At 66.1% G+C, this 110,331-nt stretch carries 117 protein-coding genes, 1 tRNA gene and 3 pseudogenes (1 of these 121 only partly in view); 63 read left to right on the top strand and 58 right to left on the bottom strand.

Translation table 11 applies throughout. The features are described from left to right. The 3 genes from JOF57_RS29450 to JOF57_RS29460 all read right to left on the bottom strand — a co-directional run. Window positions 1–374 carry the 5' portion of an intersectin-EH binding protein Ibp1 gene (locus JOF57_RS29450; protein WP_209923827.1) on the bottom strand. 16 nt of this gene lie to the left of the window's left edge, so 374 of the gene's 390 nt are visible here — the first part of the coding sequence; it begins with the start codon at window positions 372–374; the stop codon falls past the left edge of the window. Window positions 375–482: 108 nt separating this feature from the next. Continuing rightward, complete coding sequence (locus JOF57_RS29455; RefSeq protein ID WP_234939091.1) at window positions 483–767, bottom strand: hypothetical protein; 285 nt, start codon at window positions 765–767, stop codon at window positions 483–485. Window positions 768–871: 104 nt separating this feature from the next. Further along, window positions 872–1,255 (bottom strand): intersectin-EH binding protein Ibp1, encoded by a 384-nt coding sequence (locus JOF57_RS29460; RefSeq protein WP_209923828.1) that lies wholly within the window; start codon window positions 1,253–1,255, stop codon window positions 872–874. Window positions 1,256–1,520: 265 nt separating this feature from the next. Here JOF57_RS29460 and JOF57_RS29465 point away from each other — a divergent pair, with 265 nt between their 5' ends. Next, a complete protein-coding gene (locus JOF57_RS29465; RefSeq protein WP_209922967.1) occupies window positions 1,521–2,429 on the top strand; it encodes an enoyl-CoA hydratase in 909 nt (302 codons plus the stop codon). An 11-nt stretch (window positions 2,430–2,440) separates the two neighbouring features. After that, the gene (locus JOF57_RS29470) at window positions 2,441–3,277 is read left to right on the top strand and encodes an SDR family oxidoreductase (protein ID WP_209922969.1); all 837 of its coding nucleotides are present in this window, start codon (window positions 2,441–2,443) and stop codon (window positions 3,275–3,277) included. A gap of 72 nt (window positions 3,278–3,349) precedes the next feature. Here JOF57_RS29470 and JOF57_RS29475 read toward each other — a convergent pair whose 3' ends face one another. The 5 genes from JOF57_RS29475 to JOF57_RS29495 form a co-directional block, all read right to left on the bottom strand. Further along, the gene (locus JOF57_RS29475; RefSeq protein WP_209922971.1) at window positions 3,350–4,285 is read right to left on the bottom strand and encodes a type IV toxin-antitoxin system AbiEi family antitoxin domain-containing protein; all 936 of its coding nucleotides are present in this window, start codon (window positions 4,283–4,285) and stop codon (window positions 3,350–3,352) included. 117 nt (window positions 4,286–4,402) lie between these two features. Beyond that, window positions 4,403–4,870 carry a (2Fe-2S)-binding protein gene (locus JOF57_RS29480; RefSeq protein WP_209922973.1) on the bottom strand — a complete coding sequence of 156 codons (468 nt, stop codon included), beginning with the start codon at window positions 4,868–4,870 and terminating at the stop codon, window positions 4,403–4,405. After that, the gene (locus JOF57_RS29485; RefSeq protein ID WP_209922975.1) at window positions 4,863–5,750 is read right to left on the bottom strand and encodes an FAD binding domain-containing protein; all 888 of its coding nucleotides are present in this window, start codon (window positions 5,748–5,750) and stop codon (window positions 4,863–4,865) included. The genes JOF57_RS29480 and JOF57_RS29485 overlap by 8 nt, the downstream gene beginning before the upstream one ends. Continuing rightward, the gene (locus JOF57_RS29490; RefSeq protein ID WP_209922977.1) at window positions 5,747–6,457 is read right to left on the bottom strand and encodes an SRPBCC family protein; all 711 of its coding nucleotides are present in this window, start codon (window positions 6,455–6,457) and stop codon (window positions 5,747–5,749) included. The genes JOF57_RS29485 and JOF57_RS29490 overlap by 4 nt, the downstream gene beginning before the upstream one ends. A gap of 2 nt (window positions 6,458–6,459) precedes the next feature. Beyond that, window positions 6,460–8,829, bottom strand: a complete 2,370-nt coding sequence (locus tag JOF57_RS29495) for a xanthine dehydrogenase family protein molybdopterin-binding subunit (protein ID WP_209922979.1) — start codon at window positions 8,827–8,829, stop codon at window positions 6,460–6,462. 210 nt (window positions 8,830–9,039) lie between these two features. Here JOF57_RS29495 and JOF57_RS29500 point away from each other — a divergent pair, with 210 nt between their 5' ends. From JOF57_RS29500 to JOF57_RS29510, 3 genes are all read left to right on the top strand, one after another. Next, the gene (locus JOF57_RS29500) at window positions 9,040–9,702 is read left to right on the top strand and encodes a M15 family metallopeptidase (protein ID WP_209922980.1); all 663 of its coding nucleotides are present in this window, start codon (window positions 9,040–9,042) and stop codon (window positions 9,700–9,702) included. Window positions 9,703–9,790: 88 nt separating this feature from the next. After that, window positions 9,791–10,492: a cutinase family protein gene (locus JOF57_RS29505; RefSeq protein WP_273544765.1), complete on the top strand. Its 702-nt coding sequence runs from the start codon at window positions 9,791–9,793 to the stop codon at window positions 10,490–10,492. A gap of 91 nt (window positions 10,493–10,583) precedes the next feature. Then, window positions 10,584–11,729 (top strand): glycoside hydrolase 5 family protein, encoded by a 1,146-nt coding sequence (locus JOF57_RS29510; RefSeq protein ID WP_209922982.1) that lies wholly within the window; start codon window positions 10,584–10,586, stop codon window positions 11,727–11,729. An 18-nt stretch (window positions 11,730–11,747) separates the two neighbouring features. Here JOF57_RS29510 and JOF57_RS29515 read toward each other — a convergent pair whose 3' ends face one another. The 3 genes from JOF57_RS29515 to JOF57_RS29525 all read right to left on the bottom strand — a co-directional run bounded on the left by JOF57_RS29515 (window position 11,748) and on the right by JOF57_RS29525 (window position 13,111). After that, on the bottom strand, window positions 11,748–12,152 hold the full coding sequence (locus JOF57_RS29515; protein ID WP_209922984.1) for an HNH endonuclease: 405 nt from the start codon (window positions 12,150–12,152) through the stop codon (window positions 11,748–11,750). Window positions 12,153–12,194: 42 nt separating this feature from the next. Continuing rightward, window positions 12,195–12,269, bottom strand: a tRNA-Thr gene (locus JOF57_RS29520). Between the two features lie 26 nt (window positions 12,270–12,295). Continuing rightward, window positions 12,296–13,111 carry a hypothetical protein gene (locus JOF57_RS29525; RefSeq protein ID WP_209922986.1) on the bottom strand — a complete coding sequence of 272 codons (816 nt, stop codon included), beginning with the start codon at window positions 13,109–13,111 and terminating at the stop codon, window positions 12,296–12,298. A 96-nt stretch (window positions 13,112–13,207) separates the two neighbouring features. Here JOF57_RS29525 and JOF57_RS29530 point away from each other — a divergent pair, with 96 nt between their 5' ends. Together JOF57_RS29530 and JOF57_RS29535 are read left to right on the top strand one after the other, a co-directional pair. Beyond that, window positions 13,208–13,930 (top strand): response regulator transcription factor, encoded by a 723-nt coding sequence (locus tag JOF57_RS29530; protein WP_209922988.1) that lies wholly within the window; start codon window positions 13,208–13,210, stop codon window positions 13,928–13,930. A gap of 30 nt (window positions 13,931–13,960) precedes the next feature. Further along, window positions 13,961–15,394 (top strand): sensor histidine kinase, encoded by a 1,434-nt coding sequence (locus JOF57_RS29535; protein ID WP_209922990.1) that lies wholly within the window; start codon window positions 13,961–13,963, stop codon window positions 15,392–15,394. Here the strand turns inward: JOF57_RS29535 and JOF57_RS29540 are convergent. Next, window positions 15,354–15,770: an HIT family protein gene (locus tag JOF57_RS29540; RefSeq protein WP_209922992.1), complete on the bottom strand. Its 417-nt coding sequence runs from the start codon at window positions 15,768–15,770 to the stop codon at window positions 15,354–15,356. The two genes, JOF57_RS29535 and JOF57_RS29540, sit on opposite strands and share 41 nt — an antisense overlap. 145 nt (window positions 15,771–15,915) lie before the next feature. On the opposite strand from JOF57_RS29540, the pseudogene JOF57_RS29545 reads away from it, so the two are divergent. Continuing rightward, a pseudogene (locus tag JOF57_RS29545) lies at window positions 15,916–16,143 on the top strand (acyl-ACP desaturase); the annotation flags it as partial. A gap of 23 nt (window positions 16,144–16,166) precedes the next feature. Here the strand turns inward: JOF57_RS29545 and JOF57_RS29550 are convergent. The 9 genes from JOF57_RS29550 to JOF57_RS29590 all read right to left on the bottom strand — a co-directional run bounded on the left by JOF57_RS29550 (window position 16,167) and on the right by JOF57_RS29590 (window position 23,539). Beyond that, window positions 16,167–16,994, bottom strand: a complete 828-nt coding sequence (locus JOF57_RS29550) for an SDR family NAD(P)-dependent oxidoreductase (protein ID WP_209923830.1) — start codon at window positions 16,992–16,994, stop codon at window positions 16,167–16,169. Window positions 16,995–17,023: 29 nt separating this feature from the next. Continuing rightward, complete coding sequence (locus JOF57_RS29555) at window positions 17,024–17,452, bottom strand: nuclear transport factor 2 family protein (protein ID WP_209922994.1); 429 nt, start codon at window positions 17,450–17,452, stop codon at window positions 17,024–17,026. A gap of 107 nt (window positions 17,453–17,559) precedes the next feature. Continuing rightward, window positions 17,560–18,693, bottom strand: a complete 1,134-nt coding sequence (locus JOF57_RS29560) for an NDMA-dependent alcohol dehydrogenase (RefSeq protein WP_209922996.1) — start codon at window positions 18,691–18,693, stop codon at window positions 17,560–17,562. Window positions 18,694–18,785: 92 nt separating this feature from the next. After that, on the bottom strand, window positions 18,786–19,325 hold the full coding sequence (locus JOF57_RS29565) for a nuclear transport factor 2 family protein (RefSeq protein ID WP_209922998.1): 540 nt from the start codon (window positions 19,323–19,325) through the stop codon (window positions 18,786–18,788). Window position 19,326: 1 nt separating this feature from the next. Beyond that, complete coding sequence (locus JOF57_RS29570; RefSeq protein WP_209923000.1) at window positions 19,327–19,536, bottom strand: ferredoxin Fdx; 210 nt, start codon at window positions 19,534–19,536, stop codon at window positions 19,327–19,329. A gap of 4 nt (window positions 19,537–19,540) precedes the next feature. Further along, complete coding sequence (locus JOF57_RS29575; RefSeq protein WP_209923002.1) at window positions 19,541–20,908, bottom strand: lanosterol 14-alpha demethylase; 1,368 nt, start codon at window positions 20,906–20,908, stop codon at window positions 19,541–19,543. A 7-nt stretch (window positions 20,909–20,915) separates the two neighbouring features. Then, the gene (locus JOF57_RS29580; protein WP_209923003.1) at window positions 20,916–21,725 is read right to left on the bottom strand and encodes an SDR family oxidoreductase; all 810 of its coding nucleotides are present in this window, start codon (window positions 21,723–21,725) and stop codon (window positions 20,916–20,918) included. After that, window positions 21,726–22,931, bottom strand: a complete 1,206-nt coding sequence (locus tag JOF57_RS29585) for a cytochrome P450 (RefSeq protein WP_209923005.1) — start codon at window positions 22,929–22,931, stop codon at window positions 21,726–21,728. Next, on the bottom strand, window positions 22,928–23,539 hold the full coding sequence (locus JOF57_RS29590; RefSeq protein ID WP_209923007.1) for a TetR family transcriptional regulator: 612 nt from the start codon (window positions 23,537–23,539) through the stop codon (window positions 22,928–22,930). Before JOF57_RS29590 ends, JOF57_RS29585 begins: the two co-directional genes overlap by 4 nt. A gap of 188 nt (window positions 23,540–23,727) precedes the next feature. Here JOF57_RS29590 and JOF57_RS29595 point away from each other — a divergent pair, with 188 nt between their 5' ends. Genes JOF57_RS29595 through JOF57_RS29615 form a run of 5 tightly spaced genes read left to right on the top strand, consistent with a single transcriptional unit; the run spans window position 23,728 to window position 28,484 of the window. After that, window positions 23,728–25,197, top strand: a complete 1,470-nt coding sequence (locus JOF57_RS29595; RefSeq protein ID WP_209923009.1) for an aldehyde dehydrogenase — start codon at window positions 23,728–23,730, stop codon at window positions 25,195–25,197. A gap of 19 nt (window positions 25,198–25,216) precedes the next feature. After that, window positions 25,217–25,969 carry an SDR family oxidoreductase gene (locus tag JOF57_RS29600; protein ID WP_209923012.1) on the top strand — a complete coding sequence of 251 codons (753 nt, stop codon included), beginning with the start codon at window positions 25,217–25,219 and terminating at the stop codon, window positions 25,967–25,969. Further along, window positions 25,966–26,814, top strand: coding sequence for an NAD(P)-dependent oxidoreductase (locus JOF57_RS29605; protein WP_209923013.1), 849 nt, complete (start codon window positions 25,966–25,968; stop codon window positions 26,812–26,814). The genes JOF57_RS29600 and JOF57_RS29605 overlap by 4 nt, the downstream gene beginning before the upstream one ends. 10 nt (window positions 26,815–26,824) lie before the next feature. Beyond that, window positions 26,825–27,268, top strand: coding sequence for a carboxymuconolactone decarboxylase family protein (locus tag JOF57_RS29610; RefSeq protein ID WP_209923015.1), 444 nt, complete (start codon window positions 26,825–26,827; stop codon window positions 27,266–27,268). Continuing rightward, the gene (locus JOF57_RS29615; protein ID WP_209923017.1) at window positions 27,258–28,484 is read left to right on the top strand and encodes a hypothetical protein; all 1,227 of its coding nucleotides are present in this window, start codon (window positions 27,258–27,260) and stop codon (window positions 28,482–28,484) included. The genes JOF57_RS29610 and JOF57_RS29615 overlap by 11 nt, the downstream gene beginning before the upstream one ends. Before the next feature lie 16 nt (window positions 28,485–28,500). On the opposite strand, the gene JOF57_RS29620 is transcribed toward JOF57_RS29615, so the two are convergent. Genes JOF57_RS29620 through JOF57_RS29630 form a run of 3 tightly spaced genes read right to left on the bottom strand, consistent with a single transcriptional unit; the run spans window position 28,501 to window position 30,669 of the window. After that, window positions 28,501–28,986 (bottom strand): hypothetical protein, encoded by a 486-nt coding sequence (locus JOF57_RS29620; protein ID WP_209923019.1) that lies wholly within the window; start codon window positions 28,984–28,986, stop codon window positions 28,501–28,503. A 10-nt stretch (window positions 28,987–28,996) separates the two neighbouring features. Continuing rightward, window positions 28,997–29,458, bottom strand: a complete 462-nt coding sequence (locus JOF57_RS29625; RefSeq protein ID WP_307870123.1) for a hypothetical protein — start codon at window positions 29,456–29,458, stop codon at window positions 28,997–28,999. A gap of 2 nt (window positions 29,459–29,460) precedes the next feature. After that, a complete protein-coding gene (locus tag JOF57_RS29630; protein ID WP_209923021.1) occupies window positions 29,461–30,669 on the bottom strand; it encodes a DUF6973 domain-containing protein in 1,209 nt (402 codons plus the stop codon). 122 nt (window positions 30,670–30,791) lie between these two features. On the opposite strand from JOF57_RS29630, the gene JOF57_RS29635 reads away from it, so the two are divergent. After that, window positions 30,792–31,490 (top strand): M15 family metallopeptidase, encoded by a 699-nt coding sequence (locus tag JOF57_RS29635; protein ID WP_209923023.1) that lies wholly within the window; start codon window positions 30,792–30,794, stop codon window positions 31,488–31,490. 14 nt (window positions 31,491–31,504) lie between these two features. On the opposite strand, the gene JOF57_RS29640 is transcribed toward JOF57_RS29635, so the two are convergent. After that, window positions 31,505–32,134 (bottom strand): TetR/AcrR family transcriptional regulator, encoded by a 630-nt coding sequence (locus JOF57_RS29640; RefSeq protein WP_209923025.1) that lies wholly within the window; start codon window positions 32,132–32,134, stop codon window positions 31,505–31,507. Window positions 32,135–32,160: 26 nt separating this feature from the next. Beyond that, window positions 32,161–33,396, bottom strand: coding sequence for a cytochrome P450 (locus JOF57_RS29645; protein ID WP_209923832.1), 1,236 nt, complete (start codon window positions 33,394–33,396; stop codon window positions 32,161–32,163). Window positions 33,397–33,505: 109 nt separating this feature from the next. Between JOF57_RS29645 and purD the strand changes: the two genes are divergently transcribed. Further along, entirely contained in the window at window positions 33,506–34,774 is a 1,269-nt protein-coding gene (gene purD / locus JOF57_RS29650) for a phosphoribosylamine--glycine ligase (protein WP_209923027.1), read from the top strand. 12 nt (window positions 34,775–34,786) lie between these two features. Here purD and JOF57_RS29655 read toward each other — a convergent pair whose 3' ends face one another. Beyond that, complete coding sequence (locus JOF57_RS29655) at window positions 34,787–35,620, bottom strand: alpha/beta hydrolase (protein WP_209923833.1); 834 nt, start codon at window positions 35,618–35,620, stop codon at window positions 34,787–34,789. A 126-nt stretch (window positions 35,621–35,746) separates the two neighbouring features. On the opposite strand from JOF57_RS29655, the gene JOF57_RS29660 reads away from it, so the two are divergent. Further along, window positions 35,747–36,376, top strand: a complete 630-nt coding sequence (locus JOF57_RS29660) for a TetR/AcrR family transcriptional regulator (RefSeq protein ID WP_209923029.1) — start codon at window positions 35,747–35,749, stop codon at window positions 36,374–36,376. A 17-nt stretch (window positions 36,377–36,393) separates the two neighbouring features. Continuing rightward, a complete protein-coding gene (locus tag JOF57_RS29665) occupies window positions 36,394–37,848 on the top strand; it encodes an APC family permease (RefSeq protein ID WP_209923031.1) in 1,455 nt (484 codons plus the stop codon). Here JOF57_RS29665 and relZ read toward each other — a convergent pair. Next, window positions 37,845–39,569, bottom strand: a complete 1,725-nt coding sequence (gene relZ, locus JOF57_RS29670; RefSeq protein WP_209923033.1) for a bifunctional ribonuclease/(p)ppGpp synthase — start codon at window positions 39,567–39,569, stop codon at window positions 37,845–37,847. The genes JOF57_RS29665 and relZ overlap by 4 nt on opposite strands. A 50-nt stretch (window positions 39,570–39,619) precedes the next feature. On the opposite strand from relZ, the gene purB reads away from it, so the two are divergent. From purB to JOF57_RS29690, 4 genes are read left to right on the top strand one after another with little or no spacing between them, the layout of a single operon-like run. Continuing rightward, entirely contained in the window at window positions 39,620–41,038 is a 1,419-nt protein-coding gene (gene purB, locus JOF57_RS29675; protein WP_209923035.1) for an adenylosuccinate lyase, read from the top strand. A gap of 2 nt (window positions 41,039–41,040) precedes the next feature. Next, window positions 41,041–42,246 carry a cytochrome P450 gene (locus JOF57_RS29680; protein ID WP_209923834.1) on the top strand — a complete coding sequence of 402 codons (1,206 nt, stop codon included), beginning with the start codon at window positions 41,041–41,043 and terminating at the stop codon, window positions 42,244–42,246. Next, window positions 42,243–43,157 (top strand): tellurite resistance/C4-dicarboxylate transporter family protein, encoded by a 915-nt coding sequence (locus JOF57_RS29685; RefSeq protein WP_307870124.1) that lies wholly within the window; start codon window positions 42,243–42,245, stop codon window positions 43,155–43,157. The genes JOF57_RS29680 and JOF57_RS29685 overlap by 4 nt, the downstream gene beginning before the upstream one ends. Continuing rightward, window positions 43,138–43,716 (top strand): DUF1707 SHOCT-like domain-containing protein, encoded by a 579-nt coding sequence (locus JOF57_RS29690; RefSeq protein ID WP_209923039.1) that lies wholly within the window; start codon window positions 43,138–43,140, stop codon window positions 43,714–43,716. The genes JOF57_RS29685 and JOF57_RS29690 overlap by 20 nt, the downstream gene beginning before the upstream one ends. Here the strand turns inward: JOF57_RS29690 and JOF57_RS29695 are convergent. After that, the gene (locus JOF57_RS29695) at window positions 43,661–44,560 is read right to left on the bottom strand and encodes a type IV toxin-antitoxin system AbiEi family antitoxin domain-containing protein (protein ID WP_209923041.1); all 900 of its coding nucleotides are present in this window, start codon (window positions 44,558–44,560) and stop codon (window positions 43,661–43,663) included. The genes JOF57_RS29690 and JOF57_RS29695 overlap by 56 nt on opposite strands. 104 nt (window positions 44,561–44,664) lie before the next feature. Next, complete coding sequence (locus tag JOF57_RS29700; RefSeq protein WP_209923043.1) at window positions 44,665–45,288, bottom strand: hypothetical protein; 624 nt, start codon at window positions 45,286–45,288, stop codon at window positions 44,665–44,667. A 30-nt stretch (window positions 45,289–45,318) separates the two neighbouring features. Between JOF57_RS29700 and JOF57_RS29705 the strand changes: the two genes are divergently transcribed. Together JOF57_RS29705 and JOF57_RS29710 are read left to right on the top strand one after the other, a co-directional pair. After that, window positions 45,319–46,206: a phosphoribosylaminoimidazolesuccinocarboxamide synthase gene (locus tag JOF57_RS29705; protein WP_209923045.1), complete on the top strand. Its 888-nt coding sequence runs from the start codon at window positions 45,319–45,321 to the stop codon at window positions 46,204–46,206. After that, a complete protein-coding gene (locus JOF57_RS29710; RefSeq protein ID WP_209923047.1) occupies window positions 46,203–48,350 on the top strand; it encodes a S9 family peptidase in 2,148 nt (715 codons plus the stop codon). Before JOF57_RS29705 ends, JOF57_RS29710 begins: the two co-directional genes overlap by 4 nt. Here JOF57_RS29710 and JOF57_RS29715 read toward each other — a convergent pair. Further along, window positions 48,279–48,725, bottom strand: coding sequence for a DoxX family protein (locus JOF57_RS29715; RefSeq protein ID WP_209923835.1), 447 nt, complete (start codon window positions 48,723–48,725; stop codon window positions 48,279–48,281). The two genes, JOF57_RS29710 and JOF57_RS29715, sit on opposite strands and share 72 nt — an antisense overlap. Before the next feature lie 86 nt (window positions 48,726–48,811). On the opposite strand from JOF57_RS29715, the gene JOF57_RS29720 reads away from it, so the two are divergent. From JOF57_RS29720 to JOF57_RS29735, 4 genes are all read left to right on the top strand, one after another. Beyond that, entirely contained in the window at window positions 48,812–49,366 is a 555-nt protein-coding gene (locus tag JOF57_RS29720; protein WP_209923049.1) for a TetR/AcrR family transcriptional regulator, read from the top strand. A gap of 10 nt (window positions 49,367–49,376) precedes the next feature. Continuing rightward, window positions 49,377–49,865, top strand: coding sequence for a glutathione peroxidase (locus JOF57_RS29725; protein ID WP_209923051.1), 489 nt, complete (start codon window positions 49,377–49,379; stop codon window positions 49,863–49,865). Window positions 49,866–49,944: 79 nt separating this feature from the next. Beyond that, window positions 49,945–50,649: a DUF2334 domain-containing protein gene (locus tag JOF57_RS29730; protein ID WP_209923053.1), complete on the top strand. Its 705-nt coding sequence runs from the start codon at window positions 49,945–49,947 to the stop codon at window positions 50,647–50,649. Window positions 50,650–50,670: 21 nt separating this feature from the next. After that, complete coding sequence (locus JOF57_RS29735; RefSeq protein ID WP_209923055.1) at window positions 50,671–52,314, top strand: FAD-binding dehydrogenase; 1,644 nt, start codon at window positions 50,671–50,673, stop codon at window positions 52,312–52,314. Window positions 52,315–52,320: 6 nt separating this feature from the next. Here JOF57_RS29735 and JOF57_RS29740 read toward each other — a convergent pair whose 3' ends face one another. Further along, window positions 52,321–52,959, bottom strand: coding sequence for an MBL fold metallo-hydrolase (locus JOF57_RS29740; RefSeq protein ID WP_209923057.1), 639 nt, complete (start codon window positions 52,957–52,959; stop codon window positions 52,321–52,323). 46 nt (window positions 52,960–53,005) lie between these two features. Between JOF57_RS29740 and JOF57_RS29745 the strand changes: the two genes are divergently transcribed. From JOF57_RS29745 to purQ, 3 genes are read left to right on the top strand one after another with little or no spacing between them, the layout of a single operon-like run. Continuing rightward, window positions 53,006–53,641, top strand: a complete 636-nt coding sequence (locus JOF57_RS29745; protein ID WP_209923836.1) for an ATPase — start codon at window positions 53,006–53,008, stop codon at window positions 53,639–53,641. 10 nt (window positions 53,642–53,651) lie between these two features. Then, window positions 53,652–53,891 (top strand): phosphoribosylformylglycinamidine synthase subunit PurS, encoded by a 240-nt coding sequence (purS, locus tag JOF57_RS29750; RefSeq protein ID WP_163667488.1) that lies wholly within the window; start codon window positions 53,652–53,654, stop codon window positions 53,889–53,891. Beyond that, window positions 53,888–54,562, top strand: coding sequence for a phosphoribosylformylglycinamidine synthase subunit PurQ (purQ, locus tag JOF57_RS29755; RefSeq protein ID WP_019346115.1), 675 nt, complete (start codon window positions 53,888–53,890; stop codon window positions 54,560–54,562). Before purS ends, purQ begins: the two co-directional genes overlap by 4 nt. Before the next feature lie 30 nt (window positions 54,563–54,592). On the opposite strand, the gene JOF57_RS29760 is transcribed toward purQ, so the two are convergent. Then, window positions 54,593–55,390: a family 1 encapsulin nanocompartment shell protein gene (locus JOF57_RS29760; protein ID WP_209923059.1), complete on the bottom strand. Its 798-nt coding sequence runs from the start codon at window positions 55,388–55,390 to the stop codon at window positions 54,593–54,595. Continuing rightward, complete coding sequence (locus JOF57_RS29765) at window positions 55,387–56,397, bottom strand: Dyp-type peroxidase (RefSeq protein WP_209923061.1); 1,011 nt, start codon at window positions 56,395–56,397, stop codon at window positions 55,387–55,389. Before JOF57_RS29765 ends, JOF57_RS29760 begins: the two co-directional genes overlap by 4 nt. Before the next feature lie 50 nt (window positions 56,398–56,447). On the opposite strand from JOF57_RS29765, the gene JOF57_RS29770 reads away from it, so the two are divergent. Continuing rightward, the gene (locus tag JOF57_RS29770) at window positions 56,448–57,713 is read left to right on the top strand and encodes a M18 family aminopeptidase (RefSeq protein WP_209923063.1); all 1,266 of its coding nucleotides are present in this window, start codon (window positions 56,448–56,450) and stop codon (window positions 57,711–57,713) included. Window positions 57,714–57,789: 76 nt separating this feature from the next. Here the strand turns inward: JOF57_RS29770 and JOF57_RS29775 are convergent, their stop codons facing one another. After that, the gene (locus JOF57_RS29775) at window positions 57,790–58,365 is read right to left on the bottom strand and encodes an LGFP repeat-containing protein (protein WP_209923065.1); all 576 of its coding nucleotides are present in this window, start codon (window positions 58,363–58,365) and stop codon (window positions 57,790–57,792) included. Window positions 58,366–58,552: 187 nt separating this feature from the next. On the opposite strand from JOF57_RS29775, the gene JOF57_RS29780 reads away from it, so the two are divergent. The 5 genes from JOF57_RS29780 to JOF57_RS29800 all read left to right on the top strand — a co-directional run bounded on the left by JOF57_RS29780 (window position 58,553) and on the right by JOF57_RS29800 (window position 64,304). Next, window positions 58,553–58,900, top strand: a complete 348-nt coding sequence (locus JOF57_RS29780) for a VOC family protein (protein ID WP_209923067.1) — start codon at window positions 58,553–58,555, stop codon at window positions 58,898–58,900. A 78-nt stretch (window positions 58,901–58,978) separates the two neighbouring features. Further along, window positions 58,979–59,479 (top strand): hypothetical protein, encoded by a 501-nt coding sequence (locus tag JOF57_RS29785; protein ID WP_209923070.1) that lies wholly within the window; start codon window positions 58,979–58,981, stop codon window positions 59,477–59,479. A 132-nt stretch (window positions 59,480–59,611) separates the two neighbouring features. Further along, window positions 59,612–61,930, top strand: a complete 2,319-nt coding sequence (gene purL, locus JOF57_RS29790; RefSeq protein ID WP_209923072.1) for a phosphoribosylformylglycinamidine synthase subunit PurL — start codon at window positions 59,612–59,614, stop codon at window positions 61,928–61,930. Then, a complete protein-coding gene (locus tag JOF57_RS29795; protein WP_209923074.1) occupies window positions 61,927–63,654 on the top strand; it encodes an alpha/beta hydrolase in 1,728 nt (575 codons plus the stop codon). The genes purL and JOF57_RS29795 overlap by 4 nt, the downstream gene beginning before the upstream one ends. Then, window positions 63,654–64,304 carry an Rv0804 family intramembrane glutamic endopeptidase gene (locus JOF57_RS29800; RefSeq protein ID WP_209923076.1) on the top strand — a complete coding sequence of 217 codons (651 nt, stop codon included), beginning with the start codon at window positions 63,654–63,656 and terminating at the stop codon, window positions 64,302–64,304. The genes JOF57_RS29795 and JOF57_RS29800 overlap by 1 nt, the downstream gene beginning before the upstream one ends. On the opposite strand, the gene JOF57_RS29805 is transcribed toward JOF57_RS29800, so the two are convergent. Then, window positions 64,225–65,490, bottom strand: a complete 1,266-nt coding sequence (locus tag JOF57_RS29805) for an APC family permease (RefSeq protein WP_209923077.1) — start codon at window positions 65,488–65,490, stop codon at window positions 64,225–64,227. The genes JOF57_RS29800 and JOF57_RS29805 overlap by 80 nt on opposite strands. A 64-nt stretch (window positions 65,491–65,554) precedes the next feature. Next, complete coding sequence (locus JOF57_RS29810; RefSeq protein WP_209923837.1) at window positions 65,555–66,727, bottom strand: MCE family protein; 1,173 nt, start codon at window positions 66,725–66,727, stop codon at window positions 65,555–65,557. Window positions 66,728–66,778: 51 nt separating this feature from the next. Between JOF57_RS29810 and JOF57_RS29815 the strand changes: the two genes are divergently transcribed. After that, on the top strand, window positions 66,779–67,165 hold the full coding sequence (locus tag JOF57_RS29815) for a sterol carrier family protein (protein ID WP_209923079.1): 387 nt from the start codon (window positions 66,779–66,781) through the stop codon (window positions 67,163–67,165). A 10-nt stretch (window positions 67,166–67,175) separates the two neighbouring features. Here the strand turns inward: JOF57_RS29815 and JOF57_RS29820 are convergent, their stop codons facing one another. Further along, complete coding sequence (locus JOF57_RS29820) at window positions 67,176–68,528, bottom strand: DoxX family protein (RefSeq protein ID WP_234939106.1); 1,353 nt, start codon at window positions 68,526–68,528, stop codon at window positions 67,176–67,178. A 210-nt stretch (window positions 68,529–68,738) separates the two neighbouring features. Here JOF57_RS29820 and purF point away from each other — a divergent pair, with 210 nt between their 5' ends. Both purF and purM read left to right on the top strand, forming a co-directional pair. Then, window positions 68,739–70,277: an amidophosphoribosyltransferase gene (gene purF / locus JOF57_RS29825; protein WP_209923081.1), complete on the top strand. Its 1,539-nt coding sequence runs from the start codon at window positions 68,739–68,741 to the stop codon at window positions 70,275–70,277. Window positions 70,278–70,390: 113 nt separating this feature from the next. Further along, the gene (gene purM, locus JOF57_RS29830; RefSeq protein WP_209923083.1) at window positions 70,391–71,482 is read left to right on the top strand and encodes a phosphoribosylformylglycinamidine cyclo-ligase; all 1,092 of its coding nucleotides are present in this window, start codon (window positions 70,391–70,393) and stop codon (window positions 71,480–71,482) included. Window positions 71,483–71,565: 83 nt separating this feature from the next. On the opposite strand, the gene JOF57_RS29835 is transcribed toward purM, so the two are convergent. Both JOF57_RS29835 and ygfZ read right to left on the bottom strand, forming a co-directional pair. Beyond that, window positions 71,566–71,739 carry a DUF3073 domain-containing protein gene (locus JOF57_RS29835; RefSeq protein ID WP_082449106.1) on the bottom strand — a complete coding sequence of 58 codons (174 nt, stop codon included), beginning with the start codon at window positions 71,737–71,739 and terminating at the stop codon, window positions 71,566–71,568. A 149-nt stretch (window positions 71,740–71,888) separates the two neighbouring features. Beyond that, window positions 71,889–72,983 carry a CAF17-like 4Fe-4S cluster assembly/insertion protein YgfZ gene (ygfZ, locus tag JOF57_RS29840; RefSeq protein ID WP_209923085.1) on the bottom strand — a complete coding sequence of 365 codons (1,095 nt, stop codon included), beginning with the start codon at window positions 72,981–72,983 and terminating at the stop codon, window positions 71,889–71,891. A gap of 65 nt (window positions 72,984–73,048) precedes the next feature. Between ygfZ and JOF57_RS29845 the strand changes: the two genes are divergently transcribed. Continuing rightward, window positions 73,049–73,927 (top strand): aminodeoxychorismate lyase, encoded by an 879-nt coding sequence (locus JOF57_RS29845; protein WP_209923087.1) that lies wholly within the window; start codon window positions 73,049–73,051, stop codon window positions 73,925–73,927. Between the two features lie 270 nt (window positions 73,928–74,197). Here the strand turns inward: JOF57_RS29845 and JOF57_RS29850 are convergent, their stop codons facing one another. The 8 genes from JOF57_RS29850 to lmeA form a co-directional block, all read right to left on the bottom strand. After that, window positions 74,198–74,446, bottom strand: a complete 249-nt coding sequence (locus JOF57_RS29850) for a hypothetical protein (RefSeq protein WP_209923090.1) — start codon at window positions 74,444–74,446, stop codon at window positions 74,198–74,200. Beyond that, window positions 74,446–75,120, bottom strand: a complete 675-nt coding sequence (locus tag JOF57_RS29855) for a heme-binding beta-barrel domain-containing protein (protein WP_407666657.1) — start codon at window positions 75,118–75,120, stop codon at window positions 74,446–74,448. Before JOF57_RS29855 ends, JOF57_RS29850 begins: the two co-directional genes overlap by 1 nt. Window positions 75,121–75,341: 221 nt before the next feature. Then, a complete protein-coding gene (locus JOF57_RS29860) occupies window positions 75,342–75,644 on the bottom strand; it encodes a DUF1416 domain-containing protein (protein WP_029110402.1) in 303 nt (100 codons plus the stop codon). A 1-nt stretch (window position 75,645) separates the two neighbouring features. Next, window positions 75,646–76,482, bottom strand: a complete 837-nt coding sequence (locus JOF57_RS29865) for a sulfurtransferase (RefSeq protein WP_209923095.1) — start codon at window positions 76,480–76,482, stop codon at window positions 75,646–75,648. A 47-nt stretch (window positions 76,483–76,529) separates the two neighbouring features. Beyond that, window positions 76,530–77,012, bottom strand: coding sequence for a DUF4395 domain-containing protein (locus JOF57_RS29870; RefSeq protein ID WP_209923096.1), 483 nt, complete (start codon window positions 77,010–77,012; stop codon window positions 76,530–76,532). Between the two features lie 90 nt (window positions 77,013–77,102). Next, window positions 77,103–77,192: an Ms5788A family Cys-rich leader peptide gene (locus JOF57_RS31475; RefSeq protein ID WP_372508157.1), complete on the bottom strand. Its 90-nt coding sequence runs from the start codon at window positions 77,190–77,192 to the stop codon at window positions 77,103–77,105. 29 nt (window positions 77,193–77,221) lie between these two features. Beyond that, the gene (locus JOF57_RS29875) at window positions 77,222–77,644 is read right to left on the bottom strand and encodes a thioredoxin family protein (protein WP_209923098.1); all 423 of its coding nucleotides are present in this window, start codon (window positions 77,642–77,644) and stop codon (window positions 77,222–77,224) included. Next, complete coding sequence (gene lmeA / locus JOF57_RS29880) at window positions 77,641–78,456, bottom strand: mannan chain length control protein LmeA (RefSeq protein ID WP_209923099.1); 816 nt, start codon at window positions 78,454–78,456, stop codon at window positions 77,641–77,643. Before lmeA ends, JOF57_RS29875 begins: the two co-directional genes overlap by 4 nt. Before the next feature lie 161 nt (window positions 78,457–78,617). Here lmeA and JOF57_RS29885 point away from each other — a divergent pair, with 161 nt between their 5' ends. The 9 genes and pseudogenes from JOF57_RS29885 (at window position 78,618) to JOF57_RS29925 (ending at window position 89,244) form a co-directional block, all read left to right on the top strand. Then, window positions 78,618–79,415, top strand: a complete 798-nt coding sequence (locus JOF57_RS29885; protein ID WP_209923839.1) for a winged helix-turn-helix transcriptional regulator — start codon at window positions 78,618–78,620, stop codon at window positions 79,413–79,415. Continuing rightward, entirely contained in the window at window positions 79,412–80,290 is an 879-nt protein-coding gene (mshD, locus tag JOF57_RS29890) for a mycothiol synthase (RefSeq protein ID WP_209923101.1), read from the top strand. The genes JOF57_RS29885 and mshD overlap by 4 nt, the downstream gene beginning before the upstream one ends. Before the next feature lie 121 nt (window positions 80,291–80,411). Next, window positions 80,412–81,551, top strand: a complete 1,140-nt coding sequence (pstS, locus tag JOF57_RS29895; RefSeq protein ID WP_209923102.1) for a phosphate ABC transporter substrate-binding protein PstS — start codon at window positions 80,412–80,414, stop codon at window positions 81,549–81,551. A gap of 54 nt (window positions 81,552–81,605) precedes the next feature. Next, the gene (gene pstC, locus JOF57_RS29900; protein WP_209923104.1) at window positions 81,606–82,661 is read left to right on the top strand and encodes a phosphate ABC transporter permease subunit PstC; all 1,056 of its coding nucleotides are present in this window, start codon (window positions 81,606–81,608) and stop codon (window positions 82,659–82,661) included. Then, window positions 82,658–83,281 (top strand): annotated as a pseudogene (gene pstA, locus JOF57_RS29905) (phosphate ABC transporter permease PstA); the annotation flags it as partial. The gene pstC and the pseudogene pstA, both read left to right, overlap by 4 nt. Window positions 83,282–83,349: 68 nt before the next feature. Further along, window positions 83,350–84,801, top strand: coding sequence for a site-specific integrase (locus JOF57_RS29910; protein WP_234938283.1), 1,452 nt, complete (start codon window positions 83,350–83,352; stop codon window positions 84,799–84,801). Between the two features lie 164 nt (window positions 84,802–84,965). Beyond that, the gene (locus JOF57_RS29915) at window positions 84,966–86,657 is read left to right on the top strand and encodes a hypothetical protein (protein ID WP_234938284.1); all 1,692 of its coding nucleotides are present in this window, start codon (window positions 84,966–84,968) and stop codon (window positions 86,655–86,657) included. Continuing rightward, window positions 86,654–88,792: a hypothetical protein gene (locus tag JOF57_RS29920; RefSeq protein ID WP_209923108.1), complete on the top strand. Its 2,139-nt coding sequence runs from the start codon at window positions 86,654–86,656 to the stop codon at window positions 88,790–88,792. The genes JOF57_RS29915 and JOF57_RS29920 overlap by 4 nt, the downstream gene beginning before the upstream one ends. Next, a complete protein-coding gene (locus JOF57_RS29925; RefSeq protein WP_209923111.1) occupies window positions 88,789–89,244 on the top strand; it encodes a hypothetical protein in 456 nt (151 codons plus the stop codon). Before JOF57_RS29920 ends, JOF57_RS29925 begins: the two co-directional genes overlap by 4 nt. Window positions 89,245–89,290: 46 nt before the next feature. Here JOF57_RS29925 and JOF57_RS29930 read toward each other — a convergent pair whose 3' ends face one another. Both JOF57_RS29930 and JOF57_RS31500 read right to left on the bottom strand, forming a co-directional pair. Next, on the bottom strand, window positions 89,291–90,325 hold the full coding sequence (locus JOF57_RS29930) for a hypothetical protein (RefSeq protein WP_307870125.1): 1,035 nt from the start codon (window positions 90,323–90,325) through the stop codon (window positions 89,291–89,293). A 125-nt stretch (window positions 90,326–90,450) separates the two neighbouring features. Next, the gene (locus tag JOF57_RS31500) at window positions 90,451–90,624 is read right to left on the bottom strand and encodes a DUF7160 family protein (protein ID WP_456094043.1); all 174 of its coding nucleotides are present in this window, start codon (window positions 90,622–90,624) and stop codon (window positions 90,451–90,453) included. Between the two features lie 151 nt (window positions 90,625–90,775). Between JOF57_RS31500 and JOF57_RS29935 the strand changes: the two genes are divergently transcribed. The 6 genes and pseudogenes from JOF57_RS29935 to JOF57_RS29960 all read left to right on the top strand — a co-directional run bounded on the left by JOF57_RS29935 (window position 90,776) and on the right by JOF57_RS29960 (window position 94,775). Then, the gene (locus JOF57_RS29935; protein ID WP_209923115.1) at window positions 90,776–91,153 is read left to right on the top strand and encodes an ArsR/SmtB family transcription factor; all 378 of its coding nucleotides are present in this window, start codon (window positions 90,776–90,778) and stop codon (window positions 91,151–91,153) included. After that, window positions 91,150–92,209: pseudogene (gene arsB, locus JOF57_RS29940) on the top strand (ACR3 family arsenite efflux transporter); the annotation flags it as partial. The gene JOF57_RS29935 and the pseudogene arsB, both read left to right, overlap by 4 nt. A 59-nt stretch (window positions 92,210–92,268) precedes the next feature. Beyond that, a complete protein-coding gene (locus JOF57_RS31480) occupies window positions 92,269–92,679 on the top strand; it encodes an arsenate-mycothiol transferase ArsC (RefSeq protein WP_209923120.1) in 411 nt (136 codons plus the stop codon). Between the two features lie 221 nt (window positions 92,680–92,900). After that, window positions 92,901–93,254: an Rv2640c family ArsR-like transcriptional regulator gene (locus tag JOF57_RS29950; protein WP_209923122.1), complete on the top strand. Its 354-nt coding sequence runs from the start codon at window positions 92,901–92,903 to the stop codon at window positions 93,252–93,254. A 49-nt stretch (window positions 93,255–93,303) separates the two neighbouring features. Beyond that, entirely contained in the window at window positions 93,304–93,720 is a 417-nt protein-coding gene (locus JOF57_RS29955; RefSeq protein ID WP_209923124.1) for an arsenate reductase ArsC, read from the top strand. A gap of 5 nt (window positions 93,721–93,725) precedes the next feature. After that, window positions 93,726–94,775: an ArsO family NAD(P)H-dependent flavin-containing monooxygenase gene (locus tag JOF57_RS29960; RefSeq protein WP_209923126.1), complete on the top strand. Its 1,050-nt coding sequence runs from the start codon at window positions 93,726–93,728 to the stop codon at window positions 94,773–94,775. 103 nt (window positions 94,776–94,878) lie between these two features. Here the strand turns inward: JOF57_RS29960 and JOF57_RS29965 are convergent, their stop codons facing one another. Further along, entirely contained in the window at window positions 94,879–95,559 is a 681-nt protein-coding gene (locus JOF57_RS29965) for an arsenate reductase/protein-tyrosine-phosphatase family protein (protein ID WP_209923128.1), read from the bottom strand. A 513-nt stretch (window positions 95,560–96,072) separates the two neighbouring features. On the opposite strand from JOF57_RS29965, the gene pstS (JOF57_RS29970) reads away from it, so the two are divergent. The 4 genes from pstS (JOF57_RS29970) to JOF57_RS29985 all read left to right on the top strand — a co-directional run bounded on the left by pstS (JOF57_RS29970) (window position 96,073) and on the right by JOF57_RS29985 (window position 99,390). Next, a complete protein-coding gene (pstS, locus tag JOF57_RS29970; RefSeq protein WP_209923130.1) occupies window positions 96,073–97,161 on the top strand; it encodes a phosphate ABC transporter substrate-binding protein PstS in 1,089 nt (362 codons plus the stop codon). Between the two features lie 296 nt (window positions 97,162–97,457). Next, the gene (locus JOF57_RS29975) at window positions 97,458–97,724 is read left to right on the top strand and encodes a helix-turn-helix domain-containing protein (RefSeq protein ID WP_209923841.1); all 267 of its coding nucleotides are present in this window, start codon (window positions 97,458–97,460) and stop codon (window positions 97,722–97,724) included. Between the two features lie 146 nt (window positions 97,725–97,870). Then, window positions 97,871–98,272, top strand: a complete 402-nt coding sequence (locus tag JOF57_RS29980; RefSeq protein ID WP_209923132.1) for an ArsR/SmtB family transcription factor — start codon at window positions 97,871–97,873, stop codon at window positions 98,270–98,272. 137 nt (window positions 98,273–98,409) lie between these two features. Then, window positions 98,410–99,390, top strand: coding sequence for a cation diffusion facilitator family transporter (locus JOF57_RS29985; RefSeq protein ID WP_307870126.1), 981 nt, complete (start codon window positions 98,410–98,412; stop codon window positions 99,388–99,390). Window positions 99,391–99,586: 196 nt separating this feature from the next. Here the strand turns inward: JOF57_RS29985 and JOF57_RS29990 are convergent, their stop codons facing one another. Beyond that, window positions 99,587–100,654 (bottom strand): hypothetical protein, encoded by a 1,068-nt coding sequence (locus JOF57_RS29990; protein ID WP_234938285.1) that lies wholly within the window; start codon window positions 100,652–100,654, stop codon window positions 99,587–99,589. 46 nt (window positions 100,655–100,700) lie between these two features. Between JOF57_RS29990 and JOF57_RS29995 the strand changes: the two genes are divergently transcribed. Next, window positions 100,701–101,054, top strand: coding sequence for an Rv2640c family ArsR-like transcriptional regulator (locus JOF57_RS29995; RefSeq protein WP_209923135.1), 354 nt, complete (start codon window positions 100,701–100,703; stop codon window positions 101,052–101,054). Between the two features lie 45 nt (window positions 101,055–101,099). Then, window positions 101,100–102,050 carry a TauD/TfdA family dioxygenase gene (locus JOF57_RS30000; protein ID WP_209923138.1) on the top strand — a complete coding sequence of 317 codons (951 nt, stop codon included), beginning with the start codon at window positions 101,100–101,102 and terminating at the stop codon, window positions 102,048–102,050. 58 nt (window positions 102,051–102,108) lie between these two features. Here JOF57_RS30000 and JOF57_RS30005 read toward each other — a convergent pair whose 3' ends face one another. Genes JOF57_RS30005 through JOF57_RS30020 form a run of 4 tightly spaced genes read right to left on the bottom strand, consistent with a single transcriptional unit; the run spans window position 102,109 to window position 106,560 of the window. Then, window positions 102,109–102,909: an alpha/beta fold hydrolase gene (locus JOF57_RS30005; protein ID WP_209923140.1), complete on the bottom strand. Its 801-nt coding sequence runs from the start codon at window positions 102,907–102,909 to the stop codon at window positions 102,109–102,111. After that, window positions 102,906–103,985, bottom strand: a complete 1,080-nt coding sequence (locus JOF57_RS30010; RefSeq protein ID WP_209923142.1) for a flavin-containing monooxygenase — start codon at window positions 103,983–103,985, stop codon at window positions 102,906–102,908. Before JOF57_RS30010 ends, JOF57_RS30005 begins: the two co-directional genes overlap by 4 nt. Then, window positions 103,982–105,229, bottom strand: coding sequence for an MFS transporter (locus JOF57_RS30015; protein WP_209923144.1), 1,248 nt, complete (start codon window positions 105,227–105,229; stop codon window positions 103,982–103,984). Before JOF57_RS30015 ends, JOF57_RS30010 begins: the two co-directional genes overlap by 4 nt. Beyond that, window positions 105,226–106,560 carry an NAD(P)-binding domain-containing protein gene (locus JOF57_RS30020; RefSeq protein WP_209923146.1) on the bottom strand — a complete coding sequence of 445 codons (1,335 nt, stop codon included), beginning with the start codon at window positions 106,558–106,560 and terminating at the stop codon, window positions 105,226–105,228. Before JOF57_RS30020 ends, JOF57_RS30015 begins: the two co-directional genes overlap by 4 nt. Window positions 106,561–106,645: 85 nt before the next feature. Between JOF57_RS30020 and JOF57_RS30025 the strand changes: the two genes are divergently transcribed. Both JOF57_RS30025 and JOF57_RS30030 read left to right on the top strand, forming a co-directional pair. Then, window positions 106,646–106,999 (top strand): ArsR/SmtB family transcription factor, encoded by a 354-nt coding sequence (locus JOF57_RS30025; RefSeq protein ID WP_209923148.1) that lies wholly within the window; start codon window positions 106,646–106,648, stop codon window positions 106,997–106,999. 254 nt (window positions 107,000–107,253) lie between these two features. Then, window positions 107,254–109,077: a hypothetical protein gene (locus JOF57_RS30030; protein WP_209923150.1), complete on the top strand. Its 1,824-nt coding sequence runs from the start codon at window positions 107,254–107,256 to the stop codon at window positions 109,075–109,077. Between the two features lie 69 nt (window positions 109,078–109,146). On the opposite strand, the gene JOF57_RS30035 is transcribed toward JOF57_RS30030, so the two are convergent. After that, window positions 109,147–109,437, bottom strand: coding sequence for a hypothetical protein (locus tag JOF57_RS30035; protein WP_307870127.1), 291 nt, complete (start codon window positions 109,435–109,437; stop codon window positions 109,147–109,149). Window positions 109,438–109,498: 61 nt separating this feature from the next. Beyond that, window positions 109,499–110,164 (bottom strand): arsenate reductase ArsC, encoded by a 666-nt coding sequence (locus JOF57_RS30040; RefSeq protein ID WP_209923153.1) that lies wholly within the window; start codon window positions 110,162–110,164, stop codon window positions 109,499–109,501. Window positions 110,165–110,331: the final 167 nt, after the last annotated feature.

Raw genomic sequence — 110,331 nt, forward strand, 5'->3', positions numbered from 1 at the left:
TGCACCGTCGGGCTACTGCCGAAAGTCGACTCAGGGGTCACGGCCGGGCCCTGCGATTGAGCTTCCTCGGCCAGGCCGATGCACTCACCGGTGTTGGCGCCGGTGCACGGTATGGATCCGCCTCCGCCCGGCAGGTTCACCGCAGGGAGGTTGGGGTTACCCGGGATGCTGCTGAAGGAGCCGCGGGAGTTCGGCACGGTGTGCGGCACGCATTGTCCGGAGTAGAGGTCTTCTTCTTCGCCTGAGGGGCACGCGATCGCGGGGGCGGTAGACACGGGTACGGAGAACGCGGCGATCGCCGGGGCGGCGGCCGCGGCGATCGCAAATCCGCCGGCAAGGATCAGTCGTCGCATCGAGATCGGGAAGGTCGCCATCGTCACGCTTTCTCTAGTTATTCGCTTGTTGCGTTGCAGCGATTCTATGGAAGCTGAGAAAGTTCTGCATGACTTCTATGAGGTAGCTGGGGGAACCCTCTGGAAGTGCTAGGGGCTGGCGCTGAAAGTTGAGCGCGGAATGGGTCGCGGCCCCTCGGACTGATCTTCCTCGGCCAGGCCGATGCATTCCCCGGCATTGTGGCCGGTGCACGGGATGGCTCCGCCTCCGCCGGGCAGGTCTACCGCCGGCAGGTCCGGGTTGCCCGGGATAGCGCTGAACGGGGACGGTGAATTCGGCACCAGGAACGGGGTGCAGGTGGTTGTGTAGACGTCCTCTTCCTCACCGGAGGTGCAGGTTGCCTGCGCGACCGGGGCGCCGAGCCACAGCAACAGCGCGCAGCCGACGCCGGAAAGTGCGGAGAGTGCCCACGCCGATCTCACGTCAGCAGTCTAGGGCTGCTGACGGTTTACTGTGCGGTGTCTGCGGTCGCGCTGTGTCAGCCGATGGAGCCGTGCACGGTCGGACTGCTACCGATCGTCGACTGTGGAACCGGTTCGGGGCCCTGCGCCTGCTGCTCTTCGGCCAGGCCGATGCACTCGCCCGAGTTCGCGCCGGTGCAGGGGATGGCGCCGCCACCGCCGGGCTCGTTGACGGCGGGCAGGTTGGGATTGCCTGCGATGCTGCTGAAGCTGCCGGGGGAGTTCGGCACGATGTCGGGGACGCAGTTGTTCGTGAACGTGTCCTCGGTTTCCCCGTTGGGGCACGAGGCCAGTGACTGCGAGGGCGTCGACAGCATCGCCAGGGCGGGGGCCGCGACGATGGCTGCGGCGAAGCCTGCTGCGACGGCGAAGCGACGGATGTTGGACGGGGGGACAGCCATGGTCATGCTTTCTCTTCAGGGCCTAACGGGGTTTGCTGATGCCCGGCCGAGTGGTCCGATCACGGTGGCCCGTGACGTCGTCTTTCTTCCTGCATTTTACGCCCTACAAGGCTAAATCGCTGCGAAGAAGATTTCGGTACGGATCGTCAGGCGATAGGCTGTGAGGCTGCTGAATAATAGCTGTGATCCCGGTGTGAGCTGGGTCGCGTGATACACGTAATGTGCAGTCTGTAACTTACTTACCCTGACTAAGAGGTGGTCCGATATGGCCGGTCCCGATGACGAAGCCCGTCAGGTCGAATACGAGACACTCGATGACGGCCGCATCGCGCGGATCTGGCTGAACCGTCCGAATGCGCAGAACGCCCAGTCGCGGACCCTGTTGGTGCAACTCGACGAGGCGTTCGGCCGTGCCGAGGCCGATGACGCGGTCCGGGTGGTGATCCTGGCTGCGAGGGGCAAGAACTTCTCGGCCGGCCATGACCTCGGTTCTGAAGAAGCGTTGGCCGAGCGTGCCCCGGGCCCTGGCCAGCACCCGACCTTCCGCTCCCACGGTGCCACCGCCGCCGGTGTCACCGAGCGGACCTATTTGCAGGAATGGCACTTCTACTTCGAGAACACCCGGCGTTGGCGAGATCTACGCAAGATCACCATTGCCCAGGTGCAGGGCAACGCGATCTCCGCGGCACTGATGCTGATCTGGGCCTGCGACCTGATCGTGGCCGCCGATGACGCGAAGTTCAGCGATGTCGTCGCGGTGCGGATGGGGATGCCAGGCGTCGAGTATTACGCCCACCCGTGGGAATTCGGCGCCCGTAAGGCCAAAGAACTTCTGCTGACCGGTGATTCGATCGATGCCGACGAGGCCTACCGGTTGGGCATGGTGTCCAAGATCTTCGCGCGCGACGAGCTCGAGGACAAGACACTGGAGTTCGCCCGGCGGATCGCCGAGCGGCCGACGATGGCAGCCCTGCTGGTCAAGGATTCCGTCAACGCGGCCAGCGACGCGATGGGCTTCACCGAGGCCCTGCGCCATGCGTTCCACATTCACGAGCTCGGGCACGCGCACTGGGCTGCGACCAACGAGAACCGCTGGCCGGTGGGTATGCCCCCAGATGTTCCCGACTGGCGGACGTTGGGGGCCCCGAAACCGTCCCAACGCGATACACCATAAGGATGAGTCAAATGGAACTGTCGTTGAAAGATCGCACCTACCTGGTCACCGGTGGCGGCAGCGGCATCGGTAAGGGCGCTGCGGCCGCCATCGTCGCCTCCGGCGGCAACGCCCTGCTGATCGGCCGCAACGCCGACAAGCTCAGTGCCGCAGCCGACGAACTGAACGGCGAGGGGCCCGGAACGGCGCGCTACGAGCCCGCCGACGTCACCAACGAGGACGAGGTACGCCACGCGGTCGACGTGGCCACCGAGTGGAACGGACAGCTGCACGGTGTGGTGCACAGTGCCGGTGGGTCGCTGACCATCGGTCCGATCACGCAGATCGACTCCGAACTGTGGCGGCAGACCGTCGACCTGAACGTCAACGGCACCATGTACCTGATCAAGCACGCGGGTCGCGAGATGGTCCGTGGTGGTGGCGGCTCGTTCGTCGGCATCTCATCGATCGCCTCGACCAACACCCACCGCTGGTTCGGAGCGTACGGCGTGAGCAAGGCGGCGTTCGACCATCTGCTCAAGCTGGCCGCCGACGAGCTCGGGCCGTCCTCGGTGCGGTTCAACAGCATCCGGCCCGGATTGACCCGGACCGAGATGGTCGGCCCGGTCTTCGAACTCCCGGCCGCCCGCGACGACTACGAAGCCTGCACACCGATGCCGCGGTTCGGTGAGGTCGAGGACATCGCCAACCTGGCGGTATTCCTGCTCAGCGACGCGGCGGGCTGGATCACCGGTCAGTCCATCGGTGTCGACGGTGGGCACAGCCTGCGCCGTGGCCCCGATATTTCCGGGATGCTGGAACCGCTCTACGGCGCCGACGGCCTGCGCGGCGTCGTCAACTCCGAGTAAGTGTCGAAGGCTCTGTGCTGAAGATTGCGGTCACCACCTGACCGCAATCTTCAGCGTGGGTAGTTATCCGATTCAGGCCGCGAGGTCGAGGCGGCTGAACTCGCATCCTTGCCCGCAGAGGTGGCCACTCACGGCGATCCCGTGCCGCTGCATCACCTGAGCAAGTTTCGCCGCGGTTCGGCATGGTCGGTCGAACACCTGTCGGTAGGAGAGCCGGATGGTCGAGCGGCCATCGACCGCGGCATCGAGATCCCGCTCCAAATCCATGTTCCGTGCAGTCGCCGAGTCATGAAACAAGCGGCCGTCGAGTTCGACCACGAGCCGTCGACCGTATTCGGTATCGCGGTAGCACACGCCTACCGACAAGGCCGAACGTTCCTGTCGAGTGGCCCGGGGCAGCCCATGCGCTCGCTCGACGCGATTGAGGTACCCGTGCTCTAGGACCGAGCAGGTGCCCTCGCCAATGTCGACCAAGATCGCTCGCATCCAACGGCGACGGCGCACTCGTTGGCGAGCATCGAGGACTTGCAGCAGACGTCGCGCTGTGGTGCGCCGGGACTGGCAGGCGTTGGCCAGCACCGCAATCGCATCGAACTCCGAGGTGGCCCGGCAGGCAACATCAAGTACAGCCTCCTCGTAGCGCAGCCGTGGCGGCCCGAGGTTCCACAGCACCCGCTCCTGCAGGCGGGCAAGGTGGTGGATGCGCACTCCGTCCGGCTCGACCAGTACACCCCGGTCGCGGGCGACGGCCAGATGGATCACCGCTCCCTCATCCGCCAACGCCGATTCCAGGCACAATGCCGCCGGAGCCGCATAGAGCACTGCGGCCCATGCCCGCTGCAGCCAGGTCAACGGCCCGGTGTGATTGACATATACGCCGTCGTGGACTCGCGCCCACTCATTGCGTCTGAAGAATCGCCGGATGTCGTGGTGCTGCAGCCCCGCATCGAGGGCCTGCCGACGCGAAATGACCCCCGACTGTTGGCGAAGCATTTCGTCGACGTCCACGCATCGATGCTCGCCGACCAGCCTCTCCGCGGCCAGACCCGTTCCACGACCTGTGGATAACTCCCTACGCTGAAGATTGCGGCCACCACCTGACCGCAATCTTCAGCGTTGACGGTTCTAGGCTTCGCAGACCCGGTGCACCGCATTGACGATGCCCTGGTAGCCGGTGCACCGGCAGAAGTTGCCCGAAAGTCCCTCGCGGATCTCGTCGTCGGTGGGGTTCGGGTTGTCGCGCAGCAACGCGGTGATCGAGGTGACGAATCCCGGGGTGCAGAAGCCGCACTGCAGGCCGTGGCATTCCTTGAGCGCGGCCTGCACCGGAGACAGTTGACCGTCCGGATCGGCAATGCCCTCGACTGTGGTCACTTCCTGGCCGTCCACCTGAACCGCGAATACCAGGCACGACCGGACCGCCTGACCGTCCAGCAGGACCGTGCAGGCACCGCAGGCACCGTGCTCGCAGCCGAGGTGGGTACCGGTGAGGCCGCAGTTGTCCCGCAGGAAATCGGCGAGCGTCACCCGAGGTTCGACCACATCCTGGTAACCACGACCGTTGACCGAAAGCTCAACCGGCAGTTCATGCATTGAGGGCCTCCTCGGTGACGTGCGTGATTGCCTGGGTCCAGGCCCGGGACACCATGGCGGCGCCGACTCGGGCCCGGTAGGAAGCCGAACCTTGCAGGTCGGTTGGAATGTCGGTGAGTTCGGACATGGCCAGCCGGCCGATCTCCTCGGCGGTGATGCCGCCGATCGGGGTGCCGAGCACCACCGATTCGGCCGGGGCGGCCCGCAGCGGTGTGGACCCGAGCCCGAGCAGGCCGATGCCGCAGCGGGTGATCCGGTCATCTTCGTCGAGCTCGAATCCGACGACGGCGCCGGCGATCGCGAAATCACCGTGGCGCCGAGCGAATTCGGCGATCCCGAAGCCGCTGCGTCCCGCTGCCACCGGGAAGCGCACGGAGGTCAGGATCTCGTCGGGTGCCAGCGAGGTTTCCCACAGGCCGGTGAAGAACTCCGTGGCCGGGATCTGGCGGGTGCCGCGCGACGAGGTGGCCTCGATCGTGGCGTCGAGCGCCAGCGCAACCGCCGCGTACTCGGCGGCCGGATCGGCATGCGCGATCGCACCGCCCAGCGTGCCGCGGCTGCGGATCTGAAAGTGGCCGATGTGCGGGGTGGCCAGGGTCAGCAGTGGGACCGAATCGGCGATCTCATCGTCGAGGCCAACCATGGCGTGCGGGGTGGCCGCGCCGATACGAACCTCGTTGCCCTGCAGGGTGATGTCGTTGAGTTCGGGCAGCCGTGAGATGTCGATCAGGTTCTCGAAGTGCGTCAGGCGCATGGCCAGCATCGGCACCAGGCTCTGACCGCCGGCCAGGATCTTGGCGTCCTCGCCGAACTCGCCGAGCATGGCCACCGCCTCGGTGACCGTGGCGGGCCGGTGATAGGCGAACGGCGCGGGCTTCATGACACCAACCGGAGCAGCGCGGCGTGCAGGTCCTCGGTGGTCAGCCCGTTGCTCTTACGCTTGCTGCGCCCGCCCCGGCCGAGGAGGAATCCGAGCACGCCTGCGGCGGCGACGGCTCCGATGGCCGGCGCAAAGCGTTTGGCCATCGGCACGGCCATCACCTTGGCCAGGGCCAGCGCATTGATCGGAGCGGCCTCTTGGGCCTGGGGTGCCGACCCGGACGTTGCTCCGGCGGAGCCGGTTTCGGTGGCAGTCCCCGAGGATGTACCGAGCAACTCGGCCTCCAGGCTCTTGGCGAACTGGTCGATCAGACTGCCGGAGACGTCGGCCAGCACGCCGCGGCCGAACTGCGCGGCCTTGCCCGAGATGGCCAGGTCGGTGGTGACCACCACCAGCGTGGCATCACCCTCGTCTTTCAGCTGGGCGGTCACGATGGCCGAGGCCGTGCCGTTGCCGCGGGTCTCCTTGCCGTTGGCCTTGAGCACCACCCGCTGCGCTGTGGCGTCCTTTTCCTGAAACGTCGCATCGCCCTTGTAGGACACCGTGATCGGGCCGACCTTCACCTTGACCGCGCCGGTGAAATCGTCGCCGTCCACGCTCAGCAAGGTGGCGCCGGGCAGGCAGGGCGCGACGCGCTCGACGTCGGTGAGCACCTCCCACGTTTTCGCCGCAGGTACCGCGACCCGGAATTCGTTGTTGAGCTCCACGATTAGTGGTCCCTTCCTTGTGGTTCCTGCGAGCCGTGTTCCTGCGCCTGCTCGATGGCTTCGACGATGGCTGCCGGGGTGGCGGGCAACGTGGTCAGGGTTACCCCGAGCGGGGCCAGGGCGTCGTTGACGGCGTTGATCACCGCGGGCGTCGAGCCGATGGCGCCGCCCTCGCCGGCACCCTTGTAGCCGCCGACGCCGGGTCCCGGGATCTCGACGTGGCCGTACTCGATCGTCGGGACCTCGGTGGCGGTGGGGAGCAGGTAGTCGACAAATGTTGAGGACAAAGGGTTTCCGGCGTCGTCGTAGGACAGCTTCTCCAGCAGTGCCCCGCCGATACCTTGGACGGTGCCGCCGGCGATCTGGCCCTCCACCACGTTGGGGTTGATCATCGGGCCGACATCCTCGCTGACGATGTAGCGATTGAGGGTGACGTGCCCGGTGACGACATCGACCTCGCAGGTGCAGGCGTGGGTCGCGTTCGCCCAGTGGATCGGTGCGGTCGGCGGCGCGGTGTAGCGCGCGGTGGCCTCGAGGTTCGCCGACATGCCCGGCGGCAGCATCTGCGGCTCGTAGTGGGCGCGGAAGGCTAGATCGGCGAAGCTGACGCTCTTTTCGGGATCGTTGCGGGCAACCGCCTTCGACCCGACGAGCTCGATCTCGGACTCCTCGACCTCCAGCCGTGCGGCCGCCATCGCGACCAGTTGGTTGCGCAGGATGGTGCCGGCCTCGTTGACCGCGCCCGCGGTCATCGGGGCGCTGCGGCTGCCCTGGGTGCCCGCGCCGTAGGGGGTTACCGCGGTATCGCCCTGGATGGTGGCGACATCGTGGATATCGGCGCCCAGCGCGTCGGCGGTGAGCTGGATGACGGTGGTTTCCAAGCTGTTTCCGGTAGACCCGCCGTTGACGTAGACGTTGATCTTTCCGGTCGGCTCCATCCGGATCGTGCAGCCCTCGCTGGCCAGGTGGCCGGTGGCCGCGCCGGTCGGCTCGATGTAGGCCGAGAAACCCAGCCCGAGGTAGCGGCCCTGGGCCAGCGCCTCGGCCTGCTCCTTGCGGAAGCCCTCGTGGTCGAGGATCTTCACCGCCTGTTCGAACGTCTCGATCGGGGCGACGTGGTCATAGGGCATGCCGTTGGGGTTGAAGTACGGCATCTCGTCGCGGCGGAGCAGGTTCTTGCGCCGCAGGTCCACCGGGTCCATGCCCATCTTGCGCGCGGCGATGTCGAGAAGTATTTCGCGGGTAAGGGTTTCGTACTGCCACGGCCCGCGGTAGGCGTGCAGGCCCGCGGTGTTGGAGAACACCGTCTTGTAGCTGAAGCTGGCCTTGGGCACCCGGTACGGACCGGGGAAGAACATGCCGATCGCTGCGGTGGTCAACACGGGATACGGGGTCGGATATGAGCCGACGTCCTGGACGAAGTCGATGTCGGCGGCCAGGATGGTGCCGTCGTCGTCGAAAGCCATGCGCACGTCGCCGTCGACGTGGCGGGACTGACCGGCCGACATCAGGTTCTCGCGGCGGTCCTCGATCCACTTCAGTGCGGTCGGTACTCTGCGCGCGGCCAGCATGATGCACATGTCCTCGCGCATCGGGACGACCTTCTGCCCGAATCCGCCGCCGGTGTCGCGCATGATGACCCGCACGTGCTGGGCCGGGATGCCGAGCAGGCGAGCCGCGAAAGCCCGCAGTTCGTGTGGGGTCTGGGTGGATGCCCAGATGGTCAGTTCCCCTGAGGTGGCAGACCATTCGGTGACCATGCCGCGACACTCGATCGGCACCGGCACGTGCATCTGTTGATAGATGTGCTCTTTCACCATGTGCGCCGCGGAACCGAATACCTCTTCGTCGGGCGGCATGCCTGCCAAGCCGCCGGCATTGTTGTCCGGGAAGGCTTCGTGGACGGACACCTCGGAGGTCAGGGCCTCGCGGAAGTCGGCGATCGCGGGCAGCGGTTCGTAGTCGACGTCGACCAGATCCACGGCGTCCTCGGCGACGTAGCGGCTCTCGGCGATGACCAGGGCCACCGGATCGCCGACGAACTTCACCTCGCCTTCGGCCAGCGGTGGCCGTGGAGTGTCCGGGATGTCCTTGCCCGCAACGGCGTGCCAGGCCTCTTTGACCTCGGGGTTGAGATCGGCGGCGGTCAGCACGGCATGCACGCCGGGCAGCGCCAGGGCCGCGGCGGCGTCGACGGCGGTGAACCTCGCATGCGCGTATGGGCTGCGGACGAAGCAGGCATGCAGCATGCCGGGCCGCGTGATGTCGTCGACGAACGTGCCGCGTCCGGTGAGCAGGCGGGTGTCCTCGACCCGCTCGACCCGTCGGCCGGAATAGCGGGTCGCGACGGTCTCCGGTACGGCTGACGCCATAGGATTGCTCCAATCCGTCGGTACTTCTGCGCGTAAGTAGATGGCCGTCGGGGTTCCGACGCCAGTTCAAGAGTGTGATTATCGTACATTGGAAAGCGAAATGCCTGAAGAAGAGAGTGGCATTTCCGTTCGAATCGGGCCCACGGCGGTGGATCGACGATGTCACCCTGCGTGGAGACATTCCGGTGGAATCGACGGTAGGACGAAATGATGCTTCAACAGGCAGTTAAGGCTCTGTGGTGCAGGTCGGTCCGGCGACGTGCCCTCGCCGCCCTGGTTCTGCTGCCCCTCGTGGTGGATCCGGCCGTGGCGTCAGCCCGGCCGGCGGCCGAGGCCGGACTGGTCGACGTGCGTTCGGTGGTACCCGATGCGGTGATCGCCCTGCAGTACGCGACCACCGACAACTTCGTCGGTCAGCAGCTCTATCCGGCAGGCGCCCCCTGCCTGGTGCACCAGTCGATGGCCCCCGGACTGGCGGCTGCCGCGGCCGCCCTGCGGCCCGACCGGCTGGTCTTCTGGGACTGTTATCGGCCACATGAGGTGCAGGTCAGAATGTTCGAGGTCGTGCCGAATCCCAATTGGGTGGCCCGGCCGAGCGCCTACGCCCGCAGTCACGAGGCGGGCCGCTCGGTCGATGTGACGATCGCCAGCGGGGGATCGCTCGCCGACATGGGCACCGGATTCGACGATTTCACGCCGCGCAGCCTGGCGTACGCCACCGACGGGGTGAGCCCGGCGGCCCAGGCCAATCGGGCCCGGTTGAGGAAGGCCATGGGAGCCGGCGGGCTGACCGTGTACTCGGGGGAGTGGTGGCATTTCGACGGGCCGGGTGCAGCCGACCCGCGGCCCTACCTGGACGTACCGCTGGGGTAGGTCTCGGCCCCTGTTCTCCAGGTTTGGAATGTGCCAGCATGGGGAACCGTAACGTTCGTCACGATCCCCGGCAGGCGTGGAGCCGAAAATGAACGTCCTCAAATTGATGCAGGGTGCGGTGCTGATCGCCGCCTGCGCCGTCCCCATCGCACCGATGCCCGCCGCGTCGGCGCAGCCATGTCCGGACATCGAGGTGGTGTTCGCCCGCGGCACCTACGAGCCGCCGGGCGTCGGCGGCCCGGGGCAGACGTTCGTCGACGCGCTGCGTACGCGCGCCGGGCAACGCTCGGTCGAGGTGTATCCGGTGAACTACGCGGCCAGCGGGAACTTCGGTGACCGGATCGAGTTCGCCAGGACGGTCGTCAACGGCATCCGCGACGCGGCGGGCCACGTCGAGGCGACGGCCAGGGACTGTCCCAACACCAAGGTGGTGCTGGGCGGATACTCCCAGGGTGCCGTGGTAGCCGCGTACACCACTGCGGCCACCATTCCCGACGGCATCCCGCCTGAATACAAGCAGGACATCCCTCAACCGATGCCTCCCGCGATGTCCGACCATGTGGCCTCGGTGGTGCTGCTGGGCACGCCGTCCGACGAGTTCATGCGCGATATCGGCGCGCCGGCGATGGTGATCGGCCCGCGGTACAAGGACAAGACCATCGAGTTGTGCGAGCCGGGTGACACCATCTGCGATGGCACACCGGCCGGGGTCCCCAACTTCGCGCACAGCGCCTACCTGCTCAACGGGATGCCGGGGCAGGCGGCGGATTTCACGATGAGCCGGCTCTGAGGGCGCCGAGTTGATAACGATCTGAAACCTCAATGGTTGCAATGTGATACGTGAGTCCGGGGCATTTGCTGGGCGACACTATGTTCACTAGGTGCACCGTCGAACCGCCCTCAAGATCCCGCTGGTACTGGCAGCAGCAGCGGCTCTCCCCCAGGTGCTGGCCCCTCTCTCGGTAATCCCGCGCGCCACCGCCGCACCAGGCCAGTGGCCCGTCGAGCGGGCCAACGCGTGGTATCAGGCGCAAGGCTGGTTGGTCGGCACCAATTTCATCACCTCGAATGCGATCAATCAGATCGAGATGTTTGCACCGGGCACATATGACGCGCGGCGCATCGACAGTGAACTGGGAGCGTGCCGGCTACTCGGGTTCAACACGGTGCGGGTGTTCCTGCACGATCTGCTGTGGGCGCAGGACCGCGCCGGATTCCAAAGCAGGCTGGCCCAATTCGTCGGGATCGCGGCGCGCCAAGGCATCAAGCCGTTGTTCGTGTTCTTCGACTCCTGTTGGGATCCACACCCCCAGGTCGGTGCGCAGCGGGCACCGACGCCGGGAGTGCACAACTCGGGCTGGGTGCAGAGCCCCGGGGCGCAGCGCATCGACGACGCCCGCTACCGCCCCGTGCTGCGCGACTATGTGGTCGGGGTGATGAGCCAGTTCCGCAACGACAACCGGGTCCTGGGCTGGGACCTGTGGAACGAGCCGGACAACCCGGCCAAGCAGTACCGCAAGACCGAACGCAAGGACAAGATCGACGCCGTCGGAGCGCTGCTTCCCCAGGTGTTCGGTTGGGCGCGCTCGGTCGATGCCGTGCAGCCGTTGACAAGTGGTGTGTGGCAGGGCAGCTGGGACCGCGGCAGCCGCAGCGAGATGGACAACTTCCAACTCGACAACTCCGATGTCATCTCCTTCCACTCCTACGCCGGCCCCGACGAGTTCGAGGCCCGCATCGCCGAACTCGCCCCGTTCGGCCGGCCGATTCTGTGCACCGAATACCTGGCCCGGGATCAGGGCAGCACCGTCGAAGGTGTGCTGCCAGTTGCTAAGCGGCACAACGTCGGCGCGTACAGCTGGGGGTTGGTAGCGGGTAAGACGCAGACCTATTTCCCGTGGGACTCCTGGGACAAGCCCTACACCAAGGTGCCGAAAGTGTGGTTCAGCGATCTGCTGCAACCGGACGGACGGCCCTACCGCGAAGGCGAATATCAGACGCTTCGGAAGCTGACCACCCGGGTCTGACCGTGAGGGCGCCCGACGTTAGAACGACTGTCCGTTGGCGTAGCGCTGTCGACGGAAATGGCGGCCATTGCCACGGTTGCGGCTCTTGTACGTCGGCAGCTGTGAGTCGCAGTTCGGACAGACCAGTCGCAGATTTTCCCGTCGGTTGTTCGTCGGGTTCCCGTCGATGTGGTCCATGACGAACGTCAGCGGGAGGTCCTGCCAGACACTGGTCGCGCCGCAGACAGAGCAACAGCCCGACTGGGCTTCGGTGAGGTAAAGCCGGATGTAGTGGCTGTGAAGAGAAGTGATGGACGCCTGCCCGGATTCCAACCAACGTTTTGTGCTGGCCTTCCGACGGGCTGATCCCTGACATGCGTTACTGCAGTAGATCTTCTGACTGCGCTTCTCTAAAGGCGAACCGCAGCTGCAACAGAGCCTCATATCGGGAAGTTACTGCCAGGCACTGACAACAACCGGTGCGCGTGGAGCCTCCTATCGGGATTGAACCGATGACATTCCGCTTACAAGGCGAACGCTCTACCACTGAGCTAAGGAGGCGGGTGGAACGCGCCTAGCTTAACGGGTCAGCCGTCGGCGTCGATAATTCGCTGTGAGGCCACGGGCCGCGGGGAGTTCCGTCGCGACGATCGGCGGGGCAGCGGGATGCGGTCGGCGATGTTGCTGAGCGGGTTGACCACCTGGCTCAGCGTGATGACCGCGTCGTGCAGGGCGTCGATGGTGGGAGCGAGTGCTTCGAGTCCAGGCGCCAGCCGGTTGAGGGTGTCGGCCACATCGGCGAGCTTGAGCAGGGGGCCGTCGGGATCGGTCAGGGTATCGAGCAGGCCGCCCTCGGCCAGCAGGCGATCGGCCACCCCGTCCTCACGCAGTACCCGCTCGAACAGGCCGTCATTGGCCAACAGTTGATCGGCCAGTCCGCCGGGCGCGATCACCCGGGACACCGCGCCATCGGCGGTGGTCAACCGGTCCAGCAGGCCACCCTCCATGGTGACCTGATCCACCAGGCCGCCGGGGGCGACAGCCCGGGCCACGGCGCCGTTGTCTGCGGTCAACCGGTCCATCAGGCCACCCTCGGCAGTCAGCTGGTCGACGATCCCGTCCGGTCGCAGCAAACGGTTGATCGGGCCGTCGGGCGCCAACGCGCGACCGAGCGGCGCGTCATCGTCCAACAGTCGCGCCAGCCGGTTGGCCCGCTCCACCGCGTCGTCGAGCCCGAGCAGCCCCGCCATCGATGACCTGCCGGTCAGTGAGGTGGAGTCGGTAATGCCGCGCTGCACCGCGTTGAGCGCCTCACCCGCGATGCCGAGGCCGGCGTCGGCAACTGCCAGCCCGATTCGCACGGGCGCAGTAGCAACCTGGACCAGCATCTTGCCGAGGTTCATGGGCGTCAGTGTAGTTACCCGTGTCACAGTTAAACTCACAGGAAGTGCACAGTGTGCATGCAGGTTGAGTTCAACAGGTACCACCAACATCAGGGAATGGCCATGCCTGCTTCATTACCTGAGAGTGTCCCGGAGGCCCGGATCCTCGTCGTCGACGACGAGGCCAACATCGTGGAGCTGCTGTCCGTCAGCCTGAAGTTCCAGGGTTTCGAGGTCTACACCGCGTCCAACGGCGCCGCCGCCCTGGACAAGGCCAGGGAAGTCCGGCCTGACGCCGTGATTCTGGACGTGATGATGCCCGGCATGGACGGCTTCGGACTGCTACGCCGGCTGCGCGCCGACGGCGTCGACGCGCCCGCGCTGTTCCTCACCGCGCGCGACAGCCTGCAGGACAAGATTGCCGGCCTGACGCTGGGTGGCGATGACTACGTCACCAAGCCGTTCAGCCTCGAAGAGGTGGTGGCCAGGCTGCGGGTGATCCTGCGCCGGTCCGGCCGGGGCGTCGAGGAACCTCGCAGTGCCAAGCTGTCCTTCGCCGACATCGAACTCGACGAGGACACGCACGAGGTGTGGAAGGCCGGCGAAGCCGTTGCGCTGTCGCCCACCGAGTTCACCCTGCTGCGTTACTTCATCATCAATGCGGGCACGGTGCTGAGCAAGCCCAAGATCCTCGACCACGTGTGGCGTTACGACTTCGGCGGTGACGTCAACGTTGTCGAGTCCTACGTGTCCTACCTGCGCCGCAAGATCGATACGGGGGACAAGCGTCTGCTGCACACCCTGCGCGGTGTCGGTTACGTTTTGCGCGAGCCGCGCTGATGCGCCGTCCGGCGGCGGCATAATTCTGGGGTGTTTGACCGGGTAGAGCGGCACGGTGTGCCGCTGCGTGTCGGCTTGGTCGCGGTCTCGCTGGTTCTCGTGGCCTGCGGCCTGCTCGCGTCCGGCGTCGCGGTGACCTCGATCATGCGGCACACCGAGGTCAGCCGCATCGATCAGACGTTGCTCGATGCCGCGGGCAGCTGGGCCCAGGCGCCGCGGCAACTGCCATCGACCCCACTGGAGGGGCCGAACCCGGCCCGCCCGCCGTCGAACTTCTATGTCCGCGGCGTCGACGAGGACGGTAGGACCTGGATCGCGGTCAACGACCGCGAGGCCGAACCTGAGCTGCCCGATGACAACAACGTCGGTCCGGTGCCGGTGACCGTCGAGTCCGTCGGGTCCTCGGACGTGCAGTGGCGGGCCATGACCGTAGAGGGTCCGCACGGTGAGCTCACCACCGTCGCGATCGACCTGTCCGACGTCCAGTCGTCGGTACGTGCGTTGATCTGGTCGCAGGTGGGGATCGGCACCGTCGTGCTGGTGGTTCTCGGCGTCGTCGGCTACGCCGTCGTGCACCGCAGCCTGCGTCCGCTCGTCGAGGTGGAACAAACGGCGGCAGCGATTGCGGCCGGACAATTGGATCGCCGTGTCCCCGAACGTGATCCGCGGACCGAGGTGGGACGGCTCTCCTTGGCGCTCAACGGCATGCTCGCGCAGATCCAGCAGGCCGTGGCGTCGTCCGACGCCTCGGCCGAGCAGGCGCGCACCTCCGAGGAGCGGATGCGCCGCTTCATCACCGACGCCAGCCACGAATTGCGGACCCCGCTGACGACGATTCGCGGATTCGCCGAGTTGTACCGTCAGGGCGCCGCGCGCGACGTCGAGATGATCATGGGCCGGATCGAGAGCGAATCCCGGCGGATGGGCCTGCTGGTCGAGGACCTGCTGCTACTGGCCCGGCTCGATGCGCAGCGGCCGCTCGATCAGCACCGGGTCGACCTGTTGACCCTGGCCACCGATGCCGTGCACGACACGCAGTCGATCGCCCCGACCCGCCGCGTGCGGATGGAGGTGTTCGACGGCCCGGGAACCCCGGAGGTGCTGGGCGACGAAGCCCGGCTGCGTCAGGTACTGAGCAACCTGGTCGCCAACGCGGTGCAGCACACGCCGGAAACTGCCGCGATAACGGTGCGGGTCGGCACCGACGGCGCCAACGCGGTGATCGAGGTGTGCGACGAAGGCCCCGGGATGCGCCAGGACGACGCACGACGGGTGTTCGAACGCTTCTACCGGGCCGATACCTCACGCACCCGGGCGAGCGGCGGTACCGGACTGGGCCTGTCGATCGTGCATTCCCTGGTGTTGGCACACGGCGGCACGGTCACGGTCACCACCGCGCCGGGTCAGGGCTGTCGGTTCACCGTCAGCCTGCCGAGGATCGCAGACCTGCCAGCGCGGCTTTGATCTTGGCCTGAGCCTCGTCGAGCGATTCGGCCGACGGATTGTTGTCGACGTGGGCGAAACCGAAGTCGGTCAGGTTGTAGGCCGGGAACACGTGCACATGCAGGTGCGGCACCTCAAGGCCGGCGATGATCACCCCGGCGCGCTGCGCGCCGAACGCCTGGCAAACGGCCTTGCCGATCAGCTGCGACACCTCCATCACCCGGCCGAACACGGCCGGTTCGACGTCCTGCCAGTTGTCGATCTCGGCGCGGGGCACCACCAGCGTGTGGCCCTGCGTCATGGGGGCGATGGTCAGGAACGCGACGATGTCATCGTCCTGGTAGACGAACCGCCCGGGCAGTTCTCCGTTGATGATCTTCGTGAAGACGGACGCCATGGTCGCAAGCATAGTGAGCGCCCGAGTTGAGTCGGCGGGGCGTTTGGCGCTGTCCGTGGAATCGCCGTTCCGGCCGATCGTGCTCTATCTTTGCTGAGCGGGTGGGGAGGCTTAGCTGGTCCGATGTGGCCGCACATAGATTTTGAGGGGCTCCGGCAAGGTCTGTGACGATCCGATCGCCGACCGGCTGCTGCAGCGCATCGCCGCCGACGAGAACCTGCACATGATCTTCTACCGGAACATGTGCGAGGCCGCCCTGGACCTTTCGCCCGACCAGGCTTTGGATGCCGTCGGCGCCGTCGTCGAGAACTTCCGGATGCCGGGACAGGGGATGCCCGACTTCCGCCGCAACGGTGTGCTGATGGCCAAGCACGACCGCGGCTGTGCTGGCGCGGGCTACGTCCCCGAGATGGACGTGTGCAGTTCCTCGACGGTCCACGGCGGCGCACTGTGGTGGTCGCGGTATCCGATGAAACCCGGTGTGGGCCGGGCGAATTCGCCGATGAATCCGCCTGCGGCGATGAAGATGCGGCCGGTCACGTCCCGTGCTGCGTCGCTGGCCAGATAGGCGTAGGTCGGGGCGACGTATTCCGGCGGTGCTGCGTCCAGCGCGCCCTGCATGCTGACGTCGTCGAGCAGGCCGCGCCGGTTGAGATCGGCGATCTGTTGCTCGTAGTCCGAGCCGGTGGACAGCCGGGTGCGGGCGCCCGGGCACACCACGTTGGCCCGCACTCCGTGCTCGGAGAGTTCGGCGGCAATCGCCAGGGTCAGCGCGTTGACCGCGCCTTTGCCTGCCGGATAGCCGCTGCCGCCGTAATCTCCCAGGAACGCAAAGGAACTGGTGTTGACGATCGCGCCGCTTCCTTGAGCCACCATTTTCGGCGCCGCCGCGCGGCAGGTTTCGAACACCGTGCCCAGGTGTGCATCGAGCAGGTTGCGGAACTCGGTACTGGTCACATTCAAGATCGAGGACCCGGCCGGTTCTGCGGTGCCGGCACAGTTGACCAGGATGTCGACCCGACCGAACTCGACCGCGCAGGTGTCGACGAGCGCGTCGGCCACTTCGGGATCGGCAGGGGAACCGGCATGGGCGATACCGGAAATGGATTCGGCCGCGGCTGTAGCGGCCCCCAGGTCGCGGCCGTTGACCACGACGCCCGCACCTTGGGCGGCCAGCAGTTCGGCGACCGCCAGCCCGATCCCGCGGGTGCCGCCGACCACGATCGCACCGCGGCCGGCGAGCGCTCCGGGGGTCAGCTCGCGTCCGCGTCCGCGAAGACCATGGCGTCCATGTTCCAGTAGCCGCGCAGGTTGGTGATCAGGCCTTCGTCGTTCACCTTGTAGGTGAAGACGCCACGCACGGTGGCGGTGAACCCATTGGGAAACTTGGTGCGCAGCACCAGAATGTAGGCGATCTCGGTCGGAGAGCTGGACGGGAACGTCTCCTCGCAGGTGACGGTCAGCTCGTTGGGTCCGATGTTGGCGTCGTAGAACGCGCCGAGGGCTTCCTTGCCTTTGACCCCGGTGCCGTCCGGGTTGGTGACGGCTTCACCGATCGGGTCCTCCACGAGGATGTCGTCGGCCATGAGAGCCAGCCAGCCCTCACGGTCACCGGATTGCACGCATTTCCACGACGATCGCGAGGCGACGACTACGGGTGATTCGGTGGTGGTCTCGGTCATGGCGCTCCTGGCGGGTGGTGGTTACGCGCCGAATGTCACGCTGGAGTGACTCTCGATTGCGAGAGCAACGCTGGCGTGACACTCGGCGCGAAAGGTCGGGTCAGCGGTCAGCGGTCGGCGTCGGTGTAGCGGATGACGCCGCGGATGTTGCGACCCTCGAGCATGTCGGCGTAGCCGTCGTTGATCTGCTCGAGCTTGTACTGCCGGGTGACCATGTCATCCAGGTTGAGCCGGCCGGCCTTGTACATGCTCAGCAGCTGCGGGATGTCGTGGTGCGGGTTGCCGCCGCCGAAGATGGTGCCCTGCAGGCGCTTCTGCAGCAGGGTCAGCATCGCCAGGTTGAGCTTGACGTCGCTCTCGGCCATGTTGGCGACCGCGGTGGCCACCACGGTGCCGCCCTTGGCGGTGATGTTCATGTAGTGGTCGATGTCCTCGCCCTTGAGCTCACCGACGGTGACGATCGTCTTGTGCGCCATCCGGCCCTGGGTGACCTCGGCGACGCCGGCCATCGCGGAGAAGATGTCCGGGTAGGCGTGGGTGGCACCGAACTTGAGTGCGTTGTCACGCTTGAACTCGACCGGGTCGACGGCGAAGACGTTGCGTGCACCGGCGGCCAGCGCACCCTGCAGCGCGCCGGTGCCGACACCGCCGACGCCGACGATGACGACGTCCTCACCCGGGCGGACGTCACCGCTGCGGACGGCCGAGCCGTAGCCGGTGGTGACACCGCAGCCCACCAGGCAGGCGACCTCGAACGGGATGGACGGATCGATCTTCACCACCGAGCTCTTGTGCACCACCATGTACGGGCTGAACGTGCCCAGCAGCGTCATCGGGATGACGGGCTGGCCGTTCTTGACGGCGTGGATGCGGTGCGTGCCGTCGGAGACCGCGGTACCGCCGAGCAGACCGGCGCCCAGATCGCACAGGTTGCGCAGACCCTCCTGGCAAGCCGGACATTCACCGCACGACGGGATGAACGACAGCACGACGTGATCACCCGGCTGGATGTGGTCGACGCCCGGGCCGACCTCGGTCACGATGCCGGCGCCCTCGTGGCCACCGAGCACCGGGAATCCTGCCATCGGGATGTCGCCGGTCACCAGGTGGTGGTCGGAATGGCACATGCCCGAGGCTTCCATCTGGATCTTGACCTCGTCTTTGACGGGGTCGCCGATCTCGATCTCCTCGATCGTCCACGGTTGGTTGAACTCCCAGATGAGAGCGCCTTTTGTCTTCATGCCAGATGCCTTCCACTAGAGCCTTTGACCACAGACTAGAGCCATTAGTAGCCTGGGTCACACCCACCCCCAAGCAACTGCTTGGCAAGGAACTACCAGATTTTGACCGGAGCCTCGCCGCGCGGGTAGTAGCCGGGCAATTTCTCGCCGGCCAGCGAACGCTCGATGCGCTTCTGCATCGTCGGGGTGAGGTCGCCGGAGGTGATCAGGTTCATGAAGGCCTTCTGCACGTGCCCGAAGTCGAAGAAGTCGCGCTGCCACTCGATGAGCAACTGGTCGTTGAGCCGGAACCAGCTACCGCCGATGCCGTAGATCTCGTCGGTGCTGCCGTCGGACTTGTGGGCGATCTGCTTCCAGAAGCCGACGATCTCGTTCTGCTTCTCGTCGATCAGCACCCGTTGGTATTCGTAGACCCAGTTCTCCAGGCCTTCCATCTCCAGGCCCAGTGCAGTGTCGCGGATTTCGTCCTTGCCGATGCACATCACATCTTCCTTGGGCCCGATGTTCCAGCCGTAGGTGGCATCCTCGGTGTAGAAGTCGGCCAGCGGCTTCCAGTCGCCGGCCTTCTCGGCCTCCTGGTTGGCCTTGAGCCAGCGGTCGGACCATGCTTCGAGCTCTTCGCGCGATGCCATCTCAGGACTCCTTCTGTTTAATGGATAGTGCTTGGGTGGGACACATCTCGACGGCCATCTCGACGGCCTCGCGCATATCGTCGGGTGGTTCATGATCGAGGATCTCGACGACGCCGCGTTTGGGAACCCGGAATACGTCCGGCGCTTCGAGCTCACACATGGCGTGGCCCTGGCACAGATCCTCGTCGACCTCAACGCGGTAGCAGCCCATAGGACTAATCCTTGACTCGCTTGCGGTAACGGACCTTGGCCGGCTGAGCCAGCTGCACGACCATCTTGGAGTGGTCGTTCTGGTAGCTCTCGGCCGGCTGGGACATCTCGAACTCGTACTCGCGCAGCAGAACCGAGAAGATCGCCTTGATCTGCATCTGGGCGAACGCCGCACCCACGCAACGGTGCTTACCGGCGCCGAAGGGGATCCAGGTCCACCGGTTGATCAGATCTTCCTGGCGCGGCTTCTCATAGCGGGCAGGATCGAAGGCATCCGGCTCGGGGAAATCCTCCGGGATCCGGTTGGAGATCGCCGGGGAGGCCGCCACCATCTGACCCTTGTGGATCGGATGGCCCGCCACCTCGAACTCGTCCTGTGCGACGCGCATCAGGATGATCAGCGGCGGATGCAGGCGCAGGGTCTCCTTGAGCGAGTTGTCCAGCTTCGGAATCTGCCGCAGCGCATGGAAACTCACCTCCTGGCCGTCGGCGTAGAGGTCGTCGAGCTCCTGCTGCACCTGCGCGTACACGTCGGGGTTGCGCAGCAGTTCGATGAGCGTCCACGAGGACGTGCCCGAACTGGTGTGGTGACCGGCGAACATCAGCGAGATGAACATCCCGGTGACCTCGTTGGCCGTGAACCGGGGCTTGCCCTCGTCGTCCTTGATCGAGACCAGAACGTCGAGCAGGTCGCGATCCTCCTTGCCCTTCGGCGGATTGGCAATGCGACCGTCCATGATCTCCTGCACCAGCGCAACGAGTTTGACGCGCGACTCGTCGCGGATGCGGAAGCTCTCGATGTCCAGGTAGGGATCGACGTAGCAGAGCGGGTCGGTGCCCCGCTCCAACTGGTGGTAGTACTCGGCGAACCGGCGATCGAGCTGCTCGCGGAACTTCAGCCCGATCAGGCACGCCGTCGAGGTGTAGATCGTCAGCTCGGAGAAGAAGTCGAGCAGTTCGATCTCGCCCTCGTCGCCCCAATCGGCGATGATCTTCTTGACCTCGTTCTCGATGGTGGCGGCGTGGCCCTTCATCTGCTCACCGCGCAGCGCGGTGTTGTGCAGCATCTCGGCCCGGCGCTCGGGGTCGGCGTCGAACACCACACCCTCACCGAAGATCGGGGTCATGAACGGGTAGGCCTCGGCCTGGTTGAGGTCGCTGTCGCTGGAGCGGAAGAAGAATTCGTTGGCCTCCGCTCCGCTCAGCAGCAGCACCTGCTTGTCGGCGAGCTGGAACCAGCCGACGTCGCCGCATTCGTCACGGATGCGCTGCATCAGGCCGATCGGATCGGTGCGGAACTCTTCGAGGTGGCCGTGCTCCTCGCCTTCACCACCCGAAACGCGCTGCACTTCCTTGAGTTCTGAGCTTGTCATCTCTTTCTCAGCCTTCCACTTTCAGCTTCTGGCGATCCTTGATGTCGGCGAGCGGAGCTTCGGGCTGAATCTCCAGTTCGGCGATGAAGCCGCCGCGCGGGGTTTCCGCGACGAAGGTGATGGCCCGCGCGAGATCCGCTGCACGCAGGAAGTAGTCATGCCGAGCCTGGCCCCACTTGGCCCAATCCTCGAGCATCTCGCCGACCTTGTCCATCGGGGCACTCCAGCCCATGGCGGTCTTGGTAGGGCCGGGATGGACGACGGAGGCACGCACACCGGTGCCCTCCAGTTCCATCTGCAGGGTCTTGGCCATGCCGAGTAGGCCGGCCTTGGCCGCGCCGTAGCCACCCATGTACGGCCGCGGACGCAGGGACACGTCAGAGCCGACGAAGATGATGTCACCGCGCCGGCGCTCGACCATGCCCGGAAGCACCGCAGTGGCAAGGCGATTGGCGCCGATCAGGTGAATCTGGATCTGATTCTCGAAGTCGTCGGTGCTGATTTCGTGGAGCTGACCGAAGAAAGTGTCACCGGCACCGGCCACCAGCAGCTCGATGTCCCCGAGTGCTTCGGTGGCGCCGTGCACGAACGACTTGACCGAATCGGCGTCGGTGACGTCGAGTGGCAGTGCGATCGCCTCACCACCATCGGCTTTGATCTGCTCGACCAACTCCTGGCATTTCTCGACGCGGCGTGCGCCGAGGGCGACCGGGAAGCCGTGCGCGGCCAGTTCGGTCGCCGTGGCGGCGCCGATGCCGGACGACGCGCCGGCCACGATGGCCGGTCGGCGGTCGGGATGGGGTTCGAAACGGGCCATTTAGCGCTTCTCCACTGTTATCGGAAGGTGAGCGAATCCTCGGACACTGCTGGAATGCACCCGCACGGCCGCGGATTCGTCCACTTCGTATCCGCGGATTCGCTTGAACAACTCGGTCAGCGCCACCCGGGCCTCCATGCGGGCCAGGTGCGCGCCCAGGCAGAAGTGGGCGCCGCTGCCGAAACTCACCAGCTTCGGACCGATCTCGCGGTCGATCCGGTACTCGTCGGGATTCTCGAAGACCCGTTCATCGCGGTTGGCCGAGCCGATCAGCAGGACCAGCACATCGCCGGCGGGAACGGTGGTGTCGTAGTACGTCTGGTCTTCGGTGACCAGCCGGGCCAGGATCTGACTGGACGCGTCATAGCGCAGGGTCTCCTCGACCCATGGCACGACCAAGTCGTGGTTGTCGAACACCGGAGCCAGCTGGTCGGGGTTCTTGTGGCCCCAATATGCGGCGTTGGCAAGCAGTTTGGTGGTGGTCTCGTTACCCGCGACCACCATGAGGAACAGGAACGCCATGATCTCGTCGTCGGTGAGCTTGTCACCGTCGATCTCGGCTTGGACGAGTGCCGAAGTGAGGTCGTCGGTCAGGTTCTTCTTGCGCTGCTTGACCATGTCGGCGTAGTAGACCAGCAGCTCGCCGGAGGCCGCGATTGCCGAATCGGGCACGTCGGCGACGCCGTCCTCGCGGTGCATGACACCGTCGGCCAGTGCGCGGATGCGCACGCGGTCCTCTTCGGGCACGCCCATGAGCTCGGAGATGACGTCCATCGGGAGCTTGCCTGCAAAGTCGTCGACGTAGTCGAAGCTTTCTGAATGTTCCAGCGCTGCATCCAAATGCTGGTGGGCGATCTCGGTGACCCGGCCCTCCAGTTCGCGGATCCGGCGCGGAGTGAAACCTTTCGAGACCAGCGTGCGCAACCGGAGATGGCCGGGATCGTCGAGGGCGAGGAACGACATCACCCGGTGGGCTTCGTCATTGCGTGAGATCGGGTCGAGCGCGACACCGTGCTTGTTCGAGAGCGTGACGCTGTTGCGGAAACCGGCGACCACGTCCTGGTGCCGCGACAGTGCCCAGAACTTGCGTTCCTCGTTGCGGTAGAGCGGCGCCTCGTCGCGCAGGCGGCGGTAGTACGGATACGGATCTTCGTGGAAGTCGTAGTCGTACGGGTCGAGGATGAGCTCGACTTCCTTCAACGTCATTTGTCTTCTCCCAGGATTAACCCGACGACGTAGGTCAGTCGGTCGGCGATCTGGTGGTAGGTGAAGGCGCCGCTGCCGGCGTTGACCAGCGCGCCGAAGAACGTCATCTCCAGGGCGGAGACGATGCGGATATCGGCATCCGGCCCGACCGCTGAACGGATGCGTTTGTGGATCTCGGCGCCGATGCGGTCGCGCACTTTGCGTACCGCGGGATCGGTCCCGCCGCCCAGCAGGGCTGTGGTGCAGGCGGCCGCGACCTCGGGTTCGTCGGCGACGACCAGGGTCAGCGCACGCAGCGCCGCATCGACGCGGGTGGTCATGGAGTCGTTCACGTCGGTGAAGTAGGGGCACTGGCTGACCAGGTCCAGGTACATCTCGGCGATCAGGTGGTTCTTCGACGAGAAGTACGTGTAGGCCGTGGCCGGTGCGACCCCGGCGCGTGCGGCGACCGCACGCACCGTCAGATCCGCGTAGGACGATTCGCGCAACATCTCGGTGCCGGCGGTCAGGACCTTGCGGAAGGTCTCCTCCTGCCTGCGGTTGCGCGGCGATTCCTTCTCTGGCTGCGGAGCTGGCTCTGTGACTGCGGACACGGCATCGCTGGACACATGTCCAAGTTATCCGACGATGCCGAGGTTGGGCAAGTGCAGATCCGCAAAGTCCGCGATGAGCTGGCCATTGTGATGCCGACTAGGCGGGGTTGGGGGTCACCCTTGCGGCTCGACATTGTCTGCGGCTATCGTTCGAGGCGAGACAGCCGGACAGTTGTCCAGAATTCGCGAAGTGGAGTTCACCGATGCCGGTACTGGCCGATCGCCAGAGTCAACTGCTTATCGACGGCAAGCTCGTCGCCGGGGGCGGCGGAGCATTCGAGACCGTCAACCCCGCCACTGAAGAGGTGCTCGGCCTCGCCGCCGACGCCAATGCCGAGGACATGGGCAACGCCATCGAAGCGGCCCGCCGCGCGTTCGACGACACCGATTGGTCGACGAACACCGCGCTGCGGGTGCGCTGCCTGCGGCAGTTGCGTGACGCGCTGCGGGAAAACGTCGAGGAACTGCGGGAACTGACCATCGCCGAGGTGGGCGCTCCGCGCATGCTCACCGCGGGTGCGCATCTGGAAGGTCCGATCGATGATCTGGGCTTCTCGGCGGACACCGCCGAGAACTACGGGTGGACAACCGATCTCGGCTACGCGACTCCGCAGGGCATCCCGACCAACCGCAAGATCGCCCGAGAGGCAGTCGGGGTCGTCGGTGCTATTACCCCGTGGAACTTTCCGCACCAGATCAACCTGGCCAAGGTCGGCCCGGCCCTGGCCGCGGGTAACACCTTGATCCTCAAGCCGGCGCCGGACACCCCGTGGGCGGCGGCGGCCATCGGCCAGATCATCGCCGAGCAGACCGATTTCCCCGCCGGCGTGATCAATGTCGTGACCTCCAGCGATCACTCGGTGGGTGCGTTGCTCTCCAAAGATCCTCGGGTGGACATGGTTTCATTCACCGGATCCACCGCGACCGGGCGCGCGGTGATGACCGACGCCGCCCTGACCCTCAAGAAGGTGTTCCTGGAACTCGGCGGCAAGTCGGCCTTCCTGGTGCTCGACGACGCCGACCTGGCCGGAGCCTGCGCGATGGCAGCCTTCACGGTGGCCATGCACGCCGGTCAGGGTTGCGCGATCACCACCCGCCTGGTGGTGCCACGGGCCCGCTACGACGAGGCGGTGGAGGCGGCGGCAGCCACGTTGGGTGGCATCAAGCCCGGTGACCCCAACAGCAAGCGCACCGTCTGCGGGCCGCTGATCTCGGCGCGTCAGCGCGACCGGGTGCAGTCCTATCTGGATCTGGCATTGCAGGAGGGTGGCCGATTCGCCTGCGGTGGTGGGCGTCCCGCCGATCTGGACACCGGCTTCTTCATCGAACCGACCGTGATCGCCGGCCTGGACAACACCGCGCGTGTGGCTCGTGAGGAGATCTTCGGCCCCGTGCTGACCGTGATCGCCCACGACGGCGACGACGACGCGGTGCGCATCGCCAACGATTCGCCCTACGGTCTGTCCGGCACCGTGTTCTCCGGTGACGACGCCCGCGCGCAGGCGGTGGCCGCCCGGATGCGGGTCGGCACCGTCAACGTCAACGGCGGCATCTGGTACTCGGCCGATGCCCCGTTCGGCGGATACAAGCAGTCCGGGGTCGGCCGCGAGATGGGGCTGGCCGGCTTCGAGGAATACACCGAGATCAAGTGCGTCGCGACGCTCGCGAACTAGAACGACTGAGGAGAATTTGATGGGACAGTTCGACAACAAGGTGGCCATCGTCACCGGGGCCGGTGGCGGTATCGGCCAGGCCTACGCCGAGGCGCTGGCACGCGAGGGCGCGGCGGTCGTGGTCGCCGACATCAACACCGAGGGTGCGCAGAAGGTCGCCGACGGCATCAAGGGTGAGGGCGGCAACGCCCTGGCCCTGCGCGTCGACGTGTCCGACGTCGACTCGACGAAGGAGATGGCCGCGCAGACGCTTTCGGAGTTCGGCGGTATCGACTACCTGGTCAACAACGCCGCGATCTTCGGCGGCATGAAGCTCGACTTCCTCGTCAGCGTCGACTGGGACTACTACAAGAAGTTCATGAGCGTGAACATGGACGGCGCGCTGCTGTGCACCAGGGCCGTCTACCGCAAGATGGCCAAGCGTGGCGGCGGCGCGATCGTCAACCAGTCGTCGACCGCGGCGTGGATGTACGCCAACTACTACGGCCTGGCCAAGGTGGGCATCAACGGCCTCACCCAGCAGCTGTCGCGTGAGCTCGGCGGGCAGAACATCCGCATCAACGCCATCGCGCCCGGCCCGATCGACACCGAGGCCAACCGCAGCACCACGCCGCAGGAGATGGTCGCCGACATCGTCAAGGGGATCCCGTTGTCCCGCATGGGTCAGCCGGAAGACCTGGTCGGCATGTGCCTGTTCCTGCTGAGCGATCAGGCCAAGTGGATCACCGGCCAGATCTTCAACGTCGACGGCGGACAGATCATCCGGTCATGAGCGATCCGAAATACGGCTACATCGGCCTTGGCAACATGGGTGCCCCGATGGCCAAGCGTCTGGCCGAGTGGCCCGGCGGGTTCATCGTGTACGACGTGCGAGCCGAATCCATGGAGCCGTTCGGGGAGCTCGGCGCGGCGCTGGCGGACGACGTCACAGATGTTGCTCAAGCGGACATCATCAGCATCACGGTGCTGAACGACGAGCAGGTGCGCTCGGTGGTCGCCGACCTGGCGCCGAAGGTGAAGCCGGACACCGTGATCGTGATCCACTCCACGATCAGCGATACCACCGCGGCCGAGCTCGCCGAGCAGTACAAGCCGCAGGGCATCCACATCGTGGACGCCCCGGTCAGCGGCGGCGGCGCGGCCGCAGAGAAGGGTGAGCTGGCCATCATGGTCGGCGCCGAGCGGCCCGTCTACGAGCGGATCAAGCCGGCGCTCAAGCAGTTCGGCTCGATGGTGATCCACGCCGGTGAACCCGGCGCAGGTACCCGGATGAAGCTGGCCCGCAACATGCTGACGTTCACCTCGTACGCCGCGGCCTGTGAGGCGATGAAGCTGGCCGAGGCCGCCGGACTGGACCTCGGCGCGCTGGGCCGGGTCGTGCGTCACACCGACGCACTGACCAGCGGGCCAGGTGCGATCATCGTGCGCGAGAACATGGCCGAGCTGACCCCGGATCATTGGCTCTACGACGCGTTCACCCACACCCGCGGGCTGGGGGAGAAGGATCTGAGCCTGGCGCTGGGCCTGGGTGATGTTGTGGGAGTGGACCTTCCGCTGGCCCAAGTGGCCCTGCAGCGGCTCGCTGACGGCCTCGGCGTACCGCACAAGAACGATTAGGAGAACTTCGATGGACGAGTTGCGCGCCAAGGGCCTGGCCAAGATGAACGAGGTCTACGGCTGGGAGATGCCGAACATCGAAGGGGATCCGTACTTCGATCTCACCGTCGACCACCTGTTCGGCACCATCTGGAACAAGCCGGGGCTGTCGATGCGCGAGAAGCGGCTGATGACGTTGTCGGCGGTGACGGCGGTAGGTCAGCAGGACCTCGCTGAGATTCAGGTCAATGCTGCGCTGTTCAACGGCGAGTTCACCGAGGAAGAGCTCAAGGACATCGCCATCTTCCTCACCCAGTACCTCGGTTTCCCGCTCGGATCCGGTCTCAACGGCACCGTGTCCAAGGTGGTGGCCAAGCGACGCAAGGCCGCTGAGAAGGGACAGGCTGAGGACCGGAAGGCCAACGTGAACGCCGCAGTCAAGATGAATACCGGGAGCGAGCTCGATGACAAGTAGGTATGCCTCGCTGACCCGCGACGAACTGGTCAAGCTGGTACCCGAGCTGCTGCTCATGGGGCAGATGATCGACCGCTCCGGGATGGCCTGGTGCATCAGTAATTTCGGCCGCGAAGAGATGCTGCAGATCGCCATCGAGGAGTGGGCGGGCTCCAGCCCGATCTACACCAGGCGGATGCAGAAGGCGCTCAAGTACGAGGGCGTCGACATCATCACCATCTTCAAAGGCCTGCAACTCGACATCGGCGCTCCGCCGCAGTTCATGGATTTCCGTTACACCGTGCACGATCGGTGGCACGGCGAATTCCACCTCGACCACTGCGGGGCGCTGCTCGACGTGGAGCCGATGGGCGAAGACTACGTGCGCGGCATGTGCCACGACATCGAGGACCCGACCTTCGACGCCACCGCGCTGGCCACCAACCCCAAGTGCCAGGTGCGTCCGATCCACCGTCCGCCCCGGACACCGTCCGACCGGCAGCCGCACTGCGCTTGGACAGTGATCATCGACGAGTCCTATCCGGACGTCGACGACATCCCGGCACTCGAGGTGATCGGCCGGACCCGGGCTGCCCAAACGGTTCTGGGCCCGGTCGACCCGTCCGATGAAGGCGAGTCCGACTACTCGGGGCCGCTGCTGTCCGACTTCGACTTCGCGGCGTTCTCCCATTCCGCGCTGGTCCGGATCGCTGATGAGGTGTGCCTGCAGATGCACCTGCTCAACCTGTCGTTCATCCTCGCGGTGGGGGCGCGGGCCGGGGCTGACACCGCGCTGGCGACCGATATCTGCACCAAGCAGCTGATCGGCGTGGCGGGGATCGGCGCCGAGCGTATTCATAAGGCGCTGGACTTGCCCGGCGGCATCGAGGGCGCGGTGCGCGTGCTGGAACTGCACCCGTTGCTCAACCCGGCCGCCTACGTCGACGCCGAGTTCGGTCCCGACACGGTGTCCGTGCGTCGGTCGCCTGCGCACGAGGACGGTTCCTGGGTGGCCCTGGTTTCGCCGGCCGAGACCCGGCCCCTGCAGGCCATCGTCGCCGCCGTCGACCCGCACCTCTCCGTCGAGGTCCTCGGGTCCGACGCTGAGTGGACCGCTCGGGTTATCGAAACTGAGACTGCAGCAAAGGAATTCGGTGAGGTCGCGGTAGTGAAGTTCAGCGGCGGGGCGGAGTTCGTGTTCGAGCCGCGGAAGTCATTGCCGTTGACTGTGCTGTGATTTCGTGGGCGTCCGGCTAGGTGGTGTTCATGTTCAGATGGACGAAGCGGACGTTGGGCTCGCGCTCGTCGACGATGACCGTGCGATACACCGACTTGCCCTCAGTGTTGCGGTAGCGATCCTGCGCACTGACCACCGACGGAGAGCCCGCCAGATCAGGGCCGGCGATGACCGGTTCGAACGGGGGATAGACCCGGGTGAGTGACCCGGTGAAATGCGACTCCGTCAGAAGCGTAGGCAGGTCGGTGGATGGCATCTTCAGCACCAGTTGGTAACTGGTGTCCATCGCGCTGTCGACGTGGGCTTGCAGCACCTCCGCGCCAGGCGGTATCGCGATGCCGCCGAATTCGGTTGCCTGCTTGACCAATTCGGGGCTGGTCGAACTCTCGGCGTGCGAGCCGAGGGTGCGGCCGACCGGGTCGTCATGTGAGGCGCAGGCAACGGTGACGCCTAGGAAGGCGACGGTAAGCGCGAGGGCGCAACGGCGCCTCTGGCGTTTCATTCGATGGCTGCTAGCTGGCAGGCAATGTCAGCGTCAGGTAGCCGCCGCCCTCCGGTCGCAGCATCACGTCGGTCGGCCAGGTAACCCGGAAATTCTCACCGCGTAGGTAATCGCCGCTGATTCCGGCGGCCTTCACCGGTTTTCCGTTGAGTTCGAAGATCAGCAGGCTGGCTTTCGAGTTGTAGAAGCGGTCCTTGATTACGGGTGCGCCGACAGTCTTTTCGATGAATTCTCGTTCGGAGTTTTCATGGAACAGATGCACCTCGTCCCAATCCCAGCTGGTGAAGTCGCTGAGTCGACCTGTCTGCTTCTCGTGCAGAAGGCGTTCCAGACCATCGTTGAGCTTCTGGTCGTTGTAATCGATATCCATTGATTGCCTCATCGCCTGTCTGGCCAGATCACAGCTGGTTAGCGAGAAACACAACAACAACAACACGCAAAGTGCAACGCGTACTGCTGACAAACCGGCCACAATCAATATCCTCCTGCTGACGTTCCGTAACCTCCGGGCTGACCGGGGTCGTAAATGCCTCCAGGCCCAGCGCCAGTTGGCGTGGGTGCCTGCCCGGGAATGGTGGACTTGGAGGTGATGCCTGCGCCGCCTTCTGGAACAGTATTGCTCCAAGCGAGCTTTTCGCCATCGGCGTTTGGCGCTACCACGACGGTATCGCCTTGTCGGACGGCCTGCTCTACATAGTCGGCGAGTTCTGCAGGGCTAGCGTCGGGATGCGCTTTAGCGATGCTTCTCCCTATCTCGTTGTTGTAGAGGTCCATCGCTTCGGCGGTGGAGGGATTGTTGGGCAGGCGTTCGTGCGCCGTTGTGAAATCGCGGGTCCAATCCTCGCCGAAGCGTTGGGTCATCAGCGCATTCCAGTACGCATGCCGGAATGCATCAGTGTGATTATCGGCCGTGTCGTCCGGATGATGCGGGGGAGGAAACCTCTCGATTGCTTCAGCCTTGGCGGCCTCCGTGAGCTGGTCGAGGTCTCGCAGTTCGAACAGCGAAAGACGGTCGAGCATTCGTCCCTCGGTTGCGGTGACCTGTTTGGGATCAGTAAATTCGTTGAACGGCCAACCCGGCTCCCAGTCGAGTTTGCCGTCAGGATCCTCGTCCACCTGGTACTTGCGCTTGAGCTCCTCAAGTGGATCCACCGGTGGCGGATTGCCTTCCGGCAATCCTGCGCCCGCTTTCTCACCCGCGAGCGCGTCGTACTCCTTGCGGATGTCCTCGATGCGTCGACCGATCTCACCCATCTCTCCGGTCGATTGCGTGATGACGTCGCTGATCTGGCCGATGCCCTTGCTGGCAAGGATCACCCGCATGATCTCGCCGGTCTTGCCGGGCGGGATCGACGCGCCCATGCCGCTCACCCAGCTCTGGGTTTGCTCGAGATTCTGCCTACCGGAGCTGACCACCTCGGCTGCCCGGCTGACTTCGGCAGCCATGCGCCGATCGAGATCCGCGAGCTTGCCGTAGACGGCCGCATGTTCGGCGTTCTTGGCGGCATACGCCTGCGATGCGGTGCCCTGCCAGCGGTCGTCGGGCGCTGCGGACTCGATGGTCGATTGCATCTGGCGGAGCCGCGCGCTGCCGTCGAACGCGTCGCCGGTCGTGGGCGCACCCTCACCGAAGGTGGTGCGCGCCTGCGACCACGTCGTGTAGAACGCGTCGAGTGCCCCCATGCTTCACCCCCCCGGCTGAGTCGAGGGCTCAAGTCTAAGCCGCGGCAAACGTCCGCCCAGGCGCCAGTTTCCCGCCCTGAGATCACGGCGGATGGTCATCTCCGCGATCTACAGTCAGCGGGGTGGGCGTCTCAACGGTCCGCGCATGTGCCCTGGTGGTGGGTCTGTTCACGGGGTGCACGGTGGCGTGTGCCGGTGGTGCGCCGGATTCGGTCACGGCGCCGAGGACTCCCATCACCTTGCCGCAGCCCGGTTCAGCGGCGCAGCAACCCGCGCGAGTGCAGCCGGTGGACGAGGCCGCGCTGGGAGCCAGCTGGCGGCCGGGATGCCCGGTACCGCCCGCCGACCTCCGCCGAATCACCCTGTCCTATCTCGGTTTCGACGGCCGATCGCACCGCGGTGAGCTGGTGGTACACCGGGATGCCGTCAGCGACGTGATCGGTATCTTCGGGGAGTTGTACTCGGCTCGATTCCCGATCGAGAAGATGCGCACGGTGGACCACTATCCGCACGCCGACGACGAGCTGTCCATGGAGGACAACAACACCTCGGCGTTCAATTGCCGGCCGTTGGCGAACGGAGCGTGGTCGTTGCACGCCTACGGCCGTGCGGTCGACGTCAACCCCCTGATCAACCCGTACATCTCGGCCTCCGGCGACCTGCAGCCGGTCACCGCACGGGCGTACCTGGACCGCACCCGCGCCGATCAGGGGATGATCCGCGACGGTGACGTGGTGGTGCGGACGTTCGCCGAGCGTGGCTGGCGGTGGGGTGGGCATTGGCATGACCCGGTCGACTACCAACATTTCGAACGACGCTGACGTGCCGAACCCGGCTAAAGCCCGGCGGACGGCCTTTCGGACGCCAATTTGCCGGCCACCACGGCCGAGCCGACCCACCGGCGCAGATAGCTGCGCAGTGCCTCGCCGGTGCGGGGAGGACGCCCAGGGTCGATGACAAAGGACTGGATGATCCGCAGGAGGTGCTCGGCGAGCTCATCGAGGTCGGCGTCGGTGTAGCCGATCGCTGCCCAGTCGACGTCGAGCATGCGCATCATCGTCCGGGCAAAGTCGACCGCCACGTCCGAGGTCACCCCTTCGGTGTGCGCGGGTGAGCGTCCGGGAGCGACGAGCAAACCGATGTGTTTGTCCTCGGGCAGCCACTCCAGGGCGACGGCAATGGCCTCGGTGACGGCCTCCACCGGATCGGTCGTGCCCTTGAGATGGGCGGCCACGCGGTGCTGGAAATCGCTGGCCGCCTGCACCGCGGACGCCACCAGTAGGGCCTCGGTGCTCGGGAAATAGCGGTAGACGGTCTGGCGGGTCACGCCGAGGGTGCGTGCCACGTCGGCGATGGAGAAGTCGGCGCCGCGCTCATCGATGGCGTTGCCCGCAGCGACGAGGATGCGGGCAATCGCTTCCTCGTCGCTGGCCGGCGCCGAGCCGGACCACCCGTGCGTTCGCATGGGCGAATCCTAAAACAAACAGCTGATCACCCGCGGTAGGAGACCGGCAGGTCTTTGACGCCGTTGATCCAACCGGACCGGAGGCGTTGTGGCTCACCCAGTTTGGTGATGTCAGGGATCTGATCTGCGATCTCGTTGAACATCAGTTTGATCTCCATCCGCGCCAGGTTGGCGCCGATGCAGAAGTGCGCGCCGTTGCCGCCGAAGGCCAGGTGTGGGTTGGGGTTGCGCAGGATGTTGAACTCGAACGGTGACTCGAAGACCTCTTCGTCATAGTTGGCCGAGCTGTAGAACAGGCCGACGCGCTGCCCGGCCTTCACGGTGACATCGCCGACCCGGATGTCGGCCAGGGCGGTCCGCTGGAAGCAGTGCACCGGCGTGGCCCAGCGGATGATCTCGTCGACCGCGGTGTCCGGGCGTTCGCGCTTGAAAAGCTCCCACTGGTCCGGGTTTTCGAGGAAGGCGTTCATCCCGTGGGTCATGGCATTGCGGGTGGTCTCGTTGCCCGCGACGGCCAGCAGGATCACGAAGAACGCGAACTCGACGTCGGTAATGCCTCCACCGTCTGTGCCTTCCAAATCGGCCTGCACCAGACGGGTCACGATGTCATCGGCCGGGCATTGCCGCCGCTGCTCGGCCATGGTGTAGGCGTAGCCCATCAACTCCGCGTTGGCGATCGTCGGATCGGCGTCGAAATCCGGATCGTCGGTGTTGATGATGGCGTTGGACCAGTTGAACACCTTCTCCCGGTCTTCCTCGGGAACGCCGATCAGGTCGGCGATGGCCAGCAGCGGCAGGCCCACCGCGACGTCGTCGACAAAATTGCCGGTGTCTTTCTGCGCGGCCTTGGCCACGATGTCGCGGGCCGCCACGGCCAGCTTCTCTTCGAGTGCCGCGACCGACCGTGGGGTGAACAGGCGGGACACCAGCTTGCGCAACCGGGTGTGTTCGGGTGCGTCATGGTTGATCAGCAGGGCCTTGGTCAGGTCGAGTTGCTCGGCGGTGACGCTGTCGGGCAGCCGCATGACCGCGCCCTTGGCGTTGGTGGACCACAGGTCGCCGCCGTTGCGGGAGATGGCCTTGATGTCCTCGTGGCGGGTGATCACCCAGTAACCGCCGTCGTCGAAGATCGATTCGCCCTGCTCGTTCCACCAGACCGGTGCGGTCCTGCGCAGTTGGGCGAATTCGTCGACGGGGATTCCGCGGAGTAGGACATCGGGATCGGTGAAGTCATAGCCCGCGCCGAACGGGCAGGCACTCATGGTGGTCAAGCCGGGTCATCTCCTTGTGTGACGGCGAGCACATTCCTTGGTTCGACCATACACCGTGGCGTCAAGTGTATGCCCGTAAGTTTCCGGCTACGCTACGACCGTGCGCGTCCTTGTTGTCGGATCCGGTGCCCGTGAACACGCCCTGCTGCTGGCCCTGCGCCGCGACCCGCAGGTCGACGAGTTGGCGGTGGCCCCGGGCAACGCCGGGACCCGATCCATTGCCGATCAGTACGACGTCGACATCACCTCCGCCGAGGCCGTGGTGGCGTTGGCTCGGCGCCTCGGCAGCGACCTGGTGGTGATCGGCCCCGAGGTTCCGTTGGTGCTCGGCGTGGCCGACGCCGTGCGGGCCGCCGGGATCGCCTGCTTCGGCGCGAGCAAGGACGCCTCCCGCATCGAGGGCTCCAAGGCATTCGCCAAGGACGTCATGGCCGCGGCCGGGGTGCGCACCGCGGGCAGCGAGATCGTCGACAACCCGGCCCACCTCGACGCCGCGCTGGATCGCTTCGGTCCGCCCGCCGGTCAGGCCGCCTGGGTGGTCAAGGACGACGGCCTGGCCGCAGGCAAGGGCGTGGTGGTCAGCGCCGATCGCGACGCCGCCCGGGCGCATGCCGCCAGCCTGCTCGACTCGGGGCACCCGGTGCTGCTGGAGTCGTTCCTGGACGGCCCCGAGGTATCGCTGTTCTGTGTCGTCGACGGCGCCACCGTGGTTCCGCTGCTGCCCGCCCAGGACTTCAAGCGAGTCGGCGACGGGGACACCGGACCGAACACCGGTGGCATGGGCGCCTACGCTCCACTGCCTTGGCTGCCGGAATCGGTCAAAACCCAGATTGTCGACGAGGTCGTGAAACCTGTTGCGGCAGAACTGGTTGCCCGGGGCAGCTCGTTCTCGGGCCTGCTCTACGCCGGCCTGGCGATGACCTCGAACGGCCCGGCCGTGGTGGAGTTCAACTGCCGCTTCGGTGATCCGGAGACGCAATCGGTTCTGGCCCTGCTGGATTCGCCGCTGGGGCAGCTGCTGAACGCCGCGGCCACCGGCGAGCTCGCCTCCTTCGGCGACCTGCAGTGGCAGGACGGCTACGCCGTCACCGTGGTGGTGGCCGCGGAGAACTACCCGGGCCGGCCGCGCGTCGGCGACGTCATCCACGGATCGGAAGCCGACGGTGTGCTGCACGCCGGCACCGCGCGCCGCGAGGACGGCGCGGTGGTGTCCTCGGGTGGCCGGGTGCTTTCGGTGGTCGGCACCGGAACAGACCTGCCCGCCGCACGCGATGCGGCATACGCGCTCGCCAAGTCGATCCGCTTGCCGGGCAGCCACTTCCGTGGCGACATCGGCCTCGCCGCCGCCGAGGGGCACATCAGTATTTAGCGCCCACCGGGGTCAGGCGACCAACAGCGGGGCCATCCAGGAGATCTCGGCGGGCAGCTGCGAACTCCAGAAGCTGCCGTCGTGCCCACCGGGGGAGAAGCCGCCGGCCGGGGGATTGGGCAGTTCAGAGATGAACTGTTTGGTGGCCGAATAGAACGGATCACTGTTGCCGCAATCGATCCGGATCGGAATCGATCCCAACGCGGGCTGGCCCCAGACGCTGTTGGCGGCGTAATCCGAGGCGCTGTCGAAGGCTCCGGGCGCTGCGGCACCCGGGGACGTCCACAGCGCGGGGCTGACCGCACAGATCGCGGCGGTGCGCGCCGGCCCGAGTCGCGAACCCAGCAGCAGTGCGCCGTAACCGCCCATCGACCAGCCCAGGAAGCCCACCCGCGAGGTGTCCAGGCCCTGATCGCCGAGCATCGGGATCAGCTCGCCGAGCACCATTGCGCCCGAGTCCTCACCGGATGCACGTTTGTGCCAATAACTTCCGCCACCGTCGACGGCGACCACCGCGAACGGGGGCAGCCCGGCGGCCACGGCCTCGGCCAGTCCCTGCTCGACTCCACCGGCCATCACGCCGGCGGCGTCCTGTCCTTTGCCGTGCAGGGCGATGACCGGACGGAGTTTGCCGGTTTGGCCGGGCGGGCGCGCGATGGCCCAACTGGTGTTCGTTCCGCCGCGTGCGGCCGAGCTGAACGAGCCGCTCGACATCGTGGGCGCTGCGACGGGGCTGGCCACCGAACCCGGGGCGGAGGCGAGGGCAACAGCGCCGGCGGCGCCGGCGGCCGCACCGACGCCGAGGCGCAGGACGGCGCGACGGCTCAAGTTGGGCATGCGGGCCATCTTGCCATCGCCCGACAAAGGCATTGGTCAGTGGCATTCTGGCGGCATTGCCGACCCGCCAGCAAAACCTGAGTAAAGCCTGATGATTGACCGAAAGACTCATGTGGAGGGGGGTCGACTGGCACGATGCTAAAGGTGACGGCAGCGGTCACCCCTAAGGGGGAGCGTCGGCGGTACGCCCTCGTCAGGGCGGCCGCTGAATTGCTCTGTGAGGGCGGTTTCGACGCCGTCCGGCACCGTGCCGTGGCGCGTCGGGCGGGCCTCCCGCTGGCCTCGACGACGTACTACTTCTCTTCACTGGACGACCTCATCGCGAAGGCTGTCGAATACATCGGGACCCAGGAAGCCGAACAACTCACCGCCGGCGTAGCTGCGCTCTCGCGGCGCCGCCGCGGTGCCGAATCGACCGCAGACGTCCTTGTCGATTTGTTGCTCGGCGAATCTCCGGAACGGCGCGGCACCGAGGAGTTGATCTCGCGCTACGAGCGCTACATCGCGTGCGCCCGCCAACCCGGCTTGCGCGACATCCAGCGCCGCATCCTGCAACAGCGCACCGACGCTGTCGTCGAGGTGGTGGAACGCTCGGGCCGCTCGGTGCGGTCCGAACTGCTCACCGCCCTGGTGTGTGCCGTCGACGGAGCAGTTGTGGCATCGTTGGGCGACGAAGGGGAGGGGCCCAGGGCAAACGCCAGGGCCACACTGATCGACGTCATCGACGTGTTGGCGCCCGTCGACGAGCGGGTGGTACGCGTCTGACCGGTGAAGGAGGGGGAATGTCGCAACCCGCAACCGCGGCGCAGCCACAGCTCAAGCGGGTAATGGGGCCCGGACTGTTACTGCTGTTCGTCGTCGGCGACATCCTCGGCACCGGGGTGTACGCATTGACGGGGCAGGTCGCCAAGGAAGTCGGCGGCGCAGCCTGGCTTCCCTTCCTCGCGGCGTTCGTGATCGCCACCATCACCGCATTCAGCTATCTGGAGCTGGTCACCAAGTATCCACAGGCGGCCGGTGCAGCGCTCTACGCGCACAAGGCATTTGGCGTCCAGTTCATCACGTTCCTGGTGGCCTTCATCGTGATGTGCTCCGGAATCACCTCGGCCTCAACGGCTTCGAGGTTCTTCGCGATCAGCTTTTTCGATGCGATCGAGATCAACCTCGGGCAGTTCTACACCGATCACGTGGCCAGCCTCAAAGTGGTCGGAGTCGTCCTGCTGGCTCTGCTGTTCATGGCACTGATCGCCGCGGTGAATCTGCGAGGGGTCAGCGAAAGCGTCAAGCTGAACGTGGTTCTGACGTTCATCGAGATCGCCGGCCTGGTGATCGTGATCGTGGTGGGACTGTGGGCCATCTTCAGCGGGGTGGATGTCGACTTCTCCCGCGTCGTCGCCTTCGACACCTCCGGCGAGAAGAACGCCTTCATCGCCGTTACCGCAGCGACGTCGCTGGCGTTCTTCGCGATGGTCGGATTCGAGGACTCGGTCAACATGGCCGAGGAGACCAAGGATCCGGTGCGGATCTTCCCGAAGGTGTTGTTGACCGGTCTGGGTATCGCCGGCGTGGTCTACGTTGTCGTGGCCATCATCGCGGTCGCACTGGTGCCGGTCGGAACACTTGCCGAGTCCGACTCGTCCCCGCTGGTGAAGGTGATGGAAGCCGCCGCGCCGGGGCTCCCGTTCTCCAACATCCTGCCGATCATCTCGATGTTCGCGGTGTCCAATACCGCGTTGATCAACATGCTGATGGCCAGTCGGTTGATCTACGGCATGGCCCGTCAGCATGTATTGCCGCCGATGCTCGGTGTGGTGCATCCGAAGCGCCACACGCCTTGGGTGGCCATCATGTTCACCACCATCATCGCGTTCGGACTCATCTTCTACGTGTCGGCGTTTGCTAGTGGAGACACCGTCGCGATCCTCGGCGGCACCACGTCCCTGCTGCTGCTCGCGGTCTTCTCGGTGGTCAACGTGGCGGTGCTGGTGCTGCGCCGCGATGTCCAAAAAGAGGGCGGCCACTTCAAGACTCCGACCGCGCTACCGGTCGTCGGCTTCGTTGCGTCCCTGTATCTGGTGCTGCCCACCTCGGGACGGCCGCCGGAGCAGTACTTCCTGGCCCTGGCGCTCGTCGCCACCGGCGTCGTACTGTTCGGCATCACCATGGTGATCAACCGGCAACTCGGCATCCACGGGGCCGGCATCACCGACCCCACCCACCTCGGCGACGCGCCCTAGGGTTCGGTGCGCAGCTTCTGAATCCGGTTCTGCAGCAACGCGGCCCGGTGCGAATTGCCGTCGAGGCCGAGGTAGCGGTCGCCGAACACCGCGAGCAGGGCATCGTCGAGGCGACGCACCGCACCCGGCGGGTACCGGTAGCCCATCAGCCGGTTGAGCTCGTCGGTGTCCACCGAATCCAGCACGCCGGTAAGCGCTTCCAGCGAAGTGATGCCCAGCTCAAGCAGCAGCCCCGAGATCCAGCCGTAGTGGTCGGTCCGGGACCAGCCGGCGTCGGCGAAACGGTTGCCCAGATAGGTGGCCAGCACCGGGGTGGCGATGCGTGAATCCCTGGAAAACCCCGGGGACTCGTCCTCCTCCCCTTCGGTCATGGTCAGCCGCAGTCGTTCCCGGATCTCGGTGAACTCGCGGTCGGCCAGTTCCAGAAGCCCGGCCGCCAACGTGAACCGACGGTCCAGCTCGCTGACGTGCTCGGCCGGTATCGAACCCTTGTACCGCACGTCATGCTCGAACTCGGCCCACGCATGCTGCAGCACGGTGCGCACCTGGATGGACGCCGGATACTGTTCGCCCTCGACCCCGAACAGTAGATGCCGGCTCGCATACCCCCAGCGGCCCTGACGGGCCGTCTGCAGACCCATGTCCTGGTCGTCGAGCAAGCGCATCTCCTCGGCCAGCAGGTTGGCCACCGCGTCGACGTCCTCACGCAGATAGGTGATGACCCGCAGGCCCACCTGATCGGTGATCTCCACCAGGGGATCGCTGTACATCGGGGTGCCGTCGGCGGCGGGGCGGCCGGCTTTCGCGGCGAACGAATCGATGCTCTTGGTGCGGGCCGTGATGCTCAGGTAGTTGATACCCGCGTCATCGAGCAGCCCGGTAACCAGCTTCAGGTACTGCTCGGTGGCAGCCACCAGGTCCGGGCGCCGGGAAGCGTACTCGGCCACCGCCGTCGAGGGTGCCGCCTGCCGCACCGGTGCCGACCGCGGTCGGGGGAGCCGGTCGGGAGGAAGGGACGGGGTGAGGATGTAGCCCGAGGCGAAGTCGCCGTAGATCGTCACGTCCTCGGGCCGGTGGTACCAGTACAGGGCGATGTAGGCGCAGAGCATGGCATCGACAGGATCCTCGTCGCGGTCGAGTTGGCCCGGCCGGGTGGCGGCCTCGATCCGCTTGCGCAGTTCCACCCAGTTGACATTGCGGTTCGCCCGCAACCGCGGCGTCGCAGTGTCGAGTTCCTCGATGAACGTCATCAACCTGAGCAGTTCGCGCTGCCGGTCGTCGAACGCGCCGCGCTTGTACTTCAGGGTCTTGTCGAGCCCGAACAGCACGACGCTCGCCGGGTGCGTATAGACCTCGATGGCCCGTCGGTTCGACGACGACGACGGATCCATGTCGAGACCCAGCGCCGACGCGATACGCGCGCCACGCGGATGCTTGAACTCGGGCCGCTCGGTGAAGGCCGGGCGGGCCCCGGCGTCGAACCGCTGGAAGTCCCGGTTGAGGTCCCGCTCGCACGGCCGGTGGCCCGTCGGGTTCTTCACGATGAGCGGCGCATCGATGGCGACCAGGCAGTCGCCGCTGATGTAGGGCTCGATCGCAGCCCCGATATCGTCGTCGTCCTGCGCCACGCCAACGTGAAGGACCCGGCCACTGGCGTCGATGACAGCGACACCCGTCTGATTCTTCTCGCCCCACGCAAGGTCGAGCCCGACGAAGTACATCCGTCCACTGTCTCATTGGTACCCCGGCCCGGGCCGTAAGCTGTGTGTTCGTGACGATCCCGAATGTTCTGGCCAACCGCTACGCCAGCGACGAAATGGTCGCGATCTGGTCGCCGGAGGCCAAGATCGTCGCCGAACGCCGACTCTGGCTCGCCGTGCTCCGTGCGCAGGCCGAGCTGGGTGTCCCGGTGCCCGACGGCGTGATCGACGACTACGAGCGGGTCCTGGAGAACGTCGACCTCGCCTCCATCGCGGCCCGTGAGCGGGTCACCCGCCACGACGTCAAGGCGCGCATCGAGGAGTTCAATGCGCTGGCCGGCCACGAGCAGGTGCACAAGGGCATGACGAGCCGCGACCTCACCGAGAACGTCGAGCAGCTGCAGATCCGTAGCTCGCTGGAACTGGTGTTCGCCCACGGCATCGCCGTGGTGGCCCGGCTGGCCGAGCGCTCCGTCGTCTACCGCGACGTCGTCATGGCGGGCCGGTCGCACAATGTGGCCGCCCAGGCCACCACGCTGGGTAAGCGGTTCGCCTCGGCGGCCGAAGAGACTCTGCTGGCCCTGACCCGGCTGCGTGAGCTGATCGACCGCTACCCGCTGCGCGGCATCAAGGGGCCGATGGGCACCGCCCAGGACATGCTCGACCTGTTCGGCGGGGACACCTCGCGATTGGCTGAGCTGGAGCGGCGGGTCGCTGAATTCCTTGGTTTCACAGATGTTTTCACCAGCGTTGGGCAGGTGTACCCGCGCTCGCTCGACCACGATGTGCTCTCGGCTCTGGTGCAGGTGGGTGCCGGGCCGTCGTCGCTGGCGCACACGATCCGGCTGATGGCGGGCCACGAACTGGTCACCGAGGGTTTCGCGCCCGGCCAGGTCGGATCGTCGGCCATGCCGCACAAGATGAACACCCGCTCGTGTGAGCGGGTCAACGGTCTGCAGGTGGTGTTGCGCGGCTACGCGTCGATGGCCGCTGAACTGGCCGGCGCGCAGTGGAACGAGGGCGACGTGTTCTGCTCGGTGGTACGCCGCGTCGCCCTGCCCGACGGGTTCTTCGCTGTCGACGGGCAGACCGAGACATTCCTGACCGTGCTCGACGAGTTCGGTGCCTATCCGGCAGTGATCCAGCGCGAGCTGGACCGCTACCTGCCGTTCCTGGCCACCACGCGCATCCTGATCGCCGCGGTGCGGGCCGGTGTGGGCCGCGAAACCGCACACGAGGTGATCAAGGAGCACGCCGTCGCCGTCGCGTTGGCCATGCGTGAGCGCGGGCTGGAGCCTGACCTGCTGGACCGCCTGGCCGCCGACCCGCGGCTGCCGCTGGACCGGGTGGCGCTGGAGGCCGCGTTGGCCGACAAGCAGGCGTTCACCGGAGCGGCCGGGGCCCAGGTCGACGGGGTCGTCGCAGCCGTCGAAGACCTGGTCAGCCGCTACCCTGAGGCCGCCAAGTACACCTCGGGCGCCATCTTGTGACGTTGGTGGCCGACCTCACCGATCTGGACAATTTCGCTACGGGTTTCCCGCACGAGTTGTTCGCTGTACACCGGCGCGAATCCCCGGTGTACTGGCACTCGCCGACGGAACACACTCCGGACGGTGAGGGCTTCTGGTCGGTGGCCACCCACGCCGAAACCCTTGCGGTACTGCGGGACGCGGACACGTACTCCTCGGTGACGGGCGGGTCGCGGCCCTACGGCGGCACGCTGCTGCAGGACCTGGCCGTCGCGGGGCAGGTGCTCAACATGATGGACGACCCGCGGCATTCCGAGATCCGCCGACTGGTCAGCTCCGGGCTGACCCCGCGGATGATCCGGCGGGTGGAAGACGATCTGCGGGCCCGAACCCGCCGGTTGCTCGACGGGGTCGAACCTGGCGTCGGGTTTGATTTCCTGGTCGACGTGGCCGCCGAACTGCCCATGCAGATGATCTGCATCCTGCTGGGAATTCCTGAATCCGAACGACATTGGCTGTTCCACGCGATCGAGCCCCAATTCGACTTCGGCGGGTCCCGCTCGGCGGCCATGCCGCAGATGTCGGCCGAAGAGGCCGGCTCGCGGATGTACACCTACGGCTCCGAGTTGATTGCGGCAAAGCGGGCCGAGCCGACCGACGACATGCTGTCCGTGGTGGCCAACGCCTCCGATACTTGTCTCTCGGATCTGGAGCTCTACCTGTTCTTCAGCCTGCTGTTCAGTGCGGGCGCCGAGACCACCCGTAACTCGGTGGCGGGCGGGCTGCTGGCGCTGATCGAAAACCCCTCGCAGATGGCGTTGTTGCGCGAGGACCTGGGGGAATTGCCCACGGCGATCGAGGAGATGGTGCGCTGGACCTCGCCCTCACCGTCCAAGCGGCGCACCGCAACCCGGCCCGTGACCTTGGGTGGCTGCGACATCGAGCCGGGGCAGAAGGTGCAGGTCTGGGAGGGCTCGGCGAACCGGGATTCGCTGGTGTTCGAGCGGGCGAACGTATTCGACATCACCCGTAAACCCAATCCGCACTTGGGTTTCGGCTTCGGCATCCACTACTGCCTGGGCGCCAACCTGGCCCGGCTGGAGTTACGGGTGTTGTTCGAGGAGCTGCTGACGCGCTTCGGCAGCGCCCGGTTGGTCACGCCCGCCGAATGGACCCGCAGCAACCGCCACACCGGTATCCGCCATTTGGTGGTGGAGCTCGGGGTGTGAAACCCGAGGCGTTTGCCGCGGTGATGGCGACCGGCATTGTGTCGATCTCCGCCGGGCAGCACGGTTACGGCGTCATCAGTTGGCCGTTGGCGATGCTCGCGGCGCTCGGGCTGCCGGTGCTGATTTACCTGGCAGCGATCCGCCGGCGATCTTTCGATCTGCGCAACATCGACACGATCGTCGGATTGTTCACCTACGTCGCGGCGTGCGCGGTAGTCGCCGCCCGATTCGCCGAGCATCGGCCGGTGCTGTGGATTCTGGGGGCAGTGGGTCTCGTCGGCTGGATGTCGTTGATCCCGATGCTGCTGATGCGGATGCATCGGCTGGGCCCGATCGGTCTGCGGGATCGCGCACGTGGCACCTGGGAGCTGGCCAGCGTCGGGACGTCCGGGCTTTCGCTCGTCTTCGTCGCTGAGGGAATCATGTTCTGGGGGTTCATCTTCTGGGTCGTCGCCTTATGCCTGTACGGCGTGATGACGCTGCTCATCGCGTGGCGGGCGCTGGGTGATTCGGAGGTGCGGCGCAACGTCCCACCCGATCACTGGATCTTGATGGGTGGCGCCGCCATCGCAACACTGGCCGGTGAGCACATCTACGTGGAGCTACCTCCCGGCCCGATCGCCGATGCGGTGCGAGGCCTCACCTTCGTGACGTTCGTCGTTGCCACCGTGCAGATCCTGCCCCTGGCGATCACCAGCTGGCGTCAGATGCTGGACTGGCCCGCGGTATTCCCGCTGGGCATGTACTCGGTGACCGCATTCGGGTTGACCACCGAAACCGGTTGGGATGCACTGATCGTGGTCTCGCAGGTGTTCTTCGGGATCGCGTTCGTGGCGTGGCTGCTGGTGGTAGTCATCGTGACCCGGCGCGTCGTTCGCCTAACCTCGAAGCATGGACTCCGGCCAGAATGACCACCTCCGAGTCTCCGATGCTGACCGCGCCCAGGTAGGGCAACTGCTCGAACGCGCGGTGGCCGAGGGCTTGATCACGCTCGACGAGTTCAGCGAGCGCTACGACTCCGCACTGGCTGCCCGCACCCGCGGCGAGCTGAGCATGGTGATGGCTGATCTGCCCATGACTGCACCGGCAGCCCAGCGTCCGCCGGAAATGCTGCAGGGTTGGATGTCGTCGATCGTGCGGCGGGGGCAGTGGACGGTGGCGCCCGCTCTGCACCTGAAAAGCCGGATGTGCAGCACGACCCTCGACTTCACCTCGGCGGTACTGCCCGGTCCGGTGGTGGAAATCGTCCTCGACGACTACTGCAGCTCAACCGAGCTGATCCTGCCCGCGTCGGCCACCGCCGATGTCAACGGCGTCGACGCCGTCGCGGGAAGCGCCACGGTGAAGGTGCGCACCAGCCCGCCGTCAGACCAGCTGCATCTCATCGTGCGCGGCCGGGTCCGGTTGGGTTCGGTTACCGTGCGGCATCCGTTCGGAAGCTGGCTGCGGCGCCTGAACGGCACTCGATAGCGAAACGGATCTCGGCGATCACCCGCTGCGGATACTCCGTGAGATCCAGCCAGGTGAATCGCAGCACCTGCCAGCCCATCAACGCGATCTCGTTCTGCTTGATCCGGTCTTTCTGAAACACCTCCTGGTCGTGATGGAACGCCCAGCCGTCGGTCTCGATCGCGAGCTTGTCGGCGGGGAAGGCCACGTCGATCACGTATCGGCCCAGGCGGTAGTTGGCCTTCCACCCGGTGATCCGGGCTTCTCTGAGCAGCTTGACCAACAGCCGCTCGGCTTCCGAACGTGCTCCATCGGCCGCGGCCTGGAGCAGCCTGCGGGCAGCGGGCGAACCGTGTCGGCCCTTGTTGCGCAGGTGCGCCCGCCACAGGTCACGCAGTTCGGTGTGGCGCTGTAGCGCGGAGTCCATGAGTTTGGCGCCACCACCACGCCGGGCAGCGGCTTCGACGACCGTCAGCGGCAGTGCCGTCACCCGCATGCCCCGGCGTTCCACGACGTCGCAGGGGTCGAGGTCGCGCCGACGGATCTTGACGGCGTGCCGCTGCCGGAAGTTGCTGACTTTGGGGACAGTGACCTCGATGGTTTCGGGTGCGTACTTCGTGACCCCGAGCCACCATGCTGCGGCGAGTCCGCTGGCTGTTGCGTGGGAGCCCAGTGACCAGACCGCCACTCTGGTTCGTGCGGCATCGGTGAATGGTCGATCGTCGGCGAAGTAGACGCCGCGTGCGCAGCGGAGCCAGTGTCCGGATCGCACTCTGCGATATACGGCCTGGCGTGACAAGCCCGCTTCCGCGGCTTGATCAAGCGTGATGACGCCGTCATGGTCGCGCAGATAGCTCTCAAGCACATCCGATTGGACGCGGCTGGCTGGTCAAACGGTTCCCATGCCAGTGATTTGTGCACCTCCGGTAACGCTCACCGTTACCGGAGGTGCACAAATCACTGGGGGAATCAGTCGATGCGGCGCAGACGCATGCCGGCCGATCGCAGCTCCAGGGCAGCCAGGCCGCGAATGGCGCGCGGGTCTTGACTACGCCACGCTCCGACGGGGTCATCGGACACCGCGGTCAGCTTGGCCAGCGGCCGGTTGGCCAGCGCGCGCAGCGCGAGCAGCTGTTCCCCCGCGGCCGTCGAGGCCAGGGTGATCGCGGTCCACTTGCGCCGGAAGAACCGCACCCGCAGATATAGCCAGGGCATCGCCACGAACAGGATCGGCGCGGCGGCCACCGCCAGGGCCAACACCCACGCCAGCCAGCTCGCCGTGCTGTCGAGGCTGTGGCCGGCGCCCGCGATATCGAGGGCGGCCTCGCTGGCCGCACGTAGCGGCTTGCTCAGGGTGTCGCCCACCAGGGGAACGCTGTCGGTGCTGTCACCGGCGGAGCCCAGGTTGTCAGCAATCCCGTTGGCGCCGCTCTCGACCTGTCTGCCGACCTCGGCGATGGTCGACACGGCCGAATGCACGGCCATCCCGACCAATATCCACACCGCGGTCCAGGTGAGGACGGCCACGTCGCTGAACAACTGGGCCAACAAGCGGCCGGGTCTGCTGGCATAGGGCAGGTACCGCGATCTCATGAGACCGATCCCAACACATAGGCTGGCCCAATGCGCCCTGCTCTGTCCGACTACCAGCACCTGGCCAGCGGCAAAGTCCGCGAGTTGTACGGCATCGACGACGAGCACCTGCTGTTTGTAGCGAGTGACCGGATCTCCGCCTACGACTACATCCTCGACTCGCAGATCCCGGACAAGGGCCGGATCCTGACGGCCATGAGCGTGTTTTTCTTCGACCTGATCAGCGCGCCCAACCATCTCGCCGGGCCGCCGGACGACGAGCGCATCCCGGCCGAGGTGCTGGGCCGCGCGCTGGTGGTGAAGCGACTGAAGATGCTGCCGGTGGAATGTGTGGCCCGTGGCTACCTGACCGGCTCGGGACTGCTCGACTATCAGGCGTCGGGTTCGGTGTGCGGTATCCCGCTGCCGGCGGGCCTGGGGGAGGCGAGCAAGTTCGACGAGCCGTTGTTCACGCCGGCCACCAAGGCCGACATCGGCGAGCATGACGAGAACATCACGTTCGCCCACGTGATCGACCTGGTCGGCCCGGAGCTGGCCGACCAGCTGAAGGAACGCACGCTGCAGACCTACCTGCAAGGTGCCGACCATGCGTTGACCAAGGGCATCATCATCGCCGACACCAAGTTCGAGTTCGGAGTCGATGAGCACGGCACCGTGGTGCTGGCCGATGAGGTGTTCACCCCGGATTCGTCTCGGTACTGGCCCGCCGAGACCTATCGGCAGGGTGTGGTCCAGGACAGCTTCGACAAGCAGTTCGTCCGTAACTGGCTGACCGGGCCGGACTCGGGCTGGGACCGGCACGGCGACACTGCGCCGCCGCCGCTGCCCGACGAGATCGTGGCCGCCACCCGGGCCCGGTACATCGAGGCGTACGAACGGATTTCGGGCCTGCGGTTCGAAGATTGGATCGGTGCATGACACAGTCCGCACAGCCGCCGGCCGCCAAACGCGGCAACCATCGCCGTGAGCACCACGGCGACGTGTTCATCGACCCCTACGAATGGTTGCGGGACAAGGACAACCCCGAGGTGATCGCGCACCTGGAGGCCGAGAACGCCTACACCGAGGCCGCCACCGGGCATCTGGAGCCGTTGCGGCAGAAGATCTTCGACGAGATCAAGGCCCGCACCAAGGAAACCGACCTTTCGGTGCCGATGCGCCGCAATGACTGGTGGTACTACGCGCGCAGCTTCGAGGGCAAGCAGTACGCGGTGCACTGTCGGTGCCCGATCGGAGACCCTGACGACTGGACTCCGCCTGCGCTCGACGAGGGTGCCGAGATTCCCGGTGAGCAGATCTTGCTCGACGAGAATGTCGAGGCCGACGGTCACGAGTACTTCTCGCTCGGCGCGGCCACGGTGAGCCTGGACGGCAATGTCCTGGCCTATTCGGTGGACGTCTTGGGTGACGAGCGATACACCATGAAGTTCAGGGATTTACGCACCGGCGAGCTCTACGACGACACGATCGCCGGGATCGGCGGCGGCGGCACCTGGGCCGCCGACAGTCGCACGCTGTACTACACCACGGTGGACGACGCCTGGCGGCCCGACACCGTGTGGCGCCACCGGCTGGCCTCGGGCCTGCCCGCCGAGAAGGTGTATCACGAACCCGACGAACGGTTCTGGGTCGCGATCGGACGCAGCCGCAGCGACAAATACCTGTTCGTCGCGTCGGGTAGCGCGGTCACCACCGAGGTCCGCTATGTCGATGCGAATGACCCGACCGCCGAGCTCACCACCGTCTGGGAGCGTCGCGACCTGGTGGAGTACTCCGTCGAGCACGCCGTGGTGGGGGGCGAGGACCGGTTCCTGATCCTGCACAACGACGGCGCCGAGAACTTCATGCTGGTCGACGCGCCGGTCAGTGATCCCAGTAGTTTCCGGATGCTGATCGAACACGAGCCGGACGTGCGGCTGGACGGTGTCGATGCGTTCGACGGTTTTCTCGTGATCAGTTACCGCAGTGAGGCATTGCCGAAGATGGCACTGTGGCCGCTCACCGCCGACGGCTACGGCACGCGCGAGGAGCTGACCTTCGATTCCGAGTTGACCGCCGCAGGGATGGGCGGCAACCCGAACTGGTCCGCGCCGAAGTTGCGGATCGGCGCCACCTCGTTCATCACTCCGGCGCGGATCTACGACCTCGACCTGGCCACCGGGGAGCGCACCCTGCTGCGGGAGCAGCCGGTGCTGGGCGGCTACCGGCCGGAAGACTATGTGGAGCGTCGGGATTGGGCGACCGCCCCCGACGGGGCGCGGGTCCCGATCTCGATCATCCACCGGGCCGGGTTGCAGTTCCCGGCGCCGGCGCTGCTCTACGGTTACGGCGCCTACGAGTCGTGTGAGGATCCGCGGTTCTCGATCGCCCGGTTGTCATTGCTCGACCGGGGCATGGTGTTCGTGATCGCGCACGTGCGCGGCGGCGGCGAATTGGGCCGGCCGTGGTACGAGCACGGCAAGCTGCTGGAGAAGACCAACACCTTCACCGATTTCATCGCGGCGGCACGCCATCTCATTGACGACGGGGTGACCCGGCCGCAGAATCTGGTGGCCCTCGGTGGCAGTGCCGGTGGATTGTTGATGGGTGCGGTGGCCAACATGGCCCCGGAGTTGTTCGCCGGGATCCTGGCCCAGGTGCCGTTCGTCGACGCGCTGACGACCATTCTTGATCCCTCGTTGCCGCTGACGGTGACGGAGTGGGACGAGTGGGGAAATCCGTTGGAGGACCCCGAGGTGTACCGCTACATGAAGGCCTACACGCCGTACGAGAACGTGGCGGCCCAGGACTATCCGGCGATCCTGGCGATGACCTCGCTCAATGACACCCGGGTGTATTACGTCGAACCGGCAAAATGGGTTGCTGCACTGCGTCATACGAAGACTGACGGTCATCCCGTGCTGCTCAAGACGGAGATGGTGGCCGGTCACGGCGGTCTGTCCGGTCGGTACGAGCGATGGAAGGAGGCTGCGTTCCAGTACGCCTGGTTGCTAGCTGCCGCCGACCGCGACAACTACGGCCGCGGCCAGGTAGACAGCCTCTTCGGCGGTCCGGACGCTTAACCGCGAGGCCATCGACTTCGGGGGATTCGGCATCCGTGCCGCGTAGACGTTGGCCGGAAACATGGCCAGCATGAGCAGGAACAGGCAGACTGCCGCCGCCACCCGGGTGGGCGGATAGAGCAATCCTGCCGCGCCGGCCAGTTCCAGCACTCCGGTGACCGTCACCAAGGTGCTCGGCGCGGGCAGCGTCGGGGGCACGATGGCGATCATGTCGCGCCGCAACGGGTTCACGAAGTGTGCGATGCCGGTCAGGGCGAACATCGCGGCCAGGCCGACCGCGATTGCCTCGGGCCAACTGTCGAGGTAGTCCACGCCCAACAGGCCGATCGCCCTGGCGGCCGCGCTGCCCAGCATGAGAGTCAGAAAGACGACCATCACATCCCCAATCTTGTCGGTGTCTAGATCGAACACGCTACGCCCTATCTAGTCGCTGTCAAGATATAGGGATTAGGATGGCCCGCATGGGCTATCACCATGGCGACCTCAAGACCGCGATCCTCGCGCAGGCCGCCACCCTGGTGGCCGAACGCGGCGCCGACGGCATCTCGCTACGCGAACTCGCGCGGGCCGCAGGCGTCTCGCACGCCGCCCCCGCGCACCACTTCACCGATCGACGCGGGTTGTTCACCGCCCTGGCCACCGAAGGGTTTCAGCTGCTGGCCGCAGCCCTGACGGAGGCCAGGCCACAGTTCATCGAGGCAGCCAAGGCCTATGTGCGCTTCGCCCTCGCCCATCCCGGCCACTACGAGGTGATGTTCGACAAGTCGCTCTACGACGACACCGATGCCGAACTGGTGGCCGCCGCGTCGGCCGCCGGAGCCGAACTGAACCGCGGGGTTGCCACCCTGGCCGACCCCAAGGCCGCCGCCGACCCGGAAGGTGCCGCCCTGGCCGCATGGTCCCTGGTGCACGGCTTCTCGATGTTGTGGCTCAACGACGCGATCGACACCGCGGGCGATCCGATCGCCAAGGTGGAAGGGCTGGCCGCGATCCTGTTCGACGCCGAGGTCCGGTAGCTTTGCGCACATGAGCCTCAACGAGATTCCGCTGACCACTCTCGATGGCACGCCGACGACGTTGGCCGAGTTGGCAACCGGCGCAGCGCTGGTGGTCAACGTGGCGTCCAAGTGTGGGTTGACGCCGCAGTACAGCGCGCTGGAGAAGCTCGCCCAGGATTACGCTGCGCGCGGGCTGACCGTCATCGGGGTGCCCTGCAACCAGTTCATGGGCCAGGAGCCGGGCAGCGCCGAAGAGATCCAGACGTTCTGCTCGTCCACCTATGGCGTGACGTTCCCGTTGCTGGCCAAGACCGATGTCAACGGCACCGACCGCCACCCGCTCTACTCCGAGCTGACCCAAGCCGCCGACGCCGCCGGGGACGCCGGGGACATCCAGTGGAACTTCGAGAAGTTTCTGCTCGCCCCGGGCGGAACGGTGGCCCACCGGTTCCGCCCCCGCACCGAGCCGGATGCACCCGAGGTGATCGCGGCGATCGAAGCGGTCCTGCCGGCCTGACCGAAGGGCTAGCCCAATGGACACTCGGCGTCAGAGTGTTCGACACCGTCCCGAAATGTGACGTTGCCACACTGGCAGCGTGACCGGACAACTCATCGTCTCGATCTCGCAGCTCAGCGATCGCACGCTGGCCGATGTCGAGTCGTTCTGCGCCGAGCTCGATACCCGCGGCGTTCCCGCCTCGATGATGGTGGCGCCGCGGCTCAAAGGCGGCTACCGGTTGGACCGCGATGCCGACACGGTGGAATGGCTGGCCCGGCGACGCAGCGGCGGTGACGCCATCGTGCTCCACGGCTACGACGAGGCCGCGACCAAGAAGCGTCGCGGCGAGTTCGCTTCGTTGCCCGCCCATGAGGCCAACCTGCGGTTGATGGGTGCCGACCGGGTGCTCGAACACCTGGGCCTGCGTACCCGATTGTTTGCCGCACCCGGCTGGACCATTTCGCAGGGCACCGTGACCGCATTGCCGCGCAACGGCTTTCGACTGTTCGCCGACCTCAACGGCATCACCGACCTGGTTCGACAGACCACGACGAGAGCGCGGGTCGTGGGTATCGGCGAAGGATTTTTGTCCGAGCCGTGGTGGTGCCGGACCGTGGTGCTCGCCGCTGAGCGCACTGCGCGGCGCGAAGGCACGGTGCGGGTCGCCGTTGCTGCGCGGCACCTGCGCAAGCCCGGCCCGCGCCAGGCGATGCTCGACGCGATCGACCTGGCTTTGCTGCACCGATGCGTGCCCACCGTTTACCGGTGGCGAGGATCTTCGGTACTGACCGAGGCCGCCTGACAAGGGCTAGTGTTGCGTCTCATGGCAGACGCCGATGTCATTGTCGTGGGGGCGGGTCTGGCCGGATTGGTCGCCGCATGTGAGCTCGCCGATCGGGGCCTCCGTGTCCTGATCGTCGATCAGGAGAACGCGGAGAACCTGGGCGGTCAGGCATTCTGGTCGTTCGGTGGCCTGTTCTTCGTCGACAGCCCCGAACAACGCCGGCTCGGCATCCGCGACAGCCAGGAGCTGGCGCTGCAGGACTGGCTGGGCACCGCCGGTTTCGACCGACCCGAGGATCACTGGCCCCGGGAGTGGGCGCACGCTTACGTCGACTTCGCCGCCGGGGAGAAACGCAGTTGGTTGCGGGCCCGGGGGCTGCAGACCTTCCCGTTGGTCGGGTGGGCCGAGCGGGGTGGCTACGGGGCGCTGGGGCACGGCAACTCGGTGCCGCGTTTCCACATCACCTGGGGGACCGGCCCGGCGATCGTCGATGTCTTCGCCCGCCGGTTGGTCGACGAACCCCGGGTGCGATTCGCCCACCGGCACCGCGTCGATGAACTCGTCATCTCCGACGGCGCCGTCGTCGGCGTCCGGGGTTCGGTGCTGGAACCCTCCGACGCGCCTCGCGGGGCACCGTCAACGCGAAACATCATCGGAGAGTTCGAGTTCCGCGCATCGGCCGTGATCGTGGCCAGCGGTGGCATCGGTGGCAATCACGATCTGGTGCGCAAGAACTGGCCGGCCCGCATGGGCCGGGTGCCCGAGCAACTGCTCAGCGGGGTACCCGCGCACGTCGACGGACGCATGATCGGCATCGCCGAGACCGCCGGCGGCCACGTCATCAACAGCGACCGGATGTGGCACTACACCGAAGGCATCACCAACTACGATCCGATCTGGCCCGACCACGGGATCCGCATCCTGCCCGGGCCGTCATCATTGTGGTTGGACGCCAACGGAAAACGACTTCCCGGACCGCTGTACCCCGGCTTCGACACGCTCGGCACGCTCGAACACATCTGCCGTACCGGGCAGGACTACACCTGGTTCATCCTCGACGCGCGGATCATCGCCAAGGAGTTCGCGCTGTCCGGCCAGGAGCAGAACCCCGACCTCACCTCCCGCAGCGTGCGTGACATTCTGGCCCGGGTGAAACCCGGCGCCCCGGCCCCGGTGCAGGCATTCGTCGATCGTGGCGTCGACTTCGTCAGCGCGCGTTCGCTTCGCGAGTTGGTGGCCGCGATGAACGACGTGCCCGACGTGCTGGAACTCGACTACGCCACGGTGGCCGCCGAGGTCACCGCACGGGACCGCGAGGTCGTCAACAGATTCACCAAAGACGGACAGGTGACCGCGATCCGAGCGGCCCGCAGTTACCTCGGTGACCGGTTCACCCGCGTCGTCGCCCCGCATCCGCTCACCGACCCCAAGGCCGGTCCGATGATCGCCGTCAAACTGCACATTCTGACCCGAAAGTCCTTGGGCGGTTTGGAAACCGACCTGGATTCCCGGGTGCTCAAGGAAGACGGCACCGCGTTCGCCGGCCTGTACGCGGCGGGTGAGGCGGCCGGATTCGGCGGTGGCGGGGTGCACGGCTACCGATCCCTGGAAGGCACGTTCCTGGGCGGCTGCATCTTCTCCGGTCGGGCCGCCGGGCGAGGTGCGGCCGGCGACATCGCCTGACCTGACTCAGAATTGCGTGCCGTTTTCCTCGGTCAGCACCTGGAAGTCGGTCTTCGTCATCTCGGAGAGACGTCCGTAATAGATGCCCCGCGCATTCGGCTCGATGATTCCCTGATGGATCGGCACCGCCCGGGTCGGGGCGACCGCGCGCAGGAAGTCAACGGCCTCCGAGATTTTCATCCACGGGGCGGCCGCCGGGGTGGCCAGCACATCGACCGGTTCGCCGGGGACGAACAGCGCGTCCCCCGGATGCATGAGCCGGGCCGGATGCTCGTCGTCGCCCAGCAGGTACGAAATGTTGTCGATCACCGGGATTTCGGGATGGATCACCGCATGCCGGCCACCGGTCCCGCGCACATTCAGCGAACCGACCCGGAACGCATCCCCGGGATGCACCGCCTGCCACGGCTCGCCCAGCTGGGCGGCGGTCTGCGGATCGGCGTACAGCGCCGCCTGCGGGTTGGCCTCGATGAGCGCCGGCAGCCGGGCGACATCGGCGTGGTCCGGGTGCTGGTGGGTGATCAGGATCGCCGACAAGCCGGTGATGCCTTCGAAACCGTGCGAGAAGGTGCCCGGGTCGAACAGCACCGTGGTGTCCGAAATGTCGGCCAGTAGGCACGAATGTCCGAAATGCGTGAGTTGCATCCCTATATTGTGACGCTCGGTGAGGCTATGGCGGGTGATCGTGGCGATGTCGATCGTGCTCTGCGGGCTGGCCGCAGCGCCACCTTCGGCTTGGTCGGAGCCCAGCGCCGACTGCCCGCCGCTGTGTGACCGCATTCCGGATTCGGCGTGGGTGGACACCTCGAAACTCCCGCTGGACCGCGAGTACAACTGGCCCGGACTGGCCGGCCTGGCCGTGACAGCCGTGGCACCGCGCTTCCGCGTCGAGGAGGAATGTGGGTCGCCGCTCGTGCCCGGTGACCCGCGCGGCTACGCCGTCGCGGCACGGTCTGAGGTCTCCCACCGCGACGGGCACTGGCAACTGCGCGTCCAGGTGATCCATTGGCGCGGCGAGACATGGCAGGGCGGTCAGACCGCGCTCGCGGTGGTACAGGGGGCGGGCGGTGCGCTGCGCGCCTGTCCGGGGGTCGGGACATCGGTCACCACCGACCGGCCCGGGCAGCTGGTGGCGGCGATGAACTTCGGCAACACCAGGGTGCTGCACCAGTATCTGTTCGCCGACCCGAACAACAGCACCGTGGTGGAGCTGGCCATGTGGTCGAGCACGCCGAAGCAGGTTCCATGGCCGGCGCCATCCGATCGCCAGGTGCTCGATGCGCTGGCCGACCCACTGTGCACGGCCTACATAGGGTCGTGCCGGTAGAGTGTGCGCCGTGGCAAAGGTGGTTGTGCACGTCATGCCGAAGGCGGAGATCCTCGACCCTCAGGGGCAGGCGATCGTCGGGGCACTTGGTCGGCTCGGACATGGTGGTATCGCGGACGTCCGGCAAGGTAAGCGTTTCGAGCTCGAAGTCGACGACTCCGTAGCCGACGAAACCCTGGCCGAGATCGCGGAGTCTCTGCTGGCCAACACGGTTATCGAGGACTTTTCCGTGAGCCGGGAGGGCTCGTGAGCACCCGTGTCGGGGTGATCACCTTTCCCGGGACGCTCGACGACGTCGACGCGGCCCGAGCGGTACGTCTGGCCGGGGCCGAGGCGGTCAGTCTCTGGCACGCCGACGCCGACCTGAAGGGTGTCGACGCGGTCGTCGTGCCCGGCGGCTTCTCCTACGGTGACTACCTGCGCTGCGGGGCGATCGCGAAGTTCGCCCCCGTCATGGGTTCGGTCGTGGAAGCCGCGGGCAAGGGCATGCCGGTCCTCGGCATCTGCAACGGCTTCCAGGTGCTGTGCGAGGCCGGGCTCCTGCCGGGTGCGCTGACCCGCAACGCCGGCCTGCATTTCATCTGCCGCGACGTGTGGCTGGAGGTCGCCTCCAACACCACCGCGTGGACGACGCGGTACGACGCCGGTGCCGATCTGCTCATCCCGCTGAAGTCGGGCGAGGGTCGGTACGTCGCCTCCGAGGCCGTGCTCGACGAACTCGAGGGCGAGGACCGGGTGGTCTTCCGTTACCGCGAGAACCTCAACGGTTCGATGCGCGGCATCGCCGGAGTGTGCTCGGAAAACCGTCGCGTCGTCGGCCTGATGCCGCACCCCGAACATGCCACCGAGGCATTGACCGGACCGTCCGACGACGGGCTCGGGTTGTTCTACTCCGCGCTGGACGCGGTTCTCTCGGTTTGAGTCCCGCCTCACCGCGAGCGGGCACAGGGACTATGCGGTGAGGGCGACGGACGCCTCGGCGGTGTAGGCGAGGAACGTCAGGGTCTCCTGCAGGTACAGCTGCACGCTCTCGGCGTCGTGGGACAGGTAGCCGATCGAGACATCGGTGCCGAGATGTAGATCGAAATCCCCACCTCGGGTGGACAATACGAACGCGCCGTCGATCGCCGGCGCCCAGATGATCTCACCGTCGACCAGCCGGCTCAGGTGCTCGCGGATCGGGTAGCCGTGCGCGGTGGTCTCACTGACCTTGGTGTAGGTGGCTGCCGACAGCAGCACGGAGTACGGCCCGTCGACACCGGCCAGCCGCAGCTCCGAGAGGGCCTGGGCGATCACGTCGGGAATCTCGCGGGCATCGTCGGGCAGCGCCAGTGCCGGGTTGGAGCTCGACGCGCGGATGCCCTCGATCGAGGCCGCCGGGTAGCCCTCGAAGATCGCGCGGTCCTCGACGAACGCCAGCTTCCTGGCGGCTTCCTTGACCGGATCCCAGTCGGAGTCCTGGGCGCCGCGCTCGACATCGTCAATTGCGGTGCGCGACACCGTGAAAGGTACGCGCAGACGCACCAGCTGCCTGGAGTCGCGCAGGTGGGCGACCACGCCTTCCCCGGGCGACTTCACGTCGAGCAGATGGCCCGTGCTGACCGCCGCGGTGACCGGGCCGCCGGGTTCGCTGACATCGACGACACGCCGGCCGGCGATGTGGCGCTTGAAGGTCCGGCTGGCCTCGAGCTCGATCTCGGCCCAGGCGGACGCGGTGATCGGGGCCAGCTCGCGGTACAGGTTGTTCATTGCAAGATTCCTTTCAAGCTGCCGATCGCAAGGGAGGTGTCTTTCTCGGGTTCCGCCGGTTCCGCGACCGAAACCGGAAGGGGCGGTGGATCGTCGAGAAAGTCGATGGTGGGAACGAAGAACATGGCGCCGGTCACCGCGGTGGAGAAATCCAGGATGCGGTCGGTGTTCCCGGGTGGATCGCCGATGAACATGTTGGTCAGCATGCGTTCGGTGATGGCCGGGTCGGCACAGTATCCGATGTAGTACGTGCCGAATTCGCCACCGCCGAGTTCACCGAACGGCATGTTGCGCCGCACGATCTTCAGTTCGTTGCCGTCTTCGTCGGTGATGACGTTCAGCGCGACGTGGGAGTTGGAAGGTTTGACGTCGTCGGGCATTTCGATGTCGTCGAGCTTGGTTCGCCCGATCACGCGCTGCTGTTCCTCCACCGTCAACGAGCGCCAGTCCGTCATGGCGTGCACGTATTTCTGGATGTGCACATAACTGGCGCCGGTGAAATCAGGGTCCTCGGCTCCGATCTGAACGGCGGACGCCGCCGTAGACCCGTTGGGGTTCTCGGTGCCGTCGACGAAACCGAGGAGGTCCCGGTTGTCGAAGTACTGGAACCCGTGCACCTCGTCGACGACCGTGACGGCACTGCCGAACTCCTGCAGCATGCGGTCGGCCAATTCGAAACACACATCCATGGAATCCGCGCGGATGTGCAACAACACGTCGCCCGGGGTGGACGGCGCCTGATGCCGGCCGCCGTCGAGGGCGATGAACGGATGCAGATTCGCCGGACGCGGGCCGGTGAACAAACGATCCCAGGCCGTCGAACCGATCCCGGCCACCAGCGACAGCTCCTTGGTGGTATCGCGGAACCAGATCGAGCGGACGATGCCCGAAATGTCGGGGAGCACGTCGTGAACGGCTTGCTCACCGTCGTCGTCGATCGTCAGTACCAGAAAGATGGCGGCCCGCGTCAGAAGGTTCAGCACCGGCTGCGGGATCGGATCGGCCACAAACTGACCCTACCGACACCTGCGGCCGCTTCGCCGGTCAAGATGAAAAGATGCCAGCTAGCGCTCAGGGCCTGTGCGAGTTCATCGACGCGTCGCCGTCTCCGTTCCACGTGTGCGCCACCGCCGCGCAACGGTTGCGCGACGCGGGATTCATCGAACTGGCCGAAACCGACAGCTGGCCGGGCTCACAGGGAAAGTTCTTCACGGTGCGCGCGGGTTCGCTGATGGCCTGGGATACCGAGGACGCCGATCCGGCTGCGCCGTTCCGGGTCGTCGGCGGTCACACCGACAGCCCCAATCTCCGCGTCAAACAGCACCCGGACCGCGTCGTCGCGGGCTGGCAGGTGGTCGCCCTGGCGCCGTACGGCGGGGCCTGGCTGAACTCCTGGCTCGACCGCGACCTGGGGATCAGCGGTCGGCTGTCGGTACGCCGCGGCAACGCGATCGAACACGTGCTGGTGCGGATCGATGATCCGATCCTGCGCGTGCCGCAGTTGGCCATCCACCTGTCCGAGGATCGCAAGGGCGTCAGCCCCGACCCCCAGCGCCACGTCAACGCGGTGTGGGGCCTGGGGGAGTCTCCGCGCCCGTTCCTCCGCTTCGTGGCCGAGCGGGCCGGGGTCCAACCGGATGAGCTGCTCGGTTTTGATCTGATGACGCATGACCTGACACCGTCGGCGATCACCGGAGCCGAGGGCGAGTTCGTCAGCGCGCCGCGGCTGGACAACCAGGCCACCTGCTACGCCGGGCTGGAGGCGTTCCTGGCCGCAGACGCCGGAACCCACGTGCCGGTGCTGGCGCTGTTCGACCACGAGGAGGTCGGCTCGACATCGGATCACGGTGCCCAGTCCGAGCTGCTCCCAACCGTGCTGGAACGCATCGTGCTCGCCGCGGGCGGTGATCGGGAGACCTTCCTGCGTCGGTCGGCCGGATCGGTGGTCGCGTCGGGGGACATGGCGCATGCGACGCACCCGAATTACCCGGACCGCCACGAACCGGGACATCAGATCGCGGTCAACGCCGGGCCCGTGCTGAAGGTGCAGCCCAACCTGCGCTACGCCACCGACGGGCGGACCGCGGCGGCGTTCGCGTTGGCCTGCGAACAGGCCGGGGTGCCGCTGCAACGCTATGAGCACCGCGCCGACCTGCCGTGCGGATCCACCATCGGACCCATGACTTCGGCGCGGACCGGAATTCCGACCGTCGACGTGGGCGCGGCCCAGCTGGCCATGCACTCGGCGCGCGAGTTCATGGGTGCCAAGGATGTGGCGGCCTACTCCGCCGCGCTGCAGGCGTTCCTGGCGCCGCGGCACTGAGCCGCAGCGGCCGGTAAGACGAAGGCCGGGCCATTCCCGCGGGAATGGCCCGGCCTCATCAGCCTGATCAGTCGGCTCAGTGCTTGGTGACGGTGACCTCATCGGTCGTCGGGTTCCACGTCACGATGCCGTGCTCGAACGTGGTCTGCTTGTTGCCGTCTGCGTTGACGGTCTCATCGCTTGTCGGATAGCCCAGCTCGCCCTGCGAGCCGCCCAGCTCGTTCCACTTGTCGCGAATCTTGCCCCAGACAACGTAGGACTTGGTGGAGTGGATGATGACGCCGCCGGCGAACTGCTGGTAGACGCCGCCGTCCTCATTCTTCTGCTGCTCGCCGGTCGGCGCGCCCAAGGAGGTCTTGGCCGCCTCGTCGAGAGTGTTGTACTTCGCCAGGATGGGGCCGGAAACGGCGAACTCCTTGCCGTCGGCACCCTTCATCGTGGTTTTCTCAGTCGAGGCTCCCTCCTGTGGAGCCTCACCTGCGGTGGTGGTGTCGGGAGCGGCGACGGACGCTGACACCGACGAGACCACCGAACTCGCCGAACTGGCCGCGCCCTCGCCGGCATCCTTGGCTGCTTGGCAGCCCGAGCCGATGAGGGCAAATCCGAGGATCGCAGCGGTGACGGAGACAGTTCGTTTCGTTGCTGTGTGCATGGCTTTCCTTTCGGAGTTGACTGGCCGCGGGCCAGGCCGCAGCCGACGCGATGGTATCGAGCCTGCCCCGCCGTGTGGTGCACTTTGCTGGACTCGGGCGAATTCGGCCGTCAACCTATCGGCTCCACGTCGGATCACGGTGCCCGGTCGGGGATTCCTGTCACCGGCCTGATCTAGGGTCGGCGCCATGACGCTCTCGGTGGAAATGATCACGTTCGACTGCGCGGACCCCGACACGCTCGCCGACTGGTGGGCGCAGGCGGTCAGTGGTTCGGTAAATGCCTATGCCCCAGGTGAATTCGTGCTCGTACAGCGGGATGGAGGCCCCAACCTGGGCTTCCAGCGGGTACCCGACCCGACGCCCGGGAAGAACCGGGTGCACCTCGACTTCCACACTGCGGACATGGAGGCCGAGGTGAGCCGACTGGTGGGCCTGGGTGCCACCGAAACCGGCAGGCACAACTTCGGCGAAGAGTTCAACTGGGTCGTGCTCACCGACCCGGCGGGCAACGCGTTCTGTATCGCGGGCGGATAGCGCCGAACCTGGTTGGTTTGACCGGGTACGCACTATCATTCGGCCCAGTTGGTCTATGACTCGTTGGAGGAGGCCGGCATGGAGCAAGAGGAGCCACCGGACAACAGGACTCTTCTCATGGTGATCGCGGTTTTCTGTGCCATCACTGCCGCCGGGACCATCTTTGGTCTCGCAGTTTGGGCCTATTCATGGTTCCAGACGTCGAAACTCATGGATGCGATGCGTGATTCGGCAGCTGATGACATGAGCCTTGGCGCCGGTCGTTGGTCAGGGTCCTTCGAGTATCCGGACGGTCAATCGGTCGAGATGAGTTTCCGAGTCGACTCGTCGGACCCGGTGTCGGGTTCCATGACGTTCGAGAATCCAACGGGTGGCGTTTCGTGCGTGGTTTCCGTTCGGCAGGAGGCCGGTAATTCCTCGAAGTTGACGGTGGCAACCAGAGCGACTCAAGGCCCGGACAGCTGTGCCGACGCCGGTCGATGGGAGATCACGGTGGGATCGTCAGGGATGACAGGCGACCTTGTCTGGTCTTCGTCAGACGGCCTCATCGGTTCGCAACTGAAATTGGAGCTTCAGTAATGGCCTCCGCGTTCTGCATGCCGGCTTCCAGCGTGCCGAACGGTGTGGCGGAGCACACAGCGACCCAGGCGCGGAGTGGGCGGACCAGCGGCTGCCCGCACCTATGCGCGAGCAGCTACTAAGCTGGACCCCGTGACGTCTGAGCTCACCCACGCGATCGACACGGTTCAGCGGGCAGCCGCCACCCCTGATCAGCCCCAGCCCTACCGCGAACTCGGCCTCAAGGACGACGAGTACCAGCGGATTCGCGAGATCCTGGGCCGCCGCCCCACCGACGCCGAGTTGGCCATGTACTCGGTGATGTGGAGCGAACACTGCTCCTACAAGTCCTCGAAGGTGCACCTGCGCTACTTCGGTGAGACCACCACCGCGGCGATGCGCGCCGGCATGCTGGCCGGTATCGGCGAGAACGCCGGCGTCGTCGACATCGGTGATGGCTGGGCCGTCACCTTCAAGGTCGAGTCGCACAACCACCCGTCCTACGTCGAGCCCTACCAGGGCGCGGCGACCGGCGTCGGCGGCATCGTCCGCGACATCATGGCGATGGGTGCCCGGCCGGTGGCGGTCATGGACCAGCTGCGCTTCGGCGCGGCCGACGCACCCGACACCCGCCGCGTGCTCGACGGCGTGGTGCGCGGCGTGGGCGGCTACGGCAACTCGCTCGGCCTGCCGAATATCGGCGGCGAGACCATCTTCGACCCCTCCTACGCGGGCAACCCGTTGGTGAACGCGCTGTGTGTGGGCGCTTTGCGCAAGGAAGACCTCCATCTCGCGTTCGCGTCGGGCACCGGCAACAAGATCATCCTGTTCGGTGCACGCACCGGCCTGGACGGCATCGGCGGTGTCTCGGTGCTGGCGTCGGACACCTTCTCCGGAGACGAATCCGGCGCCGGCCGCAAGAAGCTGCCGAGCGTTCAGGTGGGCGACCCGTTCACCGAGAAGGTGCTCATCGAGTGCTGTCTTGAGCTGTACTCGGCCGGACTGGTGGTCGGCATCCAGGACCTCGGTGGTGCCGGACTGTCCTGTGCCACCTCCGAACTCGCTTCCGCCGGCGACGGTGGCATGCGCATCGAGCTGGACCAGGTGCCGCTGCGGGCCAAGGACATGACCCCGGCCGAGGTGCTCTCCAGCGAGTCCCAGGAGCGCATGTGCGCCGTGGTGACGCCGGAGAATGTCGAGGCGTTCATGGCGGTCTGCCGCAAGTGGGAGGTGTTGGCCACCGTCATCGGTGAGGTCACCGACGGCGACCGGCTTGAGATCACCTGGCGCGGCGACACCGTGGTCGATGTACCGCCGCGCACCGTGGCACACGAGGGTCCGGTCTATGAGCGTCCGGTGGCCCGTCCCGACACCCAGGACGCCCTGGTGGCCGACACCTCGGCGACGCTGCCCCGGCCGAAGACCGGCGACGAGCTCAAGGCGACCCTGCTGGCACTGATCGGCAGCCCGCACCTGTGCAGCCGGGCGTTCATCACCGAGCAGTACGACCGCTACGTGCGCGGCAACACCGTGCTGGCCGAGCACGCCGACGGTGGCGTGCTGCGCATCGACGAGACAACCGGCCGCGGCATCGCGGTGTCCACCGACGCGTCGGGCCGATACACCGCGCTCGACCCGTACACCGGCGCACAACTGGCGCTGGCCGAGGCCTACCGCAACGTCGCGGTCACCGGTGCCACCCCGGTCGCGGTGACCAACTGCCTCAACTTCGGGTCCCCCGAGGACCCGGGTGTGATGTGGCAGTTCAGCCAGGCCGTCCGCGGGCTGGCCGATGGTTGTGCCGCCCTTGGTATTCCGGTCACCGGCGGCAACGTCAGCTTCTACAACCAGACCGGCTCCACCGCCATCCTGCCGACCCCGGTGGTCGGCGTGCTCGGCGTGATCGACGACGTCAAGCGACGCATTCCCACCGGCCTGGGTACCGAACCGGGCGAGACGCTGCTGCTGCTGGGGGACACCCACGACGAGTTCGACGGATCCGTCTGGGCGCAGGTCACCGGCGACCACCTGGGCGGGGTTCCGCCCAAGGTGGACCTGGCCCGCGAGCAGCTGCTGGCCGAGGTGCTGACCGCGGCCTCGCGCGACGGCCTGATCTCCGCGGCTCACGATCTGTCCGAGGGCGGGCTGATCCAGGCCGTGGTGGAGGCCGCGCTGGCCGGTGAAACCGGTTGCCGGGTCATCCTTCCGGAGGACCTGCCCGAAGGCATCGACCCGTTCGTCTTCCTGTTCTCCGAGTCGGCGGGCCGCGTGCTGGTGGCCGTGCCGCGCACCGAGGAGAGCCGGTTCCGGTCGATGTGCGAGGCCAGGGACCTACCGGTCACCCGGGTCGGCGTGGTGGACGAGGGCCCCGAGGGCGGAGAACCTGCGATCGAGGTCCAGGGCCAGTTCAGCATCACCCTCGCGGAGCTACGGAGCACGTCGGAGGGCGTGCTGCCCGGACTGTTCGGGTGACGGGGAAAACCCTCGACGAACGTCATCCTCTGCTGCGCTGGGCCTGGAGCCTGGTGCGGCTGGACTTCACCGGCATTGCCGTCGGCACCCTGTTCTTCTGCCTCTCACTGACCCCGTCGCTGCTGCCGCGCGACTGGCTGTTCGCGGGGCTGATCGGCGGTGTCAACGCCGCCATCGGCTACGGGCTCGGCGTCCTGCTGGGAAAAGCGCTGTACCGCTTTGCTTTACGACACAGGGCGTGGTGGCCGCCGAACAGGCGGGTATTGCTCGGCCTCAAGGTGGTTGTCGTCACTGGGGCGATCACGGCATCCATCCTGATGCTGATTCCCGCGGCGGCCTGGCAACGGCAGGTCTCGGCGCTGATGGGCATGGAAGGCCCGGCCACGGCGGGCTATCTGCGCACGCTGATCATCGCGGTCGCGTCGGCAGCGGCGCTGATCGCCACCGCGCGGATGTTGCGCGACGCCGTGCGGTTGCTGGCCAAGGTATTCATCCGGCGCTGGCGTCTGAACCGGGAAGTGGCCCAGTTCATCGGCACCGCCATCGTGGTGGTGTTGGTCGTCACGCTCGTCAACGGTGTGCTCTACCGTGGGTTCCTGGCCGGGGCCAGTCGGGTGTTCCAGCCACAGAACACCACCACCCGCGTGGGCATCAGCCAGCCGACTGAACCCGAAAGATCCGGCAGCCCAGTCTCATTCGCGGCCTGGGATTCGCTGGGATACCAGGGCCGCAACTTCGTCGCCACTGGCCCGCGAGCCGCCGAGCTCGAACACGTCAACGGTGCGCCCGCCAAGGAACCCATCCGGGTGTACGCCGGGCTGCACACTGCCGACTCCGACGAGCAGCGGATCGCGGTGCTGCTCAGCGAACTTGAGCGCACCCACGCCTTCGATCGCGAGCTGCTTGTCATCGTGCCCACCACCGGCACCGGCTGGGTCAACCCGGTGGCCGCCCGCGCGCTGGAGCTGATGTACAACGGCGACACCGCGATGGTCGGCATGCAGTATTCCTATCTGCCGAGCTGGATTTCGTTCATGGCCGACCGGGAGAAGTCCATGACCGTCGGCCGGCAGATGATCGACGCGATCCACGCGCGCTGGGAGCAGTTGCCACCCGAGGACCGCCCTGAGCTGGTGCTCTACGGGGAGAGCCTGGGATCGATGGCCGGCCAGGGCGCGTTCAGCTGGCTCCCCGACATCTCCCGGATGGGCTTCTCCTCGGTGCTGTGGGTCGGCCCGCCCAATGCCAGCCCGCTGTGGCGCGGCCTCACCGTGCGCCGCGACCCGGGCACCCCGGAAGTGCGTCCCCGCTACGACAACGGCCGCACCGTGCGGTTCTCCGAGGCCGCCGACGCCGCCGAGATCGCCGACGACACTGCCGCACCGTGGGAGGGAACCAGGGTCCTGTTCTTGCAGCACCCGTCCGACCCGATCATCTGGTGGTCGACGGATCTGCTGTTCTCCGAACCGGATTGGCTGGTCGAGCCGCCGGGGACAGACCGCACCGCCTCGATGCGCTGGTACCCGATCATCACGTTCTGGCAGGTGGCCGCCGACGTCACCAACGCCTCGGGCGTCCGGGCCGGACACGGGCACAACTATGGGGAATCGGTACTCGACGGCTGGGCGGCGGTGGCCCCGCCGGACGGCTGGACACCCGGGGACACCGAACGCATCCGGGTGGCACTGGAGAAGACCGAGGCCAACGACGGACCCGAATACTGATGACGGCCGGCCGGATTCGTGCCGTGGCCCTGGCGGCGGGTCTGGTGACGTGGAGTGGTCTGGTCGATCCGAGGCTGCCGGCCAGGTGGCAGCCTCTGGTGCGGGCGGCCCTCGGCGCCGTGCTCATGGTCGGAACCCGGGCCCGGCCGGGGCTACGGCCACCGGCGTTGTGGTCGGGTCTGCGACTGGGTGCAACCGCCGCGACCGCGGTGGGCGCCGGCGTGGCGGCGGCCTCGGCGGTGCCGATCGTCCGCACCGGAATGCGCCAGAAGACCCTGCCCGCAGCGCCCAGGAGCTGGCTGGCGCTGCGGATCCCGCTCGGGACGGTCTGGCCGGAGGAGGCCGCCTTCCGCGCCGCGTTGGGCAAACTCGGCGCGGATGCGTTCGGCCCGTCGGGCGGTCAGGTGTTGCAGGCCACGGCTTTCGGGCTGTCACACGTCGCCGACGCCCGCGCCGCAGGCCAACCGGTGATTCCGACCGTTCTGGTCACCGGTGTTGCCGGGTGGGTGTTCGGCTGGCTTGCGCAGCGCTCGGGCAGTCTGGCCGCGCCGATGCTGGCGCACCTGGCGATCAATGAGGCGGGTGCGGCGGCTGCACTGGCCTGCCAAGCCGCGCCAGCAGCGCTGCCACCGCGAGGATCGCGGCCGTGACGACCAGGGGCCACAACGTGGGCATCGAGAAATTGGTGACCCGCAGCGGGATCAACACCACACAGACCGCCACCACGGCCAGGATCAGCCGCGGAGCCTGCTGCGCCGCGGCCGAACCCGCGACGCGCGAATTAGCTTCGGTGACAAGCACATAGACGACCAGAAGGAGCAGCGCGGGGACCACCGCCGGCAGCCTGCCGAGGTAATCCTGGAACAGGGCGAACGCTCCGGCCAGCACGCACATCACCGCGGGCACCAGTAACGCCACCTCCGGACCGGAACCGAACAGCCGCCCCGCGACCCGGGTGGCCGCCCACATCAGGGCCAGCAACGCGGCCGAGCCCAGGCACAGCACCCCGGTGGTGAACCAGTAGAACCCGGCATCGGCGAAGAATTGCGAGGCGACCAGCGAGAGATGCAATGCAGTGCTGTGAAACCCGCCGGTCGTGCCGATGTTGGCGGCCGCCAGCAGGACCACCGCGCCCAACGCGGTAACCCCCACCGCGGTGCCCACCGGGCGCGCCACCGACTCCAGGCGGCCGCTCACCACGGTCGCCAACTCGAAACCGACCAGGCCGAGGCCGAGCGGAATGGCCGCTGCGGTGGCCAGCAGGACCGAATCGACGTGGGTGCTCCCCACCGCCATCGGGGGTGTGCCCGTGGCCACCCGGGCCACGATCGCCAGCGCCAGATAGAAGAAGATCAGCAGGCCCACGCCGGCCAGCGCGGCAGCCGCCGCACCCACGGCCCGGGTGGGCAGGTAGGCCACCACCAGACCGGCGATGACCACGACGGCCACCGACCAACCGGGCCACCACCATCCCGCCAGCGCGGCCTCCAGGTCCGGTGCACCGGACAACGGCTGCAGTGCGAGCGTCAGGGCGGCAACCACACCCACAAGCACATACGCCGCCAGCTGGATGAGGCTGGTGAACCGTCCGGCCGCCGGACCGACCGTGGCGGCGACCAGGTCTCCTGTCGACACCGCCTGCGGCGCATACCGGTGCAGGCGGGCGAACGCGAAGATCAACACCACCACGATCGCTGCGGCGCACAGGCCCGCCACCCCATTGAAGGTCGCGGCGCCGATCGGTGCGAGGGACAGGCCGACCGCGCGCCACGCCGGAAGCGGCGGGGGCCAGGCGGTGGGGGGCTCGGGGCTCGCCGGTACTGCGCGCTTAGGCATCGACACCACCGTTCACAAACGTCCCCTCCCGCCCGGAAACCCCCGGGTCAAGATCGTAGAGCCGTTACGGATTGATCGTGGGCTCACCGATCTGACGGCCCCAGACATAGTCGACGAAGATCGGCGAGCCCAGCTCGACATGGTTGTACGGCGCAATCGACAAACCGGTGTCCATCACCAGGTACGGCGCAGGCCACAGGTCGGCGGTGATCGGCTTCCAACAGCCGGGCTTGCCCTCGGGCCCGCCCTTGGCGTTGACCCGGGGCAGATTGTCCGGATAGACGTAGGCGTTGCCCACGCCGATGCTCGACAAGGTCCCCGTGCTGTCGAAGGAATAACCGTTGTCGCCGCCGAACGTCGCATAGAACGCGGGCGCGACGTCGTGATAGTTGCGGATGGTGCAGAACAACTGCCCCTGGTACTTGTCGAAGAGCTTCGACGTGGGGATCAGATCCTCTGCGCCGCGCTCCAGATACGGACCGCCCCGCTCAAGGATGTCGGAGCCGGTTCCGGCGAAGCCGACCGCCGCGATCAGCGCGGCATCGAGGTGACCGCGCTGGGAGTTGAAGGTCGCGGCGCTGCGCGCGGCGTTACCCAGGCCGTCGAACAGGTCGGGTCCGGCCGCCGCGTAGCGCTCGCCGAGATCGGCCAGCGCGGCGATGTCATGGCGCAGCGCAGGCATGCGCGGATTCAGATCGTCGAGGATGGTGTTGCCGTCAGCCAGCGACTGCCCGAAGGCACTGCCCAGCCCGCTCAACGCCTGGGCGGTGGCCGACAGGGTCTGGTTCAGCTTGATCGGGTCGACCTGTTCGGTGATCGCGGTGATCGTCTCGAACAATGAGTTGAACTCGGTGGTGACCGCCGTGACATCGAGCGGCTTCGAGGTCGAAACCCGTTGCGGGCTTGGATGTTCCGGTGCGGTGAAGGCCACGTACTTGTTGCCGAACACGGTCGTCGCCTGGATCGAGGTCTGCACGTTGGCCGGCAGCAGGTCCAGGTACTTCGGGTTGATGTCCAGATGTACCAGAGCCCGGACCGGATCGGAGTCGGCGGTCACCGAGCCCACCCGGCCGATCGGAACCCCATTGTAGGTCACCTTCGAACCCGGATCGAGGACCAGACCCGCGCGTGAGGCCAGCAGCGTCAGCGCCACCTTGGGTTCGAAGGCGCCCCGGAACTGCGCCACGATCAACCCCAGAATCAGTGCCAGGATCACCAGAAACACTGCACCGGCCATGCGGTACGGCGGATTTCGGTGATCGGGCAACACTTTGCGAGACTCTATGGCATGGCCGCGCGAGGCAGTGTCGATCCGCAAAAGACCAGGGCTGCGGTCGCTGTCGTGGCCGACTGGCTGCGCGCACCCACCCAGCCGGAACCTGCCCGCGCCGAACTGGCCGAGGCGGTCCGGTTGACCGCGCGAACCCTGGCCGCGATGGCCCCCGGCGCCAGCGTCGAAGTGCGAGTGCCGCCCTTCGTGGCGGTGCAGTGCATCGCCGGACCCCGGCACACCCGCGGCAATCCGCCCAACGTGGTGGAAACCGACCCGCGGACCTGGCTGCTACTGGCCACCGGACTGCTCGACCTCGACGCAGCCGGTTCCGCGGTGCAGTTGTCGGGATCGCGGGCCGGCGAGGTAGCACGGTGGCTGCCCCTGGCGCCGCTGGGACACTGACCTCACCGATTCACCTGAAGTACGGGTATTCCTGCACCCAGTGGAAGCCCCGGTTGTTCAGGGTGAACTGGTTCAGATCCATCTCGTCCAGCCAGATCTTGACGTTCCGCCCCGACAGCTCGCCGGCGAGCTGCAACTGCCGCGGGGCCGGCCGGGACGCGGTCAGCGCCGCCAGCGGCGAGCCGTCCGGTCCCGACATGGCCAGCCGGTCCCGGTCGACCGTGACCGGGGCATCCACCAATTCGCCGTTCATCCGCTGAAATGTCACGACCTCGGGCATGTCGAAAACGACCCGCTGCCAACGGTACTGATCGGTGGTCAGCGGCGGCGATGTCCTGCCGTCGACATCGAACCGGGTCACCGTCCAGATTCCGTACAACTCAGGTTTGGCACGGCCGCCGCCGTACTCGCTCCAGCTCTGCCATCCGGTCAGCACACAACCGGCCACCATCCAGATGCCCAGGACGGCCTGCAGTCGGGCCGCGATTCTGTTCGCCCGCGCTTCGGTGAACAACTCGGGTTGGCCGGCCGGTTCGGTGGCGCGTTGCAGCACCAGGAAGTCGGTCAGACGGCGGTACTGCGGGGCCAGCAGCACCAGACCCATCAACAGCAGATGCCCGGACAGGATCTTGACCGGCACATCGAAGGTCATGTTCAGCAGGAACACCTGCATCATGCTGGCCACTCCCAGCAGTGCCCCCAGCGTCGCGGTCCGCGGCAGGAACAACAGCAGCCCGGCGACCACCTCGACCGCGCCCAGCACCATCTCGTACGGGTAGGAGCTGCCCACCTGCAGCCACAGCACCGAAGCCGGGCTGAACTCGCCGTACGGGCGCAGTAGGGCGGCCAACGGCGGCGCCGGCATCTGTGTCGGGATGAGCTTGGCGAATCCGTAGAACAGCATCTGCCCGGCCACGCACAGTCGCAGGAACGTCAGGAACCAGGCCCACAGCCGCGTGTAGTTCCTCCGTCGCCGGTCCACCCACGACCACGCCACGGTGCCTACCGCGGCGACGACCAACAGGCAGAACACCATCACCCAGATCGCGGCCTGATCCCCGCTCCCCGAATTCCGGTGCAACACCGCCTCGACTCCGAAGACGTGGCTGCCGACCCAGCTCAGCACCGGGTCCAGCACGGTCATCTGCCACATCACCGCCTGCTCCGGCAGCCAGTGGGTGACAACCCCCAAGAAGGTGAAGGTGATCTGCGCGAACAACAGACAGAACAAGCCGAAGTACAGGAAGCAGAACCGGAATGCGATCTTCGTCACCTCCGACCACGTTTCCTGTTGGGCCGCAGTGTCGGAATCGAGGGCATCGGTTGTCGGTTTCTCCGAGAGGTGGCGCGTCACGAAATCCATCCTTGCCGTTGGCATGTGGTGCGTCGATGGGGTTATCCCGACGGATTCGGGTGGGGCCGGCCACACCACCGGGCAGCGGCGGGGAATGGCGGCCGTGCCGTCGGCTGTTGTAAATGCCGGTGCCAGAACGGCCATTCGATTCTTTGCTTGGCGCCGCTGGACCGTAGACTCAGTTATGTCACCAACCGCCGCCCCGGGAGCAGCCCTATCGTGACTGGTCAGCAACTCGACGAGAACGAACCGCGCGAGGAATGTGGCGTATTCGGGGTCTGGGCCCCGGGTGAAGACGTCGCCAAACTCACCTACTACGGCCTGTATGCATTGCAGCACCGTGGTCAGGAAGCTGCGGGCATCGCGGTTTCCGACGGTTCGCAGATTCTGGTGTTCAAGGATCTCGGGCTGGTCAGCCAGGTGTTCGATGAGCAGACCCTGGCCGCGATGCCGGGCCATGTCGCCGTCGGCCACTGCCGCTACTCGACCACCGGCTCCACCACCTGGGAGAACGCCCAGCCGGTATTCCGCAACACCGCGGCCGGAACCGGCGTCGCTCTCGGCCACAACGGAAACCTGGTCAACACCGCCGAACTGGCCACCCGCGCCCGCGCCGCCGGACTGATCGCCTCGAGGGCCGCCGGAAACATGGCGGCCACCACCGACTCCGACATCCTGGGTGCACTGCTGGCCCACGGCGCCGCCGACGCCACCCTGGAACAGGCTGCCCTGGAACTGCTGCCCACGGTGCGCGGCGCCTTCTGCCTCACCTTCATGGACGAGAACACCCTCTACGCCGCGCGCGACCCGCACGGCGTGCGCCCGTTGGCGCTGGGCCGACTCGACCGTGGCTGGGTGGTGGCCTCGGAGACCGCCGCGCTCGACATCGTCGGCGCCTCGTTCGTCCGCGACATCGAACCCGGCGAACTGCTGGCCATCGACGCCGACGGCGTGCGCTCCACCCGGTTCGCCAACCCGGAACCCAAGGCGTGCGTCTTCGAGTACGTCTACCTGGCCCGCCCCGACAGCACACTGGTGGGCCGCTCGGTGCACGCCACCCGTGTCGACATCGGCCGCAGACTGGCCCGCGAGCACCCGGTCGACGGCGACCTGGTGATCGGCGTCCCCGAGTCGGGAACGCCCGCCGCGGTCGGTTACGCGCAGGAATCCGGGATCCCGTTCGGCCAGGGCCTGATGAAGAACGCCTACGTGGGGCGCACCTTCATCCAGCCCTCGCAGACCATCCGGCAGCTGGGCATCCGGCTCAAACTCAACCCGTTGCGGGAAGTGATCCGCGGCAAGCGGTTGATCGTCGTCGACGATTCGATCGTGCGCGGCAACACCCAGCGCGCCCTGATTCGCATGCTGCGGGAGGCCGGGGCCCTGGAGGTCCACGTCCGGATCGCCTCGCCACCGGTGAAATGGCCGTGCTTCTACGGCATCGACTTCGCCACCCCGGCCGAGCTGATCGCAAACGCGGCCCCCGCCGAACACGAGGGCGAGATGCTGGAGGCGGTGCGGCACGCCATCGGTGCCGACAGCCTGGGCTACATCTCGCAGCAGGGCATGATCGCGGCCACCGAGCAGCCCGCGACCCGGTTGTGCTCGGCGTGTTTCGACGGGAACTATCCGATCGAACTGCCCGGCGAGAATGCACTCGGCAAGAACGTCGTCGAGCAGATGCTTGCCACCGCGGCCCGCACCGGCGTCCCGCTGCAGTCCGACAATGACAACGCATCGGCACTCAGGCGTCCTTGACGTCTCCGACGTCGTGGCGTCCTTGACGTCTCCGACGTCGTGGCGCCCTTGAGGCATCCTTAACGCCTCCTGCGCTGTACCCCCGCAATGGTGGGGCGGTAGCCTTGCTTGCGATGACTAAGGGCGCCGAACAGCACGGCATCGCCGAACACAGCAGGATTTCCTACGCCTCGGCCGGAGTGGACATCGAAGCCGGTGACCGAGCCGTCGAGCTCTTCAAGCCGCTTGCCGCCAAGGCGACCCGGCCGGAGGTCAGGGGCGGCCTAGGCGGCTTTGCCGGGTTATTCGCCTTGCGGGGCGGATACCGCGAGCCGGTGCTGGCCGCCTCGACCGACGGTGTGGGCACCAAGCTCGCCGTGGCGCAGGCCATGGACAAGCACGACACGGTCGGTCTGGACCTGGTCGCCATGGTGGTCGACGACCTCGTGGTGTGCGGTGCCGAACCACTGTTCCTGCAGGACTACATCGCCGTCGGCCGCACCGTCCCCGAGCGCGTCAGCGCGATCGTGTCGGGCATCGCCGAAGGTTGCGTCCAGGCGGGCTGCGCACTCCTGGGCGGCGAGACGGCCGAACACCCCGGGCTGATGGAACCCGACCACTACGACATCTCCGCGACCGGCGTCGGCGTCGTCGAAGCCGACAACGTGCTCGGGCCCGACCGGGTCCGCCCCGGCGACGTGATCATCGCGATGAAAGCGAGCGGGCTGCACTCCAACGGCTACTCACTGGCCCGCAAGGTCCTGCTCGAGATCGACCGGATGAACCTGGCCGGACACGTCGAGGAATTCGGCCGCACGCTCGGCGAGGAACTGCTGGAGCCGACCCGCATCTACGCCAAGGACTGCCTGGCGTTGGCCGCGGAGACGCAGGTGCGCACGTTCTGCCACGTGACGGGCGGTGGCCTGGCCGGCAACCTGGAGCGCGTGGTGCCGCACGGACTGACCGCAGAAATCGATCGCGGTACGTGGACGCCGGCACCCGTGTTCCAGATGATCGCCCAGCGCGGACGCATCGAACGTGTCGAGATGGAGAAGACGTTCAACATGGGCGTCGGGATGGTCGCGGTCGTCGCCCCTGAGGACACCGACCGTGCACTGGCCATTCTGACCGCACGGCACCTGGACTGCTGGACGCTGGGAACCGTCAAGAAGGGCGGCAAGGAAAGTGTGCGCGCCGAACTGGTGGGACAGCATCCGCGGTTTTGAGTGGTGAAACAGGTCGCGCTGTCAGCGACGTGCGCAACCAGCGCGACCTGTTTCTTAAGTGCTAACGACGGAATGCCGGCGGCTCAACGCCGCCAGTCATCCTCGCCCGACCAGTCCTCGGCGTCGTCATTGGCGTCGCCGGAATCGGGAGATCCCGACAGCTCACGTTGGAGCTGACTGAAGTCGGTGTTCGGCGAGCTGTACTTCAGGTCACGTGCAACCTTGGTCTGCTTTGCCTTAGCCCGGCCGCGGCCCATAGGGGACCCCCTCGCGCAATAACGGAGCGGCCCAATAGCTAGGCGGCTCCGATCTGTGTGTCTTTATTTCCTGCCAACACTTTACCGTGCCCGTCCGGGAAGTGCTGTCAGGCCCTGCCTCACGTTGAGCGGCCAGGCAGTTCCACGCTCTAACGCCCGCGGAGGCGTTCGACCGCCGCCCGCCCGGCGCCGGCAGTGGTATCCGCATCCGGCAGGGAATCCGGGTCGATCACCGCCGGCGCCTGCGCCTCGGCGCCGGCGACCAGCTCGGTGTCGGCCGGTAAACCCCGCTTGAGCAGGGCCAACGCGATGGGGCCGTCGTCCGCATGCTCGACGACCGTGCCGATGCGGCCGACGTTGCGCCCACCCGCGGTCACCGCATCGCCGGAGACCGGCCGGTCAGCGGAACCGTCGAGTTGCAGGATCACCAGCATCCGGGGCGGTTTACCCAGGTTGTGCACCCGCGCGACGGTCTCCTGGCCGCGGTAGCAGCCCTTGTCCAGGTGCACGGCTCCGACACCGGGGCCGCCGATCCAACCGACCTCGTGCGGGATGGTCCGCTCATCGGTGTCCACCCCCAGCCGTGGTCTGCCCGACGCCACCCGGTGCGCCTCGTAGGCCCACACCCCGGCCGGCCGGACCCCGGCGTCGGAGAGTCGCCCGGTGTACTCGGCGATTGACTCGCGCGGCACCACCAGGTCCAGTTCGATCCCAGGGGCGGGCAGCCGGCGCAGGAACCCGCCACCGGGCACCGCCACCGCCGTCGACTCCCGGGGAAGTTCCTCGCAGCCCAGGGCCGCGATCACCTTCTCGTCGGCCAGCCCGGGCCCCAGCAGTGACAGCACCGCCAGATCGGCGGGCTCGATCTGTACGTCGGCCCAGAACACCATCTTGCGTAGGTAGGCCAGCAGAGGCTCGCCCCGCCACGGTTCGGTGTCCAGGTAGGTGGTGCCGTCGAGCTCGGTCTGGATCCAGTGATCTTCGACACGACCCTGCAGATCGAGGCTCAGATTCTCGGTGACCGCACCGTCCGGCAACGCGCTGACGTGCTGGCTCGAGATGCTGTGCAGCCACGTCTGACGGTCCTTGCCGGTCAGGGTGAGCACCGCCCGGTGCGACCGGTCGACGAAGACCGCGGCGCGTGCTGCGGCCCGTTGTTCACCGAGCGGATCGCCGTAATGCCAGACGGCGCCCGCGTCGGGATCTGACTCGGGCGCCGGCACCGCTGACGGAAGTGCAGTCATAGGCCAACTGTACGTTTGCGCTCTTCACCCGGGCTGCCCGCAGGCGCAAACTAGGCTGGAGCCCCATGGCGAGCTCACCAGCCGTGCTGGTCACCCTCGACGGGCGGATCCACGACCCCGACGTCCCGCTGCTGCACGCCGACGACCTGGCCGCGGTGCGCGGCGACGGGGTCTTCGAGACGCTGCTGGTGCGTGACGGCAGGCCCTGCCTCCTGGAGGCGCACCTGGCCCGGCTGACCCATTCCGCCAAGATGCTGGATCTGCCCGCGCCGGACCTGGACGCCTGGCGAGCGGCGGCTGCGTTGGGGACCGAGCACTGGGTCGCCGAGAACGACGGCGACGGCGTGCTGCGTCTGGTGTACAGCCGAGGCCGCGAGAGCGGCGGCGCGGCGACCTCATTCGCCACCATCGGTGCACTGGCCGACCGAGTGGCCGCCGTGCGCCGCGACGGGTTGGCGGCGATCACCCTGGACCGCGGGTTGCCGCTGGATGCCGGCGACATGCCGTGGCTCGCAGCGGGTGCCAAGACCTTGTCCTACGCGGTGAACATGGCCGCGCTGCGGCACGCCGAACGTCACGGCGCCGGTGACGTGATCTTCGTGAGCTCCGACGGTCACCTGCTGGAAGGTCCGCGTTCCACCGTGGTGATCGCGACGGAAGAACGCGACGGCCGGTCAGTGCTGCTCACGCCGCCGCCGTGGTATCCGATCCTGCGCGGCACCACCCAGCAGGCATTGTTCGAGGTGGCCCGCAACAAAGGCTACGACTGCGACTTCCGCGCGCTCAAGCCTGCGGATCTGCTTACCGCACAAGGGGTCTGGCTGGTTTCCAGTATCACCCTCGCGGCTCGCGTGCACACCTTGGACGGGCGGCGACTGCCCGATGCGCCGCTGGCCACCGACATGTCGGATCTGGTGGACGCCGCGATCGTCAGCGATCGCTGAGACGGGCATAAATCGCTTGTCGGGGTGAACAGACGGGGGTAGCTTCGGTTGCACACAGGGAAGGAGGTGGTCCGTCAAATTGAGTGACTTATGGACATGTGAGGTGGCTGCCCGCTAGCAGCACCGGGGTATTGCCTGCGCGCGCTGGCGAATTCCCCGCAGCCACCCGGCCCCCGAGCCCTCCGGTCTGTCCCACCAGGAACTACGGCTCGGGGGTCGCCCCATATCTGGGGCAGGGACCGGACACGCCGCGGGCCGTGACGGCGAGAACTAACTGGGGCCCGGGGCCAGCGTCGAGCAGGCCTTGCTGGCCTGCTGCCAGGTCTGCTCGTCGACCCCCGCCGGCGGCCCGGCGACCGGGCCGGGCGCGACGGGTATGCCGTGCTCCGACATGCAGTGCGCGTAGGTGCCGTGCTCGGCGGGCGGCTCGGTGGGAGCCGGTTGCGGCCCCTCCGACGAACACGCACCGAGAATTGCTGCCGCGGACAGAATGCCTGCCACGAGAATCGGCCGGCGCATCAGCCGATGTGCCGAGACAGTCGGGCCGACAGATGCGGAACCAGGCCGCCGTCGGCGTCTACCCGTTCCTCCACGTAGCCCAGGTCGCCGCCGTCGACGATGCCGTAGAGCCGTTTGGCGCCGCCCACCAGCAGCCCGGACTTACTGCGGGCCAGCGCATCGGTGACCAGCTCCCAGGAGGCATGGGTGAGGGGCTTGCCGTAGAAGAGTTCGACATAGCCGGCCGAGTGGGCCAGCAGCAGTTCGATGGCCTGTGACTCGTCACGGCCGTTCGGGTCATCGGGATCGGTCACGAATCGCCAGAACCCGGTTTCGCGCAGGCCGGGTGAGTCGTATTCACCCGACTCGTTCAATCGCCACGACCGGGAGTCCCAGTTCAGGTAGTCGCCACCGTCATGGGACACGATGATCTGCTGACCGAACCGGTAGTCGCCATGGGTGTCGCGACCTTCGCCTTCACCGCGCCAGACACCGACCAACGGCAGCAGCGCCAGCAGCGCCTCGTTGAGGTCGACGCCATCGCGCAGGTTCGCCGTATCGGCAGGGATCGGGAGGTCATCGAAGGCCGGAATGTTGAGGGCGGCCGTAGCCTTGGCCCGTTCGGCGGCTGCCGCTACGGCGCGGTCACCGGAACCCGGCACTGCGGCCGGGGCGTCGCCGCCGGAGCTCACGATTCGTCGGTGACGAGCCGGTAGACCGCGTACAACGCGAACCACGTGATCACCACGACGGCCGCGACGAGCATCAATTCGAAGAAGAGCACCACGGGAGAGAGTCTAGTTCCTGGTCGAGGGTGTCGGCGCCCCGGGTCGGGACGCCCAATACCAGCCGAACGTGAGCTTGTGTGCGAGAAAAGTCGAAAACATCGCACCCAAGCTCACGTTCGCGAAGGAATTTAAGCAACCTTGACGTCGACCTCGTGGATGCCGGCGCCGGACGGGGCCACGCTGGCGTCGCCGTTGCCCGCGGGGGACAGGGCGCGCAGCGTCCAGGTGCCCGGGGCGGCGAAGAACCGGAAGTCGCCGGTCGCCGAGGCCACAACCTCAGCGGTGAACTCGTCGCTGGAGTCCAGCAGGCGCACGAAGGCACCGCCGACTGCCTGGCCGGAGCCGTCCACCACGCGACCGGTGATGACGGTTTCCTTCTCCAGGTCGACGCCGGCCGGCAACGTCAGTCCTTGCTTCGGTGCAGAGCACATATCAACTTCCCAACTCGATCGGGGCGCCCACCAGGGAGCCGTATTCCGTCCAACTGCCGTCGTAGTTCTTGACGTTCTGGTGTCCCAGCAGCTCCTGCAGCACGAACCAGGTGTGCGAGGAACGCTCACCGATCCGGCAGTAGGCGATGGTCTCCTTTTCGCCGTCGAGGCCCGCCGCCGCGTACAGCGTGGCCAGGTCCTCGTCGGACTTGAAGGTGCCGTCCTCGTTGGCTGCCTTGCTCCACGGAACGTTGATGGCGCCGGGGATATGCCCGGGCCGCTGGCTCTGCTCCTGCGGCAGGTGCGCCGGGGCCAGGATCTTGCCGGAGAACTCGTCAGGCGAACGCACGTCGACCAGGTTCTTCGCACCGATCGCGGCGATGACCTCGTCGCGGTAGGCCCGGATGTTGTTGTCCAGGGGCTGGGAGACGTACGACGTCGACGGACGGCTCACGGCGTCTTTCACCAGCGGACGGCCGTCGAGCTGCCAGCGCTTGCGGCCGCCGTCGAGCAGCTTGACGGCGGCGTGGCCGTACAGCTTGAAGTACCAGTAGGCGTAGGCCGCGAACCAGTTGTTGTTGCCGCCGTACAGGACCACGGTGTCGTCGTTGCTGATGCCCTTGTCGCTCAACAGCTTCGAGAACTGCTGTTGGTCGACGAAGTCACGCTTGACCGGATCCTGCAGATCATCGCGCCAGTCGAGTTTGACGGCGCCGGGGATATGGCCCTCGTCGTCGTAGGCGCTGGTGTTCTCGTCGACCTCGACGAACACCACGCCGGCGGTGTCAAGGTTGTTCCCGGCCCATTCGGTCGAGACCAGGACGTCGGAACGTGCCATGTACGGATTCCTTTCGGTTGCTTGCTATTCGAGATGTCGGATGGTGGTCAAGCTGGGTCGGGGGTGTGGCGCAGCCGGGCCGCCAGCGGGTAGATCTGGCAACCCAGGCAGATGCCGAAGGCGGCGTTGAGGAACGCTGCCACCAACGCGAATCCGGTGGCGGTCAGTCCGAGGGCCGTGACGCCGAAGCCGAACCCCGCGGCGCCGACGACGGCGAACACGAAGCCGACCAATTGGGCGAACTTCAGCGGCGGCACCGGCTCGCGCTCGGTGACCGGTGCCAGGCGCGGCGCGATGAACGTGGCGAACAGACGGCCGTAGGGATGCCTGCGGGGGCCGCCGACCGCACCGATGGCGAATACCGCCGCCTGAACGCCCAGCAGCACCGCAGCCGCGGGAGCATTCGCGCCGGCGACCAGCAGCGTGGCGATCAGTACCGCGGTGGTGACCCAGGCCGCAAACCGCGGACCTCGCACGTCGACCTGAGCGGGCCGACCATCAGCGATGAGCTGGGTTGATGTCGATGCCATGCGAACAAACTCCTGTTGTTGTCAATGGTCTGATGGTGTGCAGGCCCAGGCACGACACCTGAGCGGGCGCGCAGATGCGCGCGACTGCTCTCAACAGGAACAACAACAGCAGCAACCGGCCACGCGGCACAGATCAACTGTGCGGCGCTTGGTGAGCACAAGCTCAAGGCGGGCTGACACGACCGACAGCCTACCCAATAACCACCGGGTCAGGCCAACAACGGTTCCAGCGTCGATCGCAGGTCAGCGGCCTTGGGGACCCCGCTGGTGCGGTATCGGGGCCGCCCGTCGCGGTCGAAGATGATGGTGGTGGGCAACGACAGCACCGAAAGTCGCCTGGCGGCTTCGGGATTGGTATCCATGTCGATTTCGACGTGCGCGACTTCGGGCAGCTCGGCGCAGACCTGGTCGACGACTCGTCGCACCCCCGCGCAGGGTCCGCACCATTCGGCCGAGAAGTGCAGCACGGTCGGACCGGTGTGTGACAAGCCCAGACCGCTGGTGTCGATGTCGGCGGCTTCCTCGCCCGCCCTGATCAGGCCGGCGCGCAGGGTGATCAGACGACCTACCACGTAGGCCACCCCGAGCGCCGCGATCAGCACCACGATCGCCAGCACCATCGATGAACTCATGGTTGTCGGAACCCGGCAAGGTCGATCGTTACTCCCGAGGCGATGCCCTCGATGATCACGTCGGAGCCGCGGGCGCCCGCGGTGGTCGGGGCGATCCCGAACGGCAGCTTCTGCCCGGTGATCGTGTGGCTGAACTCGGACAGCACAGCTGCGGTCTTGTCCTCGGGCACCGGTTCGCCGGCGGTACCCGGGCCGGTCAGGATCCCGGTCGCGGTCAGCACCAGGGCGGTGTCGTCGCCGTCGGCGAAGGACAGATCGACCGCGACACTGACCCGTTTGTCGAGCCCGGAGGCCTTGGGGGTTCCGGTGAACACCAGCCCCTGACTCCCGGAGATGCCGGACTCTGTGGTGCCGCCGGTGGCGTCGTTGGATTCCCGCTCTGGCGCCTCCACCAGCAGGTCACCGATGCCCATGACCCTGCCCACATGGGTGGAGTCGATGATGATGCGGCTCTCGGCCTTCTCGACCGGCAGCTTCGCGTCCGGTGCGATCAGCCACGACGAGTCGGCGAGGTCGATGCCGTGCAGCGTGGCCTCCAGCGAGGCCCTGCCGACCACCGGGTGATCGACGCCGGTGGCCCGGATCTCGATCTCCTTGTAGTGGTGATTGCGAACCTGGGTGAGGAACGGGAAACCCAGGATCGCCACCCACGGATCCCAGTTGAGGGCGGCCGCGCTGCGTACGCTGCGGGCCAGTCGGTACTCGGCGTAGATCGCCGAACCGAAATCCGTGCCGACGACTCCGACGACAAGCGCGATCACGGTCGCGGTGAGCCCGATCAGCAGTTTGCGCACCGCCACATTGTCGCCCACGGCCGTCGGATAGAAGCGCTCGGCGCGGCTGATCAGCAGGTGAGGCGTTATCGTTAGATCACAAATGCCGGTAACGGCTACATGTCAGTCACGAATCGACCGTGTGGACATCGGGGTCCGGGCGATCGTGGGAAGTGATTGCCGGCGCGCCGGAGGACCCGTTGGATCTGCTGCTACTGACCGTCGACCCGCATCCCGAGTCGGTCCTGCCCTCCCTGACCCTGCTGGCGCACACCGTGCGCACGGCACCGACCGAGGTGTCCTCGCTGCTGGAAGCGGGCAGCGCCGATGTGGCGATCGTCGACGCGCGGACCGATCTCGCGGCCGCCCGCGGCCTCTGTCGACTACTGGGAACGACGGGCACATCCGTGCCGGTCGTCGCGGTGATCAACGAGGGCGGGCTGGTGGCGGTCAACCACGAATGGGGTCTGGACGACATCCTGCTCCCCAGTACCGGTCCGGCCGAGATCGATGCCCGGCTGCGGCTGCTGGTCGGCCGGCGTGCCGGCGGTGCCAACCAGGAGAACGTCGGCAAGATCGCCCTCGGCGAACTCGCGATCGACGAGGGCACCTACACCGCGCGACTGCGGGGGCGTCCCCTCGATCTCACCTACAAAGAATTCGAGCTGCTCAAATACCTCGCGCAACACGCCGGACGGGTCTTCACCCGTGCACAGTTGCTACAGGAGGTGTGGGGCTACGACTTCTTCGGCGGTACCCGCACCGTCGACGTGCACGTCCGCCGTCTACGCGCCAAGCTCGGCCCCGAATACGAATCGCTGATCGGTACCGTCCGCAACGTCGGATACAAGGCGGTGCGCCCGTCGCGCAACCGGACCCCCGCAGGCGCGGCGACCGGCGGCGAAGCCACGCATGACGACGATCACGACGACGTCGACTTCGACCCGGCAATCGACGAGACAGACGAGTCGCTCGCCGAGCGGTTACCCAGCCAGTGACCGAACTCGACTGGCGTACCGGGCTGTCAGAAGCCGAACAGGCCGGGATCCGGGCACTCGTCGCTGCGGCGACGGCAGCCGACGGCGTGGCCCCGGTCGGGGATCAGGTGCTGCGCGAGCTCGGCCATGACCGGACCCGCCACCTGCTGGCGACCGACGGAGCAGACCTCGTCGGATACCTGAACCTGGCGCCGGCCGGCGCCGATGACCCGGCGATGGCCGAACTGGTGGTGCATCCCGACGCCCGGCGGCGCGGCATCGGTGCCACCCTGGCCCGCGCGGGGCTCGCCGAAGGCGCGGCGGGCACGCGCATCTGGGCACACGGCAACCTGGAGGCAGCCCGTGCCCTGGCAGCCGCGCTGAACCTCAAGGTGGTCCGCGAACTACTGCAGATGCGTCGCCCGCTGACCGACCTGCCACCGCTGCGCACCGCCGAGGGGGTGCGGATCAGTACCTATGCCGGGCCCGGCGACGACGCCGAGATCCTGCGGGTCAACAACGCCGCCTTCTCCTGGCATCCGGAGCAGGGCGGCTGGACCGAAGCGGAGATCGCCGACCGGCGGAGCGAGCAGTGGTTCGACCCCGACGGTCTCTTCGAGGCTTTCGACGAACACACCGGGGCACTGCTGGGCTTCCACTGGACCAAAGTGCACGACGGCGCCCTCGGCGAGGTCTACATCGTCGGCGTCGACCCCGCCGCGCAGGGGAGAGGGCTGGGCTCCGTGCTCACCCTGCTCGGTCTGCACCACCTCGCCGAGCGGTCCCTGCAGACGGTGCTTCTTTACGTCGAGGCAGATAACTCGGCGGCCGTGGCGACCTACCAAAACTTGGGTTTCGAGGTGTTCGGCGTCGACGTGGCGTATGCCGCCGGTTAACCCGTTTAGCTGTGAACACGCTGAACCTGTTCACTGCTGATTCACCTAGTGTCCGCGAGCCGTCCACTGCGGCCGCATACGTTGCCGGGGAGTGAGAAACCCTCAACCGGAAGTGAGACACGTGAAGCTCATCAGCATCGGCACGGGCGCCGGAAAGTCTTTCGGCATCGCCTTGTCGTCGACGGCCATCGTCGCGCTCGCGCTGACTGCGTGCGGTAGCGACAACAACGCTTCCAGCGCCGGCTCGTCGGCCGCGGGCAGCACCTCGGCCGCGTCGGCTGAGTGCAGCGGCAAGGCCGCTCTGACGGGCGAGGGCTCGACGGCACAGCAGAATGCCATTGCGGAGTTCAACAAGGTGTGGGGCCAGGTGTGCGCCGGCAAGAACCTGTCCTACAACCCGACCGGATCGGGCGCGGGCGTGGATCAGTTCATCGCCAAGCAGGTCGACTTCGCCGGCTCCGACTCGGCGCTCAAGGATGACCAGGTCGCCAAGGCAGCCGAGCGTTGCGGTGGCAACGAGGCCTGGAACCTGCCGCTGGTGTTCGGCCCGGTCGCGCTGGCCTACAACGTCGAGGGCGTCGACAAGCTCGTGGTCAGCCCCGAGGTGCTCGCCAAGATCTTCCAGGGCCAGATCACCAAGTGGAACGATCCGGCGGTCGCCGCGCTCAACGCCGGCGCCACCCTGCCGGACCTGGACATCAAGCCGATCTACCGGTCGGATTCCTCGGGCACCACCGACAACTTCCAGAAGTACCTGGCCGCAGCCGCGCCGCAGACCTGGACCAAGGGTGCGGGCAAGGAGTTCCAGGGCGGAGCAGGCGAGGGCGCGCAGAAGTCCTCCGGCGTCGTGCAGGCCGTTCAGGCCACCCCAGGCTCGATCGGCTACGTCGAGAAGAGCCCGGCCGCCGCAGCCGGCCTGCCCTACGCCCAGATCGACAGTGGCGCCGGCGCGGTTCCGCTGGACGACCAGTCGACCACCAAGGCCGTCGGCGCCGCCACGTTCAAGGGCGAGGGCAAAGACCTCGTGCTGGACCTGAACGCGCTGTACGCATCGAAGGAGGCCGGGGTCTACCCGCTGGTGCTGGCCACCTACGAGATCGTTTGCTCCAAGGGCTACGACGCCGACACCACGTCGGCCGTCAAATCCTTCCTGACTGTGGCCGCCAACGAGGGCCAGGCCAGCCTGTCCCAGGCCGGATATATCGCACTCCCCGACGAGTTCAAGCAGCGCCTGCTGACCTCGGTCGAGGCCATCGCGTAATAGCCGGACTGGCTTTGAAGGACGGATCTGGGTGAGGATGGATTTACCGACCGCATGACGACCAGGGGCCCCGACGGGACAACAGTGACAACGCCGAATCCAGCTGATTCGGGGTCAGGGGAGACGCTCGCGTCCCCTCACCCCGAGCCGGTACCTATCTCGACCAATCCGTCCAAGGGAGCCAAGGTTCGCCTCGGTGACCGAATTTTCCGTGGGCTCGCCGAAGGTTCGGGCATCCTGATCGTCGCGCTGATCGCGGCGATCGGGGTGTTCCTGCTCTGGCGCGCGATTCCGGCGCTGACCCGTAACGAGGAGAACTTCTTCCTCTACGGCGGCAACTGGATCACCACCGACACCTCGGCGATGCACTTCGGCATCCTCGATCTGTTGCAGGTGACGGTGTTCGTCTCGGTGTTCGCTCTGGTGCTGGCGATGCCGGTGGCCCTGGGCATCGCGATCTACCTCACCCAGTACTCGTCGCGGCGACTGGCGGGCCCGCTGTCCTATCTGGTGGACCTGCTGGCCGCGGTGCCGTCGATCGTCTACGGCGTCTGGGGCCTGTACGTACTGGCGCCGGCGATCAAACCCTTTGCGGTGTGGCTCAATACGAACTTGAGCTGGCTGTTTCTGTTCAGTACCGGTAATGCCTCGGTGGCCGGTGGCGGCACCATCTTCACCGCAGGCATCGTGTTGGCGGTGATGATCCTGCCGATCATCACCGCGGTGACCCGCGAGGTGTTCGCCCAGACGCCCCGTGGTCAGATCGAGGCTGCGCTCGCGCTCGGCGCCACCCGCTGGGAAGTGGTGCGCACGACGGTGCTGCCCTTCGGGTTGTCCGGCTACGTCAGTGGCGCGATGCTCGGCCTGGGCCGCGCGCTCGGCGAGACCATCGCGCTGCTGATCATCCTGCGCGGCACCCAGACCGCATTCAGTTGGTCGCTGTTCGACGGCGGCTACACCTTCGCCAGCAAGATCGCCGCCACCGCCAGCGAATTCAATGACCAGTACAAGGCGGGCGCCTACATTGCCGCCGGTCTGGTGCTGTTCATCCTCACCTTCGTCGTGAACTCGCTGGCTCGCGCCGCGGTGGCAGGAAAGGGGCGCTCATGACGTCCACCCTCGAACGGCCGGTCAAGGCGCCTGCGTTCCAGGGCGTGAGTCTGCGCCGCAAGCTGACCAACCACCTCGCCACGGTTCTGGTGACCCTGTCATTGCTGGTCGCCCTGATACCACTGGCCTGGGTGCTGTATTCGGTGATCGTCCGAGGCTGGGCCGCATTGAGCTCAGCCACGTGGTTCACGAATTCCCAGGCCGGGATGACGACGTTCCTCGCTGGTGGCGGCGCCTACCACGCGATCGTCGGCACCGTGCTGCAAGGCCTCGTGTGCTCCCTGATCTCCATTCCGATCGGTGTGATGGTGGGCGTCTACCTGGTCGAGTACGGCGGTGGTACCCGACTGGGCAAGGTAACCACGTTCATGGTGGACATCCTGACCGGTGTGCCTTCGATCGTCGCCGCGTTGTTCATCTATGCGTTGTGGGTGGCAACGCTCGGGTTCGGCCGGTCCGGGTTCGCGGTGTCACTGTCGTTGGTGCTGTTGATGATCCCGGTGATCGTGCGGGCCACCGAGGAGATGCTGCGCATCGTTCCGATGGATCTGCGCGAAGCGAGTTATGCGCTGGGCGTGCCGAAATGGAAGACCATCATCCGGATCGTGATCCCCACGGCGCGCGGCATTCTATAGCCGACTGAACTGTTGTGATTGACTGATCGGGTCCATTGAGAATGGAGCCGATCATGAGTGATGCGCGATGGCAGGTTCATCGATACAGATTTGATCTGCCGGTCGGTGACTTGCCGTTGGTACTGGCGGATAGATCAGAGTCGCTGCCGGAGTTGATCAAAGCCGTCGGGGGTCGAGACGGGCAACGGTTCTTGTTGAGCCCCAAGGGATTTCCAGATACTCGTGTGAACGACTTCCTTGGTTCCGCGCGGATGCGGAATCTGGCGAAAACAAGCAATCGCGACTATGCCGGCTGTCTGGCATTGTGGCTGAACTTCCTGGAGACCCGCGGGCAGGAGTGGTTTACGGCATCTGTCGACGATGTCGAGGAGTTTCAGTTCTGGCGTCTGACCGACCCGGCGAATCCGGAAAGAGTTGGTACGTCGACTTTTTCCAAGGACGTCGCCGCCTGTAAGAAGTTCTATCGATGGGCCTCATCCCGCTATCCGGAGGTGGCCGATATCTTCGCCGAAGTGGGGTCACCCCGGGCGAAGCGCACAGCGGGCGTCAAGTGGCTAGATCCCGCGGCAATCGTGAGGTGGCGCGACGTGGGCCTGCGTGGCCGAAACCTGGACGGCGGACCAGACAATTCGTGGCGAGGTCGAAACGAACAGCGAGACAGCGCGTTTGCCGACGGCCTGTACGGGACAGGACTGCGACTGACCGAGTGGGGCTCGGTGGTGTTGCCGGAGTTGCCAACGCTGGAGCTGGGTAGGTCGTTCTTTACGTGCCGATTGGCTGACAAATGCGCCAAGGGTGGGTACGGACATCCCTATTGGATGCCCGTTGATGTGCTGCGCGCGGTGCGTGCCTACATAGAAGGCCCTCGTGCGCGTGCTGTTCGCGACGCGCGGGCCGAGCATCGCTATGACGACGTCGCAGCGCGCCAGATCGCACAACCGGCTAGACGTGCGGGCCACGTGGTCCTTGTCGCGGACGACGGCCAGGAGGTTCAGCGACCATGGAACCTCATTGATCCAGAACAGCGGCGGCGACTGTTCACGCGTACCGGCAACGATCTGGAACCCTTGGCCTTGTGGCTGAATGAGGATGGGATGCCCCGAGATCCCCATGGATGGCACCACACGTTTGAAAATGCCAATCGGCGGATCGCTGCGCTTGGGGTGCCCAACTTTAGGTGCACGCCGCACATGCACCGGCACTCCTTCGCTCTGAAATGGTTCTCGATCGGCAAGCTGGTGTATACAGCCCGGGTGGGCTCCCTAGGGGAGGACAGCACAAACGACTTCCGTGCTCAGTTCGGAGACACCTGGCATCTCGTTCAAACCATGCTTGGTCATGCGCGCGTGGAGACGACGAAAAACGTCTACTTGGAACCTTTTCGGAATCTCGACGTCGAGATTCTGCTGGCCCACGCCGATGGGTTTCCGGTGAAGGAGTTCCTCAGCCAGGCATTTCTCCTGCACCCCAATGTCGCCAGCGACCCGGTCGGAACCACCTGGTGAGCCGCCGTGGCCGACGTGCAGCGCTGCCCAGCCAGGGACTGACATCCCATGGACTGCAGGCAGACCGACTGACGGTGCGGTGCTTTGACCATGACGGTGCCGCCGTTCAGGATTTCGATTTCTCCGAGGTACCTGTGGCCCCTGATCTGCAAAGGGGATTGGCGATGACCTTTGCGAAGCGGACGGCTCCTGGCGGCAGGGTAACCAGGATGGAGGGTTTCAGGTACTCCTTTCGCGTGGTTCGGCTCTTCGGTGAGTACCTCGGCGGACTCGCGGCGCCGCCGACAACGATGGCAGAGCTCGTCGATGACCACATTGACGGTTTCCGCGACCATCGCCGCGCCACAACAACATCGGCGCAACGCGAAGTGTCTGAGCTAAAGGTCGTGCTCCGCAACAGCAATGAACTAACTCCCGCCATGTTGGCTAAGGCATGTCAACTGACCCCGCAAAGACCGGCGGCGAGCCGGAAGGCAAGTTACAGTCGTGACGAGTTCACTCAGATCGCCCGCCTAGCACGATCAGATCTGCGCGCCGCGGCGACCAGAATCCGCAAGAACCGTGAGTTGTTGCGGCAGTACCGTGCAGGAAAGCTGAGGGCCCGCGACCGGCGTTTGGAACTGCTGGAGTTCGTCGACCAGCACACCGACGTACCCCGTTACACGCGCCCAGCCCACAAAGGGACATACGCCCCCAAGACTTGGGTGCGGGACTCGGGGTTCGGCAAAGTCGCCGAGGTAGTGGGTTGGCTGCATCTAACGTGCACCGAACTTGCCGCTGCAGCAATCCTTCTGGGGATCATGACGGGCCAGAATCGCAGTGTCATCCTCAACCTCACAACAGCGCATCATCGAACCGACGGACACGTCGATGGGCAGAAGTCCATCGCGATCCTCGACACCTACAAGCCCCGTCGAGGAGCCCGGGCCTATATGAATCTGGCCTTGGCCGAGATCCCGGACTGGATCACGCTTCCTTCGACGTTGTCATCTCCGACTGCCCGCGACGAGTTGCACACGCCGTTCGGTCTATATGCACTGTTGCTTGACTTGACGTCTCACTCGCGCCAATTAGCTGATACTGACCGACTACTGATCGGCTACCACGCCAATGGGACCACCCGCGGCATTCGGTCGCTTGCCAGCAACGAACCCTTTCGTATGTGGTCTGCGCGTCACAAGATTCAGCCTGATACCTCAGCGACCAATGCCCACGGATACCTGTCGGTGACGTTGGACCTGATCCGGCTCACCTATGTCTCATTGCACCAGAAGCCCGTTGCTCACACCGAAGCCACGCTGGTCAAGGACTATCTGAGCCGCGACCGCGGAAACCTCGACCAGTATCGACAAGTCGTCGCGGCCGCACTGGCTGAAGAAGTCGACAAAGCGCGCAGCCGCGGCGTCATGGAGACCCTCAGCCGCGACGAGATCGCTCAATCCGACGCCGGCGCGCTCGCCGCAAAGCACAGCATTGAGCCGACCGTCTTCAAACGCATGCTCGCAGGTGAACTGGATACAGTCATGAACTCCTGCATCGACAACGACAACAGCCCATTTGGGACTCCGGGGCAACCATGCCGCGCGTCATTCATGAAATGTCTGGAATGCCCGTGCGCCAGAGCGTTGCCCCACCACCTACCCGTACAAGCCCTCGTCCTTGACCGCCTTCAAGCCCGCAAAGCCGACATGACTCCGCTGGCTTGGGCGCAACGATTCGCGCGTGCCCACACCCAACTCGCCGACCTGCTCAGCCAACATGACGCCGCCGATGTCACACAAGCGCGCGCGGACGCGACTCCGCAGCAACACGCAATGGTGGACCGATTCATCAACCGGGAAATGGACATTCGATGACCGCCCCCTGGCGTTCGGTCGAATGGGAAAGCCCGATCCCCGACGACGTCCACTGGCCCGACGATCAATCGTTGGTCCTGACCAACCGTGAACTCGTCCCTGGGGCGGACGTCGCTGCACTGAGTCGCTTCGGCGACGACCACTGGAGCTTGACCGCTGCAGTCTTCGAAGAGCACGTCTATACACTCACACTGAACTTCAGCTCAATACCTGCGCGGCTACGCATCGCCTCCAAACACTATTTCTGGCAGCTGATCAACCACTCCACGCCCACCCCGTTTCACGAGCAGGCGGCGAGCAAGGCAGCGATCGCTACAGTGGCCAGTGCCTGGGCAAGCTTCAAGGCCTTCACGGTGTGGTTGAACCAGCAACACATCGGGGCTTTCGGTGAGGTTGATGACAACGTCCTCGACCGCTACCTGGCATACCTCGTGGACGAGGAAATCACACTCGACACCAAACACCGACGCGCCCTTGAGATACGACGGCTATGGAGTTACCGATCGATACTGCCCGAATCAATGAGGCTTCCCCTCGCGCCACCGTGGAACGGCGATCCACTGCACGAACTCTTGGGAAAGTCCCAGTCGCGCAGGGAAAACCGGACACCGCGCATCGCAGAAGCCACCATGCAGCCCCTACTGCACTGGGCACTGCGATTCGTCGAGGAGTTCTCTGTCGACATCATCGCAGCACATGACGAACACCTGCGTCTCAAAAGACTCTCCCCACAAGCGCGCCGCGCCGACAACGGCGGCCGCCTCGGGCGCACCCCGAGCCATGACCTGGAAGACAAGGTGGAGGCCTATGTGTCACGCCTGCATGAAACCGGCCGGGCCCTACCCGGCAAGGTCGGCGCCACGGGCAGGGTGCAGCTCGACATGCAGCATCTCGAGAGACAGTTGGAGATGGTGTTCAACCAGAAAACCCTGCGCTACCCGGCGGGCCAGTTGATTACGCAATCAGGCCTACCGATTGCTGACGCGGCCTATCTGGACACCCCGATCACTGCCCGTCTCGACGGACGCCCCTGGCGGGAAAGTCCCATCGCCTACGAGGAAGCGCGGACATTGGCAAACCATCTCAGCGCTGCCGCGATGATCGTCATCGCGTATCTCTCAGGCGCGCGAGCCGGCGAAGTCCTCAATCTGCGGCGGGGATGCATCGAACGCGACGACGCAGCCGACATGTGGCTGATGTCGGGACTGGTGTTCAAGAACGTCGTCGACGACGACGGAAACAAACTCCCCGAGGGACAACAGCGGCGCGATCCGTGGGTGGTGGTCGAGCCCGTCGCCGACGCGGTAGCTGTTATGGAGCGCCTCCATACCCACGATCTGCTGTTTCCTTCCAGAATTCAGCCCTACAAGGAATCAACCAATTTCGCCCGCATCGGTCAGGCTCGGACCAGCACGCGAGCGGTCGGCACGATTTCGGAGTTCATCGATTGGGTCAACGACTACTGCACGCAGAATGACCGCCCGGGCATTCCGCTGGACCCTCGTCAGATCACGCTCTCGCGGTTTCGGCGCACGTTGGCCTGGTTCATTCGGCGTCGGCCCCGTGGCCTGGTCGCCGGAGCAATGCAGTACGGGCATGTGCACACGCGATTGATCCAGGGCTACGCCGGTGACTACAGCTCGGGCTTTCCCGACGAGTACGCCTACGAAGACTTCCTTGCGCGTCTGGAAGAGATCGCCATCGACCAACAAGCACTCGAAGACGGCGAACGCGTCTCTGGGCCCGCCGCAGACGAGTACCGCCAGCGAGTCCGTGCCGCCGAACGCACCTTCGCCGGCCATGTACTCACCAGCCCCCGACAATCGCGCGACCTGCTCGGCAACACGCTGCTGCAGATCTATCACGGCGACGGAATGACGTGCGTGTTCAAAGCCCAGGAGGCCGCCTGCCAACTGCGCGGGAGCATAGACGATCCGATGCTCACCCCCGACATCGACGACTGCCGTCCCACATGCCGTTGCATCGCACACACCGACCGCGACATCGAAGCCATCCAACAACACCGCAATCAGCTCCACGAGATCGTCAGCGATCCGTTGGCCCCTCCGATAAGACACCAACGAGAGCAGCGCGAACTTCAACGCCTCGACAGAATCCTGGAGCGACACCAATGACAACCGATGCCGCCCACAACGACCCGATCCGCGCCCAGATCCTCGCCGCGATGGACCGGCTGCTTGCCGGTCAGCCGCTGCGGTCCACCGGCCGACTGTCGGTGTCACAGCTCGCCGTGGAAGCGAACCTCCCGCGCTGGCATCTCACCCACCAACATGTGGATCTCAAAGAGCTCTTCCAGGCCAAGGTGCGCAACGCCGACGGTGCCCCTGCCGCATTCGCTCGCCGCCTCAGCGACTATCAAAAGCTCAAGGAAGACCACGCCAAACTCCTCGCACATTGTGCAGAGCTTGAGCAGAGACTGCAGTTGTACGCCACAGTGATCAATGTGCTCACGCTCGAACGAGACAGTGCTCAAAGCCAGAAGCCCATCACTAACATCTCGACGCGCAGGCGACCCGGCTCACAAGCCGCAGCCCGCCACCGCGGGAACTATGACGGCACTAGATAACCGCCGTGCTGAGCGCGGTCGGATGTGTCTCCGCCAGGATCGTGCCCTACGCGTGAGGCCACCCTGCCGACAATCCGAAGACTGTTGATGCTGGGATACTCTCGCGCGCAGTCACGACCACTTCACCGGTGTCGGTGTCAGCAGCGTGTGCTTCGAACGGGAGATCATCTTGTAGGGGCCGCTGTGCCCATGGGTTGCGCCACAGCCTCGGCAGCCCAGTCGCAACGCGTGAATGGCTGACGCTCTCGCCGAACAACACGGCAGAGACGACACTTCCGCGCGGCGGCGGCCCGGGGTGCCAGTAGCCGTCTGTACCTTGAACCAGCTGGGCGGTGTCGCCGCCAGATTGCACGACGGCGGACCCAAACAGGGCCCGGTTGACTTCGTTGAGCCGGGCGAACATCGACCAGTTGAGAATCGCGACGATCAGCGGCGCATCGACCGCCCGGCACTGTTTAGCCTTGCCCTTCAAGATGTCTCGAATCTCACCAACACTTTGCACCACAAAGGCGCCATTCGCCGGGCCGAAGCCGATGCGGCCAACGTCATCGCCCCGCGTGTCGGGGTGCACGGGTATTGCAGTGAGTCTTACTCGCGAATCAGCGAACTCGAAGTTCTTTGATGGGTAGTGTGATTCGCCTGCCCGGCTGGCCGCCGACACGGAGTCATAATCCAGCGTTGCCAACCAATCCTCGATTTGGCGTGTGACGTGGCTCTGTTTCGGCCGCAGTTTCCCGAAGTGCTCGAACCGAACCCCGACGACGAAGTCAGGGTTCTTGGCGGCGTCGACGCAGTCCTTGACCCAGGACTCACTGTCTGTTGACTGTCGGCTCCCGTCCTCAAACAGCACCACACATTCGACGTACACCCTGGAACCGTCCTTGGTCAGCAGCAGGTCGGGGTGGCGGGTGGTGTCGGGAATCTCAGGATGAACCGTCGGCGCATATCCGAGCCGGCGAAACAACGTGTAGATGTACAGCTCCCACCATGCCGGAGCGTGCTGCCGGATGCTGACATCACGAAATCTGGCGCGCAGATCTCCGTCGGGGTCGGGATAGTCGGCATACCACTGTTCGATCACGTCGCGTACCTGCGCCCACATCGGGTCACTGGCCCGGTTCAGGAACGCGAAATGAGGTTCGGTGTAGCGGGCGGGACCGTCGTGACGCGGGCCGTCATCAAAGAGGCGCTGGCTACCCATCGCCGTCAGCGCCGGGGCAGCCAGCCATGTTGGAGGCCGCAGCGTGCACAGTCGACCTCAACGATCCACGTCGACGGTTCATCGCCGCCATGAGACCAGATCGGATTGGCCTTTGTCACGCGGGCCGATTGGTTGCACTCACTGCACATCGCCTGCGCTGGAGGTGTTGCCATAGCCATTCACGGTAACTACGGGCACCGACAACACAAGGCTATTGATGCGCGGCGCTATCGGGGCTCGGCCGCGCCACGGCACCGGACTGGGCCGCGCCAACGGCGTTGGGCGACTGTTCACTTGCCAGACGGTATCGATAACTGTCAATATTGATGTATGTCGAATCAGTTTGATCAGTCGTCCGAGGCGCTGTGTTGCCCTCCCGGGGCGCTGCTGCGTGAACCGATCTCTGCGGTGGCCGCCGCGGACATGGCGGTCAAGCTCAAGGCACTGGCCGACCCGGTCCGGCTGCAGCTGTTCTCCGCGATCGCCAGCCGCGCCGGCGGTGAGGCCTGCGTCTGCGACATCTCGGCCGGAGTCGAAGTCTCCCAACCCACGGTGAGCCATCACCTCAAAGTGCTGCGCGATGCGGGTCTGCTGACCTCGCAGCGCCGCGCGTCCTGGGTGTACTACACGGTGGTGCCCGAAGCGCTGGCCAGCCTGTCGGTGCTGCTTGGTGCGGCCACCGTTGAGCCCGTGGGGGTGCCGGTATGACCGAGACCGCCACATCGTCGTCGGCAACGCCGGTTGTCGGCAAGCTCTCCACTCTCGACCGGTTCCTGCCGTTGTGGATCGGGGCCGCCATGGTCGCCGGCCTGCTACTGGGGCGCTGGATCCCGGGGTTGAACACCGCGCTGGAAAAGGTCCAGATCGACGGGATTTCACTGCCGATCGCGCTGGGCCTGCTGATCATGATGTATCCGGTGCTGGCCAAGGTGCGCTATGACCGCCTCGACACCGTCACCGGCGACCGCAAACTGCTGCTCTCCTCGCTGGTACTGAATTGGGTGCTGGGTCCGGCGCTGATGTTCGCACTGGCCTGGCTGCTGTTGCCGGATCTGCCCGAGTACCGCACCGGGTTGATCATCGTCGGGCTGGCCCGGTGTATCGCCATGGTCATCATCTGGAACGACCTGGCTTGCGGTGACCGCGAGGCCGCCGCGGTGCTGGTCGCGCTGAACTCGGTCTTCCAGGTGGTCATGTTCGCGGTGCTGGGCTGGTTCTACCTGTCGGTGCTGCCGGGCTGGCTCGGCCTGGAACAAACAACCATCGACACCTCGCCATGGCAGATCGCGAAATCGGTGCTGATCTTCCTGGGCATCCCACTGGTGGCCGGGTACCTGTCCCGCCGCTTCGGGGAGAAAGCCAAGGGCCGTGACTGGTACGAGTCGAAGTTCTTGCCGCGGATCGGGCCGTGGGCGCTCTACGGACTGCTGTTCACCATCGTGATTCTCTTCGCGCTGCAAGGTGAGCAGATCACCAACCGACCGTTCGACGTGGCCCGCATCGCGCTGCCCCTGTTGGCGTACTTCGCGATCATGTGGGGTGGCGGCTACCTGCTCGGATCGGTGCTCGGGTTGGGTTACGAGCGCACCACCACACTGGCGTTCACCGCCGCCGGCAACAACTTTGAACTCGCCATCGCCGTGGCCATCGCCACCTACGGCGCCACCTCCGGACAGGCCCTGGCCGGCGTCGTCGGCCCGCTCATCGAGGTGCCCGTCCTGGTCGCCTTGGTCTATGTCTCGCTGGCGTTGCGCGGTCGATTCGGCGGCGACAGCGGCACTGCCGCCTCCCCGGCACCGATCAACGCACAGGAGCCCTGACCCATGAGTGAAAAGGTCAAGCCGGCAGTGTTGTTCGTGTGCGTCAAGAACGGCGGAAAGTCGCAAATGGCGGCCGGGCTGATGCGCCAGGTCGCCGGCGAGGATGTCGATGTGTATTCGGCCGGCACCAAGCCCGGCGACACGATCAACGCGCTGTCAGCCGAAGCGCTCGGCGAGGTCGGTGTCGACATCACCGGCGAGACACCCAAACTGATCGACCCCGACCTGGTCAAAAACGTTGATCTCGTGGTCACCTTGGGACGCGAAGCCAAGGTTGACCCGGTGCCGGGAACGCGATTCGAGAACTGGGACACCGACGAACCCTCCGAACGCGGCATCGAGGGCATCGAGAGGATGCGGCTAGTCCGCGACGACATCGCCTCCCGGGTAACCGAACTCGCGTCCCGGCTGTAAAGCCCGAGCCAGCTCTAGAAGCGCACCCGCACCGCGGCCACGGCCGCCCAAATGCCGATCCCCAACGTCGGGTGTTGCCTGAAGCTCTAGCCCACACCGAGCCCATCCCGTCCCCGAGGAGCCATGAGCATAGCCACCCAAGCGTGGAGCCGCGACCGCCCTGGATTCAGGCTGAACCAACCTTTTCGGCATAAGTCGATATCCAAGTTAGGGTGAAACCTATGCCCAAGTCGTTGCCGGTCATTGATCTGACCGCACCGATCTGCTGCGCACCCGTCTCGGCGGCACCGCTCGATGACGACGCGGCGCTGCAGATCGCGTTGCGGCTCAAAGCATTAGCCGACCCTGTGCGGATCAAACTGATGTCGATTCTGTTGACCGACGTGGAGGGTCAGGTGTGCACATGCGATCTGGCCACCGCGGTTGGGCTCGCCGAATCGACGACGAGCCACCACCTCGGCCAGCTGCGGAAAGCGGGGATGGTCACCGCGCATCGGCGCGGCATGAATGTGTTCTACGAAGCGAACGCGAAATCGTTGGATGCGTTGAGATCAACGTTAACGACCTGCTGCTAGGGCCCTGGCCGCCACTACCTTTCGTCCCTTGATCTGAACAGGATTGCCCATGCCAACCACCCCCAGCGTGCTATTCGTCTGCGTCCACAACGCCGGCCGATCCCAGATGGCCGCCGGTTTCCTCGCAGCGATGGCCGGAGACCGCATCGAGGTCCGCTCCGCAGGCTCCGCGCCCGCCGACCAGGTCAACCCGGCCGCGGTGGAGGCGATGGCAGAGGTCGGTATCGACATTTCCGCACAGAGCCCGAAGATCCTCACCGTGGACGCGGTGCAGGCCTCCGACGTCGTGATCTCGATGGGCTGCGGCGATGCCTGCCCGGTCTTTCCCGGCAAAAGCTACCGCGACTGGGTTTTGGAAGACCCCGCCGGTCAGGGGCTGGAATCAGTTCGCCTGATCCGCGACGAGATCAAGTCCCATGTCGAGGCATTGATCGCCGAACTGACCTCAAAACACTGCGCCCCCTGATCCCAATGGCAACGGGTGTGGATGTCGTTGTGGTCGGCGGCGGGCAGGCCGGGCTGGCCGCTGGGTACTACCTGCGCCGGGCTGGCCACCACTTCGTGATCCTCGACGACCAACCCGCACCCGGAGGTGCATGGCCCCACACCTGGCCGTCACTGCGGTTGTTTTCCCCGGCCCAGTACGCCTCTCTGCCGGGGTGGCCCATGCCGCCGTGGAAGAGCGGGTTTCCGCCGGCAAGTCACGTCGTGGACTACCTCACCGCCTACGAGGCCCGCTATGACCTGCCGATCGAGCGGCCGGTGCGGGTGAGCGCGATACGTCGCGACGGCGCCGAACTGCGGGTCGAAGCGGGGACTCGGGCGTGGCGGGCGCGCCGCGTCATCAGCGCCACCGGAACCTGGCAGCAGCCGTTCTGGCCCGTGTACCCGGGCATGCGAACCTTCGCCGGACGACAGTTGCACACCGTCGACTACCGCACGCCAGCTAAGTTCGCGGACGCCGATGTCGTCGTGGTCGGTGGTGGCAATTCCGCGGCCCAGCTGGTCGCTGAGATCTCCCCGGCGGCCGCCAGCACGTTGTGGGCCACGCTGCGACCGCCGAGATTCCTGCCCGACGGTGTGGACGGCCGAGCCCTGTTCGAGGCTGCGTCCCGTCGGGCTATCGCCCTGGCCGCGGGGCAGCCCGATCCCGGCGGGGTCGCCGCACTCGGTGACATCGTGATGGTCCCCGAAGTCCTGGCCGCGCGCGATCGCGGCGATCTCACACCGGTATCGATGTTCGACCGCCTGACACCTGATGGCGTGGCCTGGGGTGAGCGAGTCCACCACGCTGATGTGGTGTTGTGGGCGACAGGATTTCGCCCCGCCCTTTCCCACCTTCGGCCACTCCGGTTGCGCGGCGAGGACGGTACCGTGCCGACCGCCGGCACCCGCGCCCTGGCCGAACCACGCCTGCACTTGCTCGGCTATGGCGACTGGACCGGACCGGGATCGGCCACAATCCTCGGCGTCGGCCGGACCGCCAAGTCGGCGGTTGCCGAACTCGACCTCAACGACTGACGCTCTAGCCCAGCCCGGCTATTGAGCTGCAGTGACCACTAGGCGATTGGGCAGCTGAGGCCCGTACGGGGTGTGTTCTGCGTGGCGGCCTGGTCGTCGGTTGTCAGCTTGCCTGCACGTAGGGCGCAAGGTGATCGATCCGGCCGGCGAGGATGTCCACGGTGTTCTCGAAGGCATCCGAGTTGGTGCTGTGCACCGGGTCAGGAATTGACCAGTGGATCCGCGCGGGGTCGGGTGCGAGTTCCTCATGGGCGCTATCGCACACCGCGATCACCAGATCACCAGAAGTCAACACTTCGTTGAGATGACGCGGCGCCCGCATCGACATCGGGACCCGCCGCTGCCGTGCAGCAGCCACCGCAGCCGGGTGAATACGGTCCACCGGGTGCGTTCCCGCCGAGGTGGCCAACACCGGGCTGCGCCGGTTCCAGATGGCAGCCGCGAGTTGGCTTCGAGCCGAATTCTGCGTACAGACAAACACCACCCGGCGCGCATGACGCACCGCCGCGGGCACCAGCTGCTCGAGCGCCTCACGCTGCAGATGCAAATAGGTGCGGCGTCGATCGGCCTCGGACCGGGTGCGCCCGATCAGCCCGGCCTCGGTCAAGACCCGCAGGTGATGGGCCATCAGATTCGACGGCACCGACAGTTGAGCCTGCAACTCCGAGGGCGACGCGTCGGCGATCAACAGCTGATCAACGATCGCCACCCGGTACGGATCGGCCAGGGCAGCATGAATCTCGGCGCGCCGCGACGCCTCAACGAGATCTGGCTGACCATCCATTGGCTCAATGGTCATTGAGCGATGGCAGGTCGTCAAGCCAAGGCCCGACCTACCTGGCGGCCCAGAACCGCTCGGCCCACGCCGCCCATCCTTCCCGCTGGGGACCGCCTCGCGTCGTCGCGCAGCTTTCTCAGTGCTGTCACCGAGGGCAGGCGCCGGGTCGTGCTGGACCAGGTCATGCACACCGCAGGGCTCGCGTCCCGGAGGACCTCCGTCTGTGAACGTTCGCCACCTGGGAGATGAATGGTCGGTGACATCACCTGCCGAATCCCGTTACCGCACTTGCCCATCAGGAGATCACTCAATCATTATTGAGGCAATCATGGTTGAGCGATATGGAGACGGACCGCAGGTGAATGGTGCGGGCCGAATCGATTGCCGCGGCACTGCGCCGTGGCCGCGCTGTTGTTGGCGCACAACGTTTCCAACCCGCAATGGTCAGGCCGCAGCTATGTGCGGCTGGCTGCCCGGAGCGCACACGTATCCACCCCGAACACAAAGGACACAATCGACATGAAATTTCGCCGATACCGCACAGCCGCAGGTCTGGCCGTTGGCGGGGCACTGCTTCTGGCTGGATGCGCCACGACCGGCCCGGTGCAGCCCTACGCCAAGAACGCCACGGTGGACTGTGAGGGCAAGCAGACCCTGACCGCGAGCGGATCCACAGCACAGGCCAACGCCATGACCCGATTCATCAAGACCTATCAGGACGCCTGTCCGGGCAAAACGGTGACCTACACCGCCAACGGATCAGGGGCAGGGGTCGAGGAATTCCTCAGCGGCAAAACGGATTTCGGCGGATCGGACACCCCGCTGCAGGGTGAGGAATATGCGACCGCCGCGCAACGCTGCGGCGGCTCGGACGCCTGGAACCTGCCTGTCGCTTTCGGCCCCCTGGCCATCACGTTCAACCTCAGCGAGGTCAACGTGCTGACCCTCGACGCGCCCACCTTGGCCAAGATCTTCACCGGCGCCATCACCCGATGGGACGACCCGGCGATCGTGGCACTCAACGGAAAAATGCCCGCTCTCGACATCCACGTCGTCTATCGCAGCGACGCATCCGGCACCACCGACAACTTCCAGCAGTATCTGCAGACCGCCTCCGAAGGCGCATGGACCCACGGCGCCGGAAAGGTGTTCCACGGCGGCACGGGTCAGGGCGCCCCCGGCAACCAGGGCACCTCGGAGGTCGTAAGGAACACCGAGGGAGCCATCAGCTACAACGAGTGGTCCTATGCCATCGACAAGGAGCTGGCGGCCGCCGACATCAGGACCTCTGCCGGCATCGTGCACATCGGCTCCGACTGGGTCGGCAAAACTATTTCGTCGGTCGGTATTACCGGCCAGGGCAACGACATCGTCTTGGACCTGGCACCGATCTATCGCCCCACCGAAAAGGGTGCCTACCCGATCGTGTTGGCCAGCTACGAAATCGTCTGCTCGAAATACCCCGACCCGGGGGTGGGCAAGGCCGTCAAGGCATTCCTGCACTCCACCATCACCGCGGGCCAGACCGGCCTCAACAAGAGCGGCTACATCCCGCTGCCGCCCGACTTTCAATCCAAGGTTTCGGCTGCAGTCGACAGCATCACCTAGCGGCGGCCGCGCTGCGATACCGAACATATTCGGTAACAACAGTTCTCGCGCAGCTGTACTCGCGCGGGTGCTGTCCGATGCGATGGTGCCAGCGGCGGACGCGGGGATCTGAACAGTGGGGCGAAGTCTCAGGAGGGCACTGGAGGGCGTCTGGTTGGCGGTCACCCGCCTCCTGCGCGGCCGGGCACAATCCTCCTCGCACCGGCGCTTCGGAAAAGCCACTCCTGAGACCCCGCCATCTCAATGTACTACTAGTAGGGCAGACTCTCGTGTTGCTGGGCTGGCTACTGGGTGGCGTGCCGACCCGACCCAGCCAGACAGATCCCGAACGAGCCGCCCTGTGGGCCCAGCGCCGCCACGCGGTAGGCCTGCGTATTCGCAGCTTGCGAATCGAACGGGGACTGACCCAGGAAGCACTGGCCCTGGAATCGGGCGTCACGCGCAATGTGCTCATCCACGTCGAACACGGCAAACGCGGGCTGTTGTTTGAGCGGCTCTACGACATCGCCGAGGTGCTCGGCGTTCCGGCGGGTGACCTGCTTGAGGATCCATCCGGCGGCTGATGCAACCCTGATGTGCGCCCGATCGGCCGCGGTTGAGTGATCCACGTCACGCAACTGGGCCCCATGAACATGTCGGCCAGTGCGTTTGGTGCCGCGCGTAGATTGATTTTTCGGATCCGCACCGCCACATCGGCTATTATCTGCGTATGAATGCAGATAACGGAATGTCTGGGCCGCTGGCTGAGGATCAGGCGGCCCTGGTGGTCGAGGTGTTCCGGATGCTGGCCGATGTCACCCGCATTCAGGTGTTGTGGGCGCTGGCCGAGGGGGAACGCTCGGTGACCGAGTTGGCCGAGCGGGTGGGTAAGCCGGCGCCGTCAGTGTCGCAACATTTGGCCAAACTGCGGATGGCGCGCCTGGTGCGCACTCGACGTGCGGGCACCACGATCTATTACAGCCTCGAAAACGAGCACGTGCGCCAACTCGTGGTCGATGCGGTGTTCAACGCTGAGCACGCAGGCCCGGGTGTGCCGGCCCACCACCGCCACGACCCCGGCGTGCGCGCCTTGGACGCCTCCCAACAGCCCCGCACGGTGGGTCGGCAATGAGTGACCGCGACGGCGAAATAGGCACGGCCTCAGAGACTTCCGGTGGCGACGGGGCTGGCCGTGCTCATGGCGGCGACCAGCATGCCCATGCACATCATCATGGGGTCGGTCATCGTCATCGGGGCGGATTGCGTGGGGTGGTCGCCGAGATCTTCGCCCCGCACAGCCACGACGCCGCCGACAGTACCGATAGCGCCCTGGAATCCAGCGCCGCGGGAATCCGCGCAGTAAAGATCAGCCTGCTGGTGCTGGGCGTGACCGCGATCGGCCAGATCGTGATCGTGGTGATCTCGGGGTCGATCGCGCTGGCTGCTGACACCATCCACAACTTCTCCGATGCGTTGACCGCAGTGCCGTTGTGGATCGCGTTCGCGCTGGGCACCAAAGCCGCCACCCGGCGCTACACCTACGGCTACGGCCGTGCTGAGGATCTAGCCGGTGTGTTCGTGGTCGCGATGATCGCCTTGTCGGCGATCATCGCCGGCTACGAGGCGGTGCTGCGGTTGATTCATCCCCAACCCATCGACCACCTCGGGTGGGTGGCCGCGGCCGGGGTCATCGGCTTCATCGGCAACGAATGGGTGGCGCTGTACCGGATCCGCGTCGGCCGCCGGATCGGATCAGCGGCGCTGGTGGCCGATGGATTACACGCCCGCACAGACGGATTCACCTCCCTGGCCGTGGTGTTGGGCGCCGGGGGTGTCGCGTTAGGGTTCCCGCTGGCCGATCCGATCATCGGGTTGGGGATCACCGCGGCGATCCTCGCGGTGCTGCGCACCGCGGCCCGTGATGTGTTCCGCCGGTTGATGGACGGTGTGGATCCTGCGTTCATCGACACCGCCGAGAAATCCTTAGCCACCCGGGCGGGAGTGCGGGGGGTTCGTAGTGTGCGGATGCGCTGGATCGGGCATCGCCTCCACGCCGACGCTGAACTCGACATCGACCCGGCACTGACTCTCGTACAGGCCCATCGCATCGCCCACGACGCCGAACACGACCTCATCCACGCGGTGCCCAAACTGACCACCGTACTCATCCACGCCTACCCCGCCGACGCTGAGAACCCGGCTGACACACACCGCCGCAGCATGGAAGCCGCGCCGTTGCATCACAATTGATCCCGACGTGGACGAACTGGATCGTGCCGGGTACCAGCACGCGGTCGGCCAAGCGGACGGCATATCAAGGATCTGCTGGACTACTGCACTGGCCTCTGGCCAATTGGGCATCGCCAGGTCTGAGCGCCTGTCCCGGATCAAACCGGCTGACTAGTGCAGACACCTCCGAGTGTGACGATGGCTGGCCAGCCACGATTCACTGACCGGGCAAAAACGCGACATATGACCGGCGGGTGAGGGTCAATTCTATGAGGTCTGCGGGATTCTGATCGGCCAGCGCGAACGCCCATGGCGTCAGGCCATGATCACGTGCGGCACCCGATACCGAGGCGAACTCGTCGCGAAAATGGTTGCGCTGCCCCGAGGTCCAGCCGCGATGATCGACTGCCAGCGTCCACGGCCGCGTGAATCGGCGCGTGTCGGGATCGTAGCCTTCACCGGCGTACAGCTCAACGCGGTAGATGCCGTCGACGTCGGCGATCTGCCCCGTCCAGCGCAGCTGGGCATGAAGCACCCGCCGATGCGGCAGCCTGACGATGTCGCGGCGTGGCAGTCCCTTGAACGCGAATTGGTAGCGATCGGCATTGACGCCCGGAAGCTCGATCGGCGCCTGTCGGCGCTCCTCGGCGCTCATCTCCAGAAACGCCGCCGCGAATGGCCTGACCGATCGGGCGATCGCGCTGCCTGAGGTTCTTCGGCGTACGTCACCTGTCGCCGATACTGGCACTAGTGAGGTCCGGCGGCGATCAGGGCTGGGCGACAAGCCAGCGGCGGGTTCCCCGCTGATCTTGCGGTCCTCTGATTCGACCAACCGGGTCGGCCGCAGCACCGGCAGTCGGCCAGGGGGACCGCCGGCGATCACGCCACCGGCAGCTGCGGTGTCATCAACCAGGGTGCAGTTCACATGCTGGCGAAGCGGTTTGGTGGCAAAGTGCGCCTGCACTCGTCGGTCGGGGCGGTGGGCTTTCGGGTACATCTCGACAATGCAGCCGCAGCACCGAAACGTCGTGGCCTCGACCTCGGCATCGGTCCAGGCCCGCAACTCCTGCGCCGACACCACAACTGCCGGATCGGTTCCATCGATCACCGCACTGTCCACGACCGCCCCCGTGTCGACCGCCCCCGCAGATGGCCGACCCCCGGCGCATCCGAGCAACCCGCCCAGCACACCGGCGCGGCCACTGCCCCCAGTGTCGCAGCCACCGCCGACACGCAAGCCAACACGACCACCGCCGCCACGGTGCTCGGCGCTGGGAATCCACACCGCTGGTCATTTGATATATATCAAAAAGGTGGTTATGGTTGGCGTCATGCCCAAGGCGTTGCCTGTTATCGATGTCAGTGCCCCGATCTGTTGCGCCCCGATCTCCGCGGCGCCGATGGATGAGGTTGTCGCCGTCGCACTTGCGCTGCGCCTCAAGGCATTGGCCGATCCAGCGCGGCTACGGCTGATGTCGATCCTGCTGACCGCCCGCGACGGTGAGCTGTGCACCCAAGATCTGGCTACCGCCGTCGGTCTGTCTGACGGCACGGTCAGCCACCATCTCGGCCAGTTGAAGAAGGCGGGATTGGCGCTGTCGCAGCGACGCGGAATGAACGTCTATTACCGGGCGCATGTCGCTGCCCTCGACGCCTTGCGCGGCGTGTTGGCGACCTGCTGCTAACCCGATCCATCAAACAGTTTCACCCCGTCGATAAGGAGTTCTCCCGTGATCGCTTCAGTGCCAGTGGAATTGCCGTCGGTGTGGACGCCTGCGGATTTCCCCGATGAGGACGCATGGTCGATCGCCCTCTCGCACGCGGACCGCCAGGCCCTGATTGACTACGGGCGCGGCGGATCGCAGCAGGACCTGGGCCGCCACTTCGCCCCGGCGGCGACGCGGTGGGCAGCCATGCTGCAGCAAGGGCCAGGTTTCCTACGGCTGCGCGACTTCCCGATCCAGGACCTCGCCGAGTCTGAGATCGAGCACGCTTACCTGGGGCTGGGAAGCCTGCTGGGCCAGCCCGTCGGTCAGGATCGCCACGGCAACCTGATCACCCATATTCGCGATGAGCGCGGCGAGCACGGCCCGGATGTGCGCAAGTACCGGACCAATCTGCGCCAGGACTTCCACAGCGACGGTTCGGATCTAGTGGGCCTGCTGTGTCTGCATCCGGCCAAAACCGGTGGCGAATCGAAAATTGTCAGTGCCCACGCGGTCTACAACGAGATGCTGCGCCACGACCCGCACCTGGTCGAAGTGATGTATCGGCCCATGCCGTGGAGCCGCAACGGCGAACAGCCCGCGGGGGAACCCGAATTCTTCGAATTGGCGCCGATCACCGAGATCGACGGCATCCCACGGCTGTTCTTCATTGCCTGGTACATCCGCGACTCCCAACAGCACGCGGGCGCACCTCGACTGTCTGATGACCAGTTGGCCGCCCTGCGCCTGGTCGAGAACATCGCCAACGATGCGGCCTTCCATATCGAAATGGACTTCCGCCCCGGCGACGTGCAAATCCTCAACAACACCACCGTGCTGCATTCACGCGAGCAATACACCGACCACGACGAACTGAGCCGGCGGCGCCATCTGTTGCGTCTGTGGCTGACGACTGACACCCCGACTACCCACGAGCTGCTGCGCGGCGGGATCCCGAATCAGAGCGCGCGCTGACACGACGGACACCGGCGGGATGCGAACGGGGATCTGCTCGCACCCCGCCGGTGGACCATCACTGCCGCCAAGTCGTTTTCAGCACCGCGGCCAAGGGTTCGGGCGCGACATGATGGCCCTGGCCGGTCAACTGCACCAGCCTGGCGTGGGATAACTCTCGTGCGAGCAACTCGATGGCCTGGTGCAGAAACGCAGCGCTGGCCGTCCCGGACACCAGGGTGGTGGGTCTGCGTAGGCCGGCGTAGCGGCGCACATCAGCGGGCAGTCCAGACAGAACTTCCATAGTGGGCAGCAGCGTGGGGGCGTGCGCCACGTTGGCCAGCCACAACGGATTGTCCCGCGCGGCAGCAACTTCGGCCGGTGAAAGCCCGCCGCCCCCGCGGGTCAGCGCGTGCAGAACCAACTCTTCAAAGCGCCCTGCGTCGAGCATGCCGCGGATCCAATCCAGGTCCGGGATGGGGTAGGTGACCGGCAGCGGTGGCTCATACAGAGCCAGGCGCGGCACCAGATCCGTTGCCGACGAGGCGGTTTCCAATGCCACAACCGCCCCGAACGAGTAGCCGAACAGGGCATCGATAGGGCCAAGAGTGTCGATGACTGCGCAAACATCCTCGGTGTAGCGGTCGATGTGCGGCGGTGACAGGCCACGCTGACTGGTGCCGTGTCCGCGCAGATTGACCAGCGCGACAGTGAACCGGTCGGTGAGATGATCGGCCAGCGGCACAAGACTCAGCGCGCTGCCCAGGCCACCGTGCACAGCCACCAGGACCGGGCCGTCACCACGCACCAGGTAGGTGATCTCGGTGCCGTCGGCTGAGCGCACCGATCCGCCGCGCAGCCACAGGTGGCCGGCCATCATCGCCGCACACCGTGGTGGGAAGGGTTGCGGGCCACCAGCTTGTTCACGACATAGGTGGCGTCACGGCCGACACCGCGCAGCGATGCCGAAGACAGGGACCGCTGCCACTCCAGACCCACGAAGCCCAGCCCCGGATGAATGAGCGACAACCCGCGCCGCTGGCGGGGCATCGCACGGTCATCGAGGGCCCCCAGCCCGGCGAGATAGTCCAGGGCGGGCCGATAGCCGGTCGCGCACAGCACGGTATCGACCTGTTCGCGGGTGCCGTCGGCCCACACCACCGCGTCGCCGTCGAGACGACGGAACATCGGCCGTCGGTCGGGACGTCCCGCGGCGACCGCATCCCGATAGGTGCCGTGGTCGAACACCGGAACGGTCGGCGGGTTACTTAGCCACGGCCCGATCGGGGCGGCGTCCAGGCCGGTGACGGTGAACCAGAAGTGCATGTCGCGTCCCCACGGTCGCTGGGGGATGAACCGCACCCGGTCTCGGCTGGCCAGGGTCACCTCGGCGACCGCGGCCAGCTCGGCACCGATCTGCACCGCCGAATTGCCTGCGCCCACCACCACGATGCGCTGCCCCGCCCACGGTTGGGGGCTGCGGTAGGCACTGGCGTGCAGCAGCTGGCCGGTGAAGGTGTCGGCTCCGGGAAAACTCGGTAGGTAGGGCTTGGCGAAGCTGCCGGTCGCGGCGATCAGGATCGGGGTGCTCCACTGCTGGCCGGCGGCGGTGGAGACGGTGAAGCCACTCGGGTCGCCGGTGACGGTGGTGACCTCAACGCCGGTGTGGATGTCCACGGATAGGTCTGCGGCATAGCCGCGCAGGTAGCCGATGACGTCGTCGCGGTGCGGGTAGTGGTCGGGATCGCCTGGGAACGCCACGGCGGGCAGTGCGCTGTAGCGGGCGGGGCTGAACAGGGTCAGGCTGGCGTAGTAGTCCGGCCAGGACCCGCCGGGTTCGGCACGTGCTTCCACGATGAGCGGGTGCAGGCCGTGGTCGCCTAGCGCGGTGGCGGCGGCCAGTCCAGATTGGCCGGCGCCGATCACGATCGCGTCCTGTGGTGAGGCGGAAGTCATTGTCGTGACGCTTCTTTCGGTGGTGGCGCATCGCTGGCGAATTGGGGTGCAGCCACGCCGGTGGCGGTGGCCAAGATCGCTGCCAGGCCGGCGACCGCGCCCAGGACCAGGAACATGGCTGCGTAACCGTGCAGCACAGTGGCCAGCGCGGCGCCGATGAATGGGGCCAGCGCGGTGGTGAACATCAGCGGTGCCGACAGAATTCCGCTGAGATGCCCGTAATGGGCTGTGCCCCAGCGTTCTGTCACGGCAGTGGCCTGCAACAGCGTCATGATGCCGCGCGCCATGCCGGCCACAATCGCGACGCCGATGAGCGCGGCCAGTGAGGTGAACAGGCCCAACAGCACGGTGGTGATCGCGATGATGGCCATGATCAGCATGGTGCGGGTGACGACGCCGAAGCGCTGCACCAGACTCTGATAGCCGATGCGGCCAAGGACCTGGCCCACGCCGCCGAGGCCGAGGGCCGCCGCCGCCGCCTGGGTGCTGATCCCGCGCTGGGCCATCAACGGGACGAGGTTGATGACCACGGCGTAGGAGGCCAGCGCTGAGAGGGCGAACGCCGCCGTCAATGCTACGAAGGGGCGGGTACGTGCCGTGAGGGTCGCAGCCTGCACGCCGTGATGATGGATGACTGCCGGCCACGGCCTGCGTAGTCCGACGAGGTGGGCCGGGATGGTCACCGCCGCCAGCAACACTGTGAGCACGAGATAGGTGCTGCGCCAATCCAGATGCGCCGATAACGCCGCGGTCATCGGGGCGAAAACGGTGCTGGCGAACCCGGCGACCAAGGTGAGCACGGTTAGCGCCCGCACGGCATGGGGCGCGAAAAACCGTGTCAGCGCGGCGAACGCCGGCGCGTAGAACACCGCGCTCATCGCCACGCCGGCCAGCGCCCACCCGACGAGAAACCACCCGTAGGTGGGGGCAGCGGCAATCGCCAGCAACGCGGCGACACCGAGCACCGAACCACCCGTCATGACCCAACGGGGGCCATGGCGGTCCAGCGCCCGGCCCACCGGGACGCTCATGACCGCCGAGGTGAGCAGGCCTGCAGAAAACGCGGCGGTCACCGCCGAGGCCGACCAACCGGTGTCACCGCAGATCTGGGGCAACAACACCGGGAAGGCGTAGTAGAGCACACCCCAACTGACGATCTCAGTGACACACAGCGTCACCAGCACCCCGCGCGGGCCGTGCGACCCGACGCGGGATGGCAGTGATGCACGGCGTGGTGAGTTCATCCGCCGATCGGGTTGAGCGACAACGTCAACGGCTGCGGGGCGCTCGCCGTGCTGCAGCAGCCGCCCTCGTTGGCAGCCTCCGCGTCATCAGCCAGGCCGCCACCGCTGCACACCCCGGTCTCGGGCAACACCAACTCGACCCGTTGCGCCGCGTCGTGGTCACCGGCCAGTTGCGCGGCCACGCTGCGCACCTGCTCGTAGCCGGTCAACGCCAAGAAGGTCGGGGCACGCCCGTAAGACTTCATCCCCACCAGATACAGGCCCGGCTCATCGGGATGGGCAAGCTCGGCAGCGCCGTGTGGCGGCACACTGCCGCACGAGTGCAGGTTGGGATCGATCTCGGGGGCCAGCTTGCTCGGCGCCTGCAGGATCGGGTCGAGATCCAGCCGCACCTCCGACAGGAACGACAGGTCGGGCCGGAAACCGGTCAACACCACGACATGGTCGGCCGGGGCCAGCGTGCGCTCGTCATCGGCCACCAGCACCACCCGGTTCTCGACGCGATCGACGCGCTCGGTGCGAAACCCGGTGTGCAGCTTGACCAGTCCGGCATCGACAGCCGCACGGGCCCGAATTCCCAGCGCGCCACGCTGCGGCAACGCATCGGCCTCGCCGCCACCGAAACCATCACCCACGCTGCCGCGGCGCCACACCCACGACACCTGCGTGGACGGATCTTCGCGGACCACCTCGGCCAACTCGATCACCGCGGTCATCGCCGAATGGCCATTGCCCACGACGACGACATGGTGACCGGAAAACTTCTCGGACTGGTGGCGCGAGGCGGGGATGTAGGTCACCAACCCCGCGTCCGCGGCCGACTGCTCACCGATGGCCGGAAGTCCATCGGCACCCACAGGATTGGGTTGCGTCCAGGTCCCCGAGGCATCGATCACGGCCTGGGCCAACACCCGGGACTGCACACCGGCCTCGTCGCTGATGCGCACCACAAACAGGGATTCGGCACGCCCAGTGCTGAGCACTCGGTCGTGGCCCTGACGCGAAACACCCACCACCCGGGCGCCGTAACGCACCCGGTCACCGAGCGCCTGCGCCAACGGCGTCAGATAGTCATCGATCCATTCTTGCCCGGTCGGGTACCCGGAAGCAGGAGCCACCCACCCGGTCGGACCCAACAGCCGGGCCGCCGCCGCATCGATCAGCTCGGGCCACGGCGAAAACGTACGTACATGAGACCAGTCCTGGATCGCCGAACCCGGCCCGCTGCCGGCTTCGAGCACCAGCGGCGTTAGGCCGCGTTCCAGCAAGTGCGCAGCGGCAGCCAGGCCTTGCGGGCCGGCACCGATCACGACAACGGGCAGGTCGGTCATCTTCACTCCTCGGATCGACAACTATCGATACATCGACAATGCTCGATACATCGATGTTTGTCAATATATGTGGCATACTGGGTGCATGACCAGCGCAACTGTCGCGGTGACCGCCACCGATATCGGTGCGTGCTGCTCTCCGTTGACCGGCGGGGTGATCGACACGCCGGCAGCCGAACGGCTCGCCGCGGTGTTCAAGGCCCTGGCCGACCCGGCCCGAGTCAAGCTGCTGTCACTGATCGCCGCCTCGGCTGGCGGTGAGGCCTGTGCCTGTGACCTCACCGAGCCCCTGGGTCTGTCGCAGTCGACGGTGTCGCATCACATGAAGATGCTCGTCGAGACCGGCCTGGTCAGCCGTGAGCAGCGCAGCAAGTGGGCCTATTACCGGGTCAACGAAGCCGCGCTTGAGCGCGTCGCGCACCTGCTGACGGCCCGCTAGGTCTCACCCGGGCAACACGTTTTCGCGGGGATCCAGGGCGCCGCCCACCGGGTGAGGTGGGTTCGTGGGCATCCGCGCCAGCTTGGGCAACGTGCATCGCCGCGCCACGGCGCAACCCGAACCGAACTTGCAGCAAGCTACGGCACGCTACCCTCACGCGACGCGGCGACTTTTCGCTGAATAGAAGTAGTCACAACGAGTTCGGTGCGAGGAGTGGGCCGAGTGCGCGGTACCGAAACGGGGAAGGTTGGCCGATGGCGCGAGTGGAGTGGTCCGAGCTCAGTGGTGATGAAGCCGAGACAGTGCTCGCTAACCTGTTGTACAGCAAGTACCCGACAGCCACCCGGGTCCGCCCGTCGCAAGGCGATTTCGGAATTGATGTGATCGTTCCGGCGCCTGGGGGCGCTGTGGATGTCTACCAGATCAAGAAGTTCGCCAGCACACTGGAGTCCAGCGAGAAGCGACAAATCAAGGACTCTTTCCGCCGTCTGATGGTCGGGATGGTTCGCCGCGGATTGCCGATCAACAATTGGTATCTGGTCATGCCGGTCGACCCCACCGTCGGTAACCATTTCGAGTGGTTCACTGGCATGTCCGATGAAGTCATCGGAGAACTCGCCCAAGCTATCGACCCCGCAACCAGCGAACCCCTGCTTACCGAGCAGGAGATCGCCACGATCCGCGCCTGGTATGACACCCCGGGCCGAATCATCAAATGGGAGGGCCGGCCGTTCTGCGAAACCCTTGCCGGCGCCTACCCGCATGTCATCGACTACTACCTGCGCGACGGCAAGGATCGACTGCGGGCCGCTGTCGCCGACCTCGCCCTGATCCTGCAGACCGACGCCACCCTGCCAGACGCAAACTCGGACTCCACTGTGGCGGTGCTGACCCCCGCTGAGAGCAGAGCGCACTTGCTGCGGCTGCAGGCGGTCCTCGACGCGGACCCTCATTTCCGATATGGCGTCAGCATCGATCCGACCCCTCCGACTCTGACCGAAGAGCCCAATCTTGTTGCCGCCACCCAAGAAATCCAAAGTGACGGCCAAACACTGACGTTCCGCATCTATGTCAGGTTCCAGGAGGCGCTCAATGAGCGGCCGATCCCAATCAGCCTGCAGTTTGCCTTCGATGACGCCAGCTTCGACCGGGCGGCGTTCGATGACTGGCGTAAATACGGCAAATCGTTGACCGTGCCAGTCAGAGTCGATGCCGATCTGCCCGGCGGTCTCGGGCAGCAAGCGTCCGACAAGACTTCCCGCCTGATCATCGAACCCATTGGTAATCAGCACGATCTGAGACTTCGCATCCGGACCCCCGACGGCAGCTCCGGGCCGGAATTACACTTCACCATGACCGCATCGACCGGTCCTTCGATGACCGGCCTATGGGTACAGGGAACCGACGAGACCGGGTTCGTCACCTTCGAGAGCACCTTCGACGAAGACACACAGGCCGTCACGATCGGTTTCCGACACTCGGGATTCGTCGACGCGAACGCGGCACAAGTACTTCCCAGTCTGCAGTTCATCGCCGGCCTGCACCCCCCGAACACACTGCAGGCCGCCGAGAAGTACGGCCCATTCCATGATTTCCAGGGCATACCTGAGGGTGCGACGATTGCGGACTCGGTCCTTGACTACGTGCGGAATCTGGCCGCCGTGCAGACGCGCACCGCAACGCCGGTCCAGGTGCCGGATCTGTCTACCGTCACTACCGACGGCGTCCATTCAGTTGCCGCGGCAGCAGCCCTCATCGAAGGGAAAACGCTGATCGGCAGCTGGGATTCGATCGAATTCGCTCAGCAAGCCAGTGCACCGATCGACGCCACCCGTCACTACGAGCTCGTCATTGTCGAACCTCTGCACGTCACTGTCGGCGCGCAGGAGTTGACACTGGGAGCGCTCACCAGAAAGCTCCTGTCCGCCAAGCTTGTCGAGGATGGGAACACCTTGCGGGCGGTGCCTCATCATGGCTCGACTTTTCAGGTCGCCTTCGCCCCGGATCGACCCGTGCCCGGCCCCCAGCAGCAGCCGGTCAAAGGCCGAGACCTAGGGCCGCTCGATCCCGAGGCCTGAGCTTCGGCATCGAGTCGTGGGCCCTGACACCTTCCTCCATAGCGTGGCCACGGCTGCATCTAATGCACCCTACGGTGACCGCGGGCGCATGGCCCGGCTGACGGCGCAACGCTGGCTGGGTGTCGGTAACCGGTTGGTGGCCATGGTGATTGCCACGTCGATGTCAGGGTCTGAAGACGGGCCATCGCCGATCGCGGCGACCGCCCAGCCGAGTTGGCGCGTGGTCAGAGACACTGGCCCACACAGCGCGATCAACGTCGAATGGCCTGGCCGGGGCGCTTGTTCGGCGTAGCCGGCGCGCAGCCACTCAACCGCCGCGGTGAGCGCGGAACGCAGCGGGCCGCCGGGATACGGTCTCACAGGACCAGCCCCGTGTCCTCCGGCGGTGGAAGTGCAGGAGTGGAGCCCGTTGCGCGGGCGGCTACGCATGAGCGGCAACGCCAAGTTCGTTGAGCAGCTGACGAACTCGCCGTTCGATGTCGTCGCGGATGGGGCGCACGGCATCGACATTCTTGCCGGCCGGATCCTCCAGCTTCCATTCCTCGTAGCGGCGACCGGGGAAGACCGGGCAGGCATCGCCGCATCCCATCGTGATCACCACGTCGGCGGCCTGAACAATTTCTTCAGTCCAAGGCTTGGGGTACTCGCCGGAGATGTCGATGCCGCGTTCGGCCATCGCGGCTACCGCGGCCGGGTTGATCTCGTTGCCGGGCTCCGAGCCGCCCGACCACGCCACCGCCGCATCCCCGGCGAAGTGGCTGAAGAATCCCAGGGCCATCTGGGATCGACCGGCGTTGTGGGTGCATAGGAACAGCACGGTGGGCTGGCCGGTGTCGCTTTTGCCTTCCACCTTGGCCAGCGCCCGTAGCCGTTGGCGTGCGAACCGCTCGGCCAGCAGCGGCAGGAACCTGGGGATCGAGGCTCTACTGGCGAACTGGTCATAGGAGGAGTGCAGAAATCGCTCGATGGTCTCGATGCCGAAGCTGTCGGCGAACTCGCTTTCTAGCCGAACCGCTGCGGTCTTGAGCGCAAGCTGTTGATCGATGGACAGGTCGGAGCGCTGATGGGTGGTGGAGTTGTCGGCCATCAAGGTGACCCCTTTCGGGTCTCTAGCGAAACGGCGCACGTCGCGGATGCCGCAGTCCGTGTCCTGCGAAGTGGTAGCGGGGACCTTTCGGTGGCGGAGAAGGTTTCAGTCGAAGAATATTGACTCAATACTTGTTGAGCTATATCGGAGTCGTCAAGAGGTCAGCG

Origin of the sequence: Mycolicibacterium lutetiense, from assembly GCF_017876775.1 — a bacterium.
GTDB lineage: Bacteria > Actinomycetota > Actinomycetes > Mycobacteriales > Mycobacteriaceae > Mycobacterium > Mycobacterium lutetiense.

Bases quoted from the DNA above. Each gene is read 5' to 3' on its own strand.
- JOF57_RS29665 (WP_209923031.1), top strand. From the start codon at position 36,394: ATGTCGCAACCCGCAACCGCGGCGCAGCCACAGCTCAAGCGGGTAATG.
- JOF57_RS29505 (WP_273544765.1), top strand. From the start codon at position 9,791: ATGAACGTCCTCAAATTGATGCAGGGTGCGGTGCTGATCGCCGCCTGC.
- JOF57_RS30015 (WP_209923144.1), bottom strand. From the start codon at position 105,229: ATGAACTCACCACGCCGTGCATCACTGCCATCCCGCGTCGGGTCGCAC.
- JOF57_RS29705 (WP_209923045.1), top strand. From the start codon at position 45,319: ATGCGCCCTGCTCTGTCCGACTACCAGCACCTGGCCAGCGGCAAAGTC.
- JOF57_RS29815 (WP_209923079.1), top strand. From the start codon at position 66,779: ATGGCCGCGCGAGGCAGTGTCGATCCGCAAAAGACCAGGGCTGCGGTC.
- JOF57_RS29860 (WP_029110402.1), bottom strand. From the start codon at position 75,644: ATGTGCTCTGCACCGAAGCAAGGACTGACGTTGCCGGCCGGCGTCGAC.
- JOF57_RS29645 (WP_209923832.1), bottom strand. From the start codon at position 33,396: ATGAGTGCCTGCCCGTTCGGCGCGGGCTATGACTTCACCGATCCCGAT.
- JOF57_RS29725 (WP_209923051.1), top strand. From the start codon at position 49,377: ATGAGCCTCAACGAGATTCCGCTGACCACTCTCGATGGCACGCCGACG.
- JOF57_RS29465 (WP_209922967.1), top strand. From the start codon at position 1,521: ATGGCCGGTCCCGATGACGAAGCCCGTCAGGTCGAATACGAGACACTC.
- JOF57_RS29995 (WP_209923135.1), top strand. From the start codon at position 100,701: ATGCCCAAGGCGTTGCCTGTTATCGATGTCAGTGCCCCGATCTGTTGC.
- JOF57_RS29570 (WP_209923000.1), bottom strand. From the start codon at position 19,536: ATGGGCTGCTACCGCGTTGAGGTCGACGAGGATCTGTGCCAGGGCCAC.
- JOF57_RS29485 (WP_209922975.1), bottom strand. From the start codon at position 5,750: ATGAAGCCCGCGCCGTTCGCCTATCACCGGCCCGCCACGGTCACCGAG.
- JOF57_RS29780 (WP_209923067.1), top strand. From the start codon at position 58,553: ATGACGCTCTCGGTGGAAATGATCACGTTCGACTGCGCGGACCCCGAC.
- JOF57_RS31480 (WP_209923120.1), top strand. From the start codon at position 92,269: ATGAGTGAAAAGGTCAAGCCGGCAGTGTTGTTCGTGTGCGTCAAGAAC.
- JOF57_RS29600 (WP_209923012.1), top strand. From the start codon at position 25,217: ATGGGACAGTTCGACAACAAGGTGGCCATCGTCACCGGGGCCGGTGGC.
- JOF57_RS29470 (WP_209922969.1), top strand. From the start codon at position 2,441: ATGGAACTGTCGTTGAAAGATCGCACCTACCTGGTCACCGGTGGCGGC.
- purM (WP_209923083.1), top strand. From the start codon at position 70,391: ATGACTAAGGGCGCCGAACAGCACGGCATCGCCGAACACAGCAGGATT.
- JOF57_RS29595 (WP_209923009.1), top strand. From the start codon at position 23,728: ATGCCGGTACTGGCCGATCGCCAGAGTCAACTGCTTATCGACGGCAAG.
- JOF57_RS29820 (WP_234939106.1), bottom strand. From the start codon at position 68,528: ATGGATTTCGTGACGCGCCACCTCTCGGAGAAACCGACAACCGATGCC.
- JOF57_RS30010 (WP_209923142.1), bottom strand. From the start codon at position 103,985: ATGACTTCCGCCTCACCACAGGACGCGATCGTGATCGGCGCCGGCCAA.
- JOF57_RS29745 (WP_209923836.1), top strand. From the start codon at position 53,006: ATGTCGATCGTGCTCTGCGGGCTGGCCGCAGCGCCACCTTCGGCTTGG.
- JOF57_RS29845 (WP_209923087.1), top strand. From the start codon at position 73,049: ATGGCGAGCTCACCAGCCGTGCTGGTCACCCTCGACGGGCGGATCCAC.
- JOF57_RS30030 (WP_209923150.1), top strand. From the start codon at position 107,254: ATGGCGCGAGTGGAGTGGTCCGAGCTCAGTGGTGATGAAGCCGAGACA.
- JOF57_RS29875 (WP_209923098.1), bottom strand. From the start codon at position 77,644: ATGAGTTCATCGATGGTGCTGGCGATCGTGGTGCTGATCGCGGCGCTC.
- JOF57_RS29920 (WP_209923108.1), top strand. From the start codon at position 86,654: ATGACCGCCCCCTGGCGTTCGGTCGAATGGGAAAGCCCGATCCCCGAC.
- JOF57_RS29575 (WP_209923002.1), bottom strand. From the start codon at position 20,908: ATGACAAGCTCAGAACTCAAGGAAGTGCAGCGCGTTTCGGGTGGTGAA.
- JOF57_RS29580 (WP_209923003.1), bottom strand. From the start codon at position 21,725: ATGGCCCGTTTCGAACCCCATCCCGACCGCCGACCGGCCATCGTGGCC.
- JOF57_RS29935 (WP_209923115.1), top strand. From the start codon at position 90,776: ATGTCGAATCAGTTTGATCAGTCGTCCGAGGCGCTGTGTTGCCCTCCC.
- JOF57_RS29690 (WP_209923039.1), top strand. From the start codon at position 43,138: ATGGACTCCGGCCAGAATGACCACCTCCGAGTCTCCGATGCTGACCGC.
- JOF57_RS29640 (WP_209923025.1), bottom strand. From the start codon at position 32,134: ATGCGAACGCACGGGTGGTCCGGCTCGGCGCCGGCCAGCGACGAGGAA.
- JOF57_RS29655 (WP_209923833.1), bottom strand. From the start codon at position 35,620: ATGGCCCGCATGCCCAACTTGAGCCGTCGCGCCGTCCTGCGCCTCGGC.
- JOF57_RS29700 (WP_209923043.1), bottom strand. From the start codon at position 45,288: ATGAGATCGCGGTACCTGCCCTATGCCAGCAGACCCGGCCGCTTGTTG.
- JOF57_RS29540 (WP_209922992.1), bottom strand. From the start codon at position 15,770: ATGGCGTCCGTCTTCACGAAGATCATCAACGGAGAACTGCCCGGGCGG.
- JOF57_RS30020 (WP_209923146.1), bottom strand. From the start codon at position 106,560: ATGACCGACCTGCCCGTTGTCGTGATCGGTGCCGGCCCGCAAGGCCTG.
- pstC (WP_209923104.1), top strand. From the start codon at position 81,606: ATGACGACCAGGGGCCCCGACGGGACAACAGTGACAACGCCGAATCCA.
- JOF57_RS29735 (WP_209923055.1), top strand. From the start codon at position 50,671: ATGGCAGACGCCGATGTCATTGTCGTGGGGGCGGGTCTGGCCGGATTG.
- JOF57_RS30025 (WP_209923148.1), top strand. From the start codon at position 106,646: ATGACCAGCGCAACTGTCGCGGTGACCGCCACCGATATCGGTGCGTGC.
- JOF57_RS29720 (WP_209923049.1), top strand. From the start codon at position 48,812: ATGGGCTATCACCATGGCGACCTCAAGACCGCGATCCTCGCGCAGGCC.
- JOF57_RS29960 (WP_209923126.1), top strand. From the start codon at position 93,726: ATGGCAACGGGTGTGGATGTCGTTGTGGTCGGCGGCGGGCAGGCCGGG.
- JOF57_RS29530 (WP_209922988.1), top strand. From the start codon at position 13,208: ATGGCCATGCCTGCTTCATTACCTGAGAGTGTCCCGGAGGCCCGGATC.
- JOF57_RS29715 (WP_209923835.1), bottom strand. From the start codon at position 48,725: ATGGTCGTCTTTCTGACTCTCATGCTGGGCAGCGCGGCCGCCAGGGCG.
- JOF57_RS29950 (WP_209923122.1), top strand. From the start codon at position 92,901: ATGCCCAAGTCGTTGCCGGTCATTGATCTGACCGCACCGATCTGCTGC.
- pstS (WP_209923130.1), top strand. From the start codon at position 96,073: ATGAAATTTCGCCGATACCGCACAGCCGCAGGTCTGGCCGTTGGCGGG.
- JOF57_RS29760 (WP_209923059.1), bottom strand. From the start codon at position 55,390: ATGAACAACCTGTACCGCGAGCTGGCCCCGATCACCGCGTCCGCCTGG.
- JOF57_RS29500 (WP_209922980.1), top strand. From the start codon at position 9,040: ATGCTTCAACAGGCAGTTAAGGCTCTGTGGTGCAGGTCGGTCCGGCGA.
- JOF57_RS29615 (WP_209923017.1), top strand. From the start codon at position 27,258: ATGACAAGTAGGTATGCCTCGCTGACCCGCGACGAACTGGTCAAGCTG.
- JOF57_RS30040 (WP_209923153.1), bottom strand. From the start codon at position 110,164: ATGGCCGACAACTCCACCACCCATCAGCGCTCCGACCTGTCCATCGAT.
- JOF57_RS29620 (WP_209923019.1), bottom strand. From the start codon at position 28,986: ATGAAACGCCAGAGGCGCCGTTGCGCCCTCGCGCTTACCGTCGCCTTC.
- relZ (WP_209923033.1), bottom strand. From the start codon at position 39,569: ATGTACTTCGTCGGGCTCGACCTTGCGTGGGGCGAGAAGAATCAGACG.
- JOF57_RS29870 (WP_209923096.1), bottom strand. From the start codon at position 77,012: ATGGCATCGACATCAACCCAGCTCATCGCTGATGGTCGGCCCGCTCAG.
- JOF57_RS29555 (WP_209922994.1), bottom strand. From the start codon at position 17,452: ATGACCGAGACCACCACCGAATCACCCGTAGTCGTCGCCTCGCGATCG.
- JOF57_RS30005 (WP_209923140.1), bottom strand. From the start codon at position 102,909: ATGATGGCCGGCCACCTGTGGCTGCGCGGCGGATCGGTGCGCTCAGCC.
- JOF57_RS29495 (WP_209922979.1), bottom strand. From the start codon at position 8,829: ATGGCGTCAGCCGTACCGGAGACCGTCGCGACCCGCTATTCCGGCCGA.
- JOF57_RS29910 (WP_234938283.1), top strand. From the start codon at position 83,350: ATGAGTGATGCGCGATGGCAGGTTCATCGATACAGATTTGATCTGCCG.
- JOF57_RS29660 (WP_209923029.1), top strand. From the start codon at position 35,747: ATGCTAAAGGTGACGGCAGCGGTCACCCCTAAGGGGGAGCGTCGGCGG.
- JOF57_RS29610 (WP_209923015.1), top strand. From the start codon at position 26,825: ATGGACGAGTTGCGCGCCAAGGGCCTGGCCAAGATGAACGAGGTCTAC.
- JOF57_RS29865 (WP_209923095.1), bottom strand. From the start codon at position 76,482: ATGGCACGTTCCGACGTCCTGGTCTCGACCGAATGGGCCGGGAACAAC.
- JOF57_RS31500 (WP_456094043.1), bottom strand. From the start codon at position 90,624: ATGGCTATGGCAACACCTCCAGCGCAGGCGATGTGCAGTGAGTGCAAC.
- JOF57_RS29805 (WP_209923077.1), bottom strand. From the start codon at position 65,490: ATGCCTAAGCGCGCAGTACCGGCGAGCCCCGAGCCCCCCACCGCCTGG.
- JOF57_RS29915 (WP_234938284.1), top strand. From the start codon at position 84,966: ATGACCTTTGCGAAGCGGACGGCTCCTGGCGGCAGGGTAACCAGGATG.
- JOF57_RS29560 (WP_209922996.1), bottom strand. From the start codon at position 18,693: ATGAAGACAAAAGGCGCTCTCATCTGGGAGTTCAACCAACCGTGGACG.
- JOF57_RS29800 (WP_209923076.1), top strand. From the start codon at position 63,654: ATGACGGCCGGCCGGATTCGTGCCGTGGCCCTGGCGGCGGGTCTGGTG.
- JOF57_RS29955 (WP_209923124.1), top strand. From the start codon at position 93,304: ATGCCAACCACCCCCAGCGTGCTATTCGTCTGCGTCCACAACGCCGGC.
- JOF57_RS29460 (WP_209923828.1), bottom strand. From the start codon at position 1,255: ATGGCTGTCCCCCCGTCCAACATCCGTCGCTTCGCCGTCGCAGCAGGC.
- JOF57_RS29980 (WP_209923132.1), top strand. From the start codon at position 97,871: ATGAATGCAGATAACGGAATGTCTGGGCCGCTGGCTGAGGATCAGGCG.
- JOF57_RS29775 (WP_209923065.1), bottom strand. From the start codon at position 58,365: ATGCACACAGCAACGAAACGAACTGTCTCCGTCACCGCTGCGATCCTC.
- JOF57_RS29710 (WP_209923047.1), top strand. From the start codon at position 46,203: ATGACACAGTCCGCACAGCCGCCGGCCGCCAAACGCGGCAACCATCGC.
- JOF57_RS29605 (WP_209923013.1), top strand. From the start codon at position 25,966: ATGAGCGATCCGAAATACGGCTACATCGGCCTTGGCAACATGGGTGCC.
- JOF57_RS29515 (WP_209922984.1), bottom strand. From the start codon at position 12,152: ATGAGGCTCTGTTGCAGCTGCGGTTCGCCTTTAGAGAAGCGCAGTCAG.
- ygfZ (WP_209923085.1), bottom strand. From the start codon at position 72,983: ATGACTGCACTTCCGTCAGCGGTGCCGGCGCCCGAGTCAGATCCCGAC.
- JOF57_RS29835 (WP_082449106.1), bottom strand. From the start codon at position 71,739: ATGGGCCGCGGCCGGGCTAAGGCAAAGCAGACCAAGGTTGCACGTGAC.
- JOF57_RS29810 (WP_209923837.1), bottom strand. From the start codon at position 66,727: ATGGCCGGTGCAGTGTTTCTGGTGATCCTGGCACTGATTCTGGGGTTG.
- JOF57_RS29785 (WP_209923070.1), top strand. From the start codon at position 58,979: ATGGAGCAAGAGGAGCCACCGGACAACAGGACTCTTCTCATGGTGATC.
- JOF57_RS29770 (WP_209923063.1), top strand. From the start codon at position 56,448: ATGCCAGCTAGCGCTCAGGGCCTGTGCGAGTTCATCGACGCGTCGCCG.
- JOF57_RS29585 (WP_209923005.1), bottom strand. From the start codon at position 22,931: ATGACGTTGAAGGAAGTCGAGCTCATCCTCGACCCGTACGACTACGAC.
- JOF57_RS29740 (WP_209923057.1), bottom strand. From the start codon at position 52,959: ATGCAACTCACGCATTTCGGACATTCGTGCCTACTGGCCGACATTTCG.
- JOF57_RS29630 (WP_209923021.1), bottom strand. From the start codon at position 30,669: ATGGGGGCACTCGACGCGTTCTACACGACGTGGTCGCAGGCGCGCACC.
- JOF57_RS29925 (WP_209923111.1), top strand. From the start codon at position 88,789: ATGACAACCGATGCCGCCCACAACGACCCGATCCGCGCCCAGATCCTC.
- JOF57_RS29480 (WP_209922973.1), bottom strand. From the start codon at position 4,870: ATGCATGAACTGCCGGTTGAGCTTTCGGTCAACGGTCGTGGTTACCAG.
- JOF57_RS29850 (WP_209923090.1), bottom strand. From the start codon at position 74,446: ATGCGCCGGCCGATTCTCGTGGCAGGCATTCTGTCCGCGGCAGCAATT.
- JOF57_RS29525 (WP_209922986.1), bottom strand. From the start codon at position 13,111: ATGAACCTCGGCAAGATGCTGGTCCAGGTTGCTACTGCGCCCGTGCGA.
- JOF57_RS29965 (WP_209923128.1), bottom strand. From the start codon at position 95,559: ATGGATGGTCAGCCAGATCTCGTTGAGGCGTCGCGGCGCGCCGAGATT.
- JOF57_RS29565 (WP_209922998.1), bottom strand. From the start codon at position 19,325: ATGGCATCGCGCGAAGAGCTCGAAGCATGGTCCGACCGCTGGCTCAAG.